The organism is Lentzea sp. NPDC036949, assembly GCF_055608075.1.
Genome location: NZ_JBVJRA010000008.1, coordinates 168,585 through 283,177, shown reverse-complemented (window position 1 = coordinate 283,177; position 114,593 = coordinate 168,585). Strand labels below are relative to the sequence as shown.

General features: G+C 71.1%; 97 protein-coding genes and 1 riboswitch (2 of these 98 cut by a window edge). Of the genes, 55 read left to right on the top strand and 42 right to left on the bottom strand.

What is annotated here, in order from left to right; all coding sequences use genetic code 11:
* On the top strand, positions 1-611 hold the 3' portion of the coding sequence (locus tag ACZ7CD_RS24060; RefSeq protein ID WP_470379705.1) for an alpha/beta fold hydrolase. The gene continues 214 nt to the left of window position 1, outside the view; the window shows 611 of its 825 coding nt (coding positions 215-825); its start codon lies off the left edge, out of view; the stop codon is at positions 609-611.
* Here the strand turns inward: ACZ7CD_RS24060 and ACZ7CD_RS24055 are convergent.
* Both ACZ7CD_RS24055 and ACZ7CD_RS24050 read right to left on the bottom strand, forming a co-directional pair.
* On the bottom strand, positions 521-1,726 hold the full coding sequence (locus ACZ7CD_RS24055) for an MFS transporter (protein ID WP_470379704.1): 1,206 nt from the start codon (positions 1,724-1,726) through the stop codon (positions 521-523). The two genes, ACZ7CD_RS24060 and ACZ7CD_RS24055, sit on opposite strands and share 91 nt — an antisense overlap.
* A 76-nt stretch (positions 1,727-1,802) precedes the next feature.
* Complete coding sequence (locus ACZ7CD_RS24050) at positions 1,803-2,201, bottom strand: DUF2000 family protein (RefSeq protein WP_470375141.1); 399 nt, start codon at positions 2,199-2,201, stop codon at positions 1,803-1,805.
* A 50-nt stretch (positions 2,202-2,251) separates the two neighbouring features.
* Between ACZ7CD_RS24050 and ACZ7CD_RS24045 the strand changes: the two genes are divergently transcribed.
* Together ACZ7CD_RS24045 and ACZ7CD_RS24040 are read left to right on the top strand one after the other, a co-directional pair.
* A complete protein-coding gene (locus ACZ7CD_RS24045) occupies positions 2,252-3,013 on the top strand; it encodes an AraC family transcriptional regulator (protein WP_470370228.1) in 762 nt (253 codons plus the stop codon).
* Between the two features lie 12 nt (positions 3,014-3,025).
* Complete coding sequence (locus tag ACZ7CD_RS24040; protein ID WP_470379703.1) at positions 3,026-5,626, top strand: AfsR/SARP family transcriptional regulator; 2,601 nt, start codon at positions 3,026-3,028, stop codon at positions 5,624-5,626.
* Here ACZ7CD_RS24040 and ACZ7CD_RS24035 read toward each other — a convergent pair.
* From ACZ7CD_RS24035 to ACZ7CD_RS24025, 3 genes are read right to left on the bottom strand one after another with little or no spacing between them, the layout of a single operon-like run.
* The gene (locus ACZ7CD_RS24035; RefSeq protein ID WP_458430441.1) at positions 5,595-6,617 is read right to left on the bottom strand and encodes an FAD-dependent monooxygenase; all 1,023 of its coding nucleotides are present in this window, start codon (positions 6,615-6,617) and stop codon (positions 5,595-5,597) included. The genes ACZ7CD_RS24040 and ACZ7CD_RS24035 overlap by 32 nt on opposite strands.
* A gap of 43 nt (positions 6,618-6,660) precedes the next feature.
* A complete protein-coding gene (locus tag ACZ7CD_RS24030; RefSeq protein ID WP_360395391.1) occupies positions 6,661-7,275 on the bottom strand; it encodes a DUF305 domain-containing protein in 615 nt (204 codons plus the stop codon).
* Between the two features lie 4 nt (positions 7,276-7,279).
* Positions 7,280-8,029 (bottom strand): lytic polysaccharide monooxygenase, encoded by a 750-nt coding sequence (locus ACZ7CD_RS24025; protein WP_360395389.1) that lies wholly within the window; start codon positions 8,027-8,029, stop codon positions 7,280-7,282.
* A 324-nt stretch (positions 8,030-8,353) separates the two neighbouring features.
* Here ACZ7CD_RS24025 and ACZ7CD_RS24020 point away from each other — a divergent pair, with 324 nt between their 5' ends.
* The 4 genes from ACZ7CD_RS24020 (at position 8,354) to pip (ACZ7CD_RS24005) (ending at position 11,433) form a co-directional block, all read left to right on the top strand.
* On the top strand, positions 8,354-8,761 hold the full coding sequence (locus ACZ7CD_RS24020; protein WP_360395387.1) for a hypothetical protein: 408 nt from the start codon (positions 8,354-8,356) through the stop codon (positions 8,759-8,761).
* 56 nt (positions 8,762-8,817) lie between these two features.
* Entirely contained in the window at positions 8,818-9,360 is a 543-nt protein-coding gene (locus tag ACZ7CD_RS24015; RefSeq protein ID WP_470379702.1) for a DUF305 domain-containing protein, read from the top strand.
* A 115-nt stretch (positions 9,361-9,475) separates the two neighbouring features.
* Positions 9,476-10,426 (top strand): prolyl aminopeptidase, encoded by a 951-nt coding sequence (gene pip / locus ACZ7CD_RS24010; protein ID WP_470379701.1) that lies wholly within the window; start codon positions 9,476-9,478, stop codon positions 10,424-10,426.
* A complete protein-coding gene (gene pip / locus ACZ7CD_RS24005) occupies positions 10,423-11,433 on the top strand; it encodes a prolyl aminopeptidase (protein WP_470379700.1) in 1,011 nt (336 codons plus the stop codon). Before pip (ACZ7CD_RS24010) ends, pip (ACZ7CD_RS24005) begins: the two co-directional genes overlap by 4 nt.
* Here the strand turns inward: pip (ACZ7CD_RS24005) and ACZ7CD_RS24000 are convergent.
* Together ACZ7CD_RS24000 and ACZ7CD_RS23995 are read right to left on the bottom strand one after the other, a co-directional pair.
* Positions 11,406-12,956 (bottom strand): tannase/feruloyl esterase family alpha/beta hydrolase, encoded by a 1,551-nt coding sequence (locus tag ACZ7CD_RS24000; protein WP_470379699.1) that lies wholly within the window; start codon positions 12,954-12,956, stop codon positions 11,406-11,408. The two genes, pip (ACZ7CD_RS24005) and ACZ7CD_RS24000, sit on opposite strands and share 28 nt — an antisense overlap.
* Before the next feature lie 119 nt (positions 12,957-13,075).
* Complete coding sequence (locus ACZ7CD_RS23995) at positions 13,076-15,205, bottom strand: diguanylate cyclase (protein ID WP_360395378.1); 2,130 nt, start codon at positions 15,203-15,205, stop codon at positions 13,076-13,078.
* A 695-nt stretch (positions 15,206-15,900) separates the two neighbouring features.
* On the opposite strand from ACZ7CD_RS23995, the gene ACZ7CD_RS23990 reads away from it, so the two are divergent.
* The 3 genes from ACZ7CD_RS23990 (at position 15,901) to cobF (ending at position 17,820) form a co-directional block, all read left to right on the top strand.
* A complete protein-coding gene (locus ACZ7CD_RS23990) occupies positions 15,901-16,533 on the top strand; it encodes a peptidylprolyl isomerase (RefSeq protein WP_470375134.1) in 633 nt (210 codons plus the stop codon).
* A 172-nt stretch (positions 16,534-16,705) separates the two neighbouring features.
* Complete coding sequence (locus ACZ7CD_RS23985) at positions 16,706-17,050, top strand: hypothetical protein (RefSeq protein ID WP_360395374.1); 345 nt, start codon at positions 16,706-16,708, stop codon at positions 17,048-17,050.
* A gap of 26 nt (positions 17,051-17,076) precedes the next feature.
* On the top strand, positions 17,077-17,820 hold the full coding sequence (gene cobF / locus ACZ7CD_RS23980; protein ID WP_360395372.1) for a precorrin-6A synthase (deacetylating): 744 nt from the start codon (positions 17,077-17,079) through the stop codon (positions 17,818-17,820).
* On the opposite strand, the gene ACZ7CD_RS23975 is transcribed toward cobF, so the two are convergent.
* On the bottom strand, positions 17,817-18,344 hold the full coding sequence (locus ACZ7CD_RS23975; protein WP_470375133.1) for a TetR/AcrR family transcriptional regulator: 528 nt from the start codon (positions 18,342-18,344) through the stop codon (positions 17,817-17,819). The two genes, cobF and ACZ7CD_RS23975, sit on opposite strands and share 4 nt — an antisense overlap.
* Before the next feature lie 91 nt (positions 18,345-18,435).
* On the opposite strand from ACZ7CD_RS23975, the gene ACZ7CD_RS23970 reads away from it, so the two are divergent.
* The 3 genes from ACZ7CD_RS23970 to ACZ7CD_RS23960 all read left to right on the top strand — a co-directional run bounded on the left by ACZ7CD_RS23970 (position 18,436) and on the right by ACZ7CD_RS23960 (position 22,121).
* Positions 18,436-19,254 carry an oxidoreductase gene (locus ACZ7CD_RS23970; protein WP_360395368.1) on the top strand — a complete coding sequence of 273 codons (819 nt, stop codon included), beginning with the start codon at positions 18,436-18,438 and terminating at the stop codon, positions 19,252-19,254.
* Between the two features lie 39 nt (positions 19,255-19,293).
* Positions 19,294-20,184 (top strand): helix-turn-helix transcriptional regulator, encoded by an 891-nt coding sequence (locus tag ACZ7CD_RS23965; RefSeq protein WP_470379698.1) that lies wholly within the window; start codon positions 19,294-19,296, stop codon positions 20,182-20,184.
* Between the two features lie 176 nt (positions 20,185-20,360).
* Positions 20,361-22,121 carry an alpha/beta hydrolase gene (locus ACZ7CD_RS23960; RefSeq protein ID WP_360395364.1) on the top strand — a complete coding sequence of 587 codons (1,761 nt, stop codon included), beginning with the start codon at positions 20,361-20,363 and terminating at the stop codon, positions 22,119-22,121.
* An 85-nt stretch (positions 22,122-22,206) separates the two neighbouring features.
* On the opposite strand, the gene ACZ7CD_RS23955 is transcribed toward ACZ7CD_RS23960, so the two are convergent.
* Positions 22,207-22,902, bottom strand: coding sequence for a PP2C family protein-serine/threonine phosphatase (locus ACZ7CD_RS23955; RefSeq protein WP_360395362.1), 696 nt, complete (start codon positions 22,900-22,902; stop codon positions 22,207-22,209).
* A 52-nt stretch (positions 22,903-22,954) separates the two neighbouring features.
* Between ACZ7CD_RS23955 and ACZ7CD_RS23950 the strand changes: the two genes are divergently transcribed.
* Positions 22,955-24,367: an HsdM family class I SAM-dependent methyltransferase gene (locus ACZ7CD_RS23950; protein WP_360395360.1), complete on the top strand. Its 1,413-nt coding sequence runs from the start codon at positions 22,955-22,957 to the stop codon at positions 24,365-24,367.
* A gap of 163 nt (positions 24,368-24,530) precedes the next feature.
* Positions 24,531-25,451 carry a serine/threonine-protein kinase gene (locus ACZ7CD_RS23945; protein WP_360395358.1) on the top strand — a complete coding sequence of 307 codons (921 nt, stop codon included), beginning with the start codon at positions 24,531-24,533 and terminating at the stop codon, positions 25,449-25,451.
* 183 nt (positions 25,452-25,634) lie between these two features.
* On the opposite strand, the gene ACZ7CD_RS23940 is transcribed toward ACZ7CD_RS23945, so the two are convergent.
* Entirely contained in the window at positions 25,635-26,714 is a 1,080-nt protein-coding gene (locus ACZ7CD_RS23940) for a DNA-3-methyladenine glycosylase family protein (protein WP_470379697.1), read from the bottom strand.
* A 141-nt stretch (positions 26,715-26,855) separates the two neighbouring features.
* Complete coding sequence (locus ACZ7CD_RS23935; RefSeq protein ID WP_360395354.1) at positions 26,856-27,569, bottom strand: response regulator transcription factor; 714 nt, start codon at positions 27,567-27,569, stop codon at positions 26,856-26,858.
* A 204-nt stretch (positions 27,570-27,773) separates the two neighbouring features.
* Between ACZ7CD_RS23935 and ACZ7CD_RS23930 the strand changes: the two genes are divergently transcribed.
* Together ACZ7CD_RS23930 and ACZ7CD_RS23925 are read left to right on the top strand one after the other, a co-directional pair.
* Positions 27,774-30,179: an ATP-binding protein gene (locus tag ACZ7CD_RS23930; protein ID WP_470379696.1), complete on the top strand. Its 2,406-nt coding sequence runs from the start codon at positions 27,774-27,776 to the stop codon at positions 30,177-30,179.
* 178 nt (positions 30,180-30,357) lie between these two features.
* A complete protein-coding gene (locus ACZ7CD_RS23925; RefSeq protein WP_360395350.1) occupies positions 30,358-31,983 on the top strand; it encodes a glycosyl hydrolase family 18 protein in 1,626 nt (541 codons plus the stop codon).
* 69 nt (positions 31,984-32,052) lie between these two features.
* Here the strand turns inward: ACZ7CD_RS23925 and ACZ7CD_RS23920 are convergent, their stop codons facing one another.
* Together ACZ7CD_RS23920 and ACZ7CD_RS23915 are read right to left on the bottom strand one after the other, a co-directional pair.
* Positions 32,053-33,174, bottom strand: coding sequence for a serine hydrolase domain-containing protein (locus ACZ7CD_RS23920; RefSeq protein ID WP_470379695.1), 1,122 nt, complete (start codon positions 33,172-33,174; stop codon positions 32,053-32,055).
* A gap of 204 nt (positions 33,175-33,378) precedes the next feature.
* Positions 33,379-34,656 carry a M14 family zinc carboxypeptidase gene (locus ACZ7CD_RS23915; protein WP_470379694.1) on the bottom strand — a complete coding sequence of 426 codons (1,278 nt, stop codon included), beginning with the start codon at positions 34,654-34,656 and terminating at the stop codon, positions 33,379-33,381.
* A gap of 225 nt (positions 34,657-34,881) precedes the next feature.
* Here ACZ7CD_RS23915 and ACZ7CD_RS23910 point away from each other — a divergent pair, with 225 nt between their 5' ends.
* A complete protein-coding gene (locus ACZ7CD_RS23910; RefSeq protein WP_360395344.1) occupies positions 34,882-35,022 on the top strand; it encodes a hypothetical protein in 141 nt (46 codons plus the stop codon).
* 20 nt (positions 35,023-35,042) lie between these two features.
* Here the strand turns inward: ACZ7CD_RS23910 and recD2 are convergent, their stop codons facing one another.
* Positions 35,043-37,205: an SF1B family DNA helicase RecD2 gene (gene recD2 / locus ACZ7CD_RS23905; protein WP_360395342.1), complete on the bottom strand. Its 2,163-nt coding sequence runs from the start codon at positions 37,203-37,205 to the stop codon at positions 35,043-35,045.
* Positions 37,206-37,286: 81 nt separating this feature from the next.
* Here recD2 and ACZ7CD_RS23900 point away from each other — a divergent pair, with 81 nt between their 5' ends.
* The 5 genes from ACZ7CD_RS23900 (at position 37,287) to ACZ7CD_RS23880 (ending at position 46,052) form a co-directional block, all read left to right on the top strand.
* Positions 37,287-37,961: a response regulator transcription factor gene (locus ACZ7CD_RS23900; RefSeq protein WP_360395340.1), complete on the top strand. Its 675-nt coding sequence runs from the start codon at positions 37,287-37,289 to the stop codon at positions 37,959-37,961.
* Positions 37,958-38,956 (top strand): HAMP domain-containing sensor histidine kinase, encoded by a 999-nt coding sequence (locus ACZ7CD_RS23895; protein WP_470375125.1) that lies wholly within the window; start codon positions 37,958-37,960, stop codon positions 38,954-38,956. Before ACZ7CD_RS23900 ends, ACZ7CD_RS23895 begins: the two co-directional genes overlap by 4 nt.
* A gap of 692 nt (positions 38,957-39,648) precedes the next feature.
* The gene (locus ACZ7CD_RS23890; protein WP_470370213.1) at positions 39,649-41,019 is read left to right on the top strand and encodes a DUF4153 domain-containing protein; all 1,371 of its coding nucleotides are present in this window, start codon (positions 39,649-39,651) and stop codon (positions 41,017-41,019) included.
* 99 nt (positions 41,020-41,118) lie between these two features.
* Complete coding sequence (locus ACZ7CD_RS23885; RefSeq protein ID WP_470379693.1) at positions 41,119-44,856, top strand: Pls/PosA family non-ribosomal peptide synthetase; 3,738 nt, start codon at positions 41,119-41,121, stop codon at positions 44,854-44,856.
* Positions 44,853-46,052 (top strand): M1 family metallopeptidase, encoded by a 1,200-nt coding sequence (locus ACZ7CD_RS23880; protein WP_470370211.1) that lies wholly within the window; start codon positions 44,853-44,855, stop codon positions 46,050-46,052. The genes ACZ7CD_RS23885 and ACZ7CD_RS23880 overlap by 4 nt, the downstream gene beginning before the upstream one ends.
* Positions 46,053-46,457: 405 nt before the next feature.
* Here the strand turns inward: ACZ7CD_RS23880 and ACZ7CD_RS23875 are convergent, their stop codons facing one another.
* Genes ACZ7CD_RS23875 through ACZ7CD_RS23860 form a run of 4 tightly spaced genes read right to left on the bottom strand, consistent with a single transcriptional unit; the run spans position 46,458 to position 50,236 of the window.
* Positions 46,458-47,087, bottom strand: a complete 630-nt coding sequence (locus ACZ7CD_RS23875) for an NUDIX hydrolase (RefSeq protein WP_458430424.1) — start codon at positions 47,085-47,087, stop codon at positions 46,458-46,460.
* Positions 46,975-48,249, bottom strand: a complete 1,275-nt coding sequence (locus ACZ7CD_RS23870) for an adenylosuccinate synthetase (protein WP_470379692.1) — start codon at positions 48,247-48,249, stop codon at positions 46,975-46,977. The genes ACZ7CD_RS23875 and ACZ7CD_RS23870 overlap by 113 nt, the downstream gene beginning before the upstream one ends.
* On the bottom strand, positions 48,246-49,226 hold the full coding sequence (locus ACZ7CD_RS23865; RefSeq protein WP_470370209.1) for a hypothetical protein: 981 nt from the start codon (positions 49,224-49,226) through the stop codon (positions 48,246-48,248). The genes ACZ7CD_RS23870 and ACZ7CD_RS23865 overlap by 4 nt, the downstream gene beginning before the upstream one ends.
* 2 nt (positions 49,227-49,228) lie before the next feature.
* Positions 49,229-50,236, bottom strand: a complete 1,008-nt coding sequence (locus ACZ7CD_RS23860) for a protein kinase family protein (RefSeq protein WP_470379691.1) — start codon at positions 50,234-50,236, stop codon at positions 49,229-49,231.
* Positions 50,237-50,384: 148 nt separating this feature from the next.
* Here ACZ7CD_RS23860 and ACZ7CD_RS23855 point away from each other — a divergent pair, with 148 nt between their 5' ends.
* The 3 genes from ACZ7CD_RS23855 to ACZ7CD_RS23845 all read left to right on the top strand — a co-directional run bounded on the left by ACZ7CD_RS23855 (position 50,385) and on the right by ACZ7CD_RS23845 (position 53,272).
* Entirely contained in the window at positions 50,385-51,464 is a 1,080-nt protein-coding gene (locus ACZ7CD_RS23855; protein ID WP_360395322.1) for a mechanosensitive ion channel family protein, read from the top strand.
* A 67-nt stretch (positions 51,465-51,531) separates the two neighbouring features.
* Positions 51,532-52,878 carry an MFS transporter gene (locus ACZ7CD_RS23850; protein ID WP_470379690.1) on the top strand — a complete coding sequence of 449 codons (1,347 nt, stop codon included), beginning with the start codon at positions 51,532-51,534 and terminating at the stop codon, positions 52,876-52,878.
* Between the two features lie 118 nt (positions 52,879-52,996).
* Complete coding sequence (locus ACZ7CD_RS23845) at positions 52,997-53,272, top strand: hypothetical protein (RefSeq protein WP_360395318.1); 276 nt, start codon at positions 52,997-52,999, stop codon at positions 53,270-53,272.
* A 60-nt stretch (positions 53,273-53,332) separates the two neighbouring features.
* Here the strand turns inward: ACZ7CD_RS23845 and ACZ7CD_RS23840 are convergent, their stop codons facing one another.
* Both ACZ7CD_RS23840 and ACZ7CD_RS23835 read right to left on the bottom strand, forming a co-directional pair.
* A complete protein-coding gene (locus tag ACZ7CD_RS23840; protein WP_458430419.1) occupies positions 53,333-56,569 on the bottom strand; it encodes a S8 family serine peptidase in 3,237 nt (1,078 codons plus the stop codon).
* A gap of 265 nt (positions 56,570-56,834) precedes the next feature.
* A complete protein-coding gene (locus ACZ7CD_RS23835; protein ID WP_360395314.1) occupies positions 56,835-57,341 on the bottom strand; it encodes a hypothetical protein in 507 nt (168 codons plus the stop codon).
* A gap of 94 nt (positions 57,342-57,435) precedes the next feature.
* Here ACZ7CD_RS23835 and ACZ7CD_RS23830 point away from each other — a divergent pair, with 94 nt between their 5' ends.
* A complete protein-coding gene (locus ACZ7CD_RS23830) occupies positions 57,436-58,125 on the top strand; it encodes a hypothetical protein (RefSeq protein WP_360395312.1) in 690 nt (229 codons plus the stop codon).
* Here ACZ7CD_RS23830 and ACZ7CD_RS23825 read toward each other — a convergent pair.
* Positions 58,064-58,552, bottom strand: a complete 489-nt coding sequence (locus ACZ7CD_RS23825) for a DUF6098 family protein (protein WP_470379689.1) — start codon at positions 58,550-58,552, stop codon at positions 58,064-58,066. The two genes, ACZ7CD_RS23830 and ACZ7CD_RS23825, sit on opposite strands and share 62 nt — an antisense overlap.
* Positions 58,553-58,966: 414 nt before the next feature.
* Between ACZ7CD_RS23825 and ACZ7CD_RS23820 the strand changes: the two genes are divergently transcribed.
* The 3 genes from ACZ7CD_RS23820 (at position 58,967) to ACZ7CD_RS23810 (ending at position 61,644) form a co-directional block, all read left to right on the top strand.
* Positions 58,967-60,622, top strand: coding sequence for an FAD-binding dehydrogenase (locus ACZ7CD_RS23820; protein WP_458430418.1), 1,656 nt, complete (start codon positions 58,967-58,969; stop codon positions 60,620-60,622).
* A 69-nt stretch (positions 60,623-60,691) separates the two neighbouring features.
* A complete protein-coding gene (locus tag ACZ7CD_RS23815; protein ID WP_360395306.1) occupies positions 60,692-61,180 on the top strand; it encodes an NADPH-dependent FMN reductase in 489 nt (162 codons plus the stop codon).
* Entirely contained in the window at positions 61,177-61,644 is a 468-nt protein-coding gene (locus ACZ7CD_RS23810) for a flavin reductase family protein (protein ID WP_360395304.1), read from the top strand. The genes ACZ7CD_RS23815 and ACZ7CD_RS23810 overlap by 4 nt, the downstream gene beginning before the upstream one ends.
* Here the strand turns inward: ACZ7CD_RS23810 and ACZ7CD_RS23805 are convergent.
* From ACZ7CD_RS23805 to ACZ7CD_RS23795, 3 genes are read right to left on the bottom strand one after another with little or no spacing between them, the layout of a single operon-like run.
* Entirely contained in the window at positions 61,633-63,348 is a 1,716-nt protein-coding gene (locus ACZ7CD_RS23805; protein ID WP_470379688.1) for an FAD/NAD(P)-binding protein, read from the bottom strand. The two genes, ACZ7CD_RS23810 and ACZ7CD_RS23805, sit on opposite strands and share 12 nt — an antisense overlap.
* Entirely contained in the window at positions 63,338-64,090 is a 753-nt protein-coding gene (locus ACZ7CD_RS23800; protein ID WP_458430414.1) for an amino acid ABC transporter ATP-binding protein, read from the bottom strand. Before ACZ7CD_RS23800 ends, ACZ7CD_RS23805 begins: the two co-directional genes overlap by 11 nt.
* Positions 64,087-64,869: an amino acid ABC transporter permease gene (locus ACZ7CD_RS23795; RefSeq protein ID WP_360395298.1), complete on the bottom strand. Its 783-nt coding sequence runs from the start codon at positions 64,867-64,869 to the stop codon at positions 64,087-64,089. Before ACZ7CD_RS23795 ends, ACZ7CD_RS23800 begins: the two co-directional genes overlap by 4 nt.
* A gap of 197 nt (positions 64,870-65,066) precedes the next feature.
* Between ACZ7CD_RS23795 and ACZ7CD_RS23790 the strand changes: the two genes are divergently transcribed.
* From ACZ7CD_RS23790 to ACZ7CD_RS23770, 5 genes are all read left to right on the top strand, one after another.
* Positions 65,067-66,164 (top strand): LLM class flavin-dependent oxidoreductase, encoded by a 1,098-nt coding sequence (locus tag ACZ7CD_RS23790; RefSeq protein ID WP_360395296.1) that lies wholly within the window; start codon positions 65,067-65,069, stop codon positions 66,162-66,164.
* Complete coding sequence (locus ACZ7CD_RS23785; protein WP_470379687.1) at positions 66,161-66,628, top strand: GNAT family N-acetyltransferase; 468 nt, start codon at positions 66,161-66,163, stop codon at positions 66,626-66,628. The genes ACZ7CD_RS23790 and ACZ7CD_RS23785 overlap by 4 nt, the downstream gene beginning before the upstream one ends.
* Positions 66,629-66,630: 2 nt before the next feature.
* Positions 66,631-67,512 (top strand): ABC transporter substrate-binding protein, encoded by an 882-nt coding sequence (locus ACZ7CD_RS23780; protein ID WP_360395293.1) that lies wholly within the window; start codon positions 66,631-66,633, stop codon positions 67,510-67,512.
* Positions 67,513-67,896: 384 nt separating this feature from the next.
* Positions 67,897-69,933, top strand: a complete 2,037-nt coding sequence (locus ACZ7CD_RS23775) for a putative bifunctional diguanylate cyclase/phosphodiesterase (protein ID WP_470370204.1) — start codon at positions 67,897-67,899, stop codon at positions 69,931-69,933.
* 66 nt (positions 69,934-69,999) lie between these two features.
* Positions 70,000-70,833, top strand: coding sequence for a S1C family serine protease (locus ACZ7CD_RS23770; RefSeq protein WP_470379686.1), 834 nt, complete (start codon positions 70,000-70,002; stop codon positions 70,831-70,833).
* A 55-nt stretch (positions 70,834-70,888) separates the two neighbouring features.
* Here the strand turns inward: ACZ7CD_RS23770 and ACZ7CD_RS23765 are convergent, their stop codons facing one another.
* Together ACZ7CD_RS23765 and ACZ7CD_RS23760 are read right to left on the bottom strand one after the other, a co-directional pair.
* A complete protein-coding gene (locus ACZ7CD_RS23765; RefSeq protein ID WP_470370202.1) occupies positions 70,889-72,121 on the bottom strand; it encodes a class I SAM-dependent methyltransferase in 1,233 nt (410 codons plus the stop codon).
* Complete coding sequence (locus ACZ7CD_RS23760) at positions 72,122-73,372, bottom strand: FAD-binding oxidoreductase (RefSeq protein ID WP_360395667.1); 1,251 nt, start codon at positions 73,370-73,372, stop codon at positions 72,122-72,124. It lies immediately after the preceding gene.
* Between the two features lie 169 nt (positions 73,373-73,541).
* On the opposite strand from ACZ7CD_RS23760, the gene ACZ7CD_RS23755 reads away from it, so the two are divergent.
* Entirely contained in the window at positions 73,542-75,077 is a 1,536-nt protein-coding gene (locus ACZ7CD_RS23755) for an acyl-CoA dehydrogenase family protein (protein ID WP_470370201.1), read from the top strand.
* Between the two features lie 71 nt (positions 75,078-75,148).
* Here ACZ7CD_RS23755 and ACZ7CD_RS23750 read toward each other — a convergent pair whose 3' ends face one another.
* The 4 genes from ACZ7CD_RS23750 to ACZ7CD_RS23735 form a co-directional block, all read right to left on the bottom strand.
* Entirely contained in the window at positions 75,149-76,300 is a 1,152-nt protein-coding gene (locus tag ACZ7CD_RS23750) for an acyl-CoA dehydrogenase family protein (protein WP_360395284.1), read from the bottom strand.
* 5 nt (positions 76,301-76,305) lie between these two features.
* Positions 76,306-78,219, bottom strand: a complete 1,914-nt coding sequence (locus ACZ7CD_RS23745) for an acetyl/propionyl/methylcrotonyl-CoA carboxylase subunit alpha (protein ID WP_470379685.1) — start codon at positions 78,217-78,219, stop codon at positions 76,306-76,308.
* A 2-nt stretch (positions 78,220-78,221) separates the two neighbouring features.
* On the bottom strand, positions 78,222-79,814 hold the full coding sequence (locus tag ACZ7CD_RS23740; protein WP_470379684.1) for a carboxyl transferase domain-containing protein: 1,593 nt from the start codon (positions 79,812-79,814) through the stop codon (positions 78,222-78,224).
* 139 nt (positions 79,815-79,953) lie between these two features.
* A complete protein-coding gene (locus tag ACZ7CD_RS23735) occupies positions 79,954-80,739 on the bottom strand; it encodes an SGNH/GDSL hydrolase family protein (RefSeq protein ID WP_470379683.1) in 786 nt (261 codons plus the stop codon).
* A gap of 163 nt (positions 80,740-80,902) precedes the next feature.
* Here ACZ7CD_RS23735 and ACZ7CD_RS23730 point away from each other — a divergent pair, with 163 nt between their 5' ends.
* Both ACZ7CD_RS23730 and ACZ7CD_RS23725 read left to right on the top strand, forming a co-directional pair.
* Positions 80,903-81,475, top strand: a complete 573-nt coding sequence (locus ACZ7CD_RS23730) for an SACE_7040 family transcriptional regulator (protein WP_360395277.1) — start codon at positions 80,903-80,905, stop codon at positions 81,473-81,475.
* A 190-nt stretch (positions 81,476-81,665) separates the two neighbouring features.
* On the top strand, positions 81,666-83,672 hold the full coding sequence (locus tag ACZ7CD_RS23725) for a phospholipase A2 (RefSeq protein WP_360395276.1): 2,007 nt from the start codon (positions 81,666-81,668) through the stop codon (positions 83,670-83,672).
* A 438-nt stretch (positions 83,673-84,110) separates the two neighbouring features.
* Here the strand turns inward: ACZ7CD_RS23725 and ACZ7CD_RS23720 are convergent, their stop codons facing one another.
* The 3 genes from ACZ7CD_RS23720 to ACZ7CD_RS23710 form a co-directional block, all read right to left on the bottom strand.
* Entirely contained in the window at positions 84,111-84,815 is a 705-nt protein-coding gene (locus ACZ7CD_RS23720; RefSeq protein WP_470379682.1) for an alpha/beta hydrolase, read from the bottom strand.
* Positions 84,816-84,877: 62 nt separating this feature from the next.
* The gene (locus ACZ7CD_RS23715; protein WP_360395272.1) at positions 84,878-85,531 is read right to left on the bottom strand and encodes a response regulator transcription factor; all 654 of its coding nucleotides are present in this window, start codon (positions 85,529-85,531) and stop codon (positions 84,878-84,880) included.
* Positions 85,528-86,646, bottom strand: coding sequence for a sensor histidine kinase (locus ACZ7CD_RS23710; RefSeq protein WP_360395270.1), 1,119 nt, complete (start codon positions 86,644-86,646; stop codon positions 85,528-85,530). Before ACZ7CD_RS23710 ends, ACZ7CD_RS23715 begins: the two co-directional genes overlap by 4 nt.
* A 119-nt stretch (positions 86,647-86,765) precedes the next feature.
* Between ACZ7CD_RS23710 and ACZ7CD_RS23705 the strand changes: the two genes are divergently transcribed.
* A complete protein-coding gene (locus tag ACZ7CD_RS23705; RefSeq protein WP_360395269.1) occupies positions 86,766-87,272 on the top strand; it encodes a hypothetical protein in 507 nt (168 codons plus the stop codon).
* Here the strand turns inward: ACZ7CD_RS23705 and ACZ7CD_RS23700 are convergent.
* Positions 87,244-88,350: an erythromycin esterase family protein gene (locus ACZ7CD_RS23700; RefSeq protein ID WP_470379681.1), complete on the bottom strand. Its 1,107-nt coding sequence runs from the start codon at positions 88,348-88,350 to the stop codon at positions 87,244-87,246. The two genes, ACZ7CD_RS23705 and ACZ7CD_RS23700, sit on opposite strands and share 29 nt — an antisense overlap.
* Positions 88,351-88,429: 79 nt before the next feature.
* Here ACZ7CD_RS23700 and ACZ7CD_RS23695 point away from each other — a divergent pair, with 79 nt between their 5' ends.
* Positions 88,430-89,116, top strand: coding sequence for a TioE family transcriptional regulator (locus ACZ7CD_RS23695; protein ID WP_360395265.1), 687 nt, complete (start codon positions 88,430-88,432; stop codon positions 89,114-89,116).
* On the opposite strand, the gene metX is transcribed toward ACZ7CD_RS23695, so the two are convergent.
* Both metX and ACZ7CD_RS23685 read right to left on the bottom strand, forming a co-directional pair.
* On the bottom strand, positions 89,079-90,089 hold the full coding sequence (gene metX / locus ACZ7CD_RS23690) for a homoserine O-acetyltransferase MetX (RefSeq protein WP_360395264.1): 1,011 nt from the start codon (positions 90,087-90,089) through the stop codon (positions 89,079-89,081). The genes ACZ7CD_RS23695 and metX overlap by 38 nt on opposite strands.
* Positions 90,089-91,375, bottom strand: a complete 1,287-nt coding sequence (locus tag ACZ7CD_RS23685; protein ID WP_360395262.1) for a bifunctional o-acetylhomoserine/o-acetylserine sulfhydrylase — start codon at positions 91,373-91,375, stop codon at positions 90,089-90,091. The genes metX and ACZ7CD_RS23685 overlap by 1 nt, the downstream gene beginning before the upstream one ends.
* Before the next feature lie 188 nt (positions 91,376-91,563).
* Between ACZ7CD_RS23685 and ACZ7CD_RS23680 the strand changes: the two genes are divergently transcribed.
* Positions 91,564-92,571 (top strand): Gfo/Idh/MocA family protein, encoded by a 1,008-nt coding sequence (locus ACZ7CD_RS23680; RefSeq protein ID WP_470379680.1) that lies wholly within the window; start codon positions 91,564-91,566, stop codon positions 92,569-92,571.
* A 44-nt stretch (positions 92,572-92,615) separates the two neighbouring features.
* Here the strand turns inward: ACZ7CD_RS23680 and ACZ7CD_RS23675 are convergent, their stop codons facing one another.
* The gene (locus tag ACZ7CD_RS23675; RefSeq protein ID WP_360395260.1) at positions 92,616-93,305 is read right to left on the bottom strand and encodes an NUDIX hydrolase; all 690 of its coding nucleotides are present in this window, start codon (positions 93,303-93,305) and stop codon (positions 92,616-92,618) included.
* A gap of 37 nt (positions 93,306-93,342) precedes the next feature.
* Here ACZ7CD_RS23675 and ACZ7CD_RS23670 point away from each other — a divergent pair, with 37 nt between their 5' ends.
* The gene (locus tag ACZ7CD_RS23670; protein ID WP_458430398.1) at positions 93,343-94,290 is read left to right on the top strand and encodes an SPFH domain-containing protein; all 948 of its coding nucleotides are present in this window, start codon (positions 93,343-93,345) and stop codon (positions 94,288-94,290) included.
* 50 nt (positions 94,291-94,340) lie between these two features.
* Complete coding sequence (locus ACZ7CD_RS23665; RefSeq protein WP_458430397.1) at positions 94,341-95,138, top strand: NAD(+)/NADH kinase; 798 nt, start codon at positions 94,341-94,343, stop codon at positions 95,136-95,138.
* Here the strand turns inward: ACZ7CD_RS23665 and ACZ7CD_RS23660 are convergent.
* Positions 95,070-96,347, bottom strand: a complete 1,278-nt coding sequence (locus ACZ7CD_RS23660; RefSeq protein ID WP_360395254.1) for an MFS transporter — start codon at positions 96,345-96,347, stop codon at positions 95,070-95,072. The genes ACZ7CD_RS23665 and ACZ7CD_RS23660 overlap by 69 nt on opposite strands.
* Positions 96,348-96,434: 87 nt before the next feature.
* On the opposite strand from ACZ7CD_RS23660, the gene ACZ7CD_RS23655 reads away from it, so the two are divergent.
* The 6 genes from ACZ7CD_RS23655 to ACZ7CD_RS23630 all read left to right on the top strand — a co-directional run bounded on the left by ACZ7CD_RS23655 (position 96,435) and on the right by ACZ7CD_RS23630 (position 102,894).
* Positions 96,435-97,304 (top strand): SGNH/GDSL hydrolase family protein, encoded by an 870-nt coding sequence (locus ACZ7CD_RS23655; protein WP_470370190.1) that lies wholly within the window; start codon positions 96,435-96,437, stop codon positions 97,302-97,304.
* Between the two features lie 87 nt (positions 97,305-97,391).
* A complete protein-coding gene (locus tag ACZ7CD_RS23650; RefSeq protein ID WP_360395251.1) occupies positions 97,392-97,775 on the top strand; it encodes an SSI family serine proteinase inhibitor in 384 nt (127 codons plus the stop codon).
* 88 nt (positions 97,776-97,863) lie between these two features.
* A complete protein-coding gene (locus ACZ7CD_RS23645; RefSeq protein WP_470379679.1) occupies positions 97,864-99,744 on the top strand; it encodes an ABC1 kinase family protein in 1,881 nt (626 codons plus the stop codon).
* Positions 99,745-99,888: 144 nt separating this feature from the next.
* Positions 99,889-100,536: a TVP38/TMEM64 family protein gene (locus tag ACZ7CD_RS23640; protein ID WP_360395247.1), complete on the top strand. Its 648-nt coding sequence runs from the start codon at positions 99,889-99,891 to the stop codon at positions 100,534-100,536.
* A 328-nt stretch (positions 100,537-100,864) separates the two neighbouring features.
* Positions 100,865-102,448, top strand: coding sequence for a TROVE domain-containing protein (locus ACZ7CD_RS23635; RefSeq protein WP_470379678.1), 1,584 nt, complete (start codon positions 100,865-100,867; stop codon positions 102,446-102,448).
* Positions 102,449-102,537: 89 nt separating this feature from the next.
* Positions 102,538-102,894 carry a winged helix-turn-helix transcriptional regulator gene (locus ACZ7CD_RS23630; RefSeq protein ID WP_360395243.1) on the top strand — a complete coding sequence of 119 codons (357 nt, stop codon included), beginning with the start codon at positions 102,538-102,540 and terminating at the stop codon, positions 102,892-102,894.
* Positions 102,895-102,900: 6 nt separating this feature from the next.
* Here the strand turns inward: ACZ7CD_RS23630 and ACZ7CD_RS23625 are convergent, their stop codons facing one another.
* On the bottom strand, positions 102,901-104,265 hold the full coding sequence (locus ACZ7CD_RS23625; RefSeq protein WP_360395241.1) for an L-serine ammonia-lyase: 1,365 nt from the start codon (positions 104,263-104,265) through the stop codon (positions 102,901-102,903).
* A 31-nt stretch (positions 104,266-104,296) separates the two neighbouring features.
* The gene (gcvH, locus tag ACZ7CD_RS23620) at positions 104,297-104,677 is read right to left on the bottom strand and encodes a glycine cleavage system protein GcvH (protein WP_360395239.1); all 381 of its coding nucleotides are present in this window, start codon (positions 104,675-104,677) and stop codon (positions 104,297-104,299) included.
* 61 nt (positions 104,678-104,738) lie between these two features.
* Positions 104,739-104,831, bottom strand: a riboswitch (glycine riboswitch).
* 221 nt (positions 104,832-105,052) lie between these two features.
* Between gcvH and ald the strand changes: the two genes are divergently transcribed.
* Complete coding sequence (gene ald / locus ACZ7CD_RS23615) at positions 105,053-106,165, top strand: alanine dehydrogenase (protein WP_360395237.1); 1,113 nt, start codon at positions 105,053-105,055, stop codon at positions 106,163-106,165.
* 79 nt (positions 106,166-106,244) lie between these two features.
* On the opposite strand, the gene ACZ7CD_RS23610 is transcribed toward ald, so the two are convergent.
* Together ACZ7CD_RS23610 and ACZ7CD_RS23605 are read right to left on the bottom strand one after the other, a co-directional pair.
* On the bottom strand, positions 106,245-106,925 hold the full coding sequence (locus tag ACZ7CD_RS23610) for a TetR/AcrR family transcriptional regulator C-terminal domain-containing protein (RefSeq protein WP_360395235.1): 681 nt from the start codon (positions 106,923-106,925) through the stop codon (positions 106,245-106,247).
* 9 nt (positions 106,926-106,934) lie between these two features.
* Positions 106,935-108,386: an MFS transporter gene (locus tag ACZ7CD_RS23605; RefSeq protein WP_360395233.1), complete on the bottom strand. Its 1,452-nt coding sequence runs from the start codon at positions 108,384-108,386 to the stop codon at positions 106,935-106,937.
* A 343-nt stretch (positions 108,387-108,729) separates the two neighbouring features.
* Between ACZ7CD_RS23605 and ACZ7CD_RS23600 the strand changes: the two genes are divergently transcribed.
* The 5 genes in view from ACZ7CD_RS23600 to ACZ7CD_RS23580 are tightly spaced (at most 46 nt apart) and all read left to right on the top strand, a layout consistent with a single transcriptional unit that may run on beyond the window.
* Positions 108,730-108,912 carry a hypothetical protein gene (locus tag ACZ7CD_RS23600; protein ID WP_360395230.1) on the top strand — a complete coding sequence of 61 codons (183 nt, stop codon included), beginning with the start codon at positions 108,730-108,732 and terminating at the stop codon, positions 108,910-108,912.
* A complete protein-coding gene (locus ACZ7CD_RS23595; RefSeq protein WP_360395227.1) occupies positions 108,912-109,355 on the top strand; it encodes a hypothetical protein in 444 nt (147 codons plus the stop codon). Before ACZ7CD_RS23600 ends, ACZ7CD_RS23595 begins: the two co-directional genes overlap by 1 nt.
* Positions 109,356-109,376: 21 nt before the next feature.
* On the top strand, positions 109,377-110,336 hold the full coding sequence (locus tag ACZ7CD_RS23590; protein WP_360395224.1) for an ABC transporter ATP-binding protein: 960 nt from the start codon (positions 109,377-109,379) through the stop codon (positions 110,334-110,336).
* Positions 110,336-111,208, top strand: coding sequence for an ABC-2 transporter permease (locus ACZ7CD_RS23585; RefSeq protein ID WP_458430388.1), 873 nt, complete (start codon positions 110,336-110,338; stop codon positions 111,206-111,208). The genes ACZ7CD_RS23590 and ACZ7CD_RS23585 overlap by 1 nt, the downstream gene beginning before the upstream one ends.
* Before the next feature lie 46 nt (positions 111,209-111,254).
* Positions 111,255-114,593: the 5' portion of an ABC transporter ATP-binding protein gene (locus ACZ7CD_RS23580; RefSeq protein WP_470379677.1), read on the top strand. Its footprint extends 360 nt past the window's final position; the window shows 3,339 of its 3,699 coding nt (coding positions 1-3,339); the start codon lies at positions 111,255-111,257; its stop codon lies beyond the right edge, outside the window.

Sequence of the window (114,593 nt, the reverse complement as noted above, 5' to 3'; positions counted from 1 at the left end):
TGGAGCGCGAGGTGGAGGACATCGAGGCCGTCATCGGGGAGGCCGGCGGGTCCGCGTTCGTCTTCGGCGTCTCCTCCGGCGCGGTGCTGGCGCTCGAAGCCGCGTCGAAGCTGCCGTCGATCACCCGGCTCGCGGTCTACGAGGCGCCGTTCGTCGTGGACGACACCCACCCGGCCCGTCCCGCCGACTACGTGCGGACGGTGGACGACCTCATCGCGCGCGGCGACCGGTCCGGCGCGCTGTCGTCGTTCATGAAGCTCGTCGGCACGCCCGGTTTCGCCGTCGCGGTCATGAAGCTGACGCCGGTGTGGAAGAAGCTCAAGGCCGTGGCGCACACGCTGCCGTGGGACCTGCGCATCCTCGGCGACGACGGCCGTGGCGAGCCGCTGCCGGCTGACCGCTGGCACGTCGAGGTGCCGACGCTCGCCCTGGACGGCGGCAAGTCGCCCGTGTACCTCCGCAACGCGATGAAGAACGTCGCGGAGGTCGTCAAGGGCGCCGAGCACCGCACGCTCGCCGGTCAGACGCACATGTACAAGTCCTCGGTGATGGCGCCGGAGCTGGTGGAGTTCTTCTCGCGGGCCCAGCGCACCGCCGGTCCCATCGCGTAGCCGGCCAGCACGAACAGCCCGCCGACCAGCAGCCAGCCGAGGCTCCCCCACCCGAGCACGACGGTCGTGAGCAGGGCCGGACCGACCATGCGCGCGACCGCCGTGCCGGTGCCGAAGAAGCCCTGGTACTGGCCCTGGCGGTCGGCGGGCGCGAGGGAGAAGCCGATCTCCCAGGCCCCGGAGGCGAGCATCATCTCGCCGAGCACCTGCAGCGCGGCGGCCGCGACCAGCAGCGCCGCCGCGGGCCACGCCCCGATGCCGAACGCCGTGGCCGCGAAGACCACGCAGGACGCGCCCAGCACCAGCCCGGCGTGCCGCACCAGCCCCGCGGCCCGCGTGAGCCCGGTGGCCCGGCGGGCGATGCGGACCTGGAACAGGACGACGGCCGCGGTGTTGAGCACCAGCAGCGCGGCCGCGAGCCACGTCGGCGCCTCGGTGCGCTGCACGATCCACAGCGGGATGACCAGGCTGAGCAGCGGCATGTACAGCAGCATCACCGCGTTGACCAGCGTGACCAGCGCGTATGGCCGGTCCCTGAGCACCTCGAACCGGCCGGGTGCACGGGTCGTCGCGGTCTCCGGCGATGTCGCGAGGATCGCCGCGGCGGCGAGGAAGCTCAGGGCGTCCAGCGCGAACACCGCCGTGTAGGCGAGCTCCGTGCCGAGGTGCAGCGCGAACCCGCCCGCCGCCGCGCCGATCGCGATGCCCGCGTTGGCGGTCGACTGGATCCGCGCCCGCACCCGCGTGCGCTCCTCGGGCGTCGTCAGTCCCGCGAGCAACGCCTGCCTGGCCGCCTGCAACCCGCTCTGGAAGCTCGCGTACAGGCACATGACCAGCACGAACGCCAGGTGGCCCCGTGCGACGAGCAGAACGCCGATGCTCGCCGCGGTCAGCGCCGCCAGCACGACCGCGGTGGTGCGCGGCCCCCACCGGTCGGCGAGCGAGCCGAGGGCGACACCGGCCGCCGCGCCGGCACCCCACGCGACGGTGAGGCCGAGGCCGACCTGCGCCGGGCTCAGGCCGGCCACGAGCGTGAAGTAGAGGGCCGAGCAGACGAGGAAGCCGCCGTCACCGATCGAGTTGGTCAGCTGCGCGTACGCGAGTCGCCGGGTCATGGAACGACCGTAGGACGCTGATTGGCCCTGACCTTGGGACAAGACCGCGCTGCTTCTCTGGGCCAATTCGGATCGGTCAGGGGTGCATCCGCGCGCCCTTGAGGATCTTGTCGACCGCGTTCTTCTGGCCGTGCACCGCGAGGCCGACCAGGTCGAGGTCCCGGGTGTGCACCTTGCGCACGGCGGCGCGGTTGTCGGCGTCGTTGCCGGTCGAGAACAGGTCGGCCGTGAAGATCGACATGGCCTGGTCGCGGGTCAGCGCGCGCTGGTGGGCCTTCGTGAGCACGTCCCGGTCACCTTGCAGGACCACGACGGGCTGGCCGAACATCGGCAGGTAGGTGACGTCGTCGGCGTCGGTGTACGGCTCACCGCGCAGCTCCTGCGGGAGGCCGCTGACGAGGAAGGCGGTGACGTTCAGCGCCTGCCAGGAGGCCAGGTCGTCCCGCAGCAGCACAGCGATCTTGGTGTCGAACATGGCGTCCACCATCGCGGGTGGGGCCGCCGCCGGTCTTGTACGTTCCTGACATGAGCAGCACCGCCTGGCGCCCGGCGGTGGACGGCATCCGGGAGGTCTTCCACGCCGAGTTCACCACCCACGTCTACCCGGCGCACACGCACGACGCGTGGACGTTGTTGCTGATAGACACGGGTGCGGTGCGCTACGAGCTGGACCGGCACGAACACGGCGCGCTGGTCGACGGGGTGACGCTGCTGCCGCCGCACGTGCCGCACGACGGCCGGTCCGCGCACGAGTCGGGCTTCCGCAAACGGGTGCTGTACCTCGACGGCGACGTGCTGCCCGCCGGGCTCGTCGGCAAGTCCGTCGACACCCCGATGCTCGTCGACCCCTTGTTGCGCAGGCGGGTGGACCAGCTGCACCTGGTGCTGGACGAGCCGCTGGAGGCGCAGAGCCGGCTGGCGCTGATCACCGAGCGGATCACGCACCACTTCGCCGGGACCGCACCGCAGGTGTTCGCCGACCCGACGCTGGCCGACCGGCTGCGGGAGCTGCTCGACGCGTCGCTGCCCGCGGGTCTCACGCTGGCGGAGGCGGCGGCCGAGCTGCAGAGCAGCCCCACGCACCTGGTGCGCGCGTTCAGCCGGCGGTTCGGGTTGCCGCCGCACCGCTACCTGACCGGGCGGCGGGTCGACCTGGCCCGCCGGCACCTGCTGGAGGGGCGGCCCGCGGCCGAGGCGGCGGTGCTGGCCGGGTTCCACGACCAGTCGCACCTGACCCGGCACTTCCGGCGCGTGCTCGGTACCAGCCCGGGACGGTTCGCGCGCTGACAGAATCAGCCGGTGCACGTCGACGTCCTCGGTCCGGTGGAGGCCCGCACCGCAGCGGGCAAGGTCGCGGTGGGCGGTCCGCGGCCGCGCACCCTGCTCGCGTTGCTGGCGCTGCGGGCCGGTGAGGTCGTGCCCGTCGACCGGCTGATCGACGAGCTGTACGGCGAGGCACCGCCGTCCGACGCGGCGAACGCGTTGCAGGGCCAGGTGTCGCGGCTGCGCCGGGCGCTCGGGGCGGCCGAGCTGGTCGAGCTGCACCCGGCCGGGTACCGCCTCGCGCTCGACCCGGACACCGTTGACGCGCACCGGTTCGCGGCGCTGGCGGCGGCCGGGCAGCAGGCGCTCGACCGGGGTGACCCGCAGGCGGCGGAGGCACTGCTGGCCGACGCGCTGGCGTTGTGGCGCGGGCCCGCACTGGGCGGCACGACCGCGACCGGGCACGCCGACCGCCTTGAACGGCAACGCCGGAGCGCCGCGCACGGGTTGATCGCCGCGCGAGTCCGGTTGCACAGGGCGGACGTGCAGGAGATCCAGGACCTCGTGCGGCAGCACCCGCTGGACGAACGGCTGCGCGGTTTCCTGATGCAGGCGCTGCACCAGCAGGGCCGGTCGGCCGAGGCGTTGCAGGCCTTCGAGGACGCCCGCGCCGTGCTGGCCGAGGAGCTCGGCACCGACCCGTCCGCCGAGCTGCGCGCGATCCACGTGCAGCTGCTGCGCGGTCAGGCACCGCGGGAGCTGCCCGCCCAGCTCACCGGTTTCGTGGGCAGGCAGGCGGAGCTGGAGCGGCTCGCGGGACTGACCGAGGCCCGGCTGGTCACGCTCACCGGTCCGGGCGGGGCGGGCAAGACCCGGCTCGCGCTGCGGGCGGCGGCCGACGACGCCGTGTTCGTGGACCTGGCACCGGTGCACGACGTGGCCGCGGCGACGCTGCAGGCGTTGGGGCTCAAGGAAACCGTGCTGCCACCGGAGGAACGGCTGACGCTCGCGCTGAAGGACCGCGCGGTCCAGCTCGTCCTCGACAACTGCGAGCACGTCGTCGAGCAGGCGGCGCGGCTGGTCCAGCACCTGCTCAGCACGTGCCCGCGGCTGCGGGTCCTCGCGACCAGCCGGGAGGCGCTGGGCATCACCGGCGAGACGCTGTGCCCGGTGCCGCCGCTCGACCCCGAGCAGAGCGTGGCGCTGTTCGTCCAGCGCGCCAGGGCCGTGCGGCCGTCGTTCACCCGCGACGAGCACACCGACCGCATCTGCCGCGAGCTCGACGGCCTCCCCCTCGCCATCGAGCTGGCCGCCGCCCGCGTCCGCACCCTCAGCACCGAGGACATCGCGCGGCGGCTGGGCGACCGGTTCCGCCTGCTGTCCAAGGGGAACCGCGCCGCGGCACCCCGCCACCAGACGTTGAGCGCGGTCGTGGGGTGGAGCTGGGACCTGCTCACGCCCGACGAACGCGACCTCGCCACGGCGGTCGCGACGTTCAGCGGTGGCGCCACCCTCGACGCCGTGGAACAGGTGGGCGGGCACGACCTGGAGGTGCTGGCAGCGCTGGTGGACAAGTCGCTGGTCGAAGCCGCCGACGGCCGTTACCGCATGCTGGAGACGATCCGCGAGTTCTGCGCGCGGCACGGTCGCGCCGACGCCGGGCACGCCGCGTTCTACAGCGCACTGGCCCGCCGCGCCGACCCCGAGCTGCGCGGCCCCGGCCAGCTGCGCTGGCTCGCCGCGATGAGCGCGGAGCACGCCAACCTCCTGCAGGCGCTGACCTGGACCACCGCCCACGAGCCGGCGGCCGCTCTGCGCCTGCTCGCGGACCTGTCCTGGTACCTGTACGTGAAGGGCAGCCGCACCGAGGTCGAGCCGATCGCGCGCACCCTGCTCGGCGTGGTGCCCGAGCAGGTGAGCGAGGAGTACGCGATCCTGCTGGCACTGGCCGCACCCGAACGCGTCCGCGGTGTCCTGGAGCAGCTGCGCGGCCCGGTGCGCCAGCCGTTCGTGCTGATCGCGTGGGCCATGCTGGCCGGGCCGCCCGACCGCGACCGCCCGCGCACCCCGTTGCAGGAGGCGGTCGAGAACAGCACCGACCCGTGGGTGCGGGGCCTGATCGCGTTCAGCACCGCCTACACCGAGTGGGCGGTGAACGGCGACCGCGCCCTGGCCGTCGAACGGTCCCGGGAGGCCCTGCGCCGGTTCCAGGACCTCGGTGAGCGCTGGGGCGCGGCCCAGGTCCTCGACGTGCTCGCCACCCTGACCGACGACCCGCACGAGGCGCTGGCCCTCACCGACGAGGCCCTGCGCGCCGTCGGTGAGCTGGGTGCCACCGAGGAGCTGGCCGAGCTGCGCGGCCGCCGCGCCGACCGGTTGCTCGACCTCGACCAGGACGCCGCCGAACGCGACTACCGCGAGGCGCTGGACCTGGCGACCCGCGCGGGTCTCGCCGCGACCAGGGCACTGGCCCACGTGGGTCTCGCGGAGATCGCCCGCCGCCGGGACGACCCGGCGGAGGCGGAGCGGTTGCTGCTGGCCGCCGACCGGGAGCTCGGGTTCGGGTGGATGCACGCGAACGCCAAGCAGCAGGTGGAGGCGGCGCTCAGCGCACTCGCGCGTACTCGGGGAGCTTGATCGCGGTCGCGGCCCTGAGGTCCATGCGCGCGAACACCGGCGCCTTGCCCAGGAACCCGAACACCCGGTCGCGCACCCACATGCCGAGCCGCGTGCCCGGCGCGAGGAACGGTCCCGGGTTGCCCTGGCAGCCGCGGGCGTACGGGCCGACCAGGGCCTCGTAGCGGGCGAACGCGTCACCGCCCGCGGCCAGCTCCCCGGCCAGCACGTACGCGCTCACGACCGCGAGCCCGGTGCCCATGCCGCCCAGCGTCGAGCCGTACCCGGCGTCACCGAGCAGGGTGACCCGCCCCGAGCTGACGGCCGGCATCCGCACCTGGCTGATCGAGTCGAAGTAGACGTCGGGCGCGATCAGCTCGTCGGGCAGCAGCTCCGGCGGCACCGGCGACTTGAACAGCACCCAGCCCGGTGCGCTGAGCACCCCCGGCGCGCAGGTCAGGTCCCGGTCGTCGCCGTCGGCGGGCCAGAGGGCGAAGTAGTAGCCCTGGAACCGCGGCCGGTAGTCCGGGAAGGTGAGCCGCCGCACGCCGGAGCGCATCCCGTCCGCGCCGACGACGAAGTCGAACCGCCGCGGCCGGCCGCGGGCGAACTCCACGTCCACGCCGGCGCCGTCGTCGTGCAGCGCCGTGACCCAGTCACCGAACACGTACTCCGCGTCCGCGGCGCTCGCGTCGTGCAGCAGGCGGGACAGGTCCCCTCGGAGGACCTCGACCTCACCCGCGGTGAACGACGCGGGCAGCCGGGCGCGCTCCCGTCCGTCGACACCGCGGAACACCATGTCGCGTGGGGTCGTCGCGGCGGCGCGGACGGCGTCGAGCAGACCCATCCGCCGCAGCACGGACAGGTGCGCCTCGCCGCGGAAGTCGACGGCCTGGCCGCCGGTCCGCAGCGAGGGCGCGCGTTCGACGACCGTGGCCGAGATCCCGAAGCGGGACAACCAGAAGGCCAGTGCGGGGCCGGCCACGCCGGCCCCCGAGATCAACACGTCCATGGCCCGGCAGGCAACACCGGGCCGCTGACCGGACGCTGACCGGCTACTGCCCGTTGATCAACGTCAGCATCTGCTGGATCTGACCGGACCGCGAGTCCCGCACGCGCTGGGCGTAGGCGGTGGTCTCCGGGTTGGAGCCGTCCTTCAGCTCCGTCTGCGCCATCTCGACGGCGCCGCCCTGGTGGCCGGTCATCAGGTTGAGGTAGGCGAGGTCGAACTCCTCCTTGCTCCTGTCCTTGACCTCGGCGATGACCTTGGCGTCGAGCAGCGGCATGCCGCCGTGGGCGGCGTGCACGTTCGGGTCGCTCGACGGCTGCTCCGGCTTGCCCCAGAGCTTCAGCCAGCCCTTGAGCATCTCCAGCTCCTCGCGCTGGGTCACGTCGACCGCGCCGGCGAGCTCCTTGACCTTCGGCGCGGTGGCCATGGCCTTCGCCACCACCGCGAGGTCGATGCCCTGTTGCAGGTGGGCGACCATCATCTGCGCGAACATGACGTCCGCGTCGTTGAACCTCGCGGTGGCAGCGGGAGGTGGTGCGGTGGAGGTCGCCGCACCGTGCCCGTGGCCCTGCTGGTGTTGCTGCTGGGCCTCCGGCACGGCGGCACCTCCACCGCACCCCGCCAGCGCCAGGACCGCGACCGCGATCACCAGGCGCCTCATCGGATCAGATCTTCTCCCACAACGCGACCGCGTTCGGCGGCTCCCAGCCGGTCAGCGCGGTGTGCGCCTGCCGGCAGCGGTACGTCGAGCCGCCGTAGGTGACCTGGGCGCCCGCGGCGTAGGACGTGTTCGCGGCCCATGTGCCACCCGCGGGCGGCTGCGTGGTCGGCGGGGTCGTGGTGGGCGGGGTGGTCGTCGGCGGCTGCGTCGTCGGCGGCGTGGTGGTGGGCGGCGGGGTGCCGCCACCGTTCACGTTGACGTCGATGCAGGAGTAGAACGCGGCGCCGGTGTCGGCGATGTTCCAGATGGCGAAGATCTTCTGGCGGCCGGAGAAGCCGCTCAGGTTGATCGTGTGCCGCACCGGGTCGGCCGGAGCCGCGTTGTTGCCGTTGACGTACCCGACGCGCGAGCCGTTGATGTAGTACTCGTAGTCGCGCGTGCGGTGGCGGGCGGTGAACGTCCAGCTCACCGTCAGGCTGGTGCCGGTGCTGGTGGCCCGCCAGCCCTTGCTGTCGTCGTTGAGCTCGTCGAAGTCGCCGCGCGCTCCGTTGCAGTTCATCAGGCCCTTGGGGCCTTCAGCGCTCTGCGGCTCGTACGTGGGCGCACCGCAGGGAACGGTCTTCTGCGCACACTGCGCCGACCGGCTCGGCGGTGACGACACGTACCCGTGCGCACTGGCCGAACCGACGGGCGTGACGAGCACGATTGCGGGGACCGCGGCCATGACGAGCGCCGCTTTCCTGGTGAGTTTCATTCTTCCGAACTCCTTGGATCGTTCCCAGGCGGGGTGGACCCCCGTTGCAGGGGCGGGAACCGACGGCGTTTCTGATCGCTCGCCGATCAAGTATCGGTGTGGTCTAGACCATAAACCGACGTTTCGAAAGTGGTCAAGGAGTCACCCGGAGCGAAGTTCGACGAGTTCCGCACCAGCCGGTCCACCGGGACAACTGGTCCTGTCAGCCGAGTAAGTCGCCTCCGGACGGGGAATCCCCGCGTCATGCGTGATTTCGACCAGCCCTCCCGAGCCAGTGGCCCCGGCGTCGTCGTCGACGGACCCGCAGGTGCCCCAACGGTCCTCGTGATCGATCCAGCAGGCGAGGCCCCGCACGAGGGCATCCCCGCCACCTGGCGCCCGTTCACCGACACCCTGCGCGTGGTGTGGCTGCGCGTCCCCGCCGCACCCGAGTGGAAGTCCACAGTGGACAAGGTGCTCGCCGCCCACCACGACGACGACGCGCCGGTGCGCCTCGACGTGGTGTGCAGCGGACCCCTCGCCGCCGACGTCGTCGACCTGGTGGGCCGGCACGAGCACCTCGTGAACTCGGTCCTGCTGGTGGACCCGGAGACCGAGGTCACCGCGCCGTTCGCCCGCGTCATCGCGCGCAGCGACGACAGCGCCGACGACCGCATCCCCGCACCGCTGCCCCTCGGCCACCCCGACGTGGTGTCCGCGGTGACCGAGCAGCTCGGCCAGCGGAACTTCTGAACCGGGCAGAACGCCCCTCCGTATGCCTCGGCAGGGAACCGAGGACGGGAGGCTTCATGCGTGCGCGTCTGCTCATCGTGGTGCTGGGGCTGCTGGCACTGACGGGCTGTTCGGCGTTCGGCGGGGGCGGCTCCGGCGAACCGGCGGCCAACGAGGCGGATGCGACGTTCTCGTTGCGCATGATCCCCCACCACCGGCAGACGATCGAGATCTCGAAGCTCGCCGTCGAACGCTCCAAGGACTCCTTCGTCGTCGACGTGGCCGACCGGATCGCCGCCGCGGAGGCGGGTGAGATCGAGCAGATGTCGACCTACCTGCGCACGTGGAACATCCAGGTCCCCGGCGACGCCCCCCACGAGACGCACAAGATGGCGGGCATGATGACCGCCAAGGACGTCGAGGCGCTCAAGGCCGCGCAGGGCACCCAGTTCGACACGCTCTACCTGGCCACGTTGTCCCGCCACCTGCGCAGCGGCGTGGACATGGCGAAGGACGCCCAGGCGAAGGGCGTGCACGTGGGCTCGAAGGCGTTGGCCGGCAAGATCATCGTGTCGCAGACCGAGGTGCTGGACCAGATCGGCGCCCGGCAGAAGTCCTGACGTGGCCGCACCGGTGGCGGGTCCCTCTCGAAGGGCGGCGGACCCGCCACCGCGTCGTGCGCGGGGCGGCGGAAAACCACGGGCCCTCCCCCGTTCCCGGCAATAGCCTGACTGCATGCACCCCCATCCAGAGCCCTACGACCAGGGCCTCCTCGACGTGGGCGACGGCAACCGCGTCCACTGGGAGATCAGCGGAAACCCGGACGGCAAACCCGCCGTGGTCTTCCACGGCGGCCCCGGTGCCCCCGGGAACAGCGCCCGCTGGCGCCGCGACTTCGACCCGGAGCACTGGAAGCTCGTCATCTGGCACCAGCGCGGCTGCGGCAACAGCACCCCGCACGCCGGCGACCCCGCCACGAGCATGGAGCACAACACCACCCAGCACCTCATCGACGACGCCGAAAAGCTCCGCGAACACCTCGGCATCGACCGGTGGCTGATCATCGGCGGTTCCTGGGGCTCCACGCTGGCGCTCGCCTACGCCGAGCAGCACCCCGAGCGGGTCAGCGAGCTGGTCATCGCCGCGGTCACCACGTCCCGGCCGCAGGAGCACGCGTGGATCACCCGTGGCCTCAGCCTGTTCTTCCCCGACCACTTCGAGCGGTTCCTCGACGGCGTCCCCGAGGAGGACCGCGACGGCAACCTCGCCCTCGCCTACAACAGGCTGCTCAACTCCGACGACCCCAATACCCGCGCGAAAGCCGCCCACGACTGGAGCAAGTGGGACCTCGCCACGGTCACCGGCGGCGACAACGACTTCACCGGCACGCCCTACGAGGACCCGCTCTTCCGCTACACGACGGCACGGGTGGTCACGCACTACTGGGGCAACGAGGCGTTCCTCGAACCGGACCACGTCCTGGACAACCTCCACCGCCTGCACGGCATCCCCGGCGTGCTCATCCACGGCCGCAACGACCTCGGCGGGCCGCTGTGGACCGCGTGGGAGGTGGCGAAGAGGTGGCCGGACGCCGAGCTGGTGGTCCTCGGTGACGCCGGGCACCAGGCGAAGGAGGGCGGCAGCATGAGCGAGGCGATCGCCGCGGCCGTCGAGAAGTTCCGGTGACCGGGGACTGGCTGGACGTCGGTGACGGGCAGCGGATCCACTACGAGGTCAGCGGAAACCCGGCGGGCAAGCCCGCGGTCGTGTTCCACGGCGGTCCCGGCAGCGGGCTGAACCGGCGGTGGCGCGAGGACTTCGACCCCGGGCACTGGCTGCTGGTGCTGTGGGACCAGCGGGGCTGCGGCAAGAGCACCCCGCACGCCGGTGACCCCGCCACGAGCATGGAGCACAACACCACCCAGCACCTCATCGACGACGCCGAGAAGCTCCGCGAACACCTCGGCATCGACAAGTGGCTGATCGCCGGGGCCTCCTGGGGGTCGACGCTCGCGCTGGCGTACGCGATCCAGCACCCGCACCGGGTCAGCGAGCTCATCATCAGCGCGGTCACCACGTCCCGGCCGCAGGAGCACGCGTGGCTCACCCGCGGGGCCCGGTTGTTCTTCCCCGACCTGTTCGCGGAGTTCCAGCGCGGGGTGCCGGAGGAGGAACGGGACGGCAACCTGGCCGTCGCCTACAACAGGCTCCTCAACTCCGACGATCCCGATACCCGCGCGAAAGCCGCCCACGACTGGAACAGGTGGGACCTCGCGCTCATGGCCGGTGGTGCGACGGACTTCGCCGGCACGCGGTACGAGGACCCGCTGACGTCGTACACGCTCGCGCGGATCGTCACGCACTACTGGGGCAACGAGGCGTTCCTCGAACCGGACCACGTCCTGGACAACCTCCATCGCCTGCACGGCATCCCGGGCGTGCTCATCCACGGCCGGTACGACTTCGGCGGTCCGCCGGAGAACGCCTGGGAGGTCGCCCAGCGGTGGCCCGACGCCGAGCTCGTGTTCGTCGGCGACGCGGGCCACCAGTCCACGCGCAGCACGGACGCCGCGTTGACGGCCGCCATCGCAAAGTTCCTCCAACCCTGCTTCCGCCGGCATCTGCAAGTTGGTGGTACTTGCAGATGCCTTGCCAGCGGCGGGGGTCAGGGGGCGACGGGGCCGGAGCGGTAGAGGCCTTCGCCGGCCCACAGGATGCGGTCGCGCAGCACGGGGCCCGGCGCCGGCACGAAGTTCGCGGCGTCGTCGGTGCTGCCGGTGCCGTCGTACACGGCGCGGGCCGGATAGGGGAACACGGGACGGGTGCGGGTCACGGCACCGGAGCCGTCCCGTCCCTCCGCGACCACCTTCGCCGGTGCCGCACCGCCCTCCACCCACCGCACCAGCGCGGGGAACGGGTCGAAGTCGGTCAGCTCGTCACCGCGCGCGCAGTGGTGCAGCGAGGGCACGACGAACAGGCGGGCCCAGTCCTGCGTCCGGCCGCCGGTCAGCCGCTGCCAGTAGTCCAGCGTGCCCTGCACCGGGATGCCGGGGTCTGCGGCACCGTGCCAGACGACCAGCTTGCCGCCCGCACGCCGGAACTCCCGCAGGTCCAGCGACATCGCGTTCGCCTTCACCGCCTCCCGTGCCACGCGGTGCAGCTCGCGCACGGTGAACTCGAACGAGTCCACAGAGGAGTGTGGCTGTCCGATGGGGTAGACGAGGTTCTTCAGCGCGTCGTCGGCGAGCTGACCGGAGATCGAGTGGCCGTCGACCGGGTTGGTCCAGTACTTCCAGCCCAGCTCCGAGCCGTAGGACTGACCACCGGGGTAGAGCCGGACACCGCCGTCGGACGGGCCCGCGTAGAGCCGGCGGGTGCGGGCGATCTCGTCGTCGGTCAGCTGACCGGCGAGCACGGCCGGGTCGAAGCGGCACAGCCGCGGCTCGTCGAGCTGGCCGTCCACCAGCCCGTCGAGACCGTCGCACGCGCGCAGCACGGCGGCGTGCAGCAGGTCGATCTTGTCGTTCGGGATGGCGTTGCGGGTGATCCACGCCTGGTAGCCCACGAGCGCCCCGAAGTAACCGGCCGGCGAGCCGGCGACGATGCCGTCGAAGTCGTGCGGGTAGCGCTGGGCGAGCTGCAACGCCTGGCGGCCGCCGTTCGAGCAGCCGGTGAAGTACGACTTCGCCGGTGCGACGCCGTAGAAGCTCCGCACGAGCACCTTCGACACCCGTGCCAGCACGTGCGGTGCGCGGAAGAAGAAGTCGTCGCGCGCCTGCTGGTCCGACCGCGCCCACGTCGTGTCCGTGGGGTCCTCCGGCGGCGTCCGGTGGCCCGCGTCGGTGGTCGCGACCGCCGCGTCGCCGAACGCCGGACCGCACTGGGGGAACTTCGCCGGCTCCAGGAACCCGCAGAACCCGCCGCACCCGTACTGGACGTACCGGCCGCGGTAGGTCCGGGTGGGCAGCTTCAGCTGGAACCGGACGTCCGGTTCGATCGTGCCCCGCACGTCGCAGAACTCCGGCACCCTGCCCGCGGCCGGCACGACCACGGCCGACTCGACCCGCGTCCGCGCGTCCGGCACCGGGTACGAGCGCACCAGCGCCGCGCACGACCGCACCGGCCGGGTCGGTCCGCCCGACGACGAGGCGGCGGGCATCGTTCCCGCCACGACCGTGAGCACGGCGACGAGTGCCGCCAGCGACTTGCGGACCATGCGATCTTCCCCCTGGTTCGAACCAGGTGAAGTCTCGCACCTGTCCGGTGTGGTTCCGGAGGTGTTGGGCAGGATCCGGCTCGGCCGAACGGATGATCTCGCGCACGAACCGCCGCGGGTCAGGGCCGGAAGTCGGCGGGGAAGCCGGCCTCCTGCACGGACAGACCGGAGGGGCGCAGCGTTCCGATGCTGCCCTGCGTGTGCAGGTCGAGGAACATGTCCACGACGTCCGGGTCGAACTGTTCGCCGCGCCCTGCCCAGAGTTCCCGCCGCGCACGGTTCTCGTCCAGCGCGGTCTGGTGTGGACGGTTCGACCGCATTGCGGCCCAGGCGACGCACACCGAGAGGATGCGCGCCTCGGCCCGGATGTCCGCGCCCTTCAGGCCGTCGGGGTAGCCGGTGCCGTCGTAGCGCTCGTGCTGCTGGCGAATCACGTGCGCGACGCCCGCGAACCCCGGCACCATCCGCGCGAGCCGGTAGCCGAAGTCCGGGTGCTGGCGCAGCAGCCGCCACTCCTCCTCCGACAACGCGCCCGGCTTGGTCAGCACGACCTCCGGAATGATGATCTTGCCGATGTCGTGCAGCCGGCCGGCCAGCTGGGCGACCCTGGTCGTGGGTGCGTCGAGGCCGAACTCCCCGGCGGCCACCCCGGCCCAGCGCGACACGGACCGGCTGTGGTCGTAGCGGTGCAGCCAGCCGTCCACGCGGTCGGCGACCTGGCAGAGGAACTCCGCCATCGCGCCGTCGGTGTCCGGGTCGACGGCGGGCAGCGGCTCGGGGCCGACCGCGATCCGGTTGCGGCCTGCGGCCTTCGCCGCGTACAGCGCGCGGTCGGCGATCACCACGATGTCGTCGGGGCCGTCGCCGTGCGTCGGGAAGCTCGCCGAGCCCACCGACACCGTGACCGACAGCGGGATGTCGTCGTTGCCCGCGTTGACCGGGATGGGTTTCTCCGCAACGCGTTCGCGCAGCCGGTTCGCGATCACCGAGAGCCGGTTGGGGCCCGCGTCCGGGACGAGCAGGGCGAACTCCTCACCGCCGTAGCGCGCGAGCACCTCCCCCGACCTCGACGCCGCGCGCAACCGGGCGGCGACCTCCATCAGCACGTCGTCACCGGCCGGGTGGCCGTAGTTGTCGTTGATCGACTTGAACCGGTCGACGTCGATGATGAACACCGCGACCGACCCGTCGTTGCGACGTGCCCGCGAGATCTCCAGCGGCAGCTGCGCCTCGAAGAACCGGCGGGTGTGCAGGCCGGTGAGGCTGTCGGTGATCGCGAGCTTGCGCTGGTCGGCGACCAGGCCCGCGAGCCGCGCGATGATCAGCAGCGACAGCAGCGCGCTGCCCGCCGCGATCACCACCACGTCCTGCGACGACTCGCCGACGTCGTGCACCAGCATCAGCACCGGCGCGGCCAGCGCGGCCGACGACAGCGCGATGATCCGGCCGCGGCTCAGGCCGACGTCCTTCATGTGCGCGCGGTCCACGAGCCGCGCCATCGTCGGGTGCAGAGCGGCGGCACCGATGCACAGGTTCGCCGAGAGCCAGATGGCGTCGAGGAAGTTGCCCGCGTGGTAGCTGCCGTCGAGGCGTTGCAGCACGTAGATCGTGTCCGCGGTGAGGATGCCCAGCAGGTTCGCCGTCAGCAGCACGAACGCGCGCGGCCGCGGTCCGGCACCGAAGATCAGCCGCAGGGCCACGACGAACAGCGCGAGGTCCATCATCGGGTAGCCGAGCGAGGCGAGCTTGACCAGCGCCGGCGAGGTGAGCCGGGCCTGCGGGCCGATGACGTAGAGCCAGGACGCCATGCCGGCCACCACGGCGAGCACGGCGGCGTCGAGCAGGCTCGGCAGGTCCAGCCCCGGTGTGCGGCGGCGGATCAGCATGATCACGCCGGCCACCATCAGCGGGTAGTGGCCCAGGTAGAGGACGTCCGCGTACGACGGGTAGAGCGTGTACCGGAAGATGTAGTGCGAGGCGTAGAACGTGAGGTCGGCCAGCGCGTAGACGACCTGGCTCAGTGCGAGGAGCACCCACGGGCGCCGCCACTGCGGCCGGTTGCGGCGGACGCCGGCGAACATGGCGATCGCGGCCGAGGCGGAGATCGTGCAGTACAGCACCACGCGCACCGTCTGCCCCGTTGTGCCAGCCGGGCTCACCGGGATGAGGTAGTAGACCCCCAGCAGCAGGTGACCTGCCACCAGGTACATCCACCACGCTCCGGTCCGGCCGGCACGGAAGATGGTCACACGAGACCCCTCGTTCTGCGACTTGGTCGGGCCAGGTGATGATGCCCGACTCCTCATGACCGCGGCACCGCCGTTACTCCGATGAGGTGACCAACCAATACGAGTCCGACGTTACCGCAAATCACTGTTCTGTTTTCCGCGCGAATGAAATCCCAGCACCGTCGCGGCAGCCGGCGAGCCGGCTCACCCAATCCGCCCCACGAGTTCGTCCGACAGCGTGACGACGGCGGTTCCGGTCCGTCGCCGGTTCCCGCCCACGGGTGGACCGCGCCGATTTTCGCACGACTTTTGGCTGCTCGGCGGGGATTCGGGCACCTTTCCCCGTTCGACCACGCGCTGTGCCCGTGCCCTCCACCTGTTGGCGGACACCCGAGGGGCGCAACGGGGGTCTCCCGCGCCCGGTGCCGTCACGACTTTCCACCTGACTTGACGCACGGCGTTTCGCGCGAGTTCCGGAACCTTCGTCGTTGACCGTTGCTGGGTTTTGAAATCCGGTTACCGCGGCAGTAGCGCGATATCGTTATCGGGGCAGCCCTTCACCTGCACGGCTCCGGGTTTCTGCCTCTTCGGCCAGTGCGTGCGGGGAGCGGCGCGCAACAGTGCTATGGACGCACCGGGCAGCGGTGCCGCGGGAGCTGCCCAAGGCGCCGTCGAGGTGCTGACAAGGCGTGGAGCCGGGACTACGGTCGGCGGCCATGAGGCTACTGCTCGCCGTCCTGATGATGGTCGTCCTCGCCCCCGCCACCGCACACGCGGCACCGCCGACCGCGCGCTGCGAGTTCATCCCCACGCCGGAGAACCCGGCCGCCCGCCCGGTGCAGCCACCGCCGTCGACGGTCCCGGCCCGCGGCACCGTGAAGGTCACCATCGTGACGAACTACGGCGTCGTGGTCGCGAAGCTGGACCGCGCCACCGCGCCGTGCGGGGTGGCGAACTTCGCGCACCTGGCGCGGAGCTGGTTCTACACGATGACGCAGTGCTGGCGGCTGACGGACACCGCGCGGCTGGGCGTGCTGCAGTGCGGTGACATCCACCGGGCGGAGGAGGGCGGTCCCGGCTACCGGTTCGCCGACGAGGTCAGCGGTGCGGAGACCTACCCGCGCGGCACCATCGCGTACGGCAACCAGGGGCCGGGCACCAACGGCAGCGAGTTCTTCGTCGTGCACTCGTTCGCGAACATCAAGCCGGTCTACACGGTGCTGGGCCACGTCGTGTCCGGCATGGACACCCTGGACCGGATCGTGGCGGCCGGGATCGTGCCGCAGCCGGACGGAACGCTCGACGGCGCACCGAAGAAGCCGGTGCGGATCATCCACGTGGCCGCCTGACCGCGTTTCGCGATCGGGGTCAACGGTCAACCTCGTTCCCCTGCCTGTGATCCCGGTCGCCCCGCGGACCGAAAATCCCTGCTGGGCCCGTTCGCTCGACTGAACGGCGGTTGTACCGATCAGTAACGTCCGATTGGTACAACCATTCGCCCAGCAACGGAGGAGCCGCGGAGTGCTCACCGAGTTCGACCGCACCGGTGACGCGTTCCGCACCGCCGCGCAGACGTTGGACTACCGCCGTTTCCTAATGATCGTCGAGGACGAGCTCGGCTACTCCGGCGCACTGCAGCTCGTGCTCGACGAGTCCGCGTCAGGCGAGAAACTGGTGGTGCGCCTGGAAGAGGGCCGCGCACCCGACCCGGCCACGAGCCGGCGCACCCTGCTCGCCCGCTACGCAGAGGTGGCGGCCGCCGTGGAACAGGACCGCCCGCTCACCGTGCGCGTGGAGAACGTCGGCCTGGCCGACTTCACCCGCACCCGCGGCAAACTCGTCGCGGTCGTCGACCGGCGCGGATGATCCCACCTCTGGTCTAGGGTGTCGTGGTGCGAAAGATCCTGGTCATCGGCATCGGCGCGGGCAACCCCGACCACCTCACCCTGCAGGCCGTGAAGGCCCTGCGGACGGTCGACGTGTTCTTCGTGCTCGACAAGGGCGCCGTCAAACAGGAGCTGGTCGACCTCCGCCAGTCCATTGTGGCCGAACACGCGACGGGCCCCTACCGCGTCCTCGAAGGCCGCGACCCCGACCGCGACCGCACCCCCGACAACTACGTGCAGACGATCGAGGCCTGGCGCCGCGACCGCGCCGACGTCTGCGCAGCCCTCCTCGACCAGCTCGGCGACGACGAGGTCGGCGCGTTCCTGGTGTGGGGCGACCCCTCCCTGTACGACTCGACCCTCGCGATCCTCGACGACCTCCTGGCCCGCGGCCTGGAGTTCACCGTCGAGGTCGTCCCCGGCGTCACCTCCGTGGCCGCGCTGACCGCCGGCCACCGCGTGGCGCTGAACCAGGTCGGCCGCCCCGTGCAGATCACCACCGGCCGCCGCCTGTCCGAGGGTTGGCCCGCCGACGTCGACGACGTGGCCGTGATGCTGGACGCGAAGTACTCCTTCGAGGGCGTCGACCCCGACACGTGGATCTACTGGGGGGCGTACCTGGGGATGCCCGACGAGGTCCTGGTGTCCGGGCGGGTCGGGGACGTGGCCGCCGAGATCCGCGCGGTGCGGGAGGAAGCCCGTGCGCGCAAGGGGTGGATCATGGACACCTACCTGCTGCGCAGGGGCTAGCCGGCGATCAGCTTCGCGACCGCCCGCTCGACCAGCTCCCTGCTCGCCACCGGCGTCGAGAACGCCAGGATCGACATGTGCACGGTCAGCGCGAGCAGCTCCTCGGCCTCGAACTCCCCCGGCAGCACCCCGCGCTCCTGCGCCTCGGCGATCGCCGCCACCTTGGCCACGTGCGCCTCTCCCTCCGCCCGGGAGATCGCCTCGAACCCGTTCTCCAGCCGGTGGTACCCGGCGAGGCTGAGCAGCTCGGGCTGACGCGCGTACGTCTCGAACAACCGCCCCGCGTACCCCGGCAGGTCGTCCGGCGTGATGGGGACGGCCTCGACCACGGCCGCGATCTGGATCTTCAGGACCTCCTCGAACAGGTCCTCCTTGCTGCCGAAGTAGGCGTAGATCATCGCCTTGTTGCACCCGGCACCGGCGGCGATGCGGTCGACGCGCGCGCCGGCGATGCCGTGCGCCGCGAACTCGGTCAGCGCCGCCGCCAGCAGCTTCGCCTTGGTTGCTTCCCTGTCCCTCACCACGGACCGATTCTAACCAACCAGTTGGTTGACAGTCGACCGCGACCGTGGTTGCCTGGAGTTAACAACCAACCGGTTAGTTAGGAGCGCGGACATGAAGGTCGCACTGGTCACGGGCGCGTCGTCGGGCATCGGCGAGGCGACGGCGCTGGCATTGCACGAGGCGGGCTACGCGGTTTACGCCGCGGCACGACGGGTCGAGCGGATGGACGGGCTTGCCGAGCGCGGCATCGAGGTGGTGCGGATGGACGTCACCGAGGACGCGTCGATGGTCGCCGGGGTCGAGCGGGTGGTCGCGGAGACCGGGCGGATCGACCTGCTCGTCAACAACGCCGGCTACGGGTCGTACGGGGCGTTCGAGGACGTGCCGCTCGCCGAGGGGCGGTACCAGTTCGAGGTCAACGTGTTCGGGCTGGCGCGGTTGGTGCAGCTGGTCGTGCCGCACATGCGGGAGGCGGGCAGCGGGCGGATCGTGAACGTGTCGTCGATCGGCGGGCGGATCTACGAGCCACTGGGCGGGTGGTACCACTCGACGAAGTTCGCGGTGGAGGGGTTGAGCGACTCGCTGCGGCTGGAGCTCAAGCCGTTCGGGATCGACGTCGTGGTGATCCAGCCGGGTGCGATCAAGACCGAGTGGGGCGGCATCGCGGTGGACAACCTCCGCAGGACGTCCGGGCAGGGGGCCTACCGCAAGCAGGCCGAGGCGCTCGCGGCGTTCTTCTCACAGGTCGAACGCGGGTCGGAACCGGAGGTGATCGCGGACGTCATCGTCAGGGCCGCTCGGGCGCGCAGGCCCAGGACCCGGTACGCGGCGGGGTTCGGTGCGCGGCCGATCCTGTTCGCCCGCAGGGTGTTGCCCGACCGGGCGTTCGACGCGCTCTTCCTCGGTGCGCTCAACCGGGCCGCCGCCTGATCGCAGCAGGTACCTTCGGTTCAGACCGGAGGGAGCGGTGTGCGCGGGGGTTTGTCGGCGGAGGCCGAACGGCTGTACCTGGCGTTGTTGCGCGGCGGCAGGGCGGATCCCGGTGCGGCGCTGGAGGAGCTCGAACGGCTCGGGCTCACCCGCGGTGGGCACGTGCGGCCGCCGCGGTCGGCGTTGACGGCGATCGCCTCCGAGCACGAGGTCGCCGCCCAGCGGGCCAGGGAGACCGCGGAGGTGCTGGCGCGGGCCTACGCCGGGCGGGGCGGGCTGGACGCGGACTTCGTCGAGGTGCTCAGGGACGCGGACGAGGTGATCACCGCGTTCGAGGAGATGCAGAGCCAGGCCAAGACCGAGGTGCGGGCGCTCGACCCCGGTTCGTACCTGAGCCCGCAGCCGGAGGCGAGTCCCGCGCAGCCGCCGGCGCTGGCCCGCGGGGTCTCCTACCGGGTGGTCTACGACTCGTCGCTCTTGCAGGACCCGCAGGGGTTCGCGTCGGTGCAGGAGAGCATCGCGGTCGGCGAGCAGGCGCGGGCGTTCCCCGGGGTGCCGTTGAAGCTCGTCGTGGCGGACTCGGACCGGGCGTTGATCGCCGTGCCGACGGTGACGGGCGCGAACGTCGTCGCCCTGCTCATTCACCCGTCCGTGCTGCTGAGCGCGCTGATCGAGCTGTTCGAGGCGTTCTGGCGGATGGGCGTGCCGATCACGGCCGGCGGGCAGGACAGCGTCGGTGGCGAGCCGACGCTGGCGACGCACCGGTTGTTGTCACTGCTCAGCGCGGGCCTGACGGACGAGTCGATCGCGCGGGAGCTCGGCGTCAGCGACCGGACGGTGCACCGGCGCGTGAGCCGGCTTCAGCAGTTGCTGGGGGCGCAGACGCGGTTCCAGCTCGGGGTGCAGGCGTCACGGCGCGGCTGGCTTTGATCACAACGGGTTAGCGTGCGGCAGTCGTTCATCACTCTGTGGCACTCTTTGGTGACGGATTCCAGACATGGCGACTTTCTGCCATCACCCAGACGTGTTAAACGGCGTTGAAAACCTTTCTCCTCCTCTGAAGGCACGGGCTCATCAGGCCGTGCGGGGGCAGGAAGGGATCGACAGTGACGAAGACTCTCAGAGTCGCGTTGGCCGGGGCGCTCGCCGTCTCGAGCCTCGCGCTCTCACCGGGGGCGCAGGCCGCACCGAAGGCGGACCCGGACACGGCGGCGCTCGCGGGCGCGCTGACCACCCAGACGATCAAGTGGGAGGAGTGCACCTTCCCCGGCGTCGCGGAGGAGACGGTCGCGCGGTTCAAGACCGTCAAGGGGCTCGCGTGCGCCACGGTCAAGGTGCCGCGCGACTGGCACAACCCGCAGGACGGCAACACGATCGACCTGAGGGTCTCGAAGACCGAGACCGCCTACAAGGGCACCGCCCGCCAGGGCATCGCGCTGGTCAACCCCGGTGGCCCCGGCGGCTCCGGCCTGCCGTGGGGTGCGGCGATGGCCCTGCGCGCGCCGGTTCTGGCGAGCCAGTACGACTTCATCGGGTTCGACCCGCGCGGCGTCGGCCTGTCCACGCCGCTCAAGTGCTCCTACACGGTCCCGAGCTCGACCGACGAGGACGTGCTGAACCGCGCGAAGGTCGCCGGCTGCCTGGAGAACCCGCTCACGCAGTTCATCACCACCGAGCAGACCGCGTACGACATGGACTTCATCCGGGTGCTGCTCGGGGAGAAGAAGACCTCGTACATCGGCTACTCCTACGGCACGTGGCTGGGCACCTGGTACGCCACGGTGTTCCCGGGCAAGGTGCACCGCTTCCTGCTCGACTCGGCCGTCGACGCCTCGCAGACCACGCTCGAGAAGACGTGGGACCTGCAGCCGCGCAGCCGTGACCGGCAGTTCCAGGAGGCGCTGCTGCCGTACGTGGCGCGCAACAACGCGATCTACGAGGCGGGCACCGACCCGTTCGAGATCCGCAAGAACTGGGAGAAGGCGGGCGGCACGCGCGACTTCCTCGGCCAGCTGTTCACCGCCTGGTTCATCATCCCGGCGATGTACGACACCAGCCAGTACGAGGTCGCGGCCTCCGCGGTGGCGACCGTGGCCGGCACGGTGACCGAGGGCACCACCGCCCAGCGCGTCGAGGCGCTCGTCGCGAAGATGCTGGCGCGTCCGGGTCTGTCGCCGGAGAACGCCGAGTTCATCGCGAAGGCCAAGGCGAACGCGCTCGCGGCCATCGAGAAGAAGGAGCGCGTCGCGGTCAAGTCCACGACGGCCGCCGCCGAGGTCGAGACCTGGGACGCGACGTTCGAGGCGATCCGCTGCCAGGACGGCCAGTGGAACCAGAACCTGCAGTACTGGAACTACTGGAAGGCCGACCTGACCGTGAACGCGCCGTTCATCGCGCCGTTCATGAGCACGCCGCTGTGCGCGTACTGGCAGACCAAGAACTCGAAGCCCGCGCCGGACAAGAAGACCTTCCCGCGCGTGCTGCTGGCGCAGAGCGAGCTGGACGCGGCGACGCCGTACGAGGGTGGCGTGTCCACCACGAAGGCGCTGCCGGGCGCGAAGCTGATCAGCGTCGACAACGAGGGCTCGCACGGCCTGTTCCCGTACAACACGGACTGCGTCGACGACCCGATCACGTTCTACTTCCAGACCGGTGCCACGCCGCGCAAGCAGTTCACGGGCTGCCAGGCGCTGCCGCTGCCGGGGGAGACCGAGACGTTCCAGGTGGGCGGCACGCTCTCCAACGGCAAGGTGAAGATCAAGATGATCACGCCGGCCGTGAAGAAGGCCAACAAGATCGTGAAGGACCTGCTGAGCTCGTCGTCCACCGCGCAGGCGGACGAGTCGGGCATGCCGTCGAACCTCTGACGGTCTGAGCTGCGGTCGTGGCCCCCGGGAAAGCTTCCCGGGGGCCACTTCTGCTTTGCGATGCTTGGTTCTCGGCGCTTGCTTTCTAGCGCTGCCACCACTTCTTGCGGACGACGTCGACGATGACGCACGAGATGTTGTCCGGGCCGCCGTTGCCGTTGGCCAGCGCGACGAGCTGCCAGGCGGCCTCCGTGCCGTCCTCTGTGGACTGCAGGATCTCGTGCACGTCGCCCAGGTCGGTGTAGTCGGTGAGACCGTCGCTGCACAGCAGGTAGCGGTCGTCGAGGTGCGCCTGGTGCCAGGACAGGTCCGGGTCGTGCGAGTTGCCGGACTGCAGCGCCCGCAGCACGAACGCGCGGCGCGGGTGCCCGGCGGCCTCCTCCGGCGTCAGCCGGCCGGCGTCGACGAGGGCCTGCACCATGGTGTGGTCGTGGGAGAGCTGGCGCAGCTCGCCCTCCCTCAGCACGTACGCGCGGGAGTCGCCGATGTGGGCCAGCTGGAACGCCAAGCCCTCCCAGCGGATCGCCGTCAGCGTGGTGCCGGTGCCCTGCGGGGCCTCCTCGTCGAGCCGGCGCGCGATCTCGCTGACGGCCGGGCCGAGGTCGCCCTGCCAGTGCGCCAGAACGTCCACCGCGATTGCACTGGCGAGCTCGCCGTGCTCGTGGCCGCCCATCCCGTCGGCCACCGCCTGCAGGTCCGCGCGGACGTACACCGAGTCCTCGTTCTGCTCACGGACCAACCCCGGATCGGTGGCCACGGCGATGCGCAGCTCGTGTGTCATGCCACCAGTAGATCACTTGTGAAGTCACTTCACAAGCAATACGGTTGTGAACATGGATGAGACGGTCAACGCCGGTGACATCGCGCGTCTGGCAGACGTGGGCCGCGCGGCCGTGTCGAACTGGCGGCGCCGGTTCGACGACTTCCCGGTGCCGGTCGGTGGCACGGCCTCCAGTCCGTTGTACCTGCTGCGCGACGTGGAGGCATGGCTGCGGCGCAACGGCAAGCCGTTCCGCGTCTCCCCTGCCGAGCGCCTCTGGACCCAGCTGCGCACCGTCGACGACCTGAAGCTCGGTTCGGCGCTGCTGGCCGTGGAGGCGGACGCGGTGACGTTCGAGTACCTGCACGAGCGGTACGCGGCCGCCCACTCCCGCCTGCTGAACCCGACGCCGCCGGAGATCGCGCGGCTGATGGTCTCGCTGACCGAGGCCCACGACGGCACGGTGACCGACCCGGCGTGCGGCACCGGTTCGTTGCTGAAGCTGGCCGGTGCGCGCCGCAAGGTGGGCCAGGAGCTCGACCCGGTGCTGGCCGCGATCGCGCGCCGCCGCCTGCCGGACGCCTACGTCGTGGACGGCGACTCGTTGCGCCACAACGGGATCGTCGAGAAGGCGGATGCCGTGCTGTGCGACCCGCCGTGGCACGACCGAGCGTGGGGCCACGAGGAGCTGATCGGTGACCCGCGCTGGACGCACGGCCAGCCGCCGCGCGGCGAACCCGAGCTGGCCTGGGCGCAGCACTGCCTGTCGCTGGCCAGGCCGGGCGCGCCCGTCGCGATCCTGATGCCGTCCGCCGCAGCCTCCCGCCGGGCCGGCAAACGCGTGCGCGGCAACCTCCTGCGCGCCGGCGCCGTGACCGCGGTGATCACCGTCCAGCCGGGCCGCGACCTGTGGCTGCTGCGCCACCCGCACCCGAGCGACCGCGCACCCGAGCACGTGACGCTGCTCGACTCCCCCGACTCGGTCGACCGCCCGGAGTCGCTCGATCCGAACACGCGCGTGCTCGACCTCCTCGACGACGACGTCGACCTGAGCCCCGGCCGCCTGCGCGGCCAGCACGGCCGTGCCTACGTGGAGACCCGCGCGAAGTACTCGATGCCCGAGCCGCCGGAACTGCACGACCGCGTCCTGCCGCCGATGACGACCATCGGCGACCTGCTCCGGGCGGCCCCCGGCCCGCACGTCGTCACGTCCCCGACCGGCGCGACCTACGAGATCGACCCGGCCCGCCTCGACCCGGACTACCTGACCGGCCTGCTCCGCGCCGCGCTCGCCCGCACCCCCACCGGCTCGACGCGCCTGGACGTCCGCCGCACCCAGGTCCCGTCGCTGCCGCTGGACGAACAACGACGCTATGGCCGCGCGTTCGTGCAGCTCAGGGACCTGGAGGACAGCCTGGAGGGCGCTGCGGAGCTGGTCCGTTTGGGATACAACGGGTTGCTCGGCGGCCAGATCGGACCTGCGTAGGGCGCACGGCGATGAGCACGCACCGTGACCTCAATTCACCCGATCGAGATGTCCGGATTCGCGGTCTCGCCCGCCTCGCTGACGAGGAAGCGCGCGGGACAGGCGACCGGGACCCGCACGCGAACCGGAACAGCCCGTCGCCGGCGGCGGTTAGGCTGCGCCGGTGCTGATCGCCGACCGCTACGAGATCGACGACCTGCCGCTGGGCCGGGGAGGCATGGGCGCCGTGCACCGCGGCCGCGACCTGCGCCTGGATCGCCGCGTGGCGGTCAAGCTCCTGCAACTGCCCGGGAGCGACGAGGAGGTCCAGCAGCGCTTCGCACGCGAAGCGCGCATCGTGGCGAAGCTCGAACACCCCGGCGTCCCGGTGCTCTACGACTTCGGCACGTATGACCAGCGCCTGTTCCAGGTGATGCAGTTCGTTGACGGCGTCACCATCGCCGACCTGGTCGACGAGTTCGGCCCCCTGCCCGAACCGTGGGCCGCCAACATCGCCGCCCAGACCGCCGCCGTGCTGGCCGCGGCCCACGACCGCGGCATCTGCCACCGCGACCTCAAGCCCACGAACCTGATGCTGTGCCCCGACGGCGCTGTGAAGGTCCTCGACTTCGGCCTGGCCCTGCTGCGGGAGAGCGACGTGGCCCCGTTCAGCCGCGCCGGCCAGATCCTGGGCACCCCCTCGTACATGGCGCCCGAGCAGATCCAGCGCGGAGTCGCCGAGCCGCGCAGCGACCTGTACGCGCTGGGGTGCGTGCTGCACGAGATGCTGACCGGCGCACAGCTGTTCACCGGCCCGACGGCGTACGCGGTGTTCGAACGGCACGTGCGCGAGGTGCCGCGAGCCGTCGCGGGCGGGCTCAACGGGGTGGTGCAGCGGCTGCTGGCCAAGGAACCGGACGGACGGCCGGGGTCGGCGCGGGAGGTTTTCGAGGCGCTGCAAGGGGTTTCGAGGGATGTGCCGGCGTTGCCGGGGTTCGTGGCGGAGGGGTCGACGGGGACGATGTACGCCAACGTGCAGCGGCGGTACGGGAACCGTGCGGTGGATGGCGGGGGCGCGCCTCGGGTGGCGGGGGTCAGGCAGTAGGCGGGCACGCGGTAGGGGTGGCGGAACCGCGCCACAAGCGGTGCGGACGGTGCGAGCCAGGCCGTGGGCACAGAAGCCAAGTCGTAGGCGGAAGCCGCGCGGTGGGAGCGATCACGCCGTGAGCGGCGGAAGCCATGACGTGCGCGCGGAAGCCGCACTCCGGCGGTGCGAGCCGTGGCCGGATCACGACGGGATGCGGTTCACCTCGTGCTCCCCGGTGGCCCACAGGTGTTGCACCGCATAGGACCGCCAAGGCCGCCACTCCGCAGCCCGCCGGCTCAACGCCGCCGGGGTCACCGGCAACCCGAGTGACGCAGCCGCCAGCTTGATCCCGAGATCGGTCGGCAAGAAGGCGTCCGGGTCTCCCAGGGCGCGCATCGCGATGGACTCCACGGTCCACGGCCCGAAGCCGGGCAAAGCGTGCAGAGCCTCCCGGGCGACGGTGGGGTCCGCGGACATCGACAGGTCCAAACCGGACTCCAGGGCACCGAGCAGTGCGGCCATGGTCGTGCGGCGGGAGGTCGGCACGGCCAGGGCCGCCGGGTCGAACGACAGGGGGAACAGGTGGAGGTCGGCGACCGGGGTGCCGAAGCGCTGGACCAGGCGGGCGGCGTGGGTGCGGGCCGCGGCGGTGGAGACCTGTTGGCCGAGGACGGCTCGGACGGCGAACTCGGCGCCGTCGACGGTGCGGGGGACGCGGCGGCCGGGGGCCTTGTGCACCAACGGTTCGAGGACCGGGTCCGCGGCCAGTGCGGTGTCGATGGCGGACGGGTCGGCGTCGAGGTCCAGCAGGAAGCGGCACAGGGCCACCGCTGCGGGCAGGTCGCGGACGTCGGTCAGGGCGAACACCGCTGCCACGTGGTCGGGGCGGGGGCTGAGTGCGGCGATTCCCGGGCCGTGCGGGAGGCGGAGGGTGCGGCGGTAGGTGTTGTCGCGCCACTCCTCCACGCCGGGGACGGCGGTGGCGATGAGGTGTCCGAAGAGGTTGTCGGGGAACAGCGGGGTGTGGAACGGCAGGCGGAGCGGGATCTGGTGCGGGAGTGCGGTGATGGCGGGCAGGGCGCGGCCGGCGGCGAACGCGGCGGAGAGGGTTCGGGCGTCGGCGCCCAGGGAGTCGACCAGTTGGGTGCGCAGATGGCTTGTGGTGCAACCCAGGTAGGACGCCAGTGCGCGGACGCCGGAGCGTTCGACGAAACCGTCGGCGAGCAGAAGTGTTGCGCGCTCGACGATGGACGCGCGGGCCGAGGGCGCGGAGTGGTGCATGTCCTCAATAGTGCCCGTGTGCGCCGTCGAATGCTGGCGGGAAAGGGACATCACCGCGACGGGGCCAACCGGGTGACCTGCTTCGCGATGCGATCAGGCCTGGATAGGCTGGTTGTCGCGCCGTTGCGACAGGGGTGGACTTCAGCAGGGAAGGGCGGCGTCGCGTGCGATGAGGGCGGCTTGGACGCGGTTGTCGCAGCGGAGTTTCGTCAGCAGTCGGCTGACGTGGGCCTTGATCGCCCCTTCCGACAGGTACATCAGCCGGGCGATGCGGGCGTTGGCCATGCCCTGGGCCAGGTACACCAGCACCTCCTGTTCGCGGCGGGTGAGCAGGCCGATGCGGCTGCGGGCGGCGTCGCGGCGGTCCGAGTCGGCGCCGGTGAAGTGGTCCACGAGGGCGCGGGTGGCGGACGGGGAGAGGACGGCTTCGCCCGCGGCCACGGCGCGGACGGCGGTCACGAGGGTGTCGGGGTCGCCGTTCCTGGGCAGGAAGCCCGCTGCTCCGGCGCGCAGTGCGGGGAACAGCAGCTCCTCGGTGGGCGGGGTGCAGAGCATGATCACCTGGGTGCCGGGGGCGTGCCTGCGGATCATGCGGACGGCGGTCAGGCCCTCCATGCCGGGCAGGGCGGCGTCCAGCAGCAGGACCTGCGGGCGGTGGCGGCGGGCCAGTTCGAGTGCGCCGGTGCCGTCGCTCGCCTCGCCGACCACGGCGATGGTGCCGGAGCGTTCCAGCACGCCGCGGACGCCGGTGCGGATCAGCACCTCGTCGTCGGCGATGCCGACGGTGGTCGTGCGCGGCTTGTTCACCAGTTGCAGCCCGCCGTTCGTCCGCGAAGCACTCGTCGTCACCGTCATGCGTTCTCCCCGTCAGACCGGACCAGCCACCAGTTTGTTGCCGAACGAGGGTCGGGGGAAGGCAGGCATAACGAGCGCGGTGCGCACCGTCTCGCGCAGGCCGGGGCGTAACGGGGTGCATGCACTCGAACAACCACCGCCACCTGCGGGAACACCGCCGCGAGACGGCACCGGGCTGCCGTTACGGCTGGAGGAGAGGCGCTCATGACCAGCACCGGACGGTGTGCCCTGTGCGCCGGCGCGCTGCCTCCCTCGACCTCGGAGCAGCGCAGGTCCTACTGCTCCAACGCCTGCCGCCAACGGGCTTACCGGCGGCGGGTGAGCTCGGCCGTGCGGGCGCCCGCCACCAGGCAGAAGCCGCGGGTGCTGGCGAACCTGCCCGCGGCGAGGGACGCGTTCGTCGGGCGGCAGCAGGAGCTGACGAAGCTCGACCAGCTCCTGCGCCGGCACCGTCTCGTTACGCTCGTGGGCAGTGCGGGTGCGGGCAAGACGCGGCTCGCGCTGGAGGTGGCGGGGCGGTTGCGGCGCGGGCGCACGGACCGGGTGCTGCTGGTCGAGCTGGGCCAGGTGACCGACGGTGGTGCCGTGCTGCCGGCCGTCGCGCACGCCCTGGGGGTCGAGCAGTCGGACGAGCCGTTGCGGGACACGGTGCTGGAAACGCTCGTGAACATGAGGGTGGTCGTCGTCCTCGACAACTGCGAGCACCTGCTCGACACGTGCGCGGAGCTGGCCGACCTGCTGCTGAACCGCTGTCCCGGTGTGCGGGTGCTCGCGACGAGCCGGGAGGCGCTGTGGATCAGCGGTGAGGTGAGCTTCCACGTGGAGGGCCTGCCGGTGCCGTCGACGGACCGCGACCTGGTCACGACGGCGGCGCCGCGGTCGGAGGCGGTGAAGCTGTTCGTCGAACGCGCACGCGAGCGCAAGCCGGACTTCCGCCTCACGCCGGAGAACACGGCGGCGGTCGCGCTGCTGTGCGCGCGGCTGGAGGGCATGCCGCTGGCGATCGAGCTGGCCGCGCGCTGGGTGCAGCTGCTGCCGGTGGCGGACATCTGCGACCGCGTGGACGAGCCGCTGGAGCTGCTGACGCTGGGCTGCCGCAAGTCGCCCGCGCGGCAGCGGTCGTTGCGGGAGGCGATCGACTGGAGCTACCGGTTGCTGCAGCCGGACGAGCAGTTCGTGCTGCGCAGGCTGAGCGTGTTCGACGGCGGGTTCGACCTGGCGGCGGCCACCGAGGTGTGTTCGACGGAACGGTCGGCGGAACCGGTGCTGGACGTGCTGTCCCGGTTGCAGGCCAAGTCGCTGCTGACCGCGGTGCCCGGCACGACGCGGTTCCGGCAGCTGGAGCCGGTTCGCCTGCACGCCAGGGAGAAGCTGGCCGTGGCGGGTGAGCTGGACGTCGCGTTCGAGGCGCTGGCGCGGTGGTTCACCGACCTGTCGGACGTGCTGATCACGGCGCCGCTGTCGATGCCGGCGGAGGTGCAGGACCGGCTCGACAACCACGTCGACAGCCTGCTCGGCACCGTCGAGTGGGCCGCGGACCGCGCTGACGAGCGGTTGTTGCTGCTCACCGCGGCGCTCGCCGACTGCGCTGCCCGGCGGGGGCGGCTCGGCCAGGCCAGGGCGCTGCTGCGGGACGCGCTGCGGCGACCGTCCACAAGGGACGACTACCGGTGTGTGGCGCTCAACCACGCGGCCAGGTTCGCCGCCGAGCAGGGTGACCGCGACGAGGCCGTCGAGCTGTCCGGTGAGGCGTCGCGGCTGGTGCGCGGCATCGGTCACCCGGCGCTGGTGATGAGCTGCCGCAGCACGCTCGCGGCGGTGCAGCAGTCGAGCGGCGACTGGGAGGCGTCGGACGAGAACAACACCGAGTGCCTGCGCGTCGCGGAGCTGCTCGGTGAACCCCTTGCGCGCGCGACGTGCCTGGTCGACCTGGCGCGCACGGCGTTGTCGCTGGGCAAGCACGAACGCGCCGAGAAGGCGGTCATGAAGGCGTTGCCGATCTCGCGCACGTCGGGTGTGCCCGCGCGCATCGCCGGTGCCCTCACCACGCGGGGCGCCGTGGCGTTGGTGCAGGGCGATCTGGACGAGGCGGCGCACGCCTTCCGGGAGGCGTTGCGGATGGACGGCGTGAACCCGCTGAGCGCCCCGGACGCGTTGGAAGGCCTCGCCATAGCGGCGATGCTGCGCGGTCAGGCTGAGCGCGCGCTGCGGCTGGAAGCGACCGGGCGTGCGATGCGCCGGTCGGTCGGCGTTGTGCCGGACCCGTTCTGGGCGGAGAAGGTCGCCGGTGCGATGAGCACCGCGCGGCTGATGCTGCCCGTCCAGCGCGCCGATGAGGCCGCAACCCCTTTGACCCCGACCGAGATCGAGGCGTTCATCCAGGACGAGGTGTGGCTCGACCGCACGGAGGCCGCGCACGGCGAGCTGGACGACCACGAACGGCGTGTCGTCGCGCTGCTGTCGGCCGGACTGACGAACCAGCAGATCGCGAACCGGCTCAACGTGTCCGTCCGCACCGTGGCGGCCCGGTTGCAGCGCCTGCGGGACAAGCTCGGGCTGAGCAGCCGCGAGGACATCGCGGCGTGGGGCGCGGAACGCGCCATCGGCTGACCGGCCACCGGGCTGCGCAAAGGTTTGCGCGCATCGACCGACAGTAGGGCGTGGCGGCGGAAAAGGCTTCTGAACCGCATCAGCACTAGTCCGTTCGAGTGACGGCAGAGGTCTAGACCTTGACCTTCAAGTGGTCTAAACCACATCGTTCAGGCACCCCCTGCGACTGAGGAGACCGATGTCCAAGTTCCGATGGCATCTAGCTGCTCTCTTCGCGGCAGTAGCCGCGATGGTCCTCGGAATCGTCGTCGTGCCCGCCGCGAGCGGTGCCGGTGGCGTTTCCGCCACGTTCTCCAAGGGTTCGGACTGGGGAACGGGCTTCGAGGGCAAGTACACGATCACGAACAACAGCGCGGCGGCCCTGACGTCGTGGACCGTGGAGTTCACGCTCCCGGCCAACCACCGCGTGACCTCGCTGTGGGACGGCTCGTACACGACGAGCGGTCAGAACGTCACGGTCAAGAACACCTGGAACGGCAACATCGGTGCCGGCGGGTCGGTGAGCTTCGGCTTCAACGGCTCGTACACCGGCACGTTCGGTGCGCCGACGAACTGCAAGCTCAACGGCGGCTCGTGCGAGGCGGGCGGGACGAACCCGACCACCACGACCACGACCAGCACCACCACGAGCACGACGACCACCACCACGACCACCACGACGACGACCACCGGTCCGCCGCCGCCTCCCGGGAAGATCAACCTGGGCTACTTCACGGAGTGGGGTGTGTACCCGGCCCGCAACTACCAGGTGAAGAACATCGACACCTCGGGTTCGGCGTCGAAGCTCACGCACATCAACTACTCGTTCGGCAACGTGGTCGGCGGCAAGTGCACCATCGGTGAGGCCTTCCCCGCGATCGAGAAGGCGATGACCGCGGCGGAAGCCGTCGACGGCGTGGCCGACACGTGGGACCAGCCGGTGCGCGGCAACTTCAACCAGCTGATGAAGCTGAAGAAGAAGTACCCGCACCTCAAGGTGCTGTACTCGTTCGGCGGCTGGACCTGGTCCGGCGGCTTCGGTGAGGCGTCGCGGAACCTGCCCGCGTTCGTCGACTCCTGCTACAACCTGCTGAAGGACCCGCGCTGGGCCGGTCTGTTCGACGGCATCGACATCGACTGGGAGTACCCGAACGCGTGTGGCCTGTCGTGCGACACGAGCGGTGCGGCGGCGTTCAAGAACATGTCGCAGGCGCTGCGCACCAAGTTCGGCCAGAACTTCCTGGTGACCGCTGCGATCACGGCTGACGGCTCCGCCGGCGGCAAGATCGACGCGGCCGACTACGGCGGCGCGGCGCAGTACCTGAACTGGTACAACGTCATGACGTACGACTACTTCGGTGCGTGGGCGGCCCAGGGCCCGACGGCTCCGCACTCCCCGCTCACGTCGTACAACGGCATCCCGACCGCCGGGTTCAACTCCGAGGCCGCGATCTCGAAGCTGCGCTCGAAGGGCGTTCCGGCCAGCAAGCTCCTGCTCGGCATCGGCTTCTACGGCCGCGGCTGGACGGGCGTCACGCAGGCCACCCCCGGTGGCACGGCGACCGGCCCGGCTCCCGGCACGTTCGAGGCGGGCATCGAGGACTACAAGGTCCTGAAGACCAAGTGCCCCACCACCGGCACGATCGCCGGCACGGCCTACGCGTTCTGCAACGGCCAGTGGTGGAGCTACGACACCCCGCAGACGATCACCAGCAAGATCCAGTGGGCACGCGGCCAGGGTCTGGGCGGCGCGTTCTTCTGGGAGCTCACGGGTGACACCGCGAACGGAGAGTTGATCACCGCGATGAAGAACGCCCTCGGGTAGTCCTTCGACAACGCCGGGAGGGGAGCTGGTCAGCCCAGCTCCCCTTTCGTTTGCCCGGAAACAGCCGGGTCAGCAGAACGCTTCGGTGAGCAGCTTCAGGTAGGCGTCGGTGGGGTTGCCGCTGGTGGGTGCGCTGGTCGCCGACAGCTCCAGGCGCTTCCGGGTGTCCGGCGTGGTCAGCAGCTCCGAGGAGTAGCCGGGGATGCCGCCGCCGTGGCCCCACACCTTCGTGCCGCACGGCAGGGTCTGCACCTGCAGGCCCAGGCCGTAGTCGGGACTGACCGCGGTCGTCCTGCTGATCTCCTGCTGCTGCGCGGGCTTGAGCAGCTTGCCGCTCGCCAGCGCGACGACGAACGTGTCGAGGTCCTTCGTCGTGGAGATCATCTCACCGGCGGCCCACGCGACCGACGGGTTGAGGCGGGTGACGTCGGTCGGCTTGCCCTTCACGGTCGAGTAGCCGTGCGCGTGCGGGCCCCTGATGTCCAGGTCGTCGCCGGGCACCTCGGTGTCGGCCAGCCGCAGCGGCTTGAGGATGCGCTGTTCGACGGCCTTCTCGTACGGGCGGCCGGTGATCTTCTCGACCAGCAGGCCGGCAACGACGTAGTTGGTGTTGGAGTAGCTCCACTGCGCGCCGGGCTCGAAGTCGAGCGGCCGGTCCGTGGAGATCTTGAGCATCTCCTGCGGTGACCAGTGCTTGTAGCGGATCTGCTCGAAGCCGTCCGGGTCGAGCGCCAGCGCGCTGGTGTAGTCGTAGAGCCCGCTGGTGTGCTGCAACACCTGCCGCACGGTGATGCGGGTGTCGATCGAACCGGGCAGGTAGCGCACGACCGGCGCGTCCAGGTCGAGCTTGCCCTCGCCGGCGAGCTGCAGCAGCACCGTCGACACGAACGTCTTGGTGATGCTGCCGATGCGGAACCGGCCGTTCTCCGGCACCGGGCGGTTGCGGTCGAGCTCGGCCTTGCCGGACCGTGCGGTGAGGCGGTGGCGCCCGTCGGTCACCCTGACCTGGACGCCGAGCGCTCCCCCGCTCGCCGTGATCTGGTCGAGCGCCCCCTGCACGACCCCGCGGTCGATCGCGCCGCCGGTGGCGTCGGCCGTGGTGTCGGCCGCGAGCGCGGTGCCGGTGGTGGCGGCGAGCAGTCCGGCCGTCGTGATGCCGGCCACGAGTCGAACTCTCAGTCGAATCCCCATGTCCACCACCTTGTCGAGGCGCGGGGACCGCCGCATCCACCTCAAGGCGGACGGCCTCCCTAGGGGTGACCCTGACCCGGAGGGCGCCCTGGTGTGGAATCGCTTGCACGGCAACGAGATCGGCCGTCACCGACCGGGCGGAGATCGGCGGTTCCAGGTGGCGTGATCTGCCCTTGGGGGCGAACGACGGCTGATCGGGCCGGATCAATAGGGCTTGTGCGCCGCTTTCATGGCCGAGACGAGCATTGCGCGCACTTTCGGCCAATGCACGTCCTGCTGACAGGAGAAAGGCGGCAGGAACCCGCCGCAGGTGCCCGACGAGGCACCGATCTCCCAGACGAAACTCGGCACGCCCAGGTCGTCGTACACCCAGTCGTCGGTGGCACCGGAGGCGTTGTAGAGCAGCTCGCCCGGCTGGCCCGCGCGGAACCCGGACAGCGCGGCCATCTCGTTCGCGATCCTGCGCAGCGCCTCGTCGTTGCCGGACTTCTGCGTGCTCCAGCCCCACGGGAAGAGCACGTAGTTGCCGTAGCTGTGCATGGAGATCACGGCACCGGTCGTGTCCGGTGTGGCCGCCGCGGTGTCACCGGGCGCGCGGGTGTCGCGGTAGAGGCTGTGCCACAACGCTTGCAGCGCCTGGGTCTCCACCTCGGAGTCGGCGCGCGGGCCGCGGTAGACCTCGCTGCACCTGTTCGCGGAGCTGCCGACCTCACCCCAGTGCGAGCCGGCGTTGCGGTTGAGGTCGACGCCGCGCGGACCGCTGGAGCAGGTGCCCTGCGCGTTCTTGCGGTGCGGCACGGGGGTGTCGCCGCCGGACTCGACGATGTCCACGCCGTCGGGGTTCGCGATCGGCACGACCCAGACCTCCAGGTCGTCGAGCAGCGCGGTCAGGTCGGAGCCGACCAGGTCGTCGACGAACCGCCACGCCAGGTCACCGGTGGTGATCTCGCGGGCGTGCAGCTGCCCCATCACGAACAGCCGCGGCTTCGGCGCGGCCGGCGTCAGCGCGCAGTCGCCGGGCGCCATCCTGGTGATGCAGACGGCTTTCAGGTCGTGGCCGCCGTCGCCCTGGGTCTTGCGCCAGGAGTCGCCGTAGTCGACGACGGTCGCGAGGTCCGGGTGCTGTGCGGCGACCTCGTCGAGGTGGGCGAGGTGCGCGGTGACCGTGCGGTAGCCGCCGTAGTAGGTCGTGGCGTCGGGCGACCGCGGCACCTGTTGAGACGCGGGCAGCGCCGACTCGACAGTGGACTGGAAACCGTCGGCGCGGAGGTCGTCGGCGGTGTGCGCGTTCCCGATGACGAAGAGGTCCGCGCCGTCGCGGTGTTCCGCGACGTCATAGCCGAGGCCGAGCAGCCGTTCGGCCGATTCCCCCAGCGGGGCCGGGACCCGCAGCACGTACGTCGCCTGTGGACCGTCCGCCGGCGCCGGTGCCGGGCTGAGCAGCAGGGTCAGGCCGGCGAGCAGGGCGAGGGCGGTCCGCATGACCACCGATGATCGGCCGTCCGGGTGAGCCGCGCCAGTCCGTTCGACCGGACGGATGACTACCGTCCGGTCAGTGGGACCCGCAAACTGCCGCTTGGCGAGCTGTGACGAAAATCAATAAGATCGGTCCCAGCATCGCAGCGGTTATTGTGCTCCACGCCGAAACCGACTCGACGACAGCGAGGTCCGCACACAGCCCACGGGAACCCAACGGGAGCGTCAGCCATGGATCATCTCCACCTCGACACCAACGTCGCTGAGATCTCCTACCTCGGCTTGCCGGACCACCTGTACTTCCCCTGGCGCGGCTCCCTCACCGACGACGACGAGGGGCTGGAGCCCACGATCGTCCGCAGCCTGGACTGAGCTCGCCGGGATCGGGCGGGTCAGCCGGTGCGCAGGCGGTGGGCCAGCGCGGTGTGGCGGCGGCCGGCCCCCACGGTGCGCACGGCCTGGCCGATGGCGCGTTTCGAGCCCACGAGGACGACGAGCTTCTTCGCGCGCGTGACGGCGGTGTAGAGCAGGTTGCGCTGCAACATCATCCACGCGCTGGTCGTGATCGGGATGACCACGCACGGGTACTCGCTGCCCTGCGACCGGTGGATGGTCATGGCGTAGGCGTGGCTGAGCTCGTCCAGCTCGGAGAACTCGTAGTCGACGTCCTCGTCCTCGTCGGTGCGGATGGTGAGCTTCTGCTCGACCGGGTCCAGCGCGGTGACGACGCCCAGGGTGCCGTTGAAGACGCCGTTGCGGCCCTTGTCGTAGTTGTTGCGGACCTGGGTGACCTTGTCCCCCACCTTGAACACCCGGCCGCCGAAGCGCTTCTCCGGCAGGTTCTCCCGCGACGGCGTCAGCGCCTCCTGCAGCACCGCGTTCAGCGAGCCGGCACCGGCAGGACCGCGGTGCATGGGAGCGAGCACCTGGATGTCCTTGCGCGGGTCGAGCCGGAACCTGCGCGGGATGCGGTTCGCCACGACGTCGACCGTGAGGGTCGCGGCGTCCTCGGCCTCGTCGGCGGCGAAGAGGAAGAAGTCCGGCAGGCCCTGCACCACCGGGTACTCGCCGCTGTTGATGCGGTGGGCGTTCGTGACGACGCCCGACTCCTGCGCCTGCCGGAAGATGTGCGTGAGCCGGACGTTCGGGACCGGACTGCCGTGGGCCAGCACGTCCCTGAGCACCTCGCCCGCCCCGACGGACGGCAGCTGGTCGACGTCGCCCACCAGCAGCAGGTGCGCGCCCGGCGGCACGGCCTTCACGAGCTTGTTGGCGAGCAGCAGGTCCAGCATCGACGCCTCGTCCACCACGACCAGGTCGGCGTCGAGCGGGTGGTCGCGGTCGTAGGCGGCGTCACCGCCGGGCTTGAGCTCCAGCAACCGGTGCACGGTGCGGGCCTCGTGGCCGGTCAGCTCGGTGAGGCGCTTCGCGGCGCGGCCGGTCGGGGCGGCCAGGACGACCTTCGCGCGCTTGGCCAGCGCCAGCCGGACGATCGAGCGCACGGTGAAGCTCTTGCCGCAGCCCGGTCCGCCGGTGAGCACCGCGACCTTGCGGGTGAGGGCGAGCTGCACGGCCTCCCGCTGGTGCTGCTCCAGCTCGGTGCCGAGCCAGGCGAGCGCCCTGTCCCAGTTCACGCCCTGGAAGCTCGGCATGCGGTCGGTGTCGCTGTGCAGCAGGCGCCTGAGCTGGGCCGCCAGTGAGATCTCCGCGCGGTGGAACGGCACCAGGTAGATCGCGATCTCGTCGTCGGGCAGCTCCTCGCGGACCACGCCCTCCTCCTCGACGAGCTCGGCGAGGCAGTCGATGACGAGCCCGGTGTCGACCTGGAGGATCTTGATGGCCTCCGCGATGAGCGCCTGCTCCGGCAGGTAGCAGTTGCCGTCGGTGGTGGCCTCGGAGAGCGTGAACTGCAGGCCGGCCTTGACCCGCTGCGGGCTGTCGTGGGGGATGCCGACGGCCTTGGCGATCACGTCGGCGGTCTTGAAGCCGATGCCCCACACGTCGCTCGCCAGCCGGTACGGCTCCTCGCGCACGACGTCGACGGCCTTGTCGGTGTACTGCTTGTAGATGCGGACGGCCAGCGACGTGGAGACGCCGACCCCTTGGAGGAAGACCATGACCTCCTTGATGGCCTTCTGCTCCTCCCAGGCGTCCGCGATGGCCTTCGTGCGCTTGGGGCCGAGCTTCGGCACCTCGATGAGGCGCTCGGGCGTGTGCTCGATGACGTCGAGCGCGTCGACGCCGAAGTGCGTGACGATCTTGTCGGCGAGGACCGGGCCGATGCCCTTGATCAGCCCGGAGCCCAGGTAGCGGCGGATGCCCTGGATCGTGGCGGGCAGGACGGTCGTGTAGTCGTCGACGTGGAACTGCTTGCCGTACTGCGGGTGCGAACCCCAGCGGCCGCGCATCCTGATCGACTCGCCGGGCTGGGCGCCGAGCAGCGCGCCGACGACCGTGACCAGGTCACCGCGGCCGGTGTCGACCTTCGCGACGGTGTAGCCGTTGTCCTCGTTGGCGTAGGTGATCCTCTCCAGGACCGCTTCGAGGACGTTCATGACGTGAACCTACAGCGCTCTGCACACGATCTTCACAACTTGTCCCGGCGTCCTCCACGAGCGGGTCTTAGAGTCGCCGTCATGACAGGTCAGCGCCGGGTGCTCGTGGTCGAGGACGACATCACGATCGCCGAGTCCGTGGCCGCGCGGCTGCGGGCGGAGGGCTTCGAGGTGTCCGTGGCCCACGACGGTCCGTCGGGGGTGGCCGCCGCGGCGTCGTTCGTCCCGGACCTGGTGGTCCTGGACGTGATGCTGCCGGGGTTCGACGGGCTGGAGGTGTGCCGCCGCATCCAGGCGGCGCGCACGGTGCCGGTGCTGATGCTGACTGCTCGCGGGGACGAGACGGACCTGCTGGTCGGGCTCGCCGTGGGGGCGGACGACTACCTGACCAAGCCGTTCTCGATGCGCGAGCTGGCCGCTCGGGTGCACGTGCTGCTGCGGCGGGTCTCGCGGGCGGCGGTGTCGCGCACGCTGGAGCTGGGGGACCTGTCGATCGACCTCGCGGCACGGCGCGTGCACCGGGGCGGCACCGAGGCGCACCTGACGCCGACCGAGTACGACCTGCTGGTGTTCCTGGCCGAACGGCCGTCCGCGGTGCAGGGCCGCGACCGGTTGCTGTCCGAGGCGTGCGGGTGGCACGACGGCGCGTCGTCGCGGACGGTGGACAGCCACGTGAAGGCGTTGCGGCGCAAGCTCGGGGCCGACCTCATCCGCACCGTGCACGGCATCGGGTACGCGCTGGAGGTGCCCCGGTGAGGAGGGTCCTGGCTCTGCTGGACCTGCTGCCGCGTCCGCTGGACTCGGTGCGGTCCATCAAGCTGAAGCTCGGGATCGTGATCGTGGTGTCCGGGTGCGTGTCGTTCGCCTACTTCCGGTACGCGACCGGGTGGCTGCCGCCGCGCACCACGCTGATGGCGCTGGTGCTGGGGCTCATCACCTCGCAGCTGCTGGCGCACGGCATGACCTCGCCGTTGCGGGAGATGACCTCGGCGGCCCGGTCGATGGCCTCCGGCGACTACTCGCTGCGGGTGCGCGCGACCTCGGTCGACGAGGTCGGGCAGCTCGCGGAGGCGTTCTCGGTGATGGCCTCGGACCTGGCCGCCGCCGACCAGCAGCGGCGCGAGCTCATCGCCAACGTGTCGCACGAGCTGCGGACGCCGATCTCGGCGTTGCAGGCCGTGCTGGAGAACGTCGTCGACGGCGTCGCCCAGCCCGACGCGGCGACGATGCGGACCGCGCTGGCCCAGACCGAACGGCTGGGCCGGCTGGTCACGGAGCTGCTGGACCTGTCGAAGATCGACGCCGGGGTGCTGTCGCTGAACCGGGAGCCGCTGTCGGTGGCGGCGCTGGTGGCGGACGTGGTGGCGGAGGCGTCGGTCGCCGCCCCCACGGCGTCCTTCGAGGTGTCGGTCGCCGACGGGCTGACGGTCTTGGCCGACGGGGAGCGGCTGCACCAGGTGCTGGTGAACCTGGTGGACAACGCGGCCCGGCACGGTCCCACCGGGGGGTTGGTGACCGTGTCCGGGCACGCGTCCGGCGGGTCGGTGGTGCTGGAGGTGCGCGACGAGGGGCCGGGGATCGCCCTGGCCGACCGGTCGCGGATCTTCGAGCGGTTCACCCGCGGGGAACGCGCGGGCGGTGGTGGGACCGGGCTCGGTCTCGCCATCGCCCGGTGGGTGGTGGACCTGCACGGCGGCACCATCGCCGTGGTCGACCCCGGGTCGTGCATCCGGGTGACGTTGCCCAGCTGAACCACTTTTTCTGGCTTTCGTGCGCACCGCTGGCCGGTGCGCCGGTGGAGTGCGCCCTTTTTCTGGGCTTGGAGAGGGATATGACTGACTCGACGCGTTCGCCCGGTTCTTCTGAGCCGTTGGAGCCTTCGGAGAAGCCGGGGGGTGCCGGGCCGCGGTACCGGCACCTGCGCAAGGCGGCCTACCGGCCGCGGGTTCGCGCGGCGGAGGAACGGGCTGCGGAAGCTGCTGCGGCGGAACCGACTCCGGAACCTGCTGCGGCGGAACCGGCTGCGGAAACCGCAGCGGAGGAACGGGCTGCGGAGGAACCGGTTTCGAAACCCGCGGCGGAGGAACGGGCTGCGGAGGAACGGGCTCCGAAACCCGCAGCGGAGGAACCGGCTCCGGAACCCGTCGCGGAGAAACAGGCTCCGGAACCCGTCGCGAAGAGCCCCGACGCAGGCTCGCGCAGGGGTACCCCCGAACCGGGAACCCCTGCGTTTCAACGTACTCACGAGGTCCGACAAGATCCGGAGCCGAGCGAGAAGCCGCAGGTCGAGCAGCCTCCGGCCGCCACTGTGCCGCCACCGTCCCCCTGGGGCGGCCCACCCGCGCCACGCCTCGCGGGCCCCGTCATCGTCCCCTCCCCCAACCCGGTCCTCCCGTGGTGGCGCCCGCCCACCGACGCGGCACCGGCGAAGGTGCTCGGCGTCATGGCGGTCGCTGGTCTCGCCGCCGCCCTGCTCGCCCCGCCGAACAACGGCGTCGGCTGGTTCCTCGCCGGGGTGTTCGGCGTCGGCGCCGTGGTGTTCCACGCGGGCAAGCCGACCGTCGAACGGGCGTTGTGGCTCGCCGCGGCGCTCGCGTTCCTCGCCATGGGGTTCCTGCGGGCCGCCGAGTGGTTGTTCCCGATGGCCGTTCTCGCGTCGATGGTGTGCGGTTCGATCGCCATGGCGGGCGGGAAGACGGTGCGGGGACTGGTGTTCGGCGTGCTCGGGGTCGGGCTGGCCGGGTTCCGGTCGATCCCGTGGGTGGCGCGCAGCCTGAGCCGGCGCGGGCCGAAGAGCCTGCGGCCGTTCATCTCGGCCGGTGTGGCGTTGGTGCTGTTGCTGGTCTTCGGGTCACTGCTCGCGGGTGCGGACAAGGCGTTCAACGACTTCCTCGAGGGCCTGGTGCCGGACTGGGAGGTCGGCGAGTACGTGCGCATGGGGTTCTACGGGGCCGTGGCGGCGTTCGGCGCGGTCGGTGCGTGCTACCTGGTCGCGGCGCCCGCGCAGATCGACGAGGGCGCGGAGACCAAGCCGGGGACGTTGCGGCTCAAGGACTACGGGCTGCCGGTCGGGGCGCTCGTGGTGCTGTTCGCGGGGTTCGTGGCGACGCAGGTCGCGGTGCTGTTCGGGGGTGAGGCCTACGTGATGCGGACGGCGGGGGTCACGTTCGCCGAGTACGCGCGGTCCGGGTTCTGGCAGCTGCTGTGGGTGACGATCCTGACGCTCGCGGTCATCGCCGGGGTGGCGCGGTTCGCGGCGAAGCAGACCGCGCGGGACCAGCTGTGGCTGCGCGTCCTGCTCGGGGCGCTGGCGGTGCTGACGCTGGTGATCGTGTCGAGTGCGTTGAGCCGCATGTGGTTCTACCAGCAGGCGTACGGGTGGACGGTGCTGCGGCTGCTCGTCGCGTCGTGCGAGATCTGGCTCGGCGTGGTGTACCTGATGGTGATCGCGAGCGGGATCACGTTGCGCGCCAACTGGTTGCCGCGGGCCGTGGCCGGGACGGGTGCGGCGTTCCTGCTCGCCGTCGCGGTGGCGGACCCGGAACGCGTGGTGGCCGAGTACAACGTGACGAGGTTCGAGGCCACGCAGAAGATCGACACGTACTACCTGTCGACGCTGTCGGAGGACGCGGTGCCCGCGTTGCTGCGACTTCCCGCGGACAAACGGGACTGCGCCCTGCTGCGCCTGCGGATGCCGGGTGCCGAGGCTGATTGGCGGGAGTGGAACCTGGCGCGCCACAACGCTCGTGAGTCACTCGAAGGCGTGAAGGTGAGCGAACGCGTCTGTGAGTCGCCTTACTACACCGAACGGTAGTTGTTGGGCGGAGGTAAAGTTGCGGGTCCACCAGTTGCCGAGAGGGTGAGAAGTGACGCTGTCGTGACGCTTGCGGCCGAACCCGTTGTCCTTCGATCGATGTTCACGGCAGGGGATGCGCCCGCACCGCGCACACTGCTGGACATCCTGCGCGCGAGTGCCGAACAGCACCCGGACGCGCCGGCCGTCGACGACGGCACCACCGCGCTCACGTACCGCGCGCTGCTCGCGGAAGTCTTCGAGCTGAAGGAGAAGCTGGCCGCCGAGGGCATCGGGGTCGGCGACCGGGTCGGCATCCGCGTGCCGTCCGGCACCGTCGACCTCTACGTGTCGATCCTCGCCACCCTCGCGGCCGGCGCCGCCTACGTGCCGGTCGACTTCGAGGACCCGGACGAGCGCGCCGAGCTCGTTTTCGGTGAAGCGCAAGTGAGTGCGGTGCTCGGTGAAGGCCGATCCGTTGCACTGCGCGGAACTCCGCTGGGCGTGCCCGGCGAGCCCGGTCTCGGCAACGACGCGTGGATCATCTTCACGTCCGGTTCCACCGGCAAGCCCAAGGGCGTCGCGGTCACCCACCGCAGCGCCGCCGCGTTCGTGGACGCCGAGGCGCGGCTGTTCCTGCGGGACGAGCCGATCGGGCCGGACGACCGCGTGCTCGCGGGGCTGTCGGTCGCGTTCGACGCCTCCTGCGAGGAGATGTGGCTCGCGTGGCGCTACGGCGCCTGCCTGGTGCCGGCACCGCGGTCGTTGGTGCGCACCGGCATGGACCTCGGCCCGTGGCTGGTCGAGCAGGAGATCACCGTCGTGTCCACGGTGCCGACGCTGGCCGCGCTGTGGCCGGTCGAGGCGCTGGACGACGTGCGGCTGCTGATCTTCGGCGGCGAGGCGTGCCCGCCGGAGCTGGCCGAGCGGCTCGCCGTGCCCGGCCGCGAGGTGTGGAACACCTACGGGCCGACGGAGGCGACCGTCGTCGCCTGCGCCGCCCAGCTGACCGGCCAGGGCCCGGTCCGCATCGGCCTGCCGCTGGACGGCTGGGAGCTCGTCGTCGTCGACCAGCGGGGCGAGGTCGTGCCGATGGGTGAGTCCGGTGAGCTGGTCATCGGCGGCGTCGGCCTGGCCCGCTACCTCGACGTCGAGAAGGACGCGCAGAAGTACGCGCCGCTGCCGTCGATGGGCTGGGACCGCGCCTACCGCAGCGGTGACGTGGTCCGCGCCGAGCCGGAGGGCCTCGTCTTCCTCGGCCGCGCGGACGAGCAGATCAAGCTCGGCGGCCGCCGGATCGAGCTCGGCGAGGTCGACGCGGCGCTCGCGGCGCTGCCCGGTGTCGCCGGTGCCGCCGCCGCCGTGCGCACCACGCGCGGTGGCAACCAGGTCCTCGTCGGCTACGTCGTCGTCGACGACGGGTTCGACCAGGAGGCCGCGGTCGAGCAGCTGCGCACCGAGCTGCCCGCGGCGCTGGTGCCGCTGGTCGCGGTGGTCGACACGCTGCCGACGCGCACGTCCGGCAAGGTCGACCGGGCCGCGCTGCCGTGGCCGCTGGAGTCGATGGACACCGCGGGTGTCGTGTTCTCCGGTCTCGAAGGCTGGCTCGCGGAGCAGTGGGCCGCCGTCCTCGGGTCCGGTCCCGCCTCCGAGGGCGCGAACTTCTTCGCCTCCGGCGGCAGCTCGCTGGGCGCCGCACAGCTGGTCTCCCTGATCCGCACGCGCTACCCGAGCACGTCCGTGCAGGACGTCTACCAGCACCCGACGCTCTACAAGCTCGCGCGGCGCCTGGAGTCCTACGGTCAGACGGCCGAGGTGCGCGAGGTCGTGCCGACGCCGCGCTGGACCGGTGTCGTGCAGACGCTGCTGATGATCCCGCTGCTCACCGTCGCCGGCGCGCGCTGGGTCGTGGCCCTGACGGCGCTGTCGAACGTCCTGGGCTGGACCTCCGTGTCGTGGTGGTGGGTCGCCGCGGGGTTCTTGGTGTTCCTGAGCCCCGCCGGACGGCTCGCGATCTCCGCGGGCGGCGCCCGGCTGCTGCTGCGCGGCGTGAAGCCCGGCGAGTACCCGCGCGGCGGGTCCGTCCACCTGCGGCTGTGGACCGCCGAGATGCTGGCTCAGCAGTCACGTGCCACCGAGCTGTCCGGCTCCTGGGTCACGCACTACGCGCGGGCGCTCGGCGCGAAGATCGGCCCCGGTGTCGACCTGCACTCGTTGCCGCCGGTCACGGGCATGCTGAAGGTCGGGCGCGGTGCCGCCGTCGAACCCGAGGTGGACCTGTCCGGCTGGTGGCTCGACGGCGACCGGCTGCGCATCGGCCGCATCCGGATCGGCGCTGGCGCGACCGTCGGTGCCCGCAGCACGCTGTTCCCCGGTGCGCGGATCGGCAAGAAGGCCGAGGTGGCGCCCGGTTCGGGCGTGCGCGGCTCGGTGCCGACCGGTCAGCGCTGGGCCGGTGTGCCCGCGATCCGCGAGGGCAAGGCGGCGCGCTCGTTCCCGTCGCGCCGGCCGGAGCGGTCGCGGTTCTGGAACCTCATGTACGGCGTCTCGTCCGGTCTGCTGGGCGCGCTGCCGCTGCTCGCGGCGGCCCCGGCGGTGCTGTACGTGCTGCGCCGCCCGGTGACGCTCACGTCGGCGCTGTGGGACGTGCCGGTGGCCTCGGCGATCTGGTTCGGCTCCTACGCCCTGCTGGTGCTCATGGCCGTGCGGTTGCTGGGCATCGGCATGCGCGAGGGCCACTACCCCGTGCACAGCCGCGTGGCCTGGCAGGCGTGGACGACCGAGCGGCTGATGAACATCGCCCGTTCGGCGCTGTTCCCGCTGTACGCGTCGCTGTTCACGCCGGTGTGGCTGCGGCTGCTCGGCATGAAGGTCGGGCGCCGGGTCGAGGCGTCCACGGTCGTGGCGCTGCCGAAGATGACGCGCGTCGGTGACGGTGCGTTCCTGGCCGACGACACGATGGTCGCCTCCTACGAGCTCGGCGGCGGCTGGCTGCGGATCGCCACGGCCCGTGTGGGCAAGCGGGCGTTCCTGGGCAACTCGGGCATGACCGCACCCGGTCGCGCGGTGCCCAAGGGCGGGCTCGTCGGCGTGCTGTCCGCGGCGCCGAAGCGGGCCAAGGCCGGTTCGTCGTACCTGGGCATGCCGCCGATGAAGCTGCCGCGCACCGCGGCAGCGTCGGACGACTCGCGCACCTACGACCCGCCGGCGCACCTGCTGTGGGCGCGGGCCGTCGTGGAGCTGTTCCGGTTCGTGCCGGTGATGCTGAACGTCGCGCTGGTCGTGCTGGTGTTCTTCGCGCTGAAGGCGTTCGGCCTGTGGTGGGCCGGTGTGGTGCTGCTCGCCGCCGGTGTCGCCGCGTGCGTGGTGGCCGCGGTCGCGAAGTGGGTGCTGGTCGGGCGGTTCAAGGTCCGCGAGTACCCGCTGTGGTCGGCGTTCGTGTGGCGCAACGAGCTGGCGGACACGTTCGTCGAGGTGCTCGCGGTGCCGTGGCTCATCGGGTTCTCCGGTGGCACGCCGGTCATGAACCTCTGGCTGCGCTCGCTGGGCGCGTCGGTGGGCAGGGGCGTGTGGTGCGAGTCGTACTGGCTGCCCGAGGCGGACCTGGTGTCGCTGGGCGCCGGTGCCACCGTGAACCGCGGCTGCGTCGTGCAGACGCACCTGTTCCACGATCGCATCCTGCGGATGGACCGCGTGGAGCTGGGCGCCGGGTCCACCCTGGGCCCGCACGGGATCGTGCTGCCCGGCGCGTCCGTGGGCGACCACACGACGATCGGACCCGCCTCGCTGGTCATGCGCGGAGAAGATGTACCGTCGGGAACCCGTTGGCTGGGCAACCCGATCTCCGCGTGGACATGACCTTCTCCGTACACCATTACGCACTGGAGCTTGACTACAAGCCGCACTCCGCGCGCCTGTCCGGGCGCGCGGTGCTGCAGGCTTCCTGCGCGTCGCCGCTGTCGTCGTTCTCGCTGTCCTTCGGCTCGCTGCGGATCTCGAAGGTCCTGGTGAACGGCAGGCCGGCGCGCTACGGGCACGCCGGCGGGGTGCTGAACGTGCGTGCCGCCGTGCGCGGGTCGTTCTCGGTCGAGGTCCGCTACTCGGGCACGCCGACGCCGATCTCGACACCGGAGTGGGGCGACCTCGGCTGGGACGAGCTCACCGACGGCTCGATCGTGGCCTCGCAGCCGATCGGGGCGCCGTCGTGGTTCCCGTGCCTCGACCACCCCTCGTCCAAGGCCTCCTACCACCTGGAGGTCACCGCGCCCTCGCCGTACACCGTGGTGTGCAACGGGGTGCTGGTGGACGGCAAGGTCTCCGGCAGCACGACGAAGTGGACCTACTCGATGGCCGCGCCGATGGCCACCTACCTCGCGACCGTCCAGATCGGACAGTACGTGGAGGCGCTGCCCGGCGTGTGGGCGCCGGCGCGGCTGAAGCGCCTGGTGGCACACGACTTCGGGCGGCAGAACCAGATGGTCGAGCTGTTCTCGTCGCTGTTCGGGCCGTACCCGTTCGCCAGGTACGCGGTCGTGGTGACCGATGACGCGCTGGACGTTCCCGTTGAGGCGCAGGGGTTGTCGACGTTCGGTGCGAACCACGTGGACGGCCGTCGCGGCTCGGAGCGGCTGGTGGCGCACGAGCTGGCGCACCAGTGGTTCGGCAACTCCGTGGGTGTCGCGGAGTGGGAGCACATCTGGCTGAACGAGGGCTTCGCCTGCTACTCGGAGTGGCTGTGGTCGGAGGCCTCGGGCGGCCGGTCGGCGGACGCGTGCGCGACCGGGGCTCGTGACCTGCTGCGACGGCTGCCGCAGGACGTCGTGATCGGCCGGCCGGACCGGGCCGACTGGTTTGACGACCGGGTCTACAAGCGCGGGGCGTTGACGTTGCACGCGCTGCGCCGGGAGATGGGCGACGACTCGTTCTTCGCGTTGCTGCGGGAGTGGTGCGCGCGCCACCGGCACGGCGTGGTGACGACGGAGGACTTCCTGGCGCTGGCCGGGCACCGGGACCTGCTGACCCGGTGGTTGTTCAAGCCGGAGCTACCGCGCTGAGACCTCGGTGCCGCAGTTGGTAGTGGAAAAGTGCTTGTTGATGTTGAGTTGGTGGTGAGCCTTTTCCAACTTGTTCTGGCAGGTCAGGGCGCTGTCGCGAAAGCTCTGCGCGTCATCGACGTGTGGAACCGCTCTCACGCCGCTACCGCGCTGAGTTGGTTGTAGTTACAGGCAGAAGACAACGTTGTCAGATCACCTCAACTACCGCCAACTGGTCGGTGGACACCGGTGAGAGCGCGACCATCAAGATTGCGAACGTCAGGGAAACGATGACTCCTGATCGCAACGACCCAGCACCGCCGACTCGAGCCGCTTGCGGCAGACCCGTCGGTCACACCTCGCCACCACCAGCGGAACCAGGATGGAAAAGGCTCGGTACTTGCAGATGCCCGGGAAGCAGGGGGATCAGGCGGTGAAGCGCCACACCAGCGGTGGACGGCCGCCCTTGGGCAGTGCCGACGCGTGCTGGGTGGTGCGTTCCAGACCGGGTACGCGGTCCATCGTGCGGCCCAGGTTGGCCGGGTAGGGGCGGTCGCCGGTCAGCGACTCGGTCACGTCGAGCGCCTGTGCCGTCGTGAACTCCGGTCCGAGCAGGCCCGCGGTGAACGCCACGTCGCGCCAGAGCTTGTCGGCGAGCAGCGGGCGGCAGTCGGCGACGATCCGGTTGTGGTCGAAGGCCAGCGCGGGCACGGCGTCCAGCGTGGTCCAGGTCAGGTCGTTCCGGCCGGGGCGGGTGAGCGTGGCCCACAGCGCGATCGACAGCGTCGGGCCGCGCGGGTCGCGGGACGGCTCGTCGAACATCGCGAGCTGGCCGGTGGCGGTCACGGACTCCTCGGCCAGGCCCAGCTTCCCGGTGACGGCCCTGGTGGTCGCGTCCCGCAGGCGTTCGCCCTTGCCCAGCAGCACACCGGGCAGGGCGAGCTCACCGGCGAACGGGTCGTGCGCCCGCGGTGCCACCCCCAGGAGCACCGCGCGCGCGTCCGGGTCGAACCGGAGTGCGATCACGTCCACCGACACCAGCGTCGACTCGATCATGGCGTGAATTCTCCCGCACCGCGTAGTCCGCCCTGGCCGGGCCCGCCCCGGTGACCAGCACCTCGACGTCGAGCAGGTGTTCCAGGTACGCCACCGGGTCCGGCATCTCCTCCAGGCCCTCGTGGGTGGCGACCTGGAGGCCGTCGGCGTCCAGGTGCGTCACGGCCAGCCCGTCGACGCCACCGCAGCACCGCACCGAGTACTGGAGCAGCCGGGCGTCGAGGTGACCGGCCCGCCAGGCGCCCTGGAACTCCCCCGTGCCGTTGTGCCGCTCCGGGAACCGGGCGAGAACGGCCGGGTCCTCCGTCGGCAGCGGGCCGGCGCCGTGCCTGGTCTGGTAGGTCCTGGTCACGCCGATCACCCGGGCCGGGCGGCCGTTCAGCAGCTCCCTGGCGTTGCGCGGCGTCACGGTCGACCACGTCGTGTGCGGGTGGAACCCGTGGGTCTCGTCGAGCAGAACGCCTTGGGCGCCTTCGAAGACGACCCGGCCGGCACCGTCGAGCTCGTCACCGGTCGTGATGCGCACGGCGTCGGCGAAGGACCGGTAGAGCGCGACGAGCCCGTCGACGTCGGCGGTGGCGCCGGTCAGCGGCTCGTAGAACCGGGCGAGCGCGTCCAGCTTGTGCCGCAACGCCCTCGGGTCCAGGCAGTCGCCGACGGTGGGGGCGGGGCCCGGTTCGCCGAGCACCCGCTGCCCCTCGACCACCTCCCACGCGTTCCTCCCGGCGAGCAGCCCGTACCAGGCGGTCTCGCCGATGCCCTTGCCGCACGAGCCGTGCCGGTCGGCGCCCCTGGCCCTCTCCCTGGCCCGGTTCGCGGCGACGTGGACCGGCGTGGTGAGCAGTGCCCGCGCGTCGACCGACATCAGCGACAGCGGGTCCGCGACACCGATGGCTTCCAGCTCGCGCGACTCGGTGGCGAGCGCGATCGGTTCGACGAGCACGTGGCGCGACAGCCAGGTCGGCACGCCCGCGAGCGTGCCCGACCCGAACTGGCTGAACGTGTGGTGCCGGTCGCCGACGACGACGTTGTGCGCGGCCTGCGCTCCCCCGTTGAACCGCACGACCTTCGACACCGACCCGTCCGCGCACAGGGCGTCGACCACGGCGCCCTTGCCCTCGTCGCCGAACCCGAGCCCGACGACGACCACGTGGCCGGTCACGTCAGCGTCACGTCGTCGGGGCCGTCGATGGCGAGCGGCGCGGCGGTGACCGGGCGGGCGGTGGCACCGACGGCGACCAGCGCCTTGCCGACCGACCTGCTCTCGGCGACCGACCCGATCTCGGCGAGGTCGACGAGCGCCTGGTCGAGGTCGACGACCTGCTCCTCCATGCCGATCGTGGCGGCGATCAGCTCGCACACCGCGCCGGGGTCGTCGAGCTTGAGGAAGTTCTGCCCGAGGATCGACCGCCAGTGCTCGGCGATGCTGTCGTCGTTGAAGTACGACGACTGGTTGGGCAGGATGAAGTAGACGTTCCACCTGCGGGCGAGCTCCCGGTACACCGACACGGGGTCGATGTCCTGATGGACGTCGTCGCCGATGACCCGGCGGATGTGCTCGGCCTTCAGCCGCCGCTTGTTCAGCTCGTCGCCGATGATGAACAGGTAGCCCTTGCGTCCGCGCTTCTGCCAGGCGTCGGTGACCACGTGCCGCGCGATGAAGTACGCGGCCAGCTCGTACGACTCGCTCTTCTGCCCGCCGCCGTTGCCTTCGAGGAAGATGTCGCGCAGCTGCTCGTCCATGCGGTTGTCCGACTCGAACTGCCCGACCTGCAGCGGGACCCGGTCGCTGTCGGCGTCGCCGATGCCGCCGAACATCAGCTGCGGGTCGGTGAGGTACCCCTTGCGCTGCAACAACCCGTGCAGCTTGCCGAGCTTGCCCTGCATGATCCGCGGCACGCTGCCCATCGACCCGGTCACGTCGAACAGCACCGCGATGGGTGTCGAGTCGGCGTGGTCGGGCGAGTCGCGGCACTCGCGGACCGCGACCTTGAACGGGTCGAGCGCGGGTGCGGCCTTCCAGTCGTCCCGCGGCCGCGACCGGACCGACGCGGTGTAGCCGAAGTCTGCGATCCCCTTGGCGGCGCGGAAGGTCTTGGCCGCCGCGTAGGCGTTGTCGTCCCACTTGCCGTGTCCCATGGTCATTCTCCAGTCTCGGGGAGGGCGAACGGGCGGAACACCCGTGGCCCGTAGAGGTCTTCGAGCAGGTCGTCGTACTCGCCGAGCAGGTCGACGGCGTCCGGGCGGCGCCGCGGCTGGTCCTGCAGGCACCCGCCGGCGAACGCGAGCTGGCGTTTCTCGTCCGGCCGCAGCACCTCCCGCATCAGCAGGTGTGCCATGTGGACGTCGGTGGCCGCCGTGGCCGGGTGGCCCAGGCCGATCTCCGGCGGGTAGGTGGTCGTGCGGCTGGTGGCGAGGAGCCGCTGGCCCTCCTCGACGGCGAACGACCAGCCGGCCAGCACGATGCCGTGCTGCCGCGGGTGGACCAGGACGTTGTCCGCGGTGACGGCGCCGTGCACGAGACCGGCCTGGTGCGCGCCGGCCAGCGCTTTGAGCAGCCTGCGGTGCATCCACGCGTAGTCGCGGCCGTCGAGGCCCGCCGGGAAGGCCTTCCTGACCTCGGCGAGCGTCACGAACCCGTCCCGCAGCGGGTCGAGCACGGTGAAGGCGCGCGACCCCTTGGCGACGTCGCCGGAGGTGTCGAGCAGCCGCGGGTAGAACGGCCGCAGCCACTGGTTGTGGTCGGTGAACCGCTCCAGCCGCCGCAGCGCCTGCCACTCGCCGTGCAGCAGCGGGTTGAGCGCCGGGTTGCGCACGACCTTCACCACGTGCGGGCCGTCCGACTCGTACAGGTTGGCGATGCTGCCCCGCGCGAACGGCTCCCCGATGCGGTAGAGGCCCGTCCTGGTCCTGAGCTCGACGCGGGTGCCGTGCGCCCAGTCGTGGTGCAGGCCGGTCAGCTTCGCCGCCGCGGCGTGGGCCCGCGGGTGGTGCGGGCCCACCACGTCGGGGTGCAGGACCGAGGCCAGGGCGTGGTACCGGCGCTTGGCCTGCCTGCGGCCGGCCGGGTCGGTGGTCCGCGGGCCGAAGAGGGCTTCGGGGGTCGCGGCACCTTCCACCTGGTCCAGGGCCTCGGTCGTCGTGAGCATGGTTTGAGTCTAAGAGACTCAAACTCGGATTGCAACGGCCGGGTGACCGGTGTGATCCGGACGACCTTCCCCTGTACGAGTGAGGCGGCTCATGGTGTTCCGCCGTCGGGACCACGGGTAACCGGTCCGGAACGGAAGGAGGAAACAGGTGCTGTTCGTGGTGCTCGGGTGTTCGGTGGTCTTCTCGTTGCTGGTGGTGGAGGTGGTGCACCGGCTGGTGCGGCGCTTCACCCACAGCGGGCGGATGTACCGTCCCGGGCAGGCGTTCGCGGCGGTGCTGGCCACTCAGATAAGCCTCAGCGTGTACCCGGTCGACGCGCCGGTCACGCAGCACGTCCTCGGCATAGCGCTGATCCTCGCCGGAGCGTGGTTGCTGGCCGCGCTCATCAGCACGCTCGTGGACGTGTCACTGGCGCGCATCCGCACGGACGTCACGGACAACCGGCACGCGCGGCGGGTGCACACGCAGGTCACGCTGGTGCGGCGGCTGGTGCTGGTGGTCATCGGCGTGCTGGCGGTCGGCGCGATCCTGATGACGTTCCCCGGTGCGCGGGCGGTCGGGTCGACGGTGCTCGCCTCGGCGGCGGTGATCGGCGCGGTCGCGGCGTTCTCGGCGCAGTCGTTGCTGGGCAACCTGATCTCCGGGCTGCAGATCGCGTTCAGCGACGCGGTGCGGCTCGACGACGTCGTGGTCGTCGAGGGCGAGTGGGGCCGGGTCGAGGACATCACGCTGACGTACGTGGTGCTGCACCTGTGGGACGACCGGCGGCTGGTGCTGCCGACCTCGTACTTCCTGAAGACGCCGTTCGAGAACTGGACGCGCACGCAGTCGGCGCTGCTCGGCACGGTGGAGCTGGACCTGGACTGGACGGTGCCGGTCGAGGCGATGCGGCACGAGCTGCGGTCCATGCTGGAGGGCAGCGACCTGTGGGACGGGCGGGTGTCCGTGCTGCAGGTGACGCAGGCGACGCAGGGGTTCGTGCGGGTCAGGGCACTGGTCAGCGCGGCGGACGCCGGCAAGCTGTGGGACCTGCGGTGTCTCGTGCGCGAGCACCTGGTCGACTGGGTGCAGCGCCAGCACGACGGCGCGTTGCCGCAGATCAGGACGCGCGCGGTCAGCACCGTCAGGCGGGTGCAGCCGCAGACCGACCAGCACACCGACGCACGGGTGTTCGGCGAGAGCGCGGACGGGGCGCAGCGCGAGCAAGCGTTTGCGGGGCCCAAGTAGAGCGCATGTCGCGGATCGGGTGCCGCTCGCCGCGACCGCGGGAGGGTTGATCCACCACACTGGACCCATGAGAACCGGTGACCAGGTCGTGCAGGGCCTGCCGTGGCGGTGGCGTGCGCAGGGCACGATCTTCGTCATCGGCGGCCTCGGGTTCCTGTTCGACGCGTGGGACGTCACGCTCAACGCGTTCCTGATCCCGCTGGTCGGCGCCGAGTGGGGGCTGAGCCTCGGCCAGCGCGGCTGGGTCGGCACGGCGAACCTGATCGGCATGGCGGTCGGGGCGTTCGCGTGGGGCGCGATCGCGGACACCATCGGGCGCAAGAAGGCGTTCAGCCTCACGATCCTGATGTTCTCGGTGTTCACGGTCGCGGGCGCGGCGTCACCGGACTTCGTCACGTTCTGCGTGTTCCGGTTCCTGGCCGGCGTGGGGCTCGGCGGGTGCATCCCGGTCGACTACGCGCTGGTCGGCGAGTTCACGCCGGCGAAGGTGCGCGGGCGGGTGCTGGCGGCGATGGACGCGTTCTGGCCGCTCGGGGCGACGCTGTGCGGGCTGACCGCCGCCCACCTGGCCGGCCTGGGCAGCTGGCGGCTGCTGATGCTCACGATGGTGCTGCCGGCGCTGCTGCTGTTCTGGATCCGGCGCTCGGTGCCCGAGTCACCGATGTTCCTGGTCGCGAAGGGACGCACGCACGAGGCCAAGAAGGTCATCGACGACCTGGTCGCCAAGACCGGCGCACCGCACGAGGACTGGCGGCTGCCCGCGCCGCAGCAGCTGCAACGCCTCTCCCCCAGGGTGATGTTCGCGCAGCTCAAGGACATCTGGCGGTACGACCCGCGGCGCACGGCGGCGCTGTGGGTGCTGTTCCTCGCGGTGTTCCTGCTGTACTACGGCGCCGTCACGTGGCTGCCGAGCATCCTGAAGGCGCAGGGGTACGGCACGTACGCGGCGTTCATGGTCACGACGCTCACGGTGGCGGTGGGCATCGTGAGCGCGCTGGTCAGCGCATGGCTCGTGGACGTGTTCGGGCGCAAGTGGGTCATCGCGATCAGCGCGCCCCTCGCGGCGGTGGCGCTGGTGCTGTTCGCGGTGCAGCTCGACGTCGGCGGTGCCGCGAAGACGTGGATCACCGTGTACGGGGTGCTGATCCAGGTCACGATCCCCGCGCTGTACGCGTTCGCGCCGGAGCTCTACCCGACGCACCTGCGGGCCAGCGGGTTCGGCTGGGCGTCCACGGTCAGCCGGGTCGGCGCGGGTTTCGTGCCCGTCCTGTTCGGAGCGCTGCTGTGGCCGGTGCTGGGCATGGCCTGGACTTTCGCGGTCATCGGCGCACTGGTGGTGGCAGCCGTGGTCGTGATGATGTTCGTGGTGCCCGAAACGCGGATGCAACCGCTCGCGGAGGCCGTTCCGTCCTAGGATCATGAGACGACCGCGGCTTGGGAGAAGACCGCTCGCCGTCGCGTTTTGCGCGCTGGCGCTCAGCAGCTGTGGTGCGAACGGGGCTCCAGCCGTTCCGATGGCGGAGGTGCCGACCGTGTCCTCAGCGAAGCCGGACCAGAACCGGATCGAGCAGGCGAAGCGCGACGGCCACCCCACCGTGCCACTGATGATCTCCGTGCAGCCGGGACGCGACGAGGAGGTCGAGCGGGCGCTGGTGGCGCTGGGCGCGGCCGTCGAGGCGCGCGATCCCAGGATCGGTTACCTGCGGGCCGAGATGCCGGTCGACAAGGTGGAGGACGCCTACCGGGTCACCGGTGTGTCCAAAGTGGATGTGGACGAGCCGCTGCACAACCGGCTCCCGGAACCGTGAGAAGCCCCGGGATCACGTGGACCCCGGGGCTTCTGCGGTTTCTGGCTGGTGCTGTCCTGACTAGCTGACTGCCTGGACGATCACCGCGCCGCGGCCGACGACGTTCTCGTCCGCCGTGCGCACCTCGAGCTCACCGCGCAGGACGCGGCCGGCACCCGGCTGGCCCAGCGGGGTGATGACGCCCGTGGCGTTCCACGACGCACCGGCGGCGCGGTCGGCGTTGGCGTCGGTCACGCTGAGCGTGCCCAGCGCGGCCGAGGTGTAGACGTCGAAGTAGTCGTAGGCAGTGGTGCCCGCGGGCACCGCGTAGCCGTCGACCAGGACGATCCACGTACCGGCGGCCGGGTTGGCGATCGTCACCGACTCCTCGGAGTCCGCGTCGGCCGACTGACCGGCGAGGACGCAGCTGCCCGTCGTGCAGTTGTAGACGGACAGGTCGAGGTCGGCAGCCTGGTCGGCGGTGTTGCCGATCGTGGCGGTCAGCTTCGACGCGCCGGCACCGACGACGACCTGGTACTGCTGCGACGCGAGGTTCTCGATCGTCGGGCGGGCCGTCTTGGCGCTGCCGACCGCACCCGCCGCGAGCCGGCCGGTGAACGCGGCCTGCGTGTTCGTGACGGTGTAGCTGCGCTCGACCGGGGTGCCCGCCGCCGCCGAGGCGATGACGTCCGGGTTCGGGCTGATCGAGGTGCCGAGCACCGAGGCGGTCACCGAGTACGGCGCCACGTCGGCGTCGGAGGTGCGGCGCGCCTCGACGACGATCTCCCAGACACCGGCCATCGGGTTGGTGACCGTGCGGCTGGTCGGGGTGCCACCGGCACAGCCGGCGCCCGCGTCCGGGTTGTAGCAGTTGGTCGAGGTGTTCGAGTCGGCACCGACGCCCTGCGGGGTGTAGCGCAGGAAGCGGACCTGGCCCTTGCCGGCCTCGGCGCCACCGGCGGCCATGTCGACCTTCAGCGCGGTCGTGCCCTTGGGGACGTCCACGAAGAGGCTGGTCGACTGGTTGCGCGCGATGGTGCCCGACTTGGTGACCGAGAACTTGTTGGCGGCGGTGAACTTCTGCGCCGCGAACACGGTGTTCAGGGTCTGCACGTCGACACCGGGGGTCTCGACGTCGTCGAGCTGCAGCACGGCGCTGTGCACGCCGGGCGTCTTCGCCTTGACCGTGACCGGGAACTGAACCGGGGTGTTCAGCGGCAGGAAGACCCAGCCGTCGGCGCGGAACGTGCCGTCGTCGCCCTTCCAGGTGACCCGCCAGCCCTCGACGTGGTCCTCACCGGTGGTGCGGGTCAGGGTGTACACGCGGGTGTACTCCTGGCCCACGGTGACGCCCTCGCGGTCGTGGATGCCGACACCGACGTTCGGGGTGGCCAGCAGGCCGCTCAGGACCGTGTTGACAGGGACCGAGACGTTCAGCTTGTTCGGCTTGGCGTGCTTGTCCAGCAGCGACCACGCGGCGTTCGTGTTGAACAGACCGGCGCCCTGCTCGTAGGCACCGAGGGTCTTCACGTAGTTCGCGCTGCGCTGGATCGCGTACCGCAGCTCGGCGCTGGTCGGACGCTCACCGTTGTGCTCGGCCTTGTACGCGCTCACGAGCAGCGCGGCGGCACCGGTCGCCTGCGGGGCGGCCATCGAGGTGCCGTTGAACATGGCGTAGCCGGGCGGGAGGGCGTAGGTGCCCGCCACAGGACCGGGGGCCTGCCAGCGCGGCGTGGTGGAGATCGCCGAGCCGGGCGCGATGATGTTCGGCTTGAAGCCGCCGTCCTCGGCGGGACCGCGCGACGAGAAGCCGTGCAGGCTCTGCTTCTGCTCGGTCTTCGAGCCGTAGTTGGAGAGCCAGGTCTCCTTGGTGATGTACGAACCGACGCTGACCGCGTCCGTCGCGACCGACGGGTCGCCGACCGTGTTCGCACCCGCACCCGAGTTGCCCGCCGAGATGAACAGCTGGACGTTGTACTCGTTGATGGTGCGGTTGTAGAGCTCGGCGCGGGCGTTGTTGCCGTCGTTGAGCGCCGGGAGGCCACCGATGGAGATGTTCACGACGTCGGCGCCGTTGCGCGCGGCGTAGAGGACACCGTCGATCAGGCCGGAGCTGGTGCAGGACGGCGTGGAGAGGCAGGCCTTGATGGCCATCAGCTTCGCACCGGGTGCGGCACCGGCCATCTTGCCGTCGAACATCTTGTGCGCCGCGGTGATGCCGGCGACGTGGGTGCCGTGCGCGGCGCCCGCGATGCCCAGGTTCACGTACGGCGTGCCCTGGTTGTCGTAGACCGAGCGGTCGGTCTGCACGACGAACGCGACGCGGTCGACGACGTCGGTCGCGGGGTTGTCGGTGCCGAAGAAGCCGACGTCCTTCTTGACCTTGTAGTCGATCATGCGGGCGTTGTTGGTGAAGTTGCCGTCGCCGTCGGTGTCGACGAAGACTTCCTTCGTGGTGATGTCCTGGATGACACCGAACGAGTCGACGCGGTCGCCGTCGCGGTTGATGTCACCGCCGGTCTCGCTGTTGCTCAGGGAGAGGTCGCCCGCGGTCTCGCTGAAGAGGCCGAACGAGTAGGGGCCACCGGTCGCCGGAGCGGTCCACTCGCGACCGCCCTCGGTGAACTTGCCGACGCGGCCGGTCTTGGTCATGGCGACCCAGGTGCCGTCACCGGAGTTGGTGGCGTTCGCGTTGTACCAGTCGATGATCTTGCGCTCACCGGTGCTGGTGGTCTGCAGCGCCGGGTTCTCCAGGTCGATGCCGGAGTCGATCACGGCGATCGTGGTGCCGCGGCCGTCCCACTTCGGGTGCGCGGTGGCGAACTGCGCCGCCTGCGTGTCCTGCGTCGGCATGTACGGGTTGGTGCGCGGGGTCTTCGCGTCCGGCGCCTTCTGCGGGGCCGGCTGCTCCATGCCCTGCGGACGCGGGTCGTCGAGCTGGATCAGCCCGTCGACGTCCACCGTGCTGACGGAGGCGAGCTTGGCGGCCTTCGCCGCGTTGTCACGCGGGATGGTGACCTTGACGTAGTCGACGTCCTTCTCGGTCTTCTGGACCGTGGCGCCGAGCGCCTTCAGGTCGTTGACCGCGGCGTCGGTCTTGCCCTTCTCGGCCGCGACCAGCAGGTCGACGGTGGCCTTGCCTTCGGCGGCTGCCTTGTCGACCAGCTCGCGGTCGACCTTGTCGAGCTGCTTGGGAGCCTCGTTCGCGGGGTTCTGCTGCTGCGCGGTGGCAGCGGGGGTGGCGGCGAAGCCGAGCCCGGCAGTGCCCAGCACCGCGGTCAACAAGACCGTTCCGGTGCGGCGTCTCCAGTTCTTCACGGCGCGTGTGCCCTTCGTGGGGTAAAGAGTGTGTGGAAGCACATCTCTTCCCACGACGAGTGGCAATAGGTTCAACGGAGCATTGCCGAGTTCCACATTGGACTGTTCAGCCGCTTGAAAAGGCGCGCTTGAAGTGCTGCGCGTTTCTTCTTCGCAGTGGAACGAGCAGGTGCCTTCCAGTCAAGGGCTGATGGAGGGGAATGTCAAGAGGTGTGTCAACGGTGAACGTGCTTGCGGCGTAACGGCATCCCCGTCCAGAGCGATGTTATTTCCGAGAAATCGCGCGGCGCAGCCGGGTCCACAGCCGCGCCTGTTTTTGCGCTTTCGGCTGCGCGCCGCACGCGGTGCAGGTTTCCCGGTGCTGCGCCAACGCCTGCTGGAGCTCGGCGACCTGCTTCAGGGTCCGCGCGGGCACGACGTCCTTCTTGACCGAGAGCAGCGAGAGCTCGGTCAGCGGCCGCTTCCTGCCCGCCGCGTGCACGGCCGGCGCGATGGCGTGGAACACGATCAGGCTGCGCCTGCGGTCGGGCTCGATGGCCCGCACGTCGCACCACTGGATGGCGCTGGTGTGGTCGAGGCTGGTCGACTCGATGGCGTCGGGGGTGAGCTTCGTGCCCAGCCGGAAGCTGCGCCACGCGACGGTCGCGCCCATCAGGAACCACAGGCCGCCGAAGAGGTAGCCGTACCAGGGGCCACCCGCGGCCGCGACCGGTCCGGCAGCGGCGACCGCGGCGCCGAGCCCGAAGAGAACCCATCTCCACCTGGTGTGCATCTCCCCTCCAGGTGTACCGGATTCGTCCCGTTCCGACGAACGCGACCGGGTCGTTCGACACGACTGACGGCTGATCAGGCGCTACCTTGCGCCCATGGACCTCACGCCGGTCGCCGACGAGCTCTACGGGCTGACCCCGAAGGAGTTCACCGCGGCGAGGAACGCCGCGGCCAAGCAGGCGGACGACCAGGACCTGGCCAAGGCCATCTCCGAGCTGCGCAAGCCGACCGTGGGCGCGTGGGCGGTCAACCGGCTCGTGCGGGACGCGCCACCGGGCCTTCAGGAGGCGCTGGGGCTGTCCACGGCCCGGCTGACCATGCGGGAGCTGGGGCACAAGCGCAAGGAGCTGCTGGAGGCGCTGGTCTACCGCACGCTGGAGCTGACCGGGCCGATCACCGACGACGCGGTCACGCAGGTGCGCAACACGCTGACCGCGGCGATGTCGGACCCCGAGTCGGCGGAGCTGGTGCGCGCGGGGCACCTGACCAGGGGCCTGGAGTACTCGGGGTTCGGGTTCGCCCCGCCGGTGCCCGAACCCGCCGGGGACGACGGTGAGGACGCGCTGGCCCGCAAGCGACGGGAACGGCAGGAGCGCAAGCGGGCCGAGGCGCAGCAGGCGTTGGACGAGGCGGAGCAGGCGCTCGGGGAGGCGCAGGCCGACCAGCTGGCGGCCCAGCGGGCGTTCGACCGGGCCGCCGAGCGGCTGGAGGACGCCAAACGGGTCACGGCGGCGGCGGAGAAGGCGCGGAAGGCGGCGGAGAAGCGCCTGGGTGACCTGTCGTAGAGCGGTCCAGCGGGCCCCACTCCGAGGAGCGCTGGGCCGCGACGAGGTCCTCGCAGGTGTTCAGCAGGTCGTCGTCGACCCACGCCAGCGGTGTCACGCAGCGGACCAGCGGCTCGTTGTCGGGACCCCGGCCCACCTCCTCGCCGCGCAGCACCCAGGCGCGCACGTCGGGCCCGCGCAGGTCGCGCAGGTGGCGGTAGTCGTACAGGCGGCGGGCCACCCACAGCTCGCGCGAGCGGTCGTCCCACCAGGGTTCGACGTGCAGCGGGCTCGCGGACAGGCCGGGCAGCTCCACGCCGGTCAGCGAGTCGCGGGACGTGGCGGCGGAGTCGGCGGCCGGTCCCTTCGACCAGCGCACGTAGACGTCGTCGCCGAGCAGGGCGACCAGCTCGGCGAGTTCCGTGATCGTCGGAAGCTCATCGGTCACACCTGCTCACGTACCCGGGAAAAGCCGACCTAGGCGTGCGTTCCTGAAGAGAACCTGAAGGATTTGAGCCCGGTCACATCGAAAGCCGACCGGAACACGGTCCGCCGGTTGTACGTTCAACAATGTGGTTGGCCGCGGACGCTCGAGTCCGCGCCAGGGCGATCCGGCACCCCCAGGCCGGAAAAGCCCTTCCGCAGGCGTTGTGCACTCGCGCCGCGGTCAACCCGCCGTCGACCGGCACACCGGAAACCCCCCTCACCGGTGGTGGCGGTCGGCGGCACCGGAAAGTGCGGTGCCCATTCCCCCCAGGGCACCGCACTTCACAAACTCGCCGGGGCGGTCGCAGCCCCTCCCAGAGAAAGTGAACTTGATTCAGGTCTCGTGGCCCACCAGCGGTGGATCTAGACTCGCCCGATGGCACATGACGCGGATGTCATCGTCGTCGGCGCGGGCCTCGCAGGTCTCGTCGCGACAGCGGAGCTCGCCGACGCGGGGCGCAGGGTCATCCTGCTCGACCAGGAGCCGGAGGCGTCGATCGGCGGTCAGGCGTGGTGGTCGTTCGGCGGGTTGTTCCTGGTGGACACGCCCGAGCAGCGCCGGTTGCGGGTCAAGGACTCGTACGACCTCGCACTGCAGGACTGGATGGGCTCTGCGGCGTTCGACCGGGACAGCGACCACTGGCCGCGGCTGTGGGCCCAGGCCTATGTGGACTTCGCCGCCGGCGAGAAGCGCCCGTGGCTGCACAACATGGGGGTGCGCTGGTTCCCGTTCGTGCAGTGGGCCGAACGCGGCGGCTACCTGGCGAACGGGCACGGCAACTCGGTGCCGCGCTTCCACGTGACGTGGGGCACCGGGCCGGGCGTGGTGGAGCCGTTCGAGCGCCGGGTGCGCGAGGGTGTCGCCAAGGGGCTCGTGACGCTCCGGTTCCGGCACCGCGTCACCGCGCTCAACGTCACGAACGGCGTGTGCGACGGCGTGTCCGGCGAGGTGCTGGAGCCGTCGTCGGTGGAGCGCTCCCAGCCGTCGTCGCGGACGGTCGCCGGGGACTTCTCGCTGAGCGCCCAGGCCGTCGTCGTCACGTCCGGCGGCATCGGCGGCAACCACGACCTGGTGCGCCGCAACTGGCCCGAGCGGATGGGCACGCCGCCGGAGTTCATGCTCGCGGGTGTGCCGGACTTCGTGGACGGGCACATGCTGGAGATCACCCAGAAGGCCGGCGGCGCGATCATCAACGCCGACCGCATGTGGCACTACCCCGAGGGCATCGCGAACTACGCCCCGGTGTGGTCGAACCACGGCATCCGCATCCTGCCCGGCCCGTCGCCGCTGTGGCTCGACGCGGACGGCAACCGGTTGCCGATCCCGCTGTTCCCCGGTTTCGACGCGCTGGGTGCGTTGCAGCACATCACCTCGAACGGCCACGGGCACTCGTGGTTCGTGCTGAACAAGAGGATCATCGGCAAGGAGTTCGCGCTCTCGGGCTCCGAGCAGAACCCCGACCTCACCGGCAAGGACACCCGCGCCGTGCTCAAGCGCGCGCTGCCGGGTGCGGTGGCGCCGGTCGAGGAGTTCGCCAAGCGCTCCAAGGAGTTCATCCAGGCCCGTACGGTCGCGGACCTCGCCCGCGGCATGAACGCGCTCACCGGCGACACGCGCATCGACGCGGCGGCGCTGGAGAAGATCATCGTCGAGCGCGACCGGCAGGTCACCTCGGGCCTGGGCAAGGACATGCAGGTCAACGCGATCCGCGAGTCCCGGCACTTCCTGACCGACAAGCTGATCCGCGTCGTCGAACCGCACCGGCTGCTGGACCCGAAGGCGGGCCCGCTGATCGCCGTGCGGCTGTCGGTGATCACCCGCAAGACGCTGGGCGGCCTGCACACCGACCTGTCCTCGCGGGTGCTCGACAACGACGGCCGGCCGTTGCCCGGCCTGTACGCGGCGGGCGAGGCGGCCGGGTTCGGCGGTGGTGGCGTGCACGGGTACCGGGCGCTGGAGGGCACGTTCCTCGGCGGCTGCCTGTTCTCCGGGCGGGTCGCCGGACGCGCCGCCGCTGACGCGGTTTCCTAGGAAGGGCAAGGGGCTCCCGCGTGGTGGACGCGGGTTGACGGTCCCCCGGCTTGCGGCTGTGCTGGAGGCATGACGCAGATCGGTGTTCTGGTCGGCAACCCGCGGCCCGCCTCGCGCACCCTGCAGGCGGCGCTCGCCCTGCGCGAGGCCATCGCGGCGGCACTGGGCGTGCCCGGCGACGGACCGGTGGTGGACGCGGCGACGATCGCCGCCGACGTGTTCACCCGGCCGGAGACCGTCAAGGCGGCGCTGGCGGCGCTGGGTGCGGCCGAGGTGCTCGTGGTGGCGACCCCGACCTACAAGGCCGCCTACACCGGCCTGCTGAAAGCGGTGCTGGACCAGGCACCACCGGGGTGGTTGAGCGGCAAGGTCGTGGTGCCGCTGCAGATCGCGGCCGCGGACAAGCACGCGCTGGCCGTGGAGGTGCACCTGCGGCCGGTGCTGACCGAGCTCGGGGCCGTGGTGCCGCAGGCGTTGTTCCTGAACGAGAGCGCGCTCCCCGCACACGCCACCGACTTCGCGCTGCACGCCGGTGTCCTGAAGGCGCTGGTCCGGTGAAGGACCAGCTGCGCACCGCCCTGCGCCACCACGCCCAGGCCGTCACCATCGTCACCGCCACCGGCCAGGACGGCCCGGTGGGCACGACCGTCAGCTCGTTCACCTCGGTGTCCTTCGAACCACCGCTCGTGGTGGTGTGGATCGGCGAGGGCGCGTCGGTGTGGCCGGTGCTGCGGACGGCACCGCTGTTCGCCGTGCACCTGCTGGGCACGGCGCAGACGGGCCTCGCGGACCTGTTCGCCACCAAGGGGGTCGACCGGTTCGGCGCCGGCACCCGCTGGGAGTCCGACGCCGACGGGGTGCCGCACCTGCTGGACGCGCCGGTGCGGCTGCGGTGCCGGACGGTGCGGCGGATCGCGGTCGGCGACCACGTCGCGCTGGTCGGGGAACCGCTGGACATCACGCACTCCGACCTCGCGGCGCCCCTGGTGCGGCACCAGGGGCGCTACACCTCAGTGGCCTGACCCCTCGCCCAGCTGCCGCAGGACCGCCCTGGCCATCGCGTCGTTCTGGCGGAAGGCCGGGGCGTTCGTCTGCGGCCGGGAGAACGCGGCGAACGCCTTCCCGGTCGTGTACGGGCCGACGGCGAACCGGACCGGGTCCTCCTCTCCGCGCTCGTTGACCAACCGGCCCTCCGCGGACACGCGCACCTGCCCGGCCGTGTCCTCGGAGACGTCGCCGACCGCCCGCAACGACTTCAGCACCGGGTCCGCCGTGCGCGACAGGACGTGCGCGGGCAGGCGGGCCTCGACCAACCCGTTGGCGCGCACGACCTCCGGGGTGGTGGCGCTGCCCGCGAGGAACGCGCCGTCGACCGCCTCGACCCACATGTCCGCGCCGAGGAACCGCACGACCCCCGCCCGCGACAGGGCGAGCAGCTCCTCCAGGCGGTCCGGTGGCGGGCCGGACGCGAGGTAGCTGAAGTAGCCGTGCCACCAGCCGTCGGTCTCGCGCAGCCGCACCTCCGGCAGCTGGCCGTAGACCGACAGCAGTGCGAGGAACGCGCCCAGGTCGGCGCTGTGCCGCGGGTCCGACCGGCGGGCGACGTCGGCGGCTATGTACTCGCGCAGGTGCTCCTGGAACTCCTCGCCGGTCTCGAACGTGCGGCCGTCCAGCGGGCGGTCCAGGCGTTCGAAGTCGATGCGGTCGGCCGGGTCGGGAACGGCGCGGGCCTCCAGCGCGCGCATCTCCCCGCTGTACCAGGGCACCGCGGCGAACGCGGCGGTGAACTCGGCGAACGGCACCCGCACGCGGTCGGGATGGCCGGTGAACAGCTCGTGGTAGTGGCCCCAGGCGACCTCCTTGGTGATCAACGGCCACACGTCGGCGCGGAAGTCCCAGCGGTGGCCCCGCAGCGCCTCCGCGGTGAAGAAGCGCGGCAGCACCGGGCGTTCGCCCTGCAACCGGTAGCCGGTCTTCGAGTGGTACGGCACCCCGCGCCGCGAACCGACGAACAGCCGCGGCTCGGAACCCGATGGCACGTAACGCATGTCGGCACCGGAACCCTCGAACCGGCCGCCGCGGCCCTGGGTCAGCAGCACCATCAGGTCGATGAACGCCAGCCCGAAGCCGCGCAGCACCACGTCGCCGGTCACCTGCGAGAGGTCCGCGTCCGCCGAGTAGAGCGGCGGCACGTAGACCAGGCCGTGCGCGGCGGCGTGGTCGGCGAGCTTGCGGTGTTCCGGCTCCGGTTCGGCGTCGAGGTGGCCGAGGGCCAGCACCAGCACGTCGGCGACCAGCGAGGTGCCGTCGTCGAGGTGCACCCGGTTGCCGACGGCCTTCACCGCGCGCGCCCGGTGCACCCGCACGGTGACGTTCGGCGGCATCGAGGAGACGACGTGCTCGAAGAACCACTCCAGGTACCCGCTCTGCACCTGCCGCGACGGGAACGACGTCGGGTCGACGTCACCCCACTGCGCCAGCGACGGGCCTTCGCGCACCGGGCCGAGACCGGTGAAGCTGGAGTCGGTGAACACGGTGACGTCCTCGGCCATGGAGTTCATGCGCAGCAACGGTGACTGCGCGTGCCGCCACACCCGGCCGGCGCCAGCGGGGAACGGGTCGACGACGTGCACGACCAGGTCCAGCGCCGGTGCCAGCGCGGCGATGCGTTCCAGCAGCCCGGCCGCGCGCGGGCCGCCGCCGATGACGACGAGGTCAGAGGACACGGGCCAGGAACTCCCTCGTGCGCGGGTGCGACGGTGCCACCAGCACGGTCGACGGCGGGCCCGACTCGACGACCTGCCCCGCGTCCAGGAACACCACGGTGTCGGCGACCTCGCGGGCGAAGCCGATCTCGTGCGTCACCACGACCATCGTCTGACCGGCCGCGGCGAGGTCGCGCAGCACGTCCAGCACCTCGCCGACCAGCTCCGGGTCGAGCGCGGAGGTCGGTTCGTCGAAGAGCAGGACCTTGGGCTCCATCGCGAGGGCGCGGGCGATGGCGATCCGCTGCTGCTGCCCGCCGGACAGCTCCGACGGGTACGCGCCCTCGCGCCCGGCCAGGCCGACGCGGGCGATCAGCGCGCGACCCCGTTGCAGCGCAACGTCCTTCGGCACGCCGAGCACCCCGATCGGCGCCTCGGCCACGTTCTCCAGCGCCGTCAGGTGGCCGAACAGGTTGAAGTTCTGGAACACGAACCCGATCGCGGCGCGCTGCCGCTGCACCACCCGGTCCGGCAGTTCGTGCAGCTTGCCGCGGTGGCGCCGGTAGCCGATCAGCTCGCCGTCGATCTCCACCTCGCCCGCGTCGAGCCGCTCCAGGTGGTTCAGCACCCGCAGCAACGTGGACTTGCCCGACCCGGACGGCCCGATCACGCACGTCACGGACCCGGCGGGCACCGACAGGTCGACCCCGCGCAGCACCTCGGTGGTGCCGAACGACTTGTGCACGTCCCTGATCTCGATCACGACCGCACTCCTCGCGCGAAGTACCGCTCGACGTGGTGCTGCGCGAGGCTGAGCAGGCTGGTGACGATCACGTACCAGACCGTGGCGACGACGAGCAGCGGGATGACCTCGTAGGTGCGGGCGTAGATCAGCTGCACCGAGTGCAGCAGGTCCTGCACGGCCAGCACGGACACGATCGACGTGCCCTTCAGCGTGCCGATCAGCAGGTTGCCCGCGGCCGGCACGATGGCGCGCATCGCCTGCGGCAGCACGATCCTGCGCAGGACGCGGACCCGGCCGAAGCCCAGCGCCCGCGCGGCCTCGACCTGACCGGCGTCGACCGACAGGATGCCGCCGCGCACGATCTCCGCCGCGTAGGCCGCCTCGTGCAGCGTGAGGCCGATCACCGCGGCGAGCAGCGGGCTGATCCCGGCGCCGAAGTTGAACCAGAACAGCAGCTGCACGATCAGCGGCACGGACCGGAAGAGCCAGACGTACCCCCACCCCAGCGCGGACAGCACCGGGTTGCCGGACAGCCGGAACGTCGCCAGCACGACACCGAGCAGGAAGCCGAGCACCAGCGTGACCGCGGTCAGCCACAGCGTGGTGACCAGACCGTCGACCACGGCGGTCGCGGTGAAGTAGCGCGCGACGACACCCCAGTCGAGGCCGGTGGCGGCGGCGTGCACGAGCCAGCCGACCGCGGCCAGCGCGAGCACCGCGGTGACCACCCGGCCCGGCTTGCGCGCGGGGACGATCTCAGCAACGGGACGCGTGCGCACGTCCCCCAGGACGCTCATGGGCGGAGTCTTTCCGTTGAAGGGCAACAGGAAGCAAGCCGCGCCCCTCAACGCGAACACCACCACGGTACCCCGCGTGTGCAAGCAGATCCCGCTCTGTGGACGTCGTTGACCGCTCCTGCCGCCGGTGTTGCACTCGAAAGGCGTTCCCCTCAACGCGCTTCCGCCACCCACCCACCACGATCTGGGGATCCGCCATGCCAGTCGAGTTTCTCGGGATCGCCGCGACCAACAACGGCTCGGAGACGACGCCGCGGTCCGGCGGTGCGTTCGACAAGGACTACACGATCAGGCTCGCTCGCGCGCACGAGGACCACGGCTGGGACCGGGTGCTGTTCGCCTACGGCTCCGGTGCCCCGGAACCCGCGTCCGCCGCCGCGTACCTGGCGAGCAAGCTCGACCGGCTGGAGATCCTGCTGGCGCACCGGCCGAACGTGTCGTACCCGACGTTCGCCGCCAAGACGTTCGCGACGCTCGACCAGATCAGCGACGGCCGGCTGACCGTGCACTTCATCACCGGCGGCACCGACCACGAGCAGCAGCGCGAGGGCGACTACCTGACCAAGGACGAGCGCTACGGCCGCACCCGCGAGTACATCCAGATCGTGAAGAAGGCCTGGACGTCCCGCGAGGCGTTCGACCACGAGGGGGAGCACTACCGGTTCGCGGACTTCGTGAGCGACGTCTTCCCGGTGCAGCAACCACGTCCGAACGTCTCGTTCGGCGGCTCCTCCCCCGCCGCGTACGCCGCCGGTGGCGCGGAGGCGGACATCTTCTGCCTGTGGGGCGAGCCGCTCGCCGACACCGCGCAGCAGATCGAGGCGGTCAAGCAGGCGGCGAAGGAGGCGGGCCGCACCGACGTGCCGCGCATCCAGGTCGCGTTCCGGCCGATCATCGCCCCGACCGAGGAGCTGGCCTGGGAGAAGGCGCACCGCACGGTCGACCGGATCGAGGCGCGCAAGGCCACCGGCCCGCTCAGCCGCAGGCACTCGCTGACCAGCCCGGAGAACACCGGCTCGCAACGGCTCCTGGCGGTGGCGGACCGCGGTGAGCGCTTCGACCGTGCACTGTGGACACCCACGGCGCGGGCGACCGGCGGAGCGGGCAACTCCAACGCGCTGGTCGGCACGCCGGAGACGGTGGCGCAGGCGCTGCTGGACTACTACGACCTGGGCGTGGACATCCTGTCCGCCCGCGGCTACGACCTGCTCGACGACGCCATCGACTTCGGCCGGTACGTGATCCCGCTGGTGCGGGAGGAGGTCGCCAAGCGGGACCGGGCCCGCGCCGCATGACCACCCTCGAAGTGCGCCGCGTCCGGCAGTGGGACCCGGACGCGGCGCCGTTGGTGGCCGGCCTCACCGAGGAGTACACGACCCGCTACGGCGCCTCCGGTGCGCGTGAGATGAAACGGGCCGCGCACGTCTTCGAGCCGCCGCACGGGCAGTTCCTGCTGCTCGTCGAGGCCGGTGAGGCGGTGGCGGGTGGTGCGTTCATGCGGTTCGACGACGAGACCGCCGAGCTCAAGCGCATCTGGACGCACGCGCGGCACCGCAGGCGCGGGCTCGCGCGGCGGGTGCTGGTGGAGCTGGAGGGCGAGGCGGTGGCGTTCGGCTACCGGCGCATCTTCCTGACCACCGGGCCGCGGCAGCCCGAGGCCAAGCACCTCTACCTGGCGACGGGGTACACGCCGCTCTTCGACGTGACCGCCGACCCGCTGACCCTCGACCACCTGGCTTTCGAGAAACACCTGGGGTGACCGTGCACCGCTCAAGACTCGTCCTGCTCACCGGTCTGCTCGCGCTGACCGCCGCGTGCGGGCAACCGCAGGCGGCACCGGAGCCCGGCATCGCGAGCGGGGTGGCGAAGGACGCCGAGCTCGCGAAGCTCGTGCCGCAACGCCTCAACGGCAAGCTGCGGATCGCCTCCAGCATCGGCGGCACGCCGCCCAGCGCGTTCTACGCCGATGACGGCAAGACCGCGCAGGGCGTGGACATCGACGTCGCCGACGCCGCCGCGAAGCTGCTCGGCCTGGAGGTCGAGCGCCAGGCCGCGTCGTTCGAGGCGATCCTGCCCGCGCTGACCAGCGGCAAGTACGACGCGGGCACCGGCAACTTCGGCGTGACCGAGGAGCGCAAGAAGACGATCGACTTCGTCACCTACATCAACGACGGGCAGGGCTTCGCGGCGCGCAAGGACAGTGCGCTGCAGGACGTGAAGAAGCTCGACCAGCTGTGCGGGCTGAAGATCGGCACCGGCACCGGCACGACGTTCCAGACCACTCTGGAGCGCAACAAGGAGGTCTGCGCGGACGCCGGCAAGCCCGCCTACGAGGTGCAGGTGTTCTCCGACACCGGCGCCACGCAGCTCGCGCTCAAGCAGGGCCACGTGGACGTGATCATGAGCACCATCAACGGGCTGCGCCACCTCACCGCGAACCAGCCGGACTTCCGGTTCCTCGGCGAGTTCCGCAGGCTCGACGTCGGTTTCGCGCTGCCCAAGGGCTCCGACCTGGCGCCCGCGTTGCGGCAGGCGGTCGACCGGCTGATCTCCGACGGCACCTACCAGCGCATCCTGCGGCGGTGGGGCGTCGAGCCGTCAGCGATCCCGCGGTCAGAGCTCAATCCCGCCGAACACACCTGATCGGGTGATGGCGGATCGGCGGTGGACACGGACAGCGGCGGCGCGGCGGTAGGACCCGGACGCGCTTGAAGTGCACGCGGGGAGCTTTCGTGCACCAGGAGCGCACGAAAGGGCCCCGCGTGCGGTCCGAAATGCACAGCAGCCGATTTTCAACAGCCCGGAAGAGTGAAATTGTGGCGCTCGGACCGAATCTCCCGGTTCGGTTGGACAGGTTCCAAGTGATCAGTAAGCTTGAGCGTTGGACCCACGCCCGGTGGTGGTGCGGAACGGAGCTGTCACCCGTTCGACCGAATCTGGCGGAAGTGGGTTGCGGGGCGTATCGATTGGCGCCCGACGATCGATCACCAGATCACACCGGTCCCCACGAATGGCCACCTGAGCCGAATGAACACGGTCGACAGCAGAGAGCCCGCCGTCCGCTGGGCGGCGGCGATCTCCACCACCCTCCTCGCCAACCTCACCCGCGAGAAGCTCGAACAGCTGCTCGGCGGCTACGTCGAGCGGTTGCTCACCGGTGACGTCGACGAGGCCCGCCGGGTCGGCCGGTCCATGGTCGCGCACGACCTCATCTCCTCGGCCACGCTGGAGCTGACCCTCACCCACCTCGGCGAGCACGCGCCGGTCAGCGCGGCCCAGCTCGGCGCGCTCGCGGCCGGCTTCGCGGAGGGCCTGCGCGACCGCACCCTCGACCAGCAGGAGCTCAGCCGCACGGCCGCGATCAACGCGATGCGCCGCGCGGAGAACGCGGTGCGGGCGAGCGAGGCGAAGTTCCGCGCGATCTTCCAGGGCTCCGCGTTCCCGATCGTGGTGGTGGGTCTCGACGGCCTCGTCGCGGACGTGAACGAGGCCGCGCAGACGATGCTCGGCTACCGGCGCGACGAGCTGGTCGGGATGGCCGGCCGCGATCTCGCGCACCCCGACGACCGCGCCGCGCTGCGCGAGATCGGCGAGCGGCTGATCCACTCCGACCTCGACCACGTGGTGGTCGAGAAGCGGATGGTCCGCAGCGACGGCGAGACCATTCAGACGCACATGGCCATCTCGCTGGTGCGCGAGGACGACGAGTCGCCGCCGTACTTCGTCACCATGATCGAGAACATGAACGAGATGCGCGCGTTGCAGACGCAGCTCGTGCGGCAGAGCCTCAACGACATGCAGACCGGACTGCCCAACCGGGCGCAGTTCCTCGGCTGGCTGGAGGGCGCGGTCGGCACGAAGGGCCCGGAGGCGCTCGCGCTCGTGCAGGTCGACGTCGACGGGTTCCGCGGTGTGAACGACGCGTTCGGCCACGAGGTGGGCAACCGGGTGCTGATGGGCGTCGCCGGCCACCTGCGGGCGGTGTTCGACGGGGTCGGCAAGGTCGCCAGGATCGGCGAGGACGAGTTCGGCGTGCTGATCAAGGACCCGCGGGACGTGGCGGGCGTGGTCGCGCTGGTCGAGGAGTTCTCCCGGCGGCTGGAGGAACCGACCTGGATCGGCGGCAACGGCGTCGGCGTCACGTGCAGCGCCGGCGTGGTGGCACGGGCGGCCCGCGGCGGTGACGCGGGCGACCTGCTGCGCGCGGCGGACGTGACGGTCGGCTGGGCCAAGCGCGACGGCAAGGCGCAGTGGGCGCTGTACGACCGGGAGCGCGACCTGCGCGACCGGGAGAGCTACGCGCTGGCCGCGTCCATCCCCGGCGCGCTGGAGGAGGGGCAGTTCCGGGTCGGCTACCTGCCGGTCCACTCGCTCACCGACTCCTCCGTGCCCGCTCTGGAGGCGAAGATCGTCTGGGACCACCCGGTGCACGGCGTGCTGTGCCCGGACGCGTTCCTCGACCAGAGCTCCGCGAACGGCATGGTCGTGCGGCTCGTGCGCTGGGCGCTGGAGGAGGCCTGCGGTCAGGCCGGCCGGTGGTACGCCGAGCTCGGTGACGCGGCGCCGGTGCTGTCGATCGACCTGCCGCTGCGGCTGTGCCAGGAACCGGAGCTCGTGGCCGAGGTCGCGCGGGTGCTGGAGCGCACCGGCCTGCCCGCGACGCGGCTGCGGTTCGAGCTGAACGAGCGCATGTACGCGTCGCTGACCGATGTGCAGCTGGAGGAGCTGACCATCCTCGCCGAACGCGGCATCGGGCTCGTGCTCGACCAGGTGAACGGCGGCAACGTCGGCGTCGACCGGCTGCGGCTGCTCCCGTTGAGCGGCGTGAAGTTCACCGGCTCGGTGGTGCAGGGCCTGGCAGAGGGCGCGAACCGGGTCGAGGAGAGCGCTGCCGTGACGCTGCTGCGCTGGGCGTCGATCCTGCGGGTGCCGCTGCACGCCGACGGGGTGCGCACGGCGGTGCAGGCGGAGCGGCTGGCGGCGCTGGGCGTGACCGGCGGGCAGGGGCCGCACTTCGGTGCCGTGCTGACCGCGGACGAGGTGGACCGGCTCCTTCTCACGTGATTCTTATCAGGGATTGCACGGCTTCCCGCACAGGTTGCTCACATGAACGCGGCCCATTCTTGGTCCATGACCGAGCAGAGCTTCCCCGCGATGAGCGGGACACTGGTTCCACCGCAGCCAGCCGTTGCGCCCGCGCCGAAGTTCTGGCGCCGCACGGCTCCGGTGCTGACCGCGGCGGCACTCGTCGCCGGGTTGTTCGGAGGTGTCACCGGAGCGGTGATCGCCTCCCCGGACGGCGCGCGGGCACCGTCCTCCGTCGTGGCGCAGACGGTCTCCACCCAGTCCACGACGGACTGGAGCTCCGTGGCCGCGAAGGTCCTGCCGTCCGTCGTGCAGGTCAACGTCGGCAACGGCCTCGGCTCCGGCGTGGTCCTCTCCGCCGACGGCCGGATCCTCACCAACAACCACGTCGTCGCCTCCGCCGGCGGCTCGGTCACGGTGACGCTGAACGACGGCCGCGAGGTGCCCGCCACCGTGGTCTCGACCGACCCGTCCTCCGACCTCGCCGTGCTGCAGGCCTCCGGGGTGTCCGGCCTGACGCCGATCACGTGGGCGAACTCGGACGACGTGAAGATCGGTGACGGTGTGATGGCCATCGGCTCGCCGTCGGGCCTGCAGGGCACCGTGACCACCGGCATCGTGTCCGCGCTGGACCGCAAGGTGACCGTCCCCGGCGAGACCCGGCGCTCGGCTTCCGTGTCGTACCAGGCGATCCAGACCGATGCGTCGATCAACCCCGGCAACTCCGGTGGTGCGCTGGTGAACGCCGCCGGTGAGCTGGTCGGCATCAACTCGGCGATCTACTCACCGGCGTCGAGCAGCGGTGAGGCGGGCAGCGTCGGCATCGGGTTCGCGATCCCGTCGAACACGGCCAAGACGATCGTGGACAAGCTGAGCTGACGAACAGCAAAACCCCCAGGGCCGCGGGAACAGTGCTCCCGCGGCCTCCTGACGGTCAGGACAGCCAGTCGGGGCGCAACGGCATGTGCGAGGTCGTCCCGTCCAGCTTCACCCCGAGCACCTGGTGCAGCTGGATGTTGTTCCGGTCGAACCCCAGCCGTGACGCCGCCAGGTACAGCCGCCACACCCGTGCGCGGGCCTCGCCCACCTCGTCCACGGCCTCGGCCCAGTGCTCGTCGAGGTTGCGGCTCCAGGCGGCGAGCGTCAGCGCGTAGTGCTCGCGCAGGTTCTCCTCGTGGCGCACCTCGAAGCCGGTGTCGTGCATGAGCGACACGAGGTGACCCGGCCCGACCAGCTCGCCGTCGGGGAACACGTACCGGTTGATGAACGGCCCGGACAGGGCGCGCTGCTTGTTGTCCGGCCGGGTGATGCAGTGGTTCAGCAGCCGGCCGCCCGGCCGGAGCTTGCGGTACAGCGACTCGAAGTAGGCGGGCAGCTTGGCCTTGCCGATGTGCTCGGTCAGGCCGATCGACGACACCGCGTCGAAACCGGACTCGCGCACGTCGCGGTAGTCGAGGTGGCGCACCTCGGCCAGGTCGGACAGACCGGCCTCGACGATGGCCTTCTGCGCCCACTCGGCCTGGTTGCGCGACAGCGTCACACCGATGGCGCGCACGCCGTACTCGCGGGCGGCGTGCATGACCATGCCGCCCCAGCCGCAGCCGACGTCGAGCAGCCGCATGCCCGGCTTCAGGCCCAGCTTGCGGGCCACCAGGTCGTGCTTGGCGAACTGCGCTTCCTCCACAGTGGACTCGGCCGTCGGGTAGACGGCGCAGGTGTAGGCCATCGACGGGCCGAGGATCCACTCGTAGAACTGGTTCGAGACGTCGTAGTGGTGGGCGATGGCCTGCTGGTCGCGGGCCTTGGAGTGGCGCAGCCCGTGCAGCCGGGTCTCCTGCGGCGGCGGAACCACCCGGTGGTTCAGCCGGACGCGGCCGAGCAGCCTCAGCAGCTCGACGCGCTGCAACCAGGGGACCTCCCGCAGCGAGAGCTCCGAGAGCTGCGACAGACCCGCGTGCACGTCGCCGAGTATCTCCAGGTGACCGGTCACGTAGGCGCGGGCCAGACCGAGCTCACCCGGCGCGGAAGCCAGGTAGGACAGGGCTTCCGGGGTTTTCACGTCGATGGACACCGGGGCGGACGCCGGGCCGGCGGTGCTGCCGTCGTAGGCCTGGAAGCGGACGTCGTTGCCACCGGTGATGCGCTGAAAGAGAGAGGCCAACCGCATTCATCGTCCCCTGACACACTTGGCGTACAGATCAGGCAGGCGGTTCGTCTGGTCGTACCGTGCCTTAACGGACCGGTAGTGCGAACCGTTGTAGTGCCGCCAGAACTCGTCCTCCTCGTAGTAGGAGTCGGAGTACAGCGACTTGTGGCCGCCCAGCCGCGCCACCTCGCGCTCGATGAGCCGGTTGCGGTCACCCATCCGTTCTCCCGGCCGGACCGGGACCTCCGACCAGAACCCGACGTTGACGTACAGCACGTCCGGGTCCATCGGGTACAGCGGCCAGCCCGTGGTGTCGCGCAGGCGCACCGGGCACAGCCAGACCGGCGAGATGCCGATCTCCCGGTCGAAGAAGTCGAGGAACTGCGGCAGCGTGGACACCGGGATCTCCACGTCCTGGATCACCGGTTCCACGTCTGTGCGCGGCCGCAGCTGCCGGTGCTTGGCCACCAGCCTGCGGTACACGTCCGACCGCAGGTACCGCTTCGGCCACAGCCGCCGCACCACCGGGTTCTGCGCGCCGAACGCCCGCGAGCACCAGAACCAGTCGGTGTCCCAGCGCCACAGGTAGTCGTGGATCGTCAGGTGGTCGGTGCGCCGCTGCTGGATGGAGCGGTAGTAGATCCGGTTGCCGGTGTAGTCCGAGGTGTAGGGCGCGATGTCGGCGAAGTGCCCCAGCGTCAGGTACATCTCGCCGCGCGAGAACACGGTGCCGTCGACGAAGTCCGCCGAGCCGTCCGCGCAGACCTCCTCGATGACCGCCGCGCACTCCTCGAACGACCCGAACGGCACGTGCCGCAGCCGCACGTACTGCCGCACCGGTTCGAGCTCGACCTCCAGCCGCAACGCGTACCCGAGCGTGCCGTAGGAGTTCGGGAACGCCCGGAACAGGTCGTCGTCCGGTTTCGCGACCACGACCTCGCCGTCACCGGTGAGGATCTCCAGCTCCCGCACGGACTCGTGCGGCAGCCCGTTGCGGAAGGACGTGGACTCGATGCCGAGGCCCGCCACGGCCCCGCCGATCGTGATGGTCTTGAGCTGCGGCACGACCAGCGGCATCAGGCCGTGCCGCAGGGTCGCGGCGACGAGGTTCTCGTAGGTGGTCATGCCCTGCACCTGTGCGGTGCGTCCGACCGGGTCCACCGACAGCACCCGGTCGAACCTGCCGACGTCCAGCCCACCGGACTGCTCCGCGCGGAACCGGAACAGGTTCGACGTCTTCTTCGCGAGCCGCACCGGCGCACCTTCGCGCATCGCGGCGTACTGCGCGGTCAGCGCAGCCACGGCCGAGCTGTGCCCATGGTCACTCACGAGAGCGACGTTATTCCTCGTCAGCGCCGTTGGCACGCCCAATTTCACCAATGGGCCGGATGTCCGCAACGAACCCTGCCGAAAGTTACTACCGAGTAGTAGCGTGCTGGGCATGGCTACGCACGAGGTGACCAACCAGGTTCCGCCACTTGCCGGTCACGACTTGGCCGCCGACCCGGCACTGCTCAGCTGGGCAGACACCGCGGAGCTGCACGAGCTCGGCCGCCTCGCCGGCAGCCACGAGTGGCAGGAGCGCGGTCGCCTGGCGAACGCCCACCCGCCCGTGCTGCACACCCACGACCGGTTCGGCCACCGGATCGACGAGGTCGAGTTCCACCCGGCGTGGCACGAACTGATGAATGTGGCTGTTTCGCACGGATTGCACGCTTATGTCGACGGTGAGCACTTGGAGCGTGCGGCCAAGTTCTACGTCTGGTCGCAGGTCGAGGCCGGCCACGGCTGCCCGATCTCGATGACGTACTCCGCTGTGCCCGCTTTGCGTGTGTCACCCGAATTGGTGGCCGAGTACGAACCGCTGCTCACCGCCCGTGAGTACGACTTCGGGCTGCGGGCACCGCTCACCAAGCGCGGCCTGATCGCCGGCATGTCGATGACCGAGAAGCAGGGCGGCTCGGACGTCCGCGCCAACACCACGGTCGCGCGGCCGGTGGACGACGGGTACGTGCTCACCGGGCACAAGTGGTTCACGTCGGCGCCGATGTCGGACGTGTTCCTGACTCTCGCGCAGGCACCGGGCGGGCTGACGTGCTTCCTGGTGCCGCGGGTGCTGCCGGACGGCACGCGCAACCGGTTCTTCCTCCAGCGGCTCAAGGACAAGCTGGGCAACAGGTCCAACGCGTCGGCGGAGGTCGAGTACGACGAGGCGTTCGCGGTGCGCGTCGGCGACGAGGGCCGGGGCGTGCGGACGATCATCGAGATGGTCAACACGACCCGCCTGGACTGCGTGCTCGGGTCGGCGGCCGGGATGCGGGCCGGGTTGCGGCAGGCGGCGCACCACGCGGCGCACCGCAAGGCATTCGGGCAGTACCTCGTCGACCAGCCGGCGATGCGCAACGTGCTGGCGGACCTCGCGGTCGAGTCGGAGGCGGCGACCACGGCGGCCATGTGGCTCGCGGAGCACCGGTCGCGGCTCGGGCTCGCGGTGACCAAGTACTGGGTGTGCAAGCGCGGGCCGGTGCACGCGGCGGAAGCACTGGAGTGCCTGGGCGGCAACGGTTACATCGAGGACAGCGGGATGCCGCGGCTGTTCAGGGAGTCGCCGCTGATGTCGATCTGGGAGGGTTCCGGCAACGTCGCCGCGCTCGACGTGCTGCGCGCGATGGCGAAGGAACCCGAGTCGGTGCAGGAGTTCCTGGGCGTCGTGAGCGGGGTGGACCCGCGCATCGACAAGGCGCTGAACGAGCTGGGCGGCACGTTGTCCGATGTGGACCAGTCGCAGGCCCGCCGGGTCGTCGAGCGGATGGCCCTGGTGCTGCAGGGCGCCCTGCTGGTCAAGCACGGACACCCCGCGGTCGCCGACGCGTTCGTGGCCTCCCGGCTCGGCGGGGACTGGGGCGTCGCTTTCGGCACGCTCCCCAGGTCCACCGACTTCGCGACCATCATCGCCCGCGCCGTCCCCAAGCCCTGACTGTCGGCGCATCTGCAAGTACTGCCAACCGGCCGGTTGGCAGTACTCGCAGATGCCGGAAGAGCGAGGGGTCAGAGGCCCAGTTCGCGGGCGATCAGCATCTTCTGCACCTCGGAGGTGCCCTCGCCGATCTCCAGGATCTTGGCGTCGCGGTAGAACCGGCCCACCGGGTACTCGTTCATGAACCCGTAGCCGCCGAAGATCTGCGTGGCGTCACGGGCGTTGTCCATCGCCGCCTCCGACGACACGAGCTTCGCGATGGCCGCCTGCTTCTTGAACGGCTCACCGCGCAACATCCGCGACGCCGCCTCGTAGTAGGCCAGCCGCGCCGTGTGCACGCGCGCCTCCATCTCGGCGATCTTGAACTGGATCGCCTGGTAGGTGCCGATCTTCGCACCGAACGTCTCACGCTCGTGGGCGTAGCGCACCGACTCGTCGACACAGCCCTGCGCCAAGCCCACCGACAGCGCGGCGATGGCCACACGGCCCTCGTCGAGCGTCCGCAGGAACTGGGCGAAGCCGCGGCCACGCTCCCCCAGCAGGTTCGCGGCGGGCACCCGGCAGTCGGCGAACGACAGCTCGCGGGTGTCCGAGGCGCACCAGCCGACCTTCGAGTACTTCTTCGACACCGTGAAGCCCGGCGTGCCGGACGGGACGATGATCGACGAGATCTCCTTGCGGCCGTCGGGCAGCGTGCCCGTCACGGCGGCGACCGTCACCAGGCCGGTGATGTCCGTGCCGGAGTTCGTGATGAACGCCTTGGTGCCGTTGATGACCCACTCGTCACCGTCGAGGCGCGCGGTGGTCGCCAGCGCCCCCGCGTCGGACCCGGAACCGGGCTCGGTGAGACCGAACGCGCCCAGCTTCCGGCCGGAGGTCAGCGACGGCAGCCACTCCGCCTTCTGCTCGTCGGTGCCGAACCGGTAGATCGGCATGGCGCCCAGCGACGTGGCCGCCTCGACCGTGATCGCGACGGACGAGTCGACGCGGGCGAGCTCCTCCAGCGTCAGGCACAGGGCGAAGTAGTCGCCGCCCATGCCGCCGTGCTCCTCGGGGAACGGCAGGCCGAGCAGGCCCATCTGCCCCATCTTCGCGACGACCGGGTACGGGAACTCGCCGCGCTCGTAGTAGTCGCCGATGACCGGGGCGACCTCGTCGCGGGCGAACTCCTCGACGGTCTTGCGCAGGTCCTCGTACTCGCTCGGGAGCCTGAAGTCCAACATTGCTGTCACTCCTCGTGAGAGACGACGGTGGCCAGCACCTGGTCGAGTGCGACCTGCTGACCTGCTTGCACGTTCACCTCGGCGAGCACGCCGTCGACCGGTGCGGTGACGGTGTGCTCCATCTTCATGGCCTCGACCACGAACAACGCTTGACCGGCGGTCACGTCCTCGCCCTGCTGCGCGCGGACCACCAGCACGGTGCCGGGCATCGGCGACTTCACCGGACCACCGGAGGCCGCCGCGCCACCGGACGCGCCGACCAGGAACTCGGCCTCGGTCAACGCCCAGGACGCGCCGTCGTGGCCCAGCCACAGCACGTCGCCGTCACGGGCGACCGCGTACCGGCGCGACCCGACGAGCAGGTCGCCGCCCTCCCGGCGAGCACGGGCCCTGACCGGTTCTCCGGCGCCCACGACGACCTCGTCACCGCGCACCCGCACGTCGACGTCGTTGATCCGCCACGTCGTCCACGCGTGCTCACCGACGCGCCAGCCGGACAGCTGGTCCCACGGGTCGTCGCCACGCGGGTCGAGCGAGCGCTCCAGGCCGGCCGCCACGTACACGTCGTCCGGGACGTCCTGCGACGTCAACGCGTCCAGCTTGCGTTCGACCAGGCCGGTGTCCAGCGCGCCGGAACGGACGTCGGGATCACGCAGCAGTGCCCGCAGGAACGGGATGTTCGTCGTGACGCCGAGCAGCACCACCTGCCCCAGCGCGTGGTCCAGGCGCCGCAACGCCTCTTCGCGCGTGCGGCCGTGCGCGATCACCTTGGCGAGCATCGGGTCGTAGTCCGAGCCGACGACAAGTCCCTCGTACAGCCCGGAGTCCACGCGCACGGACGTGGGTTCGCGCAACGCCAGCACCCGGCCACCGGTCGGCAGGAAGCCGCGCGCCGGGTCCTCCGCGTAGACGCGCGCTTCGACCGAGTGGCCGCGCATCGTGACGTCGAGGTCCAGCACCTCACCGGAGGCGACCCGGAGCTGCCACTCGACCAGGTCGACGCCCGTGACCTCCTCGGTCACCGGGTGCTCGACCTGCAGCCGGGTGTTCATCTCCATGAAGAAGTAGTCGCCGGTCGCACCGTCCACGATGAACTCGACGGTGCCCGCCCCCACGTAACCGCAGGACTTCGCCGCGTCGACCGCCGCGGCCCCCATCGCCTCGCGCACCTCGGGTGTGAGGAACGGTGACGGCGCCTCCTCGATGATCTTCTGGTGCCGCCGCTGGAGGCTGCACTCGCGCTCACCGAGGTGGATCACGTTGCCGTGCGTGTCGGCGAGGACCTGGATCTCGATGTGCCGCGGGTTCGTGACGAACCGCTCGATCAGCAGCGTGTCGTCGCCGAACGACCCGCGCGCCTCCCGCCGGGCCGACTCGATCGCCTCGCGCAGCGCGGACTCCTCGTGCACGAGCCGCATGCCCTTGCCGCCACCGCCCGCGGAGGGCTTGAGCAGCACCGGGAAACCGATCTCCACCGCCGCGTCGACGATCTCGTCGTCCGACATGCCCTCACGGGTGCGGCCCGGCACGACGGGAACCCCCGCCGCCGACACCGTGAGCTTCGCGCGGATCTTGTCGCCCATCGCGTCGATGGCCGCCGCGGGCGGACCGACGAACACGATTCCGGCGTCGTCGCAGGCTTTCGCGAACGCCGTGTTCTCGGCGAGGAAGCCGTAGCCGGGGTGGATCGCCTGCGCGCCGGTGGACACGGCGGCCTGGACGATCTTCTCGATGGACAGGTAGCTCTCGCGGGCCGCCGCGGGCCCGATCCGCACGGCCTCGTCGGCCAGGCGGACGTGCAGCGCGTCGGCGTCCGCGTCGGAGTACACGGCGACGGAACGGATTCCGAGCGCCTTGAGCGCACGGATCACCCTGACCGCGATCTCCCCGCGGTTCGCCACCAGAACGCTGTCGAACATGATCACATCCGGAAGACGCCGTAGGAAACATCGTCGATGGGGGCGTTGGCCGCGCTGGACAACGCGAGGCCGAGCACCGTGCGGGTGTCCCGCGGGTCGATCACGCCGTCGTCCCACAGCCGCGCGGTCGAGTAGTACGGGTTGCCCTGGTCCTCGTACTGCTGGCGGATCGGCGCCTTGAACGCCTCCTCGTCCTCCGCGGACCACTCGTCACCGAGCTGGTCGCGCCGGACGGTCGCGAGCACCGAGGCCGCCTGTTCACCGCCCATCACGGAGATCCGCGCGTTCGGCCACATCCACAGGAACCGCGGCGAGTACGCCCGGCCGCACATCGAGTAGTTGCCGGCGCCGAACGAGCCACCGATGATCACGGTGAACTTCGGGACCCGCGCGCACGCCACCGCGGTCACCATCTTGGCGCCGTGCTTGGCGATGCCGCCGGCCTCGTACTCGCGGCCGACCATGAACCCGGTGATGTTCTGCAGGAACACCAGCGGGATGGACCGCTTGTCGCACAGCTGGATGAAGTGCGCGCCCTTGACGGCGGACTCGCCGAACAGGATGCCGTTGTTCGCGACGATGCCGACCGGGTGGCCGTGGATGCGCGCGAACCCGGTGACGAGCGTGGCGCCGTACTCCTTCTTGAACTCCTGGAACTTCGACCCGTCGACGATCCGCGCGATCACCTCGCGCACGTCGTAGGGCGTCCGGGAGTCGGTCGGCACGACGCCGTACAGGTCGTCCGGGTTGACCTTCGGCGCTTCGACCTGGGTGACGTCCCAGGGCCGTCGGGCGCGCGGGCCGAGCGTGGAGATGATCGAGCGGACCATCCGCAGCGCGTGCGCGTCGTTCTCGGCCAGGTGGTCGGTGACGCCGGACGTGCGCGAGTGCAGGTCGCCGCCGCCGAGGTCCTCGGCGCTCACGACCTCACCGGTCGCGGCCTTCACCAGCGGCGGGCCACCGAGGAAGATCGTGCCCTGGTTGCGGACGATGACCGCCTCGTCGGACATCGCCGGCACGTACGCGCCGCCGGCGGTGCACGAGCCCAGGACCGCGGCGACCTGCGGGATGCCCTTCGCGGACATCGTGGCCTGGTTGTAGAAGATGCGGCCGAAGTGCTCGCGGTCGGGGAACACGTCGTCCTGCTTCGGCAGGAACGCGCCGCCGGAGTCGACCAGGTAGATGCACGGCAGGTTGTTCTGCAGCGCGACTTCCTGCGCGCGCAGGTGCTTCTTGACCGTGACCGGGTAGTAGGTGCCGCCCTTGACCGTGGCGTCGTTGGCGACGATCACGCACTCGCGCCCGGACACCCGCCCGACGCCGGTGATGATGCCCGCGGCCGGGGCCTCGTCGCCGTACATGCCGTTCGCGGCCAGCGGCGACAGCTCCAGGAACGGCGAGCCGGGGTCGACCAGCGTGTCCACGCGCTCGCGCGGCAACAACTTGCCGCGGTCGACGTGGCGCTGCCGCGCCTTCTCGGGCCCGCCTCGCGCGGCGGTGGCCAGCTTGCTCCGCAGCTCCTCGACGAGCGCGGTGTGCTCCTTGGCGTAGCGGTCCGATGGCTCGGCTGCGCTGCGCAGGACCGGTGCGTCCATGCTCCCCAGACCTCAGGTTAGCGGGCGTTAACAAGGCCATGTTAACGCCCGCTCACCTGGCGGTCCACCAGTGCCGTTCGAGAGCACCCAGGTCGCAGGTCAAGGTGCTCTTACGACACTCCCACGCACCGGAATTCCGTTACCCGATGACCGACCGCAGAGCGGGCAGGTAGCCGCTCGCGTGACCGGCCCGGTTCGGGTGGTAGGACTCCTCGACCGGCCAGCTCAGGCTGTTGAGCCACCAGCTCGACGAGCAGATCTCGTGCCCGGTGAACGCCCCGCGCACGTCGACGTAGCTGAACCCGGCCGCAGCGGCCCGTGCGCTGATCGTCGCGTGCAGCGCGTCGGAACCGGAGTTGATGGCGGCGCGCTTGGTGTCGCTCAGGCCGACGTTGCAGGTGCCGGGCACCTTGTACATGCGCGGGTAGCCGAGGACGACGACGCGCGCGGACGGGGACTTCGAGCGGATGGTGCCGTAGACGTTGGTGAGCAGGCCGGGAAGCGTGTTCGCGGCGTAGGCCTTGGCCGTGTTCACCCGGTTGATGCAGTCGTTGTCGGAGCCGAACGTGCAGGTGGTGATGACGTCGGTGAAGCCGGCGTCGTTGCCGCCGACCTGCACGGTGACCAGGTTGGTGGCCGAGGTGACGGCCGCCGCCTGGGTGACGACGTCGCCCGTCCGGGCGCCGGAGCAGGCCACCGAGCGGAACGACGCCGGTGCTGTCGCGGCGGCCCACAGTGCCGGATAGGCGAGCGGGCCGCGCTTGCAGCTGCCGCTCGTGCCGTCGTAGCTGCCGGTGCCGAGGCCGGAGGCGTAGGAGTCGCCGAGCGCCACGTAGTTGACGGCGGCGGCGCTCGCGGGGTTCGCGAGCGCGATGACTGCCGCGGCGGCGGTGACCACCGAGGCGATGAGGTGAGCAGGACGCATCGAAGACTCCCGAAGGGGCCGCAGGGGTGTGATGCAGTGCACGGTCATGGTTACTTACGAGTAAGACCCGTGTGAAGCATTGGTCAATAGTCAACGACTGGGACTTGCGGCTGCGAAAATTTCACCCATCAGGCTGAAAGTGAACGACTGCTAACCTTCCGGCGTGGCCGAGAAACCCTCACGTCGGGACCAGATCCTCACCGCCGCCGCGGAACTGTTCGCGCGGCACGGCTTCCACGGCGTGGGCATCGACGACATCGGCGCGGCGGTCGGCATCTCCGGGCCCGCGCTGTACCGGCACTTCCGCAGCAAGGACGCGATGCTCGGCGAGATGCTGACGTCGATCTCGGAACGCCTGCTCGACGGCGGTCAATCGCGGGTCGACGCGGCGTCGGACGCCGACGAGGCGTTGCGCGAGCTGGTCGGCTGGCACGTCGACTTCGCGCTCGACGACCCGGCGCTCATCACCGTGCAGATGCGCAACCTCGCCAACCTCACCGACCCGGACCGCCGGCGGGTGCGCGCCCTGCAGCGCCGCTACGTCGAGGTGTGGGTGGAGACGATCCGCCGGACCGTGCCGGAGTTCGACGAACCGACCGCGCGAGCCGCGGCGCACGCGGTGTTCGGGCTGATCAACTCGACCCCGCACAGCGCTCACCTCGACCGCGACCAGATGGCGGCCCTGCTGACGCGCATGGCCCTCGCCTCGCTCACCCCAGCCGCGGTCTCCTCCTGACCCCTCACCGAGAGTCATCCCCACCCCCTTGCTTTCCGCACGCGGGGGCCTTTCGTCCTTTCCTGGAGTACGAAAGCTCCCCGCGTGGGCAAAAGTGAGGCTGGTGGGGCACGTGTGGGTGAAGACGGCTAGTTGTCGGTGGGTGGCGGACTGGCGATCAGCCGAGACCGTTCCGTAACCTGGCGCGACCATGGGTGCCCGTCAGCTCCTCCTCCGCCTCCCGGTCTGGTTCCGGTTCACGGTGATCACCCTCGCCGTGTTCGTCGTGGGGGTGGTCGCCTCACGACCCGCGACCGGCGACAACGGCACACCCAGCGGTGACGTGCTGGCGGCGGCCAAGGCGGTGCAGGCGTTCACCACGCCGTCGGCGACCCACGACCCGCAGCTCGACCTGCCCGCCGACTTCGCGGCGGAGATCGTGCGCGACCCCAAGACCGTGCGGGCGCCGGACGGGACGTTGCGCGTGGTCGACGTCGCCGGCGGGTGCTCCGGGCCGGCCGGTGACACGGAGTGGGACTTCAGCGTCGCCTGCCGTGCGCACGACATGGGCTACGACCTGCTGCGGTACGCCGAACGCAAGGGCCACGCGCTGGGACCGCAGGCCCGCAGGGGGCTCGACGACCGGCTCGCGGCGGACCTGCACCTGCAGTGCGAGCTGAACCCGCGCGGGGCCCGGCACACCTGCCACGCGGTCGCCGAGACCTACGCGCTGGGGCTGCAGTTCAACTCGTGGCGGCAGCGCTGGGGACCACCGGGGCACGAACCGGTCGTGGCGTGGGCGTTCGGCAGCGCGGTCGTGGTGTTCCTGCTGCTGGCCCGGCTGCACCGGCCACGCCGCGAGGAGGTCGCGGTCACCACCCGCGTCGAGCAGGACCGGTACGCGACGTTCCTGCGGTTGTTCAGCCTCGCGTTGCTGGTGCTCGGCGAAACCGTTGCCACGGTGGCACATCTGCGCGGTTCCGGCACGTCGTGGCTGTGGGCGTTGCAGGCGGTGCCGTTGTTCTTCTTCGCGGGCGGGCACGCGAACCTGCGCAGCTGGCAGGCCCACCAGGGCGGGTTCGGGTGCTGGGTGTCGAGCCGGACGTCGTGGCTGCTGCGGCCGGTGCTCGGGTTCGTGCTGCTGTGGGTGGTGCTGTTCACCGCGCTGAACCTGCTGGACGTCCGGGTCGACGCGTACAGCCGGCTGATCACGCACCCGTTGTGGTTCCTCGGGGTCTACCTGCTCGCGGTGGCGGCGACACCGGCCGCGGCCTGGCTGCACCGCCACCACCGCCGTGCCACGCCGGTCGTCCTCGCGCTGCTCACGCTGGCGGTCGAGGTCGCGCGCACGTCCACGGACTGGCGGACCGGCGGGTACGCGAACCTGGTCGTCGGCGCGCTGCTGATGCAGCAGGCCGGGTTCTTCTACGCCGACGGCACGGTGCAGCGCATCCCGCGCAAGGTGCTCGCGGCGCTGGGCGCGGTCACCCTGCCGGCGCTGGTGTTCTTCAGCGACTACCCGCGGTCGACGCTGGTGCTCGGGGTCGCGCAGGTCTGCCTCGCGCTGCTGGCCCGCGGGCACGTGTCGGCGTGGCTCGAGGGCCGGGCCTGGCACGTCGTGAGCTTCGCGCGGCGGGCGCCGATGACCGTCTACCTGGCGTACCTGGCCGGGGTCGGCGCGGTCGTGGGACTGCTCGGCCTCACGGCGGCGCCGAGCTGGTTCGCGGGGCTGTTGCTGCCGCTGACGTTGCTGTTCCACCGGTTCGAGCGCAAGGGGGTCCGGTTCCCGCGGCTCGCGCACGAGTCGCACCGGACCCGGCTCGCCACGGCGCTGGGCGTGAGCTTCGGGACACTCGGGGTGCTCGGGTTCGTCGTGGCCGGGTTCCTCGGCGCCGGGGTGCTGGTGCTGCTGCCGGTCGACCCGCTGCAGAACGTCCTGCACCTGCTGCTCGGCTGGTACCTGATCCACACCGCCCGCACCGGCAGCTGCGACACCCGGTTGCCGTGGCTGCTCACGGCACTGGCGTGTGTGCCACCACTGCTGGCGTTGCAGCCGGCGCCGCAGGTCGTGGTGCTGCACGCCGTGGCGATCGGGTGCGCAGTGCTCGCAGCCATCCCCAGGTCACGGCCGCGCACACCGGCAGCCACAGCAGCCGCTGCCACACCCAGCCCGGACCTGGTTCCTGCTGCAGTCCCGGCAGCGGTCCCCACGCGCTGAACACCAGCGACACCGTGACGAGCGCGCTCTGGTGCACCAGCAGGACGCCGAGCGCGGTGCGGCCCAGCCAGTCATCACGCGGAACCTGCTTGCGCAGCAACGGTTTCACGACCAGGTAGGCGCCGACGAACCACAGCGGCTCCACCACCAGGACGGCGACGTTGCAGGCGGTGCCCTGGTCGACGCCGCGCAGCACGAGTCCGAAGAGGACGGCCGCCCAGCAGCCGAGCAGCACCAGCACCTGCCCCACCAGCCGCCGCACCGGCACGGCCGCACCGGCCACGACCACCGGCAGCACCAAGGCGTTCAGCACCAGGCTCACCCAGAACGGCCGCTGCGGGCCCGGCACCATCCCGGCCGGCGTGTCGACCAGGGTGGTCGTGAGCCAATGGCCCGCCACGACCGCGCACAACGCGGTGCCCACGAGGACGTTCCTGGTCACGGCTGCTCCCCCACGGCGATGCGGGCCAGCGCGGCCAGCGTGTCGGTGCCCGGTTCGTAGTAGCTCGCGTGGGTGCCGCCGGGGAACCGCAGCACGGTGGCGCCGAAGCGGGCCGACACCGGGTCGGTGCCGTGCCCGAGGTCGAACAGCCGCAGGCCGGGGATGAACCGCGCCCAGTCACCGGCGTTGCGCAGCGCCCACACCTTGGCCTTCGTCCGCAGGTCGGCGACCGATGCCGCCCGCACGCCGGGGCTGCCGTTGAACACGATGTCGGCGACGTCGAGCTCGGGTGCCGCGAGTGCGACGACCACCGAGCCGTAGCTGTGGCCGAAGATGCGGATGCGCGCGTTGGTCTGCAACGCGCGCACGAAGTCGACGAGGGCGGTCGCACCCGCTCTGGCGAGCCGACCGGTCGCCGCGTCCACGCCGAGGCCCTGCGGCGTCGCGTAGCCGAGCCAGGCGATCACCGCGAGGTCGTCGCGGCCCACGGCCTCGTACAGGTCGGTGGCGTTCTTGCCGACGGTCCGGTCGAACCGGTCGACGTCCACGTCGGACCCCGGAACGATGACCACGACGTCGCGGGCGGTGCTCAGGTCGCCGACGACGGCGACCCGGCGCGCGGCGTCGGAGCGCCACTCGCCCATCGACGGCGCGACGGACGGCAGCACGATCAGCACGAGGACCAGCAGGGTTCGGCGCATGACCGGAAAGCTAGGGAGGCGACCCGCCCGTGATCATCACGCTGACGTGCTGTTCTCCGGTGCTACCCCGGTACCACGAGCCCGCTCTCGTAGGCCGCGATGACCGCCTGCGCCCGGTCGCGCAGACCGAGTTTCGTGAGCACCCGGCTCACGTGCGTCTTGACCGTCTGCTCGGCCAGCACGAGGTTCGCGGCGATCTCGGCGTTGGACAGGCCCTGCGCGACCAGCACGAGGATCTCGGTCTCGCGCTCGGTCAGCGCCGCGAGCTGCGCAGGCCGGACGCGTTCGCTGCGGCGGGCCTTCACGAAGTCCTCGATCAGGCGTTTCGTGATCGAGGGCGCCAGCAGCGCCTCACCGGCGGCCACGACGCGCACGGCGTTCAGCAGCTCACGGGCGGGCGCGTGCTTGAGCAGGAACCCGCTCGCACCGGACTGCAACGCCTCGTACACGTAGTCGTCGAGGTCGAACGTGGTCAGCACGAGCACTTTGGACTCGCTGCCGCCGTCGATCAGGAGCCGGGTGGCGTGCAGACCGTCCATCTCGGGCATGCGGATGTCCATCAGCACGACGTCCGGTTCCGTGCGGCGGGCCAGCGCGACGCCCTCCACGCCGTTGCCCGCCGAGCCGATCACCTCGATGTCCTCCTGAGCGTCGAGCAGCGCGGAGAACCCCTCGCGCACCATCTCCTGGTCGTCCACCACGACCACCCTGATCACTTGTCCCCCAACGGAATCCGCGCCCGCACCAGGAAGCCGCCGTCCTCGGTCGACTTCACGGTCAACGTGCCGCCATGCACCGCCACACGCTCGTGCATGCCTATCAGGCCCTGACCGCTGCCACCGCCCCTGGACGGTCCACCCGCGGTGTTGCGCACCAGCACGTCCAGCTGGCCGTCTCTCTTGTGCACGTGCACGGACGCCTTCGAGCCGGGCGCGTGCCTGGTCGCGTTCGTGAGCGCTTCCTGCACGATCCGGTATGCGGTCAGCCCGACCGCCTCCGGCACGTCGTCCACGTCGACCTCGGCCTCGTCACCGGGCCGTGCCAGCTCGGGGATGCGGCTGATGCCCGGCTGCGGCTCCTTCGCCGGCGTCTCGCCGTTCGCCCTGAGCACGCCCAGCAGCCGTTGCATGTCGGTGATGGCCTCCCGCGCGGCCTGCCCGACCTCCTCGAACTCCTTCTGCGCGGCCTCGTTCAGCCCCGGCAGGCGGTAGGGCGCGGTCTCGCACCGGACGACCACCATCGACATGTGGTGCGCCACGACGTCGTGCATCTCCCTCGCGATGCGCGCGCGTTCCTCCAGCGCCGCCTTCTCGCCGCGTTGTTCCTCCAGCTCGCGCTCGACCCGGCCGCGCGCGCCGAACAGGTAGATCACGCCGGTGATGACCGGCACGGCCATGATCGCGTCGTGGTGCTGCGACTCGGAGAAGCCGACCACCGCCATGGTGAGCACGGTGGCGGTCAGGGTGACCCCGCCCGAGTAGAACGCGGCCACGCCCGCCACCAGCGGCAGCAGGGTCCAGTACTGGAAGTCCGCGACACCGGTCCAGCTGATCAGCGAGGCGACCGGGTACAGCGCGAGGGCGGCCACCCGCCAGGCGTAGAGCGGCGACCAGATCAGCAGCACGTACGGCAGGAACACCGACGCGAACAGGGCCGGCCACCAGCCGTCCGGATCTTGCAGCGAGACGAACCGGGCGGAGCCGACGATGGCGAACACCAGCGCGTAGACCAGCAGCGCGGCGTGGAACGGCTTGCGGAACCGCCCCAGTGCCCGTTCGAGCACGCGGGTGCGGTCGACGCCCAGCAGGGTCCAGTACAACGTGCGGAACACCACCCGAGACTAGGTGCACGCCCTCATCCGCACATTGACCTGCGGAGTGACATACCCCGGTAGCACTCTGATCAAGATGGGGCATTGCGATTGTGTTGGGCCGCCGGTAGGCAGTACCTGTGAGACCACCACAGGACCCGGATCGCTGGGCGCGGCTGACCGCCGTGGCCGGCGAGGCGCTGGCGGCTGCCAGGGCCGGTGAGGACGCTGTGGCGGTGGACCTCGTGACCGGCTATCTCAGCGGGTCGCCCGAGGGCAACGAGGAGATCCGCGAGCTCGTGCTGCTGCTGTTCGCCGAGTGCAGCTCGATGGTCGGTTCGCTCGGCTCCGGCGGCGCGACACCGGTGAAGATGCAGGTCTTCGACGAGGAGGGCCGTGAGGTCCAGATCGACGACGCCGACCCGCCGGTCCGCACGGCCATCCGCGCGTTGCTGGCCGAGGTGCACGGCGACCAGGACGCGGCCTCCGAGCAGATCGAGATCGCCCTGGCCAACGGCCAGCCGCAGGAGCTCGCGACCGTGGTGCTGCAAGCCCTGCGGTGGACGTTGAAGCTGGCGATCGAGTGCGAGACGCGCGACCTGCCCGTCGCGACCTGGATCACCGCGTCACTGGACGACCAGCCCTGACGTGCAGCACGGCGTCCACCCCGTCGAGCAGGTGCTGGTCGACGGGGAAGTAGCCCATCTCCAGCTTCGTGTCGGTGCGCACGGTCCCGGTCGGCTTCTCAGCGAACCCCCAGGTGGTGAAACGGTCCTGCAGAGACCCTTCGAAGGTGCCTTCGTCCGGTTCACCGAGCCCGAAGCTGTCGTTGCGGCCGAGGGTGCCCGCGATGACCGTGTACTGGTCGCCGAGGATCGGGGCGACGAGCGCGCCGGCGGAGGACCACTCGATGCGCTCGCCGCCCATCTCCATCGAGCTGTTCGTGCGTTGCAGGTGGGCGTTGTGCATGAACACGAACGTCGGCCCGCGGCTCGCCTCGATCCGGCGGATCTCCAGCAGGTTGCGGGCCATCACGCCGTCGCGCAGCTGGCAGAGGCGGTTCAGGCGCACGCCGAGCGGGTTCGGCTCCGCGCACTCCCGGTGGTAGCGCAGGAGGCTCAGCGCGGCGCTCAGGTGGGTCTCCGCCCGCTCCCAGCCCTCGTCGCGCGGCCGGGCGTGCAACCGCGCAAGCATCTCCTGCCCGATCGCGCGGAACCGGACGGCCTCTTCGGACTGTCCGGGTGACTTCGTCACGTCCAGGACGGCCTCGTCGCGGCTCCACTTCTCGTCGTCGGTGCTCAGGTCGACGTCGAGGCCGAGGTAGTCGCGGGCGTGTTCGAGGTACGGGCGCGGGCTGGGCGCGCTGGTGGTCTCGGTCTGGAAGTCGGCGCCGTGGAACGCGAGCTGCTCGGCGGCCGGCCGGTCCCGGTTGTACTCGCGCATCCAGGCGACCAGCTCGCGGTTGGCGGGCCACTGGCCGAAGCGGTGGCTGAAGCCCTCCTCCAGCACCGTGTCGAGGTCACCGGGGCCGCCCTTGACGTAGTCGTCGACCAGCAGGCCCCTGACCCGGCAGGTCTCCAGCGCGATCGAGCGGAAGCCCGCGGCGGCCAGCTGCTCGAACAGCTCGTTGCGGATCCACGTGTGGGCGTGTTCGAGGTGGGTCGGTTCGCCGAAGGCGAGGAGCTCGGTGAAGGGGTGGAGGAACTCGCGGATGTCCTGGCTCATGTGGCTCAATCGTATCTTTGAAACCTCCGTTGAGACTTTTTCGCCATAGTCGCTGTAGGCAGGCGTTAAAGTCTCAACCGTGCGTCCAGCCGACCTAGCACGTGAACACGGCCTGTCGACGCAGGCGGTGCGCAACTACGAGCGGGACGGGTTCATCCCGGCCGCCGACCGCACCGAGTCCGGTTACCGCGTCTACACCGAGGTGCACGCGTCGGCGTTGAGGGCGTTCATCGCGCTGATACCCGCGTTCGGGCACGCGGTGGCGGGGCAGATCATGAACGCGGTGCACGCCGGGTCCGTCGAAGACATGCTGGTGACCATCGACCGCGGCCACCACCGGCTGCTGCGCGACCGCGAGACGCTCGACTCGGTGAGCCGCGCGGTCGCCGACCTGACCGAGGTGGAACCGGTCGTGGTGCCGCACTCGATCGGCGAGCTCGCGCGCCGGCTCGGCGTCACCCCGGCGACGCTGCGGGCGTGGGAGGAGGCGGGTGTCCTCGCGCCCGAACGCGCGGCGACCGGCTACCGGGTGTTCTCCGCCGCCGACGTCCGCGACGCCGAGCTGGCGCACCTGCTGCGCCGCGGCGGCTACCCGCTGGCGCGGATCGCGGTGGTGGTGCAGCAGGTCCGCACGGCGGGCGGCACCGAGACGCTGACCGCCGCGCTGGCCGACTGGCGGCGCAGGCTGACCGCGCGGGGGCTGGCGGTGCTCGCCGCCTCCGCGCGGCTCAACGACTACCTGAGTGCGCGGGCAGCAGCTCGCTGACCAGCGCCCCGACCTGCTCGCTCTCGATCAGGAACGCGTCGTGCCCGTACGGCGAGGTGATCACCCGCAGGTCGTCGGCGCCGGGGATGCCCGCCGCCAGCTCCTGCTGCTGCCCCAACGGGTACAGCCGGTCGGAGTCCACTCCGGCCACCAGCGTCCGCGCCGTCACCCTGCGCAGCGCGGCCCGCACACCACCGCGGTCGCGGCCCACGTCGTGCGAGTTCATCGCCTCGGTGAGCGTGACGTAGCTGGCGGCGTCGAACCGCCGGGCGAGCTTGGCCGCGTGGTGGTCCAAATAGGACTCGACCTCGAACCGGCCGTCCTCCTGCACCTGCCGGCCGAACCGCGCCTGCAGCTCCTGCTCGCTGCGGTAGCTGATGTGCGCGATCCGCCGTGCCACACCGAGACCTTCCAGCGGGTCGGCCCTGATCGCGTGCAGCTGCGCCGACGCGAGCGCGATCTGCTCCGCGGACGCGGCCGCCGTCGTGGCCAGCAGGAGCAGCGACTCCACCCGCTCCGGCTCGCTCACGGCCCACTCGACCGCCCGCATGCCGCCCATCGACCCGCCGAGCACCGCGGCCCACCGCTCGATGCCCAGGTCGTCGGCCAGGAGCACCTCCGCCGCGACCTGGTCGCGGATGGTGAGCGAGGGGAACACCGGGTGCTGCCACGGCCCGGTGCTGCCCTGGCACCCGCCGAGCACGTTGGGCGCCACCACGAAGCACCCGTCCAGCGGCCCGGGACCGACGAGCGCGTCCCACCAGCCCGGCGTGGGGTGACCCGGCTCCACGCCCCCGGCGACGTGGCTGTCACCGGTGAGGGCGTGGAGCACGAGCACCGCGTTGGAGGCCTCCGCGTTCAAGGTCCCCCACGTCTCGTACGCGAGCTGGAAACCCGGCAACCCGGCGAACGGTTCGGTGTGGCTGAACCACTTCCGCCGCCCGTTCGGGTCGCCGAAGCGCCAGCCGCCCACTACAACTCGGACTTCGCCGCGGTGAAGCCCGCCTCCAGGTCGGCCTTGAGGTCCTCCAGGCCCTCCAGGCCGACGCTCAGCCGCACCAGCCCCGGCGTGACGCCCGCGACGAGCTGCTCCTCCGGCGTGAGCTGGCTGTGCGTCGTGGAGGCCGGGTGCACGATCAGCGACCGCACGTCACCGATGTTGACCAGCTGGCTGAACAACGACGTCCCGTCCACGAACGCCCGGCCCGCCTCGACGCCGCCGCGCAGCTCGAAGCTCACCACCGCGCCGGCACCCCCGGGCAGGTACTTCTGCGCGTTGGCGTGGAACGGCGACGACGGCAGGCCCGCGTAGTGGACCTTCGCCACCTCGTCGCGCCCCTCCAGCCACTCGGCAAGCGCTTGCGCGTTCTGGACGTGCCGCTCGACGCGCAGCGACAGCGTCTCGATTCCCTGGATCACCAGGAAGCTCGTCAGCGGGGCGATGGCCGCTCCGGTGTCGCGCAGCCCCTGCACCCGCAGCTTCGCCGCGAACGCGCCGTGCCCGAGCGCCGGCCAGTACCGCAGACCATGGTAGCTGGGGTCCGGCTCGTGGAAGTCGGGGAACTTCTCCGGCCCGTACTCGAACTTCCCGCCGTCGACCACGACGCCGGCGATGGCCGTGCCGTGTCCGCCGAGGTACTTGGTCGCGGAGTGGACGACGATGTCGGCGCCGTGCTCCAGCGGCTTGAGCAGGTACGGCGTGGGCACCGTGTTGTCGACGACGAGCGGGATGCCGTTCTCGTGCGCGACCGCGGCGACGCCCTCGATGTCGAGCACGTGGCTGCGCGGGTTGGCCAGCGACTCGCCGAACAGCAGCTTGGTGTTCGGCTGGACCTTCGCCCGCCACTCGTCGAGGTCGTCCGGGTCCTGCACGAACGACACCTCGATGCCCAGCTTGGGCAGCGTGTAGCGGAACAGGTTGTACGTGCCGCCGTAGAGCGACGCGCTGGACACGAGGTGGTCGCCGGCCTTGGCGAGGTTGAGGATGGCGGCGGTCTCCGCGGCCTGCCCCGAGGCGAACGCGACGGCCGCGACCCCGCCTTCGAGCGCGGCGACGCGCTGCTCCAGCACGTCCTGCGTGGGGTTGTTGATGCGCGTGTAGATGTTGCCGGGCTCAGCGAGTGCGAACAGGTCCGCCCCGTGCTGCGTGTCCCGGAAGACGTAGGAGGTGGTCTGGTAGATCGGCGTGGCGCGCGCACCGGTCGCCGGGTCGGGCGCTGCGCCCGCGTGGATCTGCGTCGTCTCAAAGGACCAGGACATGGCTGTGCTCCGAAAGAGTGTTGACGGGGGTCGGGATCAACGGGAGCTGCGACAGGCCATGCTGGTGACGCGCACGTAGTCCACGTGGCGTCGGCTCACGAGCAGCACGGTCATGGTTGCAAACCGTAGGGGGCCGAACAGCCGCAGGGACACCCCGTCCACCAGGTGGGACCGCTTACTCTGATCACATGCGCACAGCTCTGGTCGGCTACGGACTCGGTGGGGCCGCCTTCCACGCCCCGTTCATCTCGACGACCCCCGGTCTCGAGCTCTCGGCCGTGGTCACCGCCAACCCCCGCCGCCAGTCCGAGGTGCGCTCCCGCTACCCCTCCGCCCGCGTGCTGTCCTCCCTCGACGAGGTGTGGTCCGGCGGCTTCGACCTGGTCGTCATCACCACCCCGAACCGCTTCCACGCGACCCACGCCCGCCAGGTCCTCGACCACGGCCTGAACGTGGTCGTCGACAAGCCCTTCGCCGCCTCGGCGGCAGAGGCCCGCGCCCTGGCCTCCATCGCGGCGGCCCGCGGCCTGCTGCTGGTCCCGTTCCACAACCGCCGCTGGGACGGCGACTTCCGCACCGTCCAGTCCCTGCTGGCCACCGACGCCCTCGGCAAGGTGCACCGCTTCGAGTCGCGCTTCGAGCGCTACCGCCCGGAGGTCAAGTCGTCCTGGAAGGAGTCCGGCGACCCCGCCGACCTCGGCTCCATCCTCTTCGACCTGGGCACCCACCTGATCGACCAGTCCGTGGCCCTGTTCGGCCGCCCGTCCTCGGTCCACGCGGAGATCGCGACCGTCCGCCCCGGCGCCCGCACCGACGACGACGTGTTCCTCGCACTGACCCACGAGGGCGGCGTCCACTCGCACCTCTGGATGAGCGCACTCGCCGCGGACCTCGGCCCGCGCTTCCGCGTCCTCGGCCACGACGCCGCGTACGTGAAGCACGGCATGGACCCCCAGGAGGACCGCCTGAAGGCGGGCGAGACCCCCGGCGGCCCCGGCTGGGGCGAGGAACCGGAGTCCGCGTGGGGCACGCTCGGCGGCACCCCGCACCGCACGGAACCCGGCGCGTACCAGGACTTCTACGCGGCCGTCGCAGCCGGCACCGCTCCCGTGTCGCCGCTCGACGCCGTGACGGGCCTGGAGGTCATCGAGGCCGCGAAGCAGTCGGCGGCGACGGGCACCTCGGTCCGCCTCTGAGCCGGGGGCGGAGGCCGAGCCGTTCCCCCGGCCGAAGACGCGGCTCACCCCCGCACCAACGGCGGGTACAACACCTCCGCCACCCCACGCCGGAACAACGCCGCAGGCCGCCCCCCGTCCCGCCCGGTGCTCTCCCCCGTCGCCTCCAGCATCCCCTGGACCCCGGTCACCTTCCGGTGGAAGTTCCGCGGGTCCAACGTCACCCCCCACACGATCTCGTACACCCGCCGCAGCTCGGCGACCGTGAACTCGGCTGGGCAGAACGCGGTCCCCAGCGGCGTGTACTCCAGCTTGGCCCGCGCCCGCTCCACCCCGTCGCCCAAGATCCGCGCGTGGTCGAACGCCAGCGACGACACCTCCGCCACCGGCACCCAGGACGCGGCGGCGGCGTCCGTCCCCGCGACGGGCACCGGCAGGTCCGGTGCGAGGGCCAGGTAGGCGACGGACACCACCCGCATCCGCGGGTCCCGCCGGGGTTCCCCGTAGGTCGCGAGCTGCTCCAGGTGCAGCCCGGACACCCCGGTCTCCTCCCGCAGCTCCCGCGCGGCCGCCGCGTCCACCGACTCGGCCACGCGCACGAACCCGCCCGGCAACGCCCACCGCCCCCGGAACGGTGCCTCTCCCCGCCGCACCAGCAGGGCGCACAGCGCGTCCGACCGCACGGTCAGCACCACCAGGTCGACCGTGACGGCGAAGGGAGGGAAATCACTTGGCGTGTACACGACAGCGAGCATAGGATTATCGTCAGATTGACGACAAGGAGACGAACCCATGGCCGACATCAGCCGCTACCCCGGACTCCGCCACCTGCGCGGCACCCCGACGGTCCACATCAGACACGTCCGCAACGGCGAGCTGGTCCACGACGGCACCGGGCTGAGCTTCTGGTTCCGGCCCAGGACCGCCGTGCTGAGCGAGGTCCCGGTCGACGACCGCGAGCTGCCGATGCTCTTCCACGCCCGCACGCAGGACTACCAGGACGTGACCGTGCAGCTGACCGTCACGTACCGCTGCACCGACCCGGAGACGGCGACCGCGCGCATCGACTTCTCGATCGACCCGGACACCGGCACCTGGCGGCAGGACCCGTTGAGCCAGATCGCGAACACCCTCACCGAGAGCACCCAGCAGCACGCGCTGAAGATCCTCGGCACGCTCGACCTGCAGACCGCGATCCGCACCGGCGTGGAGCGCGTCAAGCAGGCCGTGGCCGCCAACCTGACCGCCGCCCACATCGGCCTGGAGGTCATCGACGTGCGCGTCGTGGCGATCCGGCCGGACGCGGACATGGAGAAGGCGCTGCAGACCACCGTCCGCGAGCAGGTGCAGCAGGAGGCGGACAAGGCGACCTACCAGCGCCGTGCGGTGGCCGTCGAGCGCGAGCGCGCGATCAGCGAGAACGAGCTGCAGAACCAGATCGAGCTCGCGAAGCGGGAGGAGCTGCTCGTCGTGCAGCGCGGTGCCAACGCGCTGAAGAAGGCGGAGGACAACGCGCGGGCCGCCCGGATCGCCGACGACGTCAAGGCCGAGGGCATCCGCAAGCTCGCCGAGGCGGAGGCCGCCGGCGAGAAGGCGCGGCTGGAGGCCTACCGCGACGTGCCGCAGGAGACGCTGTTCGCGTTGGCCGCCAAGGAGTTGGCCGGCAACCTGCCCGAGATCGGCAGCATCACCCTCACCCCCGACCTGATCCAGCCGATCCTGCAGCGGCTCGCGCGATGAGCCTCGCTCCCCGAATTGTGGTGGTGCACCGGCGCACCGAGCTGACAGAGTTGCTGGCACGACACGGCACACGGGGCCAGGTCGAGTTCTTCCTGAAGTCCCGCAACCGAACCCTGGACGAGGTGGTGGATCGTGACCAGCAGACCCGGCGGGCGCTGGGAGAGGTCGGCGCCGCGATCCCGCTGGACTGGCGCCGCGGCGTGGTCGAGAGGGAAGACCTGTCGCGGTTCCTGTTCGCGCCCGAGGACGTAGTCGTCATCGTCGGGCAGGACGGGCTGGTCGCGAACGTCGCGAAGTACCTCGACGGCCAGCCCGTGATCGGTATCAACCCCGACAGGGGCGTGCTCGCCACGCACGCCCCGAAGGACGCCGCGGAGCTCCTGCGCGGCACCGGGAACACCGAGGACCGCACGATGGTCGAGGCGCGGTCGGACGACGGCCAGGTCCTGTTGGCGCTCAACGAGGTCTACGTCGGCCACCCGGGCCACCAGACCAGCCGCTACCGCGTGCACGGCGAACGCCAGGCCTCGTCGGGCATCCTCGTCGGCAGCGGCACCGGTGCCACGGGCTGGTGCTCCTCCGCCCACCGCGAACGCGGGAGCACCCTCACCCTCCCCACCCCCACCGAACGCAGGCTCGTGTGGTTCGTGCGCGAGGCGTGGCCGTCGCCGGGCACCGGTGTCGAGCACACCGAGGGCGAGATCACCGACGGGCCGCTGCACGTCGACGTCGAGTCCGACGGGCTGGTGGCGTTCGGCGACGGCATCGAGAGCGACGCGCTACGCCTCGGCTGGGGCCAGCGGCTTTCCGTCGGTCTCGCCGCCCGCCGGCTCCGCCTCGTGCGCTGAGCCGATCACCAGCAGGCACACCCCGGACAGCACCGCGCCCGCGACCAGGTAGAGCGAGATCGCCCAGGTCCCGGTGCGCAGCAACGACTGCGCGACCAGCGGCGCGAGACCACCGCCCAGCACGGCACCGAGCTGGAAGCTCAACGCCACACCGCTGTAGCGCACGCGGGTGTGGAACAGCTCGGCGAAGTAGGCGGCGGACGGGCCGAACAACGCCGCCGAGCCGATGAACCCGAGCACCATCGCGAAGGTGAACCAGCCCGCGTCCGTGAGCCAGAACAGCGGGAACGCGAACGCGGCCTGGAAGACCGCGCCGCCGAACATCACCGGCAGCCGGCCGATCCGGTCCGACAGCAGCGCGAACGCCGGCACCGCGACCACCTGCGCGAGCGACCCGATCACGGTCGCCACCAGCAGGTCGTCCGCCGTGATCTTCAGCGCCGTGCGGCCGTAGCCGATCATGAACACGCTCAGCAGGTAGATGAAGATCGTGAAGCCAAGGTTGACGCCCGCGCCCAGCAGCACGACCCGCCACCGCGTCCGCAGCACCTCGGCGATCGGCAGCCGCGACTTCTCCGCGCGCTCGAACCGCGGGCTCTCCGCCACCCGCAGCCGGATGTACAGGCCGATCCCGACCAGCACGACCGAGAACAGGAACGGCAACCGCCAGCCCCACTCCAGGAACGCCGTCCCGGACGCCTTCGACGACGCGTACATCGCGAGGTTCGCCAGCAGCACACCCGCCGGCGACCCGATGAACACCCAGCTGCCGTACCAGCCCCACCGGCCCGGCGGCGCGTGTTCGACCGCCATCAGCGACGCGCCGCCCTGTTCACCGCCCATGAAGAAGCCCTGCACGAGACGCAGCAGCACGAGCAGCAACGGCGCGAGAATGCCCACCTGCGCGTAGGTCGGCAACAGCCCGATCAACGCCGTCGACAGTCCTGTCACCGAGAGGGTGACCACGAGCATCGAGCGTCGCCCGACGCGGTCACCGAGGTGCCCGATCACCGCGCCGCCCAGCGGCCGGGCGAGGAAGCCCGCGCCGAACGTGGCGAAGGCGAGCAGCACGCCGATGCGCGGGTCGAACTGCGGGAAGAAGACCTTGTCGAACACGAGCGCGGAAGCCGTGCCGTACAAGAGGAAGTCGTACAGCTCGATCGTGTTGCCGACCGCCGATGCGAACGCTGCCCTGCGTACCCCCGTCATCGTTCCAGCCTGGTGGAGGGATTGACAGTGCGCAATGGCCCGGTCACCCTTCGTCCTACGTTCCTACTGTTCAGTAACGAGGTAGCAATGACGCGCCGAGTGACTGTTGTCTCCGTGCTCACCGCCCTGGTCGCCGCGTTCCTGGCGCCCGCGGCCTCCGCCGCGCCGCAGTACCGCGAGTACGTCTCGCTGGGCGACTCGTTCGTCTCCGGGCCGTTCATCCCGCTGCAACGGCTCGACCCGCTCAGCTGCTTCAAGTCCACGCAGAACTACCCGTCGGTGCTGGCCCGGCGGCTGAACGTCGCGAGCTTCACCGACATCTCCTGCGGTGGCGCGCAGACCAAGGACATGCTGGGCGTGCAATCCGGCGTCCCCGGCCAGTCCGTGCCGCAGTTCTCCGCGCTCAAGGCCACCACCGACCTCGTCACGGTGTCCATCGGCGGCAACGACATCGGCTTCTCCGACATCATCCTCACGTGCGCCGCGAAGAGCGTGCTCGACCCGAACGGCGCGCCCTGCAAGGCGACCTACGGCGACCAGCTCGCCCAGCGCGTCGCCGCGACCGCCCCCGAGGTGGCCGCCGTGCTCGCCGGGATCAAGCAGCGCTCGCCCGCCGCGAAGGTCGTCGTGGTCGGCTACCTGCGCATCCTGCCGTCCTCCGGCGGCTGCTGGCCGGTCGTGCCGATCTCGCGCGGCGACGTGCCGTACCTCGACGGCGTGCAGCAGCAGCTCAACGCCATGCTCGGCGCGCAGGCCCAGGCCGCCGGTGCCACGTTCGTGAACCCCTACGACATCAGCGCGGGCCGCGACACGTGCGCCGCTCCGTGGGACAAGTGGGTCGAGGGCATCATCCCGACGAGCATCGCGTTCCCCGTTCACCCGAACGCCAAGGGCATGGCGGCGGTCGGTGACCAGGTCGCCGGCGCGCTCGCCGGGACGGAGCTCGCGGGCGTCTAGTTGCACGCCGTGAGGGCGGTTTACACGATCCGGTGTTACCGCTGAGTTGAATGGAGTTCCGGGTCCTCGCCACGCCATGGTGGTGGCATGGCAAGGACCCGACTTCTGCTCGCCTGCCTCGCGCTCGCCGTTCCCCTGGTTCCCGCGACCGCGCAGGCAGCGCCCTTCCTCCCCGCATCCGGCCTGGTGCTGACGGTGCAGCCGGAGATGGGCGCCCTCAGCACCACGCAGCTGCAGTGCGACCCCGCCGGCGGGCTGCACAAGCACGCCCAGCAGGCGTGCGACCAGCTCACGCCGGTCGACGGCGACTTCCGCAGGCTGGAGGACACCGGCGCGATGTGCACGATGGAGCTGAACCCGACGAAGGCGATGCTGCGCGGCAAGTGGCGCGGCAAGAGGATCGACTTCCAGCAGGTGTACTCGAACCCGTGCGCCGTGCGCGCCCACACCGGCAAGGTCTTCGACTTCTGACCCCCTGACCGCGCCACCGGTGTTCCAGCGCACCGCCGTCGTGCTGGAGCACCGGTGGCGTTCAGCTCGCTCCGCCTAGGCTGCGGCCATGGGGGACTTCCTGGTCTACGCGGTCGGCTTCCCGGCCACCTTCCTGCTGCTGGTGCTGGGAATGGCGCTGGCCGCGCGCCGCATCCTCGGCCTGCGCGTCGGCCTGGTCCGCACCGCGCTCATGTGCCTGCTGGCCATGTCGATCGCCTCCGGACTCTTCGGCGCCACCACCGCGGAGCCCTCGCCCGCGCTGGTGAGCGTCCAGCTCGGACTGTCGCTGCTCGTCGTGATCGGGCTGCTGGCGCTCGCCGAGGTGCTGGTGCCGACCGGCTCGATCCCGCCGGTCACCGAGTGGTGGGGCCTGCTCCGCCGCCGGATCGCCCGCACCCGCCGGTACTCGCGCATCACCGCCATCGCGTTCCGCCACGGCCTCGGCCCCTACCTGCGCGGCCGGGAACGCACCGACACCGGCCTCGCCCGGTCGCTGCGGCTCGCGCTGCAGGACGCCGGGGTGACGTTCGTGAAGCTCGGCCAGGTGCTGTCGACCCGCTCCGACCTGCTGCCCGCCGACTTCGTCGCCGAGCTCAGCCTGCTGCAGGACGAGGTGCCCGCCGCGTCCTGGGAGTCGGTGCGCGCGGTGCTCGACGCCGAGGTGGGCGTGGACGCGTTCACCTCGGTCGATCCCGAACCGCTGGCGGCGGCGTCCATCGCGCAGGTGCACCGGGCGGTGCTGAGGACCGGTGCCGAGGTCGTGGTGAAGGTGCAGCGCCCGGACGTGCGGGCGGTCGCCGAGGGCGACCTGGACATCGTGGGCCGGCTGGCCGAGACGTTGCAGCGCACGCGGTGGGGTGCGGCGCTGGGCGTGCGGGACCTCGCGAACGGGTTCGCGGTGGCGTTGCGCGAGGAGCTGGACTTCCGGGTGGAGGCGCGCAACATCACGGCCGTCTCCGCCGTCGCGGACGCCTCCGTCGGCCTGCCGCACGTGCACCTGTCGACCGAGCGCGTGCTGGTGATGGACCGCCTCGACGGCGTGCCGGTCCGCCGTGCCGCGGCGGACGAGGGCCTCGCGCGCACGCTGCTGCGGTTCGTGCTGCGCCAGGTCGTGCTCGACGGCGTCTTCCACGCGGACCCGCACCCCGGCAACGTCCTGCTGCTCGCCGACGGCCGCCTGGGCCTGCTCGACTTCGGCTCGGTCGGCCGCATCGACTCGGCGCTGCGCTCGGCGTTGCAACGGCTGCTGCTCGCCGTCGACCGCGGTGACCCGGCTGGCCTCACCGACGCGGTGCTGGAGCTGACCTCCCGCCCGGAGGACATCGACGAACAGCGCCTGGAACGCTCGCTCGGCCAGTTCATGGCCCGCCACCTCGGCGCCGGCATGCGCCCGGACGTGGAGATGTTCGGCGACCTGTTCCTGATCGTGTCCCGCTTCGGCCTGAGCATCCCGCCGGAGGTCGCGGCCGTGTTCCGCGCCCTGGCGACCCTGGAGGGCACCCTCGGCGTGCTCTCCCCCGGTTTCGACATCGTCGTGGAGTCACGCGCGTTCGCCGCCGAGCAGATCTCCGAACGCCTCACCCCCGAGTCGGTCCAGCGCACCCTCACCGAGGAGCTGCAGGCCGTCCTGCCCGTGCTGCGCAGGCTGCCGCGGCGCGTCGACCGCATCACCGGCGCCGTGGAACAGGGCCGCCTGAGCATGTCGATGCGCCTGTTCGCCGACGAACGCGACCGCGCCTACGTGACCGGCCTGCTGCACCAGGTGATGCTGACCGTCCTCGGCGCGACCGCGGGCGTGATGGCCGTGCTGCTGCTCGGCGCCGGCGGCGGCCCGCAGGTCGTGCCGGACCTGGGCCTCCACCAGGTGCTCGGCTACAACCTGCTGATCATCTCGGTGCTGCTGGGCCTGCGCGTCGTCGTGGCCGTGTTCCGCCCGCGCCGCGCCTAGGTCCTTTGTGCACCAGCCACGGCGTGAGCGCTGAGCACCGGAGCGGCACCCGGTGCGTCGAGACGACACACGTTCGGGTTCCAGTCGCTGAACCCGCGCCACTGGCGGATTGTCCGGCGCACCGCGGTGGGCGACCATCACCCGATGAGTTGTGAGACGGGCGTGCGGTGGAAGTGGATACCGTTCGTCGTGCTCGGCTTCGTGCTGCTGAGCTGGATCGTGTTCGAGGCGCTGAACCTGATCGACTTCGAGGGGGTCGTCACCTGGGTGCGCGGCATCGACCCCGTGTGGGCCGCGGCCGTGATCTTCGCCCTGCTCGTCGTCGACGTCCTCCTGCCCGTGCCGTCCACTCCGCTCATCGTCCTCGCCGGAACCGCGTTGGGCCTGCCGTTCGGCCTGGTGCTCGCGGTCGTGGGCTCCCTGGGCTCCTCCGCGGCGGGCTACGCACTGGGCCGCTTCGCACGCCCGTGGCTGGTGCGGCGCGTCGTGACCATCGAGGAGCTGCGGGAGATGCGGCGGTGGGGACGGCAGTTCGGGCCCTGGTTCTTCGGGGTCGCACGCGGAATCCCGATGATGGCGGAGACGGTGTCCGTGTCGGCCGGGGTGTCGCGGGTGTCGTTCGGGACCTTCATGACGTCCACCCTGCTGGGAACCGTCCCGATCTGCGCGGCCTACGTCTTCGCCGGGTCGCGGGCGGACACCGTCGAGCAGATCGTCATGATCAGCGCATTCGGTTTCCTGGCCACCGCCGGGTTGTTCTACCTCCTGCGGCGTTTCGTGAAAACACCGTAAACCGCTTGCGCGGTGTGGTTTCCTGTAGTCAGGCCCGGTGCGCAGCAGAGGGTTACTTCGGTATCTCAGGTTCGACTCCTGAAGGCCGGCCAGTCCGGCTCTTCGCCCATCCCGGTGGGCAGTCACCTTCTGCGCCTTGACCTCGGGCCACCCTTCTGCCACGCCACCGAGTTCCTGAGAACAATTCGGTGGCGTGGCGTGGTTGTCTGTACGTGCACCCGGTGCGAAACCTTTCACCGCAAATGGGGCGGTCGCGGGTTCGAATCCCGTCAGCCGGATTCCTGTCCGCTGTGCGCTCCCCCGTCTCGCCTCCCGAGGGGGAAGAGCCATGTCGAAGTTCAACGTCCTGAAGGCGCGTCCGTTCGGGAAGAGCCCCATCGGGTCGAAGCGGTCCGGCCGCACCCACGAGGGCGGCGCCGGCTACGAGCGCACCGCGCTGGGCGAGCTGTTCCTGCTGGCCGTGTCGAACATGGGCGGCGAGCAGACGTTCTACGAGAGCGGCGGCACCCGCGACGAGCGCTACGCGCAGTTGGTGCGCACGGCGGCGTTGCAGGATCCCGAGTGGACGGCGCGGATGCTGGCGTGGCTGCGCGGCGAGGCGAACATGCGGACCGCGGCACTGGTCGGCGCCGCCGAGTTCGTGAAGGCGCGGCTCGAGGCCGGTGCCGACGCGGGCGTGACGAACCGCGCGGTCGTGGCGTCGGTGCTGCAGCGCGCGGACGAGCCGGGCGAGCTGCTGGCCTACTGGACCGCGGTCCACGGCCGGACCGTGCCGAAGCCCGTCAAGCGCGGCATCGCGGACGCGGTGCGGCGGCTCTACGACGAGCGGTCGGTGCTCAAGTGGGACAGCGAGGCGCGCGGTTTCCGCGTGGCCGATGTGCTGAACCTCGTGCACCCGTCGCCGAGCGCGGCCTGGCAGGGGGACCTGTTCCAGTACGTGCTCGACCGCCGCCGCGACCCGGACGTCACCGTGCCCGAGTCGCTGCGGACCGTCGCGGCACGGCGGGAGCTGATGGCGTGGCCGGTCGAGCAGCGCCGGGCGTTGTTCGGGCGACCGGACGCGGCGGACGTGCTGCGGCGGGCCGGGATGACGTGGGAGTCGGTGGCCGGGTGGTTGCAGGGTCCGATGACGGCGCGGGTGTGGGAGGCACTGGCACCGTCGATGGGTTTCATGGCCGCGATCCGCAACCTCAGGAATTTTGACGAGGCGGGCGTGTCGGACGAGGTCGCGGCGCAGGTCGCGGCCCGGCTGGCCGACCCCGGCCAGGTGGCGCGGTCGCGGCAGTTCCCGTTCCGCTTCCTCTCGGCGTACGAGGCGGCGCCGAGCCTGCGCTGGGGCCACGCGCTCGACCGGGCGCTGCAGGCGTCGCTGGGCAACCTGCCGGCGCTGCCGGGCCGGTCGCTCGTGCTGATCGACACCTCGGGGTCGATGACCTGCACGGGCTACTCGGCGCGTTCGAAGGTCACGCCGGCCAAGGCCGCGGCCGTGTTCGGCGTGGCGCTCGGGGCCAAGGGCGAGCAGGTCGACGTCCACGGGTTCGCGACCGGCGTGTTCCGCCACGAGCTGCGGCGAGGGGCGTCGGTCATCAGCGAGGTCGACCGGTTCCTGGGCAGGGTCGGTGAGGTCGGGCACGGCACCGACGTCATCGGTGCGCTGAAGAGCTCGTACCGAGGGCACGACCGGGTGTTCATCATCTCGGACATGCAGACGGTCGCCGGGCCGGGCGGTGCCGGGGTCGACGACGTCGTGCCGCGGCACGTGCCGGTCTACGGGTTCAACCTGGGCGGGTACCGGCAGGGGGCGTTCGCGTCGGGCACGGGGAACCGGCACGAGTTCGGCGGCCTGACGGACGCGACGTTCCGCGCGGTTCCGCTGATCGAGGCGGGGCGCGACGCCGACTGGCCGTTCTGAGCAGGCAGGCCCGCACACGCGCTGTGTGCGGGCCTGCCGTTCGAGCGAGCACTAACTTTTCGTAAGTGCGATGGGGTACCCTCGCGGACATGGAGTTCACCGTGTTCGCGAAGGCGTGCCCGTCACGTCCCACGCTGGAGCACGTCACCGGCCGGTGGGGCAGCCTGACGCTGAGCGCGCTGGTCGACGGGTCGCTGCGGTTCAACGAGCTGCGCCGCCGGGTCGACGGCGTCAGCGAGAAGATGCTGTCCCAGACGTTGCACGCGCTGGAGCGCGACGGGCTCGTGCACCGCGACGCGCAGCCGACGAACCCGCCGCGGGTCGACTACAGCCTCACGCCGCTCGGGCGCGAGACGGCGGAGAAGCTGATGGCGTTGATCGTGCTGCTGGAGTCGCGGATGCCGGACGTGATCGAGGCCCAGCGCCGGTACGACGCCAGGCCCTGACCAGCCTCAGCACTCGATGACGTTGACGGCGAGACCGCCGCGCGCCGTCTCCTTGTACTTCACCGACATGTCCTTGCCGGTGTCCCGCATGGTCTTGATGACCTTGTCCAGCGACACGAAGTGCGAGCCGTCGCCGCGCAACGCCATGCGCACCGCGGTGATCGCCTTGACGGACGCGACGGCGTTGCGTTCGATGCACGGGATCTGCACCAGGCCGCCGATCGGGTCGCAGGTGAGGCCGAGGTTGTGCTCCATGGCGATCTCGGCGGCGTTCTCGACCTGCTCCGGGGTGCCGCCGAGGACCTCGGCGAGACCACCGGCGGCCATCGAGCACGCGGAGCCGACCTCGCCCTGGCAGCCGACCTCGGCGCCGGAGATCGAGGCGTTCTCCTTGAACAGCACGCCGATGGCGCCCGCGGTGAGCAGGAACCTCACCACGCCGTCGTCGTTCGCACCGGGCACGAACCTGGTGTAGTAGTGCAGGACCGCGGGCACGATGCCGGCCGCGCCGTTCGTCGGTGCGGTGACGACCCGGCCGCCTGCCGCGTTCTCCTCGTTGACGGCCAGCGCGAAGAGCGTGACCCAGTCCATGACGCGCAGCGGGTCGGTGACGAAGTGCTCGCCCTCCAGCCGTTTGCGCATCTCGGCGGCGCGGCGGCGGACCTTGAGACCGCCGGGCAGGATGCCCTGCTCGGTGCAGCCGCGTTCGACGCACTCCTGCATCACGTGCCAGATGTGCAGGAGCCCGGCCCGCACCTCCTCCTCCGAGCGCCACGACAGCTCGTTGGCCATCATGATCTCGCTGATCGACAGGCCGGTCTCTCGGCAGCGCGCGAGCAGCTCGTCGCCGGTCAGGAACGGGTGCGGCAGCGGGGTCGAGTCGGGTTTGATGCGGTCGCTGCCGGACGCGTTCTCGTCGACGACGAAGCCGCCGCCGATCGAGTAGTAGACGGCGTGCTCGACCGGCTCGTCACCGCGGAACGCCTCGAAGCTCATGCCGTTGGGGTGCAACGGGAGCGACTTGCGGCGGTGCATGACGAGGTCGCGGTCGTGCGCGAAGCCGATCTCGTGCGTGCCGCCGAGCCGCAGCCGTCCACTCGCGACGATCTCCTCGACGCGGTGGGCGGCGGCCGCGGGGTCCACCTCCTCCGGGAGGTTGCCCTCCAGGCCGAGGAACACGGCCTTGGGGCTGCCGTGGCCGTGCCCGGTGGCGCCGAGCGAGCCGAACAGCTCGACGTGCACGCGGTCCACTTCGGACGCGCGGGCACCGAGCTTCTCGACGAACATGGCGGCGGCGCGCATCGGGCCGACGGTGTGCGAGCTGGACGGCCCGATGCCGACGGAGAACAGGTCGAAAACGCTGATCGCCACTGATCAGTCCTTCGTGGTGGGTGCGAGCGGGTCAGTCCGAGGTGAGCTCGGCGTACTTGGCCGCGGTGAGCAGGTCCTCCGCGGAGTCCACGCGCACCTTGAACAGCCAGCCGGCGCCGTACGGGTCGGTGTTGATGATCGCCGGGTCGTCGACGACGGCGGTGTTGACCTCGAGGACCTCGCCGGTGACCGGGGAGAACAGGTCGCTGACGGACTTGGTGGACTCCAGCTCGCCGCAGACCTGGTTGGAGACGACCTCGGCCCCGACCTCGGGGAGCTGGACGAAGACGATGTCACCCAGCGCGTCCGCGGCGTACTCGGTGATCCCGCAGGTCAACGGGTCCTGGGTGCCCGGCGTCCAGTCGACCCACTCGTGTTCGGCGGTGTAGAGCAGGTTCTCGGGGAACTCCACGGCGACTCCTCTGGCAGATGACGGGCAGGAAACGTGCGCCCCCTCCGCCGTGCAGAGTTGCCTACCCCGAGTGGTCTTGCTGCCTGAGAGTGTGCGGGAGCTTGCCCCTTCGGCGCCCCGACCAGCTCGTCGAGGTCTCTCCCACCCGGGTTCTGGTGCCCGTCAGGGGCACCGCGGCCGTTATTCAGTTCCGGTGGGAACGCTATGTGGGCCCGCCACCGGGTGTCAACGCGGGACCGGTACAGGCGTGGCGCAGGTCGCTTTGTCCCAGCAGCACAACCGGCCTGGTCCCGAACAGTGCAACCCGCACAGTGACATGACCTCCCGGCTGCCCCACATTGTGAGATAGCAGCCAGCCGAAACGGAGGAGTCATCGTGCGGATCGCCGTTCCTCGCGAGATCAAGAACCACGAGTACCGCGTCGCCCTCACGCCGGCCGGGGCCCACGAGCTGACCAGCCGGGGCCACGACGTGTACGTCGAGCAGGGCGCCGGTCTGGGCTCCGCGATCACCGACGAGGAGTACCTCGCCGCGGGTGCGAAGGTCCTCCCGACCGCCGACGACGTCTGGGCCGAGGGCGACCTGGTCCTCAAGGTCAAGGAGCCGATCGCGGAGGAGTACCCCCGCCTGCGCTCCGGCCAGACCCTCTTCACCTACCTGCACCTCGCCGCCGACAAGCCGCTGACCGAGGCCCTGCTGGCCTCCGGCACCACGGCCATCGCCTACGAAACGGTGCAGCTGCCGAACCGCTCGCTGCCGCTGCTCGCCCCGATGTCCGAGGTCGCGGGCCGCCTCGCCCCGCAGGTGGGCGCGTTCAGCCTGATGAAGCCCTCCGGTGGCCGCGGCGTGCTGCCCGGCGGCGTCCCCGGTGTCGCCCCTGCCCGCGTTGTCGTGATCGGCGGCGGTGTGGCCGGTGTCAACGCCGCCACCATCGCCGTCGGCATGGGCGCCGACGTGCAGATCCTCGACACCAACGTCGACCGCCTGCGCCAGATCGACGCCCAGTTCCAGGGCCGCCTGCGCACGCTCGCGTCCAACTCGTTCGCGATCGAGCAGGCCGTCCGCGAGGCCGACCTGGTCATCGGCGCCGTCCTGGTGCCGGGTGCCGCGGCCCCGAAGCTCGTCTCGAACGCGCTGGTCGCGGAGATGAAGCCGGGTTCGGTGCTCGTCGACATCGCCATCGACCAGGGCGGCTGCTTCGAGGACTCGCGCGCCACCACGCACGCCGAGCCGACCTACGAGGTCCACAACTCGGTGTTCTACTGCGTCGCCAACATGCCCGGCGCCGTCCCCCGCACCTCCACCTACGCGCTCACCAACGTGACGCTGCCCTACGCGGTCGCGCTGGCCGGCAAGGGCTGGGAGAAGGCGCTGAAGGACGACCGTTCGCTCGCCCTGGGCCTCAACGCGCACGCCGGTCAGCTGACCAACGGCCCGGTGGCCGAGGCGACCGGCCTGGTGCACACGCCGCTGGAGTCCGTGGTCTGAGAGCCAGTCGGATGGAGGAGCCCCCGCACGCGGAGCACGCTGCGGGGGTTTCGCCTTTCACGGGCGCGCCTCCTCGCGGTCACCGCAGCGCGGCCACCCGCGCCTTGACCCCGTCGATCACGCAGTCCAGCCCGAACTCGAACTGCCCCTCCAGCGACCACAGCTCCTGCTGGTCCAGCATCTCGACGTAGCGGGGGTGCTTCTCCCGGTACAGGTCCGCGATCCGGCCGAGGTCCGGTGGCGGTTCGTCGTGGCCGCCGCGGCTGCGGAAGTTCGCCTCCGCCGTCGTGTACCCGACGACGAAGCTCGACACCGCCGACATCGCCTGCGACGCCTGGACCATCGTCAGGCCGGCCGCCCGCATGGGTTCGAGCATCGCGTCGGCCATGGCGACGGCGTTGGGACCGATGGTGGTGAACTCGCCGATGCCGCGCACCCACCACGGGTGTGCGAGCGCGAGGCGGCGGAACGCGTGCATCATCTCGCGCAGCGCGGGTTCCCACGCGGCGCCGGGGGCCGGGCGCGGGAACTCGCCGTAGATCTCGTCGAGGCACAGCTCGATGAGCGCGTCCTTGGTGGGCACGTGCCAGTACAGCGACATCGGAGCCGCGCCCAGCTCGGCGGCGAGCTTGCGCATGGACAGCTTCGCCAGGCCGTGCTCGTCCAGCACCTCCATCGCCTTGCGGACGATGGCCTCCCGGCTCAGGCCGAGGTGCTGGCCGCTCGCCGGCCTGGGTTTGCCGAACCACACGCTGTCCACGGCTCGATACTAGGCACGCCGCAGCAGCACGCTCGCCACAACACCTCCCAGGAACACGGACACGGCGCCGGCCACCAGGCTGACGCTCATGCCCGACGAGAACGCCTCGCGCACCACGGTCAGGTCCGCGCCGCTGTGCAGCGCCTCCGACAGCGACCGTCCCGGCACTCCGTCGGGCAGCGCGGCGACGAACCGCGCGGACAGCAGCGCGCCGAGGATCGCGATGCCGAACGACGAGCCCAGCTCGGTCAGCGTGGACGACAGGCCGGAGGCGATGCCGGCGCGTTCCGGCGGGATCGCGCCCATCAGCGCGTTGACGGCAACCGGTTGGGCCACACCGACACCGACGCCGATCAGCACCAGCCCGGCCAGCGTCGGCGGGTAGGTGGTGCCGATCGAGAGCAGCACCACGCCGCCCGCGACGACCGTCATGCCGAGCAGCATCGCCTTGGCGGCACCCAGTTTCAGCACGAGCTGACCGAGGGTGTTGCTGGTGACGAGCAACGCGATCGCCATCGGCGCGACGCGCAGGCCCGCCTCCAGCGGGCTGTAGCCGAGCACGCCCTGGAGGTGTTGCGTCAGCAGGAAGAGCGAGCCGGCCATGCCGAACGCCGCCAGCACGCCCGACGCCACGGCACCGGTGAACCGGCGGTCGGCGAAGAACCCGAGGTCGAGCATCGGGTCGGTGGTGCGCCGCTCCCACCACGCGAACACGGCCATCGCGACCAGCCCCAGTGCGAGCGGCACGCCGAACTGCGGCGAGCCGAACCCGTTCTCCGGCACCGAGATCACCGCGTACACGAGCGAGACCATGCCGATGATCGACAGGACCGAGCCGAGCACGTCCGGCCTGCGCACGGCCGGGTCCTTCGACTCCGGCACCAGGAACGCCACCGCCGCGATCGCGAGCAGCGCCACCGGCACGTTGATCAGGAACACCGAGCCCCACCAGAAGTGCTTGATCAGCGCGCCGCCGATCACCGGACCGGCCGCGAAGCCGAGGCTGGTGACCGCGGCCCAGATGCCGATGGCCTTCGGGCGTTCCTCCTCGTCGAACAGCTGCATCAGCACGGCCAGGGTGCCGGGCATCAGCAACGCCGCCCCGACGCCCATGAACCCCCGCGCCGCGATCAGCGCCTCGGACGAGCCCGCGCAGGCCGCCACGGCACTGCCCGCGCCGAACAGCGCCAGCCCTCCCAGCAACGCCCGTTTGCGGCCGAACCGGTCGCTCAGCGAGCCGGTCGTGAGCAGCAGGCCCGCCAGCGCCAGCGAGTAGGCGTTGATCATCCACTGGATGTCGGCGGTGCTCGCGCCCAGACCGGTGGAGATGGACGGGATCGCCACGTTCAGCACGGTGTTGTCCAGCACCACGACCATCACGGACAGGCAGAGCACGCCGAGCACGGCCCAGCGCTGCGGATGTGGCTGCACGCCGACGGTTTCTGTCGTGGTCGCACTCATGAAAACCTCCCCCTTACGGTGTACGAGCAACTTACAGCGTACGAGAACGCAGGGCGCAAGGGGGTTTTTCTGAACAAGAGGGAAGAAGTGGGAAAAATAAAGGGCGGCCGCGCTCAACCAGCCTGGGGGTCACTGGGAGCGGGGCCGCCGGGACCAAATATAGCGGCTCTTCGGCGGTGGCGCCCAGCACCCCCGCCGAAACGCGACCCAAAAGTTGCCTCGCCCAGACCACCGCCCGTGTCCCGCTCATCCGGCAAACGAGTGAAATCCCCCGCTGCCGGTGCGCCGAGCAGGGCCGACGGCCGATGAAGCAGGAGTCGGGTGTCCCTCGAAGGGAGATTCCATGGCTGAACCACAGGGCTGGATCCACTGCCACGACCCGTTCGGTCGAGACAGGTCGATGACCGTTCTGGTGGAGAACGACCGGGTTCTGCTGGTCGCACCACCGGGCGAGGCCGCTGTGATGTCCGCCACCCAGACGCGCCGGCTCGGCTCCCTGCTCGACCAGGCCTCGGCGAAGATGTGATGGACGAGGTCCTGCGCGACGCGGTGCTGCACCGGTTGGCGCTGCTGGAGGAGGTGGCCGAGCAGGGCGCGGCCGAGGCGCTGGTCCCGTTGGCCCGCACCGAGATCCACCGCCTGGCGGACGGCTGGCGGTTGCTGCTCACGCTGCACCAGCCCGACGAGGACGGCCGGTGCCGGACGTGCCCGAGCCGGCTGCGGTGGAGGCGGCGCTGGCCGTGCCAGGTCTGGAACACGGCACACCGGCACCTGATCGGAGAGGGGCTGCCGCACCGGGAACGCCGCGGGCCGCTGCGCAACCCGTTCACCCGATCCGGTGCGATCGCCGAAGTGCCCCCGCGGACCCCCGCCGAGCCCACGCCCGAGCTGCCGATCTTGACCGACGCACCGCAGGTGGTGCACCGCGCGCCGGTCGTGTCGCGGCCAAAGCACGCGTTGCCCGACTGACCATCAGGCAGGATGGGCCGCATGCATGACGGCAGCGGCCTCATCGCGGTGCAGAACCTGACCAAGCAGTTCGGTTCGGTCGCCGCGGTGCAGAACCTGAGCTTCACCGTGTCACCCGGCAGCGTGACGGGCTTCCTCGGCCCGAACGGCGCGGGGAAGACGACGACCCTGCGCATGTTGCTGGGCTTGGTGAAGCCGACCAGCGGCATCGCGACGATCAACGGCAGGCCGTTCCACCAGCTCGGCCAGCCCGGCCGCGTGGTGGGCGCGGTGCTGGAGGCGCAGGGCTTCCACCCGGCGCGCACGGCCCGCAACCACCTGCGCGTGTACGCGGCGGCGATCGGCGTGCCGGACGCGCAGGCCGACCAGGTCCTCGGACTCGTCGGCCTCGCGTCCGCGGCGGACCGCAACGTCGGCGGGTTCTCGCTGGGCATGAAGCAGCGGCTGGCGCTGGCCACCGCGCTGCTCGGCGACCCGCAGGTGCTCGTGCTCGACGAACCCGCGAACGGCCTGGACCCCGAGGGCATCGCGTGGCTGCGGACGTTCCTGCAGTCCTACGCGCGCATGGGGCGCACGGTGCTGATCTCCAGCCACCTGCTGGCGGAGGTCGAGCAGACCGTCGACCAGGTGGTGATCATCTCGCGCGGGCAGACGATGTTCTACGGCCCGCTGGACCAGCTGCGGCAGTCGCAGCGCAAGCGCGTCCTCGTGCAGCCGTCGGACGTCAACTCGCTGGCGACCGCCCTGCGCACGGCCGGCGTGCACGTCGAGCAGCTGCCGGACGGGCGGCTCGCGGTGTCCGGTGTGGACGCCAAGTACGTGGCGGACACGGCGTTGCAGGCGAACGTGTCGATCTACGGCATCCAGGAGGAGCAGGTCGACCTCGAACAGCTGTTCTTCCAGCTCACCAGTGGCCAGTACGCCGGGTACGCGCCGGCGCCGTACCAGCAGCAGCAACAGCAACAGGGTGGTTGGGCCTGATGGGCAACCTCGTACAGGCGGAGCTCCGCAAGACGACCACGACCGGGCTGTGGTGGGGGCTGCTGATCCCGACCGCCGTGCTGGCGCTGGGCTGGGGGCTCGCGACCGGTCTGCTCGGGCAGTTCTTCGTCGACCTCGCGTCGTCGTCGGACGTGGACGAGGTGTCGGACTTCCTAGGCGTGACGCCGGACCAGTGGAAGATCTCGCTCTTCGGCATCGCGCGGGCGATCAACGTGTCGACGATCTTCCCGTTGATCTTCGGTGCGCTGGCGGTGTCCGGTGAGATCCAGCGGCGGACGATCACCACGACGTTCCTGACCGCGCCGTCGCGGATGCAGGCGATGCTGGCCAAGATGCTGGTCTACGTCCTGTGGGGCGCGATCTACGGCCTCGCGATCATGGCCTTCATCGCGCTGGGCGTGGTGCTCACCTCGAACTCCGGGCAGCTGCCGGACGCGGGTGGCTGGGCGATGCTCACGCTGGTCTGCGTGCTGTCGTCGATCCTGATGACGATGTTCGGCGTCGGCGTCGGGGCGTTGATCCCGAACGTCGCGGGCTCGGTCGTGATCCTGATCCTGTACTTCCTGGTGATCGAGAACGTGCTGCACTTCGTGCTCGCCTACCTCGAGGTGCCGTCGGTGATCGGGTTCCTGCCGAACGGGTCGATCAACGGGTTGACCGGGTCGGTCGCGGTCGACCTCTTCCTGTCCACGGCCGGTGTCGTGCCGCCGGAGATCGAGGACGTGCTGCGCGCCATCGCGGGTGCGTCCGGCGCGCTCGACTGGTGGTGGTCGGGACTGGTGTTCGTGGCGTGGGCCGGCGTGGTCTTCGCGGGCGGCTGGGCGGCGACCCAGTCCAAGGACATCACCTGAACTGCGGTTATCACGATTGTCAGACCTGGTCCGTAGCCTCATCCGTGTGAAACAGGGCTGGGTCCGCCGACTGGTGGCGGCGTGTTGGCAGCACCCGCGGCTGGTGGTGCTGTCAGTGGTCGCCGCCGTCCTCGGCGTGGGTCTGCAGGCGGCCGGGCCGTTGCTGCTCAAGGTCGCGGTCGACGACTCGACGGCGGGGCGCACGGACCGGTTGGTGATGCTGGTCGTCGCCCTGGTCGTGCTGGAGGTGCTGACGTTCGCGTCGGCCTTCGTGCGGCGCTACGTCGGCGGGCGGCTGGCGCTCGACGTGCAGCACGACCTGCGGCGGTCGGTGTTCTCCTCGGTGCAGCGGCTGGACGGCGCGAAGCAGGACGAGCTGCGCACCGGGCAGATCGTGTCCCGGTCGATCACCGACCTGCAGCTGGTGCAGTCGCTGCTGATGATGGTGCCGCTGGCGGTGGGCACCGTCGTGTTCGCGCTGGCCGCGCTCGCCGCGATGCTCTACCTGTCGGTGCCGCTCACGATCGTCGCGCTGGTCGTGCTGCCGCTGGTGGCGTGGCTGGCGGGGCGGACCCGGCTCACGCTGTTCCCGGCCACCTGGTCGGCCCAGCAGCGCGCAGCCGACCTCGCGCAGCACGTCGAGGAGACCGTCACCGGCGTGCGCGTCGTGAAGGGCTTCGGCCAGGAGGCGCGCGAGGTCGCCCGGCTGGAGAAGCACGCGCGGTGGCTGTTCGCCGAGCGGATGCGGGCCGCGAAGCTGTCGTCGCGGCCGCTGGCGACCGTCACGGCGCTGCCGCTGCTGGGGCAGGTCGGCGTGCTCGGGCTGGGCGGCTGGCTCGCGTTGCACGGGCAGGTCACGCTGGGCACGTTCCTGGCGTTCTCGGCGTACGTGGCGAACCTGGTCGGACCGACCAGGCTGCTGTCGAGCCTGGTGGTGTCCGCGCAGCTCGCGCGGGCCGGCGTGGAGCGGGTCTACGAGCTGATCGACTCGCAGCCGGACGTCACCGACGGGCCCGACGAGGTGCCGCCGGGTCCACTCGGGGTGTCGTTCTCGGGCGTCACGTTCGGCTACACGCGCAGCGAGCCGGTGCTGACGGACTTCTCGATCTCGGTGGAGCCGGGCGAGACGCTGGCGCTGGTCGGCACCGCCGGGTCGGGCAAGTCGACGGTGTCGCTGCTGCTGCCCCGGTTCTACGACGTGCACTCGGGTGCGGTCGCGGTGGGCGGCGCGGACGTGCGGACGTTGCGGCTGGAGTCGTTGCGCGGCGCGGTGGGCGTGGTGTTCGAGGAGGCCTTCCTGTTCTCCTCCAGCGTGTTCTCGAACATCGCCTACGGCAGTCCCGACGCCTCGCGCGAGGAGGTCGAGCGGGCGGCGAAGGCCGCGGAGGCGCACGACTTCATCCAGGCGCTGCCGGACGGGTACGACACGGTGGTCGGCGAACGCGGGCTGACGTTGTCCGGTGGTCAGCGCCAGCGGGTGGCGCTGGCGCGGGCGCTGCTGTCGGACCCGCGGATCCTGGTGCTGGACGACGCGACGTCGGCGGTGGACAACGCGACCGAGGCCGCGATCCACGCGACGCTGGCGTCGGTCACGGCCTCCCGCACGACGTTGCTGGTGGCGCACCGCCGTTCCACGCTCTCGCTGGCCGACCGGATCGCCGTGCTGGACGCGGGCCGGGTGGTCGACGTGGGCACGCACGAGGAGCTGACCGAGCGGTGCGCGCTGTACCGCGACCTGCTGGCCGGTCCCGGCGAGGCGATCGAGTCGGCGGCCCCGGCACCCACCGGTGACCTGTGGCCGGAGGTGTCGCAGGAGGAGCTCGACCAGCGCCTGGTCGAGGACGCCCGGCCGGCCGGTGGCTCCGGTGCCGCCGCGCTGTCCGGTCGCCGCGGTGGTGGCGGGGGCGCCGCGTCCGCGCTGGCCGGTGGCCCGCCGACGCCGGAGCTGCTGGCACAGGTGCGCGCGTTGCCGCCCGCGACGGAGGAGCCGGTGCTGACCGAGGACCCGACCACACCCGACCCCGGCTTCCGGCTGGCCCGCCTGGTGCGGCCGGTGCGGTGGGCGTTGTTCGGCGTGGGCGCGCTGGTGGTCCTGGACGCGCTGGTCGGCATGGGTCTGCCCGCGCTGGTCCGGCTCGGCGTGGACGGCGGTGTGGTGGGCGGCGAGACGTCGTCGCTGTGGCTCGCGGTCGCACTGGGCGTGGGGCTCGTGGTGGCCGGCTGGCTGACGACGGCCGGCAGCACCGTGCTCGCCGCCCGGCTCGGCGAGCGGCTGCTGTACCTGCTGCGCATCCGCAGCTACGCCCACCTGCAGCGGCTCGGGCTCGACTACTACGAGCGCGAGATGGCCGGCCGGATCATGACCAGGATGACGACGGACGTGGACGCCCTGTCGACGTTCCTGCAGACCGGCCTGGTCACCGCCGTGATCAGCCTGCTGACCGTCGTCGGCGTGACCGTCGCCCTGGTGGTGACCGACCCGTCGCTGGCCCTGATCGCGCTGGCCGTGCTGCCGCTGCTGGTGGTCGCGACGATCGTCTTCCAGCGCCTGTCCTCGGCGGCCTACGCGGAGGCCCGCGAACGCGTGAGCGCCGTCAACGCCGACCTGCAGGAGAACGTCTCCGGCCTGCGCGTCGCCCAGGCCTACACCCGCGAACGCCGTTCCGCGGAGGCCTTCGCCGAACGCAGCGACGCCTACCGCCGCACCCGCCTGCGCGCGCAGCGGTACATCGCGACGTACTTCCCGTTCGTCGCCATGCTGTCCGGCGTGGCCCAGGCCATCGCCCTCGCCGCCGGCGCCCACCGCGTCGCCACGGGCAGCCTCAGCCCCGGCGTGCTGCTGGCGTTCCTGCTGTACCTCGGCATGTTCTTCAGCCCGTTGCAGCAGCTGTCCGGTGTCTTCGACGGCTACCAGCAGGCCCGCGTGGGCCTGCGCCGCATCGGCGACCTGCTGCGCACCCCGACCACCGTCTCCCCACCGGCGTCCCCGGTGCCGGTCCCGGCGCACCTGCGCGGCGAGGTGGAGCTGCGCGGCGTCTCCTTCGCCTACCCCGGCACCGACCAGCCGGCCCTCGCCGACGTCTCCCTGCACGTCCGCCCCGGCGAGACCGTGGCACTGGTCGGCGAGACCGGCGCCGGCAAGTCGACCCTCGTCAAGCTGGTGGCCCGCTTCTACGACGCCACCGCGGGCACCGTCCTGGTCGATGGCGTCGACATCCGCACCTACGACCTCCAGGCCTACCGCCAACGCCTCGGCGTCGTCCCGCAGGAAGCCCACCTGTTCGGCGGCGACGTGGCGGAGAACGTGGCCTACGGCCGCCCGACCGCCACCCACGACGAGATCGAGCAGGCCGTGACCTCGGTCGGCGCCCTGCCGATGGTCGCC

Coding starts and splice junctions, on each gene's coding strand:
- ACZ7CD_RS24035 (WP_458430441.1), bottom strand. CDS start 6,617: ATGGACGTGTTGATCTCGGGGGCCGGCGTGGCCGGCCCCGCACTGGCC.
- ACZ7CD_RS23590 (WP_360395224.1), top strand. CDS start 109,377: ATGCATGACGGCAGCGGCCTCATCGCGGTGCAGAACCTGACCAAGCAG.
- ACZ7CD_RS23930 (WP_470379696.1), top strand. CDS start 27,774: ATGACCAGCACCGGACGGTGTGCCCTGTGCGCCGGCGCGCTGCCTCCC.
- ACZ7CD_RS23740 (WP_470379684.1), bottom strand. CDS start 79,814: ATGGACGCACCGGTCCTGCGCAGCGCAGCCGAGCCATCGGACCGCTAC.
- ACZ7CD_RS23925 (WP_360395350.1), top strand. CDS start 30,358: ATGTCCAAGTTCCGATGGCATCTAGCTGCTCTCTTCGCGGCAGTAGCC.
- ACZ7CD_RS23645 (WP_470379679.1), top strand. CDS start 97,864: ATGGGGGACTTCCTGGTCTACGCGGTCGGCTTCCCGGCCACCTTCCTG.
- ACZ7CD_RS23745 (WP_470379685.1), bottom strand. CDS start 78,219: ATGTTCGACAGCGTTCTGGTGGCGAACCGCGGGGAGATCGCGGTCAGG.
- ACZ7CD_RS23885 (WP_470379693.1), top strand. CDS start 41,119: ATGTTCACGGCAGGGGATGCGCCCGCACCGCGCACACTGCTGGACATC.
- ACZ7CD_RS24025 (WP_360395389.1), bottom strand. CDS start 8,029: ATGAAACTCACCAGGAAAGCGGCGCTCGTCATGGCCGCGGTCCCCGCA.
- ACZ7CD_RS23850 (WP_470379690.1), top strand. CDS start 51,532: ATGAGAACCGGTGACCAGGTCGTGCAGGGCCTGCCGTGGCGGTGGCGT.
- ACZ7CD_RS23910 (WP_360395344.1), top strand. CDS start 34,882: ATGGATCATCTCCACCTCGACACCAACGTCGCTGAGATCTCCTACCTC.
- ACZ7CD_RS23600 (WP_360395230.1), top strand. CDS start 108,730: ATGGCTGAACCACAGGGCTGGATCCACTGCCACGACCCGTTCGGTCGA.
- ACZ7CD_RS23720 (WP_470379682.1), bottom strand. CDS start 84,815: ATGCGCCGAACCCTGCTGGTCCTCGTGCTGATCGTGCTGCCGTCCGTC.
- ACZ7CD_RS23875 (WP_458430424.1), bottom strand. CDS start 47,087: ATGATCGAGTCGACGCTGGTGTCGGTGGACGTGATCGCACTCCGGTTC.
- ACZ7CD_RS23700 (WP_470379681.1), bottom strand. CDS start 88,350: ATGAGCCAGGACATCCGCGAGTTCCTCCACCCCTTCACCGAGCTCCTC.
- ACZ7CD_RS23775 (WP_470370204.1), top strand. CDS start 67,897: ATGAACACGGTCGACAGCAGAGAGCCCGCCGTCCGCTGGGCGGCGGCG.
- ACZ7CD_RS23630 (WP_360395243.1), top strand. CDS start 102,538: ATGGAGTTCACCGTGTTCGCGAAGGCGTGCCCGTCACGTCCCACGCTG.
- ACZ7CD_RS23990 (WP_470375134.1), top strand. CDS start 15,901: ATGAGGCTACTGCTCGCCGTCCTGATGATGGTCGTCCTCGCCCCCGCC.
- ACZ7CD_RS23795 (WP_360395298.1), bottom strand. CDS start 64,869: ATGAGCGTCCTGGGGGACGTGCGCACGCGTCCCGTTGCTGAGATCGTC.
- ACZ7CD_RS23920 (WP_470379695.1), bottom strand. CDS start 33,174: ATGGGGATTCGACTGAGAGTTCGACTCGTGGCCGGCATCACGACGGCC.
- ACZ7CD_RS23955 (WP_360395362.1), bottom strand. CDS start 22,902: ATGACACACGAGCTGCGCATCGCCGTGGCCACCGATCCGGGGTTGGTC.
- ACZ7CD_RS23755 (WP_470370201.1), top strand. CDS start 73,542: ATGGCTACGCACGAGGTGACCAACCAGGTTCCGCCACTTGCCGGTCAC.
- ACZ7CD_RS23835 (WP_360395314.1), bottom strand. CDS start 57,341: ATGCACACCAGGTGGAGATGGGTTCTCTTCGGGCTCGGCGCCGCGGTC.
- ACZ7CD_RS23860 (WP_470379691.1), bottom strand. CDS start 50,236: ATGCTCACGACGACCGAGGCCCTGGACCAGGTGGAAGGTGCCGCGACC.
- ACZ7CD_RS23830 (WP_360395312.1), top strand. CDS start 57,436: ATGGACCTCACGCCGGTCGCCGACGAGCTCTACGGGCTGACCCCGAAG.
- ACZ7CD_RS23675 (WP_360395260.1), bottom strand. CDS start 93,305: ATGCTCGCTGTCGTGTACACGCCAAGTGATTTCCCTCCCTTCGCCGTC.
- ACZ7CD_RS23635 (WP_470379678.1), top strand. CDS start 100,865: ATGTCGAAGTTCAACGTCCTGAAGGCGCGTCCGTTCGGGAAGAGCCCC.
- ACZ7CD_RS24050 (WP_470375141.1), bottom strand. CDS start 2,201: ATGTTCGACACCAAGATCGCTGTGCTGCTGCGGGACGACCTGGCCTCC.
- ACZ7CD_RS23790 (WP_360395296.1), top strand. CDS start 65,067: ATGCCAGTCGAGTTTCTCGGGATCGCCGCGACCAACAACGGCTCGGAG.
- ACZ7CD_RS23815 (WP_360395306.1), top strand. CDS start 60,692: ATGACGCAGATCGGTGTTCTGGTCGGCAACCCGCGGCCCGCCTCGCGC.
- ACZ7CD_RS23770 (WP_470379686.1), top strand. CDS start 70,000: ATGACCGAGCAGAGCTTCCCCGCGATGAGCGGGACACTGGTTCCACCG.
- ACZ7CD_RS23820 (WP_458430418.1), top strand. CDS start 58,967: ATGGCACATGACGCGGATGTCATCGTCGTCGGCGCGGGCCTCGCAGGT.
- ACZ7CD_RS23900 (WP_360395340.1), top strand. CDS start 37,287: ATGACAGGTCAGCGCCGGGTGCTCGTGGTCGAGGACGACATCACGATC.
- ACZ7CD_RS23685 (WP_360395262.1), bottom strand. CDS start 91,375: ATGTCCTGGTCCTTTGAGACGACGCAGATCCACGCGGGCGCAGCGCCC.
- ACZ7CD_RS24030 (WP_360395391.1), bottom strand. CDS start 7,275: ATGAGGCGCCTGGTGATCGCGGTCGCGGTCCTGGCGCTGGCGGGGTGC.
- ACZ7CD_RS23650 (WP_360395251.1), top strand. CDS start 97,392: ATGGCAAGGACCCGACTTCTGCTCGCCTGCCTCGCGCTCGCCGTTCCC.
- ACZ7CD_RS23595 (WP_360395227.1), top strand. CDS start 108,912: ATGGACGAGGTCCTGCGCGACGCGGTGCTGCACCGGTTGGCGCTGCTG.
- ACZ7CD_RS23640 (WP_360395247.1), top strand. CDS start 99,889: ATGAGTTGTGAGACGGGCGTGCGGTGGAAGTGGATACCGTTCGTCGTG.
- ACZ7CD_RS23735 (WP_470379683.1), bottom strand. CDS start 80,739: ATGCGTCCTGCTCACCTCATCGCCTCGGTGGTCACCGCCGCCGCGGCA.
- ACZ7CD_RS23970 (WP_360395368.1), top strand. CDS start 18,436: ATGAAGGTCGCACTGGTCACGGGCGCGTCGTCGGGCATCGGCGAGGCG.
- ACZ7CD_RS23915 (WP_470379694.1), bottom strand. CDS start 34,656: ATGCGGACCGCCCTCGCCCTGCTCGCCGGCCTGACCCTGCTGCTCAGC.
- ACZ7CD_RS23585 (WP_458430388.1), top strand. CDS start 110,336: ATGGGCAACCTCGTACAGGCGGAGCTCCGCAAGACGACCACGACCGGG.
- ACZ7CD_RS23760 (WP_360395667.1), bottom strand. CDS start 73,372: ATGCGCGAAGGTGCGCCGGTGCGGCTCGCGAAGAAGACGTCGAACCTG.
- ACZ7CD_RS23935 (WP_360395354.1), bottom strand. CDS start 27,569: ATGACGGTGACGACGAGTGCTTCGCGGACGAACGGCGGGCTGCAACTG.
- recD2 (WP_360395342.1), bottom strand. CDS start 37,205: ATGAACGTCCTCGAAGCGGTCCTGGAGAGGATCACCTACGCCAACGAG.
- ACZ7CD_RS23670 (WP_458430398.1), top strand. CDS start 93,343: ATGGCCGACATCAGCCGCTACCCCGGACTCCGCCACCTGCGCGGCACC.
- ACZ7CD_RS23680 (WP_470379680.1), top strand. CDS start 91,564: ATGCGCACAGCTCTGGTCGGCTACGGACTCGGTGGGGCCGCCTTCCAC.
- ACZ7CD_RS24000 (WP_470379699.1), bottom strand. CDS start 12,956: ATGGTCCGCAAGTCGCTGGCGGCACTCGTCGCCGTGCTCACGGTCGTG.
- pip (WP_470379701.1), top strand. CDS start 9,476: ATGCACCCCCATCCAGAGCCCTACGACCAGGGCCTCCTCGACGTGGGC.
- ACZ7CD_RS23865 (WP_470370209.1), bottom strand. CDS start 49,226: ATGGGACACGGCAAGTGGGACGACAACGCCTACGCGGCGGCCAAGACC.
- ACZ7CD_RS23940 (WP_470379697.1), bottom strand. CDS start 26,714: ATGCACCACTCCGCGCCCTCGGCCCGCGCGTCCATCGTCGAGCGCGCA.
- ACZ7CD_RS23785 (WP_470379687.1), top strand. CDS start 66,161: ATGACCACCCTCGAAGTGCGCCGCGTCCGGCAGTGGGACCCGGACGCG.
- ACZ7CD_RS23750 (WP_360395284.1), bottom strand. CDS start 76,300: ATGTTGGACTTCAGGCTCCCGAGCGAGTACGAGGACCTGCGCAAGACC.
- ACZ7CD_RS24015 (WP_470379702.1), top strand. CDS start 8,818: ATGCGTGCGCGTCTGCTCATCGTGGTGCTGGGGCTGCTGGCACTGACG.
- ACZ7CD_RS23880 (WP_470370211.1), top strand. CDS start 44,853: ATGACCTTCTCCGTACACCATTACGCACTGGAGCTTGACTACAAGCCG.
- ACZ7CD_RS23725 (WP_360395276.1), top strand. CDS start 81,666: ATGGGTGCCCGTCAGCTCCTCCTCCGCCTCCCGGTCTGGTTCCGGTTC.
- ACZ7CD_RS23655 (WP_470370190.1), top strand. CDS start 96,435: ATGACGCGCCGAGTGACTGTTGTCTCCGTGCTCACCGCCCTGGTCGCC.
- ACZ7CD_RS23605 (WP_360395233.1), bottom strand. CDS start 108,386: ATGAGTGCGACCACGACAGAAACCGTCGGCGTGCAGCCACATCCGCAG.
- ACZ7CD_RS24045 (WP_470370228.1), top strand. CDS start 2,252: ATGAGCAGCACCGCCTGGCGCCCGGCGGTGGACGGCATCCGGGAGGTC.
- ACZ7CD_RS23950 (WP_360395360.1), top strand. CDS start 22,955: ATGGATGAGACGGTCAACGCCGGTGACATCGCGCGTCTGGCAGACGTG.
- ACZ7CD_RS23660 (WP_360395254.1), bottom strand. CDS start 96,347: ATGACGGGGGTACGCAGGGCAGCGTTCGCATCGGCGGTCGGCAACACG.
- ACZ7CD_RS24055 (WP_470379704.1), bottom strand. CDS start 1,726: ATGACCCGGCGACTCGCGTACGCGCAGCTGACCAACTCGATCGGTGAC.
- ACZ7CD_RS23890 (WP_470370213.1), top strand. CDS start 39,649: ATGGCGGTCGCTGGTCTCGCCGCCGCCCTGCTCGCCCCGCCGAACAAC.
- ACZ7CD_RS23765 (WP_470370202.1), bottom strand. CDS start 72,121: ATGCGGTTGGCCTCTCTCTTTCAGCGCATCACCGGTGGCAACGACGTC.